We start from the raw sequence: 115,343 nt of genomic DNA on the forward strand, positions 1-115,343 counted from the left end.
GATGACCGGCTCGTTCTTCTCGGACAAGTCGATGCACTTGGCGTAGCAGCCGCCTTCGATGTTGAAGACAACGCCTTCGCCCCAGCCGTGCTCGTCGTCACCGATCAGGTAACGGCTTTCGTCGGCGGACAGGGTGGTCTTGCCGGTACCGGACAAGCCGAAGAACAGGGTCACGTCGCCTTCTTCGCCGATGTTGGCGGCGCAGTGCATTGGCAGCACATCAGCAGCCGGCAGCAGGAAGTTCTGCACCGAGAACATGGCCTTCTTCATTTCACCGGCGTAGCGCATGCCAGCGATCAGCACTTTCTTCTGGGCGAAGTTGAGGATCACGCAGCCATCGGAGTTGGTGCCGTCACGCTCTGGTACGCACTCGAAGTTGGCAACGTTCAGGACCTGCCACTCTTCACGACCCGCCGGGTTGTACTGGGCCGGGTTGATGAACAGGCAACGGCCGAACAGGTTCTGCCAGGCGGTCTGGGTGGTCATCTTCACAGCCAGGTAGTGCTCGGAGGCGGCACCTACGTGGACGTGGGAAACGAAATGCTCTTGCGCGTTGTTGAACGCCTCGACGCGAGCCCACAGGGCATCGAACTTGTCGGCCGGGAACTTGCGGTTGATCGGGCCCCAGGCGATAGCGGCCTGGGTGGACGGCTCTTCAACGATGAAACGATCGACTGGCGAACGGCCGGTACGGTGACCGGTACGAACAACCAGTGCGCCGGTATCGGCAAGCTCGCCTTCACCGCGGTTCAGGGCTTCTTTAACCAGATCATCAACACTCAGATCGGTGTACACGGCGTTATTGGCTTGCGTCATGAGGTTCCCCGTCGGCCAGTGGCCGAGTGCTCCAAACGTTTTGTAGTAGAAAGTCGTGCACTACTACCGCGAAAAAAGTGGCCCGGATTATGCCAGAAAAGCCCAAAAAGAGTAGGGCCCTCCCGTCGTAACGGCGTTATTCCGGCACTAACCAGTGAATTTACCTGCGCTGAACCGTTTTAGTGCCGGGTATCTGACGGTGTATCGACACCCGCGCCGGCGAACAATTGAGTGACATCGGCGGCGTCGAACAGGTATTGCTGGTTGCAGAACTGGCAGTCGATTTCGATCTTGCCACCGTGTTCTACCACCAGATTTTGTGCGTCTTCCATCCCCAGACTGACCAGAGCATTAGCCGAACGTTCGCGTGAGCAGCTGCAGCGGAAGCGCAGTTTCTGCACGTCGAACAGACGCACCTGCTCTTCGTGGTAGAGGCGGTGCAGCACGGTTTCGTTGTCCAGGCTCAACAGCTCATCGGCAGTCAGCGTTCCGGCCAGTGCGGTGAGGTGCTGCCAGTTGGCGGCGCGTTCTTCTTCGTCTTTCAAGCGGTCAGCAGGCAATTGCTGCAGCAGCATGCCCCGGGCGCGACGGCCATCGGCGCAAAGCTTGATACGCGTGCCGATCTGCTGGGACATGACGAAGTAGTTGGTAAAGCACTCCGACAGGTTTTCGCCGTCGAGGTCGACAACACCCTGGTAGCGCTGGCCTTGCCTAGGGTCGACGGTCAGCGTCAGCGAACCATCCGGCATCAGGTCGGAGAGTGTCGCGTCGGGGGCGATCCGGTCTGCCTCATAACGGGCCAGGCCACGGATGTCACGCTCGCTGGAGCATTCGATCATCAGCAATGGGATCGGGCCTTCGGAGCGAGCCTGAAGGATCAGCAACCCATCGAACTTCAATGTGCCGACCAGCAACGCCGCGGCCGCCATCAGTTCGCCGAGCAGTTGCGCGACCGGCTCCGGATAGGCGTGTTTGGCCAGGACTTCGGCGTAGCTGAGCTCCAGCGAGACCATCTCGCCACGGGTGTCGCTGTCATCGAAGATGAAGCGTTGAGTGAAGTCGGAATCCGGTAGGTCGGTCATAAGTCTGGGTATCTGAATGGGTAACAATAGGGTTTCAACGGTGAAAATCACGCATTGGCAACACCCTTGAGTGCGCAAATGCCTGGTCATGTCCGGCATTTTAGGAACAGGCCCCTGACGGCGCCAGCTCTCTGGTTATGGCTCATGGCCCGCAGACTGTGGTGATTTTCGACGAGTGGCTGTTCAACCGCTCGACGCGCCATTGGCGAATCCCCCCGATATGGTTGCTCATTCGGGGAATTACAAGTCTGTCCCGATCAGAGACTGCGATTCGCCTGGCCAGTCGCAGCCGGTCAGTCGTTGCTGCTGCCACGAAACTTGAACAGATCCCGCCGTTGTTTTTTGCTCGGTTTGCCATCGGTGCTCACACCCAGGGCACCCGCCTTGCGCTCGGCCGCTGCATTCTCGCGCTTGGCGATGCTGGCTTCGGTTTCAGCGTACAGGGTCTGCGCTTCCGGGGCGCCACGGCGCACAATCGACAGCGCCTGGACCACCACCGTACGCTCATCGAAGCCGGTGCGAATCACGAACTCATCGCCAAGGCGCGGTTCCTTGCCTGGTTTGCAACGTTCACCCCGGCAATGCACCTTGCCGCTTTCAATGGCCGCTTTGGCCAAGGCGCGGGTTTTGTAAAACCGCGCGGCCCACAACCATTTATCGAGACGGACTTTATCGTCCTCTTCGTTTTTTTGTGCCATGGGATTTCCTCGTTCTGAAATATTGGTGAACTGTACTACCGTTCTCTCGTACCAAGAATTACGTCGTCCCGGATTACAATGCTGACATTCCATAACCTCATTGCGAAGCTGGAAATCCGGGCCGTAGATATCTGTCGCCTTTTAATCATTATTCTGCGTGAATACCGCGAATTCTGCCGCCTGCGGCCACCGCGGTTTCTACCGGTTGAGCAATTTTGAAGACATTTGACCATTTGACCGTTGTCGGTCTGCGCGAGTGGGTGGCGCTTCCTGATCTGGGAGTCGCTGGCCTTCGGGCAAAAATCGACACCGGTGCCAGCACCTCCAGCCTGCATGCCACGGACATCGAGACGTTCGACCGCGACGGCGAGCAGTGGGTGCGCTTCACTGCGCACCTGGGCACGGTAGTGCAATTGCGTCACCGCCGCTGCGAAGCGCCGCTGGTGACGATGAAAACCATTAAAAGCTCTAACGGTCACGCGCAGGTGCGATACGTGATCAGCACCACCCTGGCCCTCGGTGATCGGGTCTGGCGGGTCCAGTTCACGCTGGCCTGCCGCAAGTCCATGCGTTATCGCCTGTTACTCGGTTCCAAAGCCCTGATCGACGGCCAGTTGGTGGTCAATCCGGGCATTAAATATGTACAAGACAAGCCGGTGTTCCCGGTATCTACCCTCTCCACAGGTGTTGCATGAAGATCGCTGTGCTGTCGCGGAACCCGCGTCTGTATTCCACCCGTCGCCTGGTCGAAGCCGGTACCGAACGCGGCCATGAAATGGTGGTGGTCGATACCCTGCGCGCCTACATGAACATCGCCAGCCACAAGCCGCAGATCCACTACCGCGGCAAGCCGCTGGAGGGTTTCGACGCGGTGATTCCGCGAATCGGTGCGTCGGTCACCTTTTATGGCTGTGCGGTGTTGCGCCAATTCGAAATGATGGGGGTTTTTCCACTCAACGAATCGGTGGCCATTGCCCGCTCCCGGGACAAGCTGCGCTCGCTGCAATTACTGTCACGCCGTGGGATCGGCTTGCCGGTTACCGGGTTTGCCCACTCGCCGGACGACATTCCCGACCTGATCGAAATGGTCAACGGCGCACCGCTGGTGATCAAGGTGCTGGAAGGCACCCAGGGCATCGGCGTGGTGCTGTGCGAAACCGCCACGGCAGCGGAATCGGTGATCGAGGCGTTCATGGGCCTCAAGCAGAACATCATGGTTCAGGAGTACATCAAGGAGGCCGGCGGTGCCGATATTCGCTGCTTCGTGGTTGGCGACAAGGTGATTGCAGCGATGAAACGCCAGGCCAAACCCGGCGAGTTTCGCTCCAACCTGCATCGCGGCGGCAGCGCCAGCCTGATCAAGATCACGCCGGAAGAACGCATGACGGCATTGCGTGCAGCGAAGGTCATGGGGCTTGCGGTAGCGGGGGTGGATATCCTGCGCTCCAATCACGGGCCACTGGTGATGGAAGTGAACTCGTCACCGGGACTTGAAGGAATCGAGACCACCACCAGCAAAAATGTGGCGGGGATCATCATCGAGCATCTGGAGAAGAATGGCGGGCCGAACATGACGCGGACCAAGGGCAAGGGTTAACTCAACTTTGGTAGTGGCAGGGATGCCGCCTTCGCGAGCAGGCTCGCTCCCACAATGGATTTTCAGCGTTCACAAGATCCCTGTGGGAGCGAGCCTGCTCGCGAAGAGGTCTTAAGCCTCGACAACAATGCCAAATTCTTAAACCGCATCCCGAGGCAGCATCAACCCCAATGGCAACCTTACCCGCGCTTCCAGCCCGCCGCCCTCACGGTTGCGCAACTCAACATTCCCGCCATGCATCGAAGCAATCCGCTTCACAATCGCCAGCCCCAACCCGGTGCCCTTGCCGCCACGGGCGCGGTCGCCACGGGTGAAGGGGTTGAAAATCGCTTCCAGTTCCGACGCATCGATCCCGGCACCACGATCCATGACGCTCAGCACCACGTAGGGCGCGCTGGTATCACCGGACACGTACGCAGCCACTTCGACTCCGCTGCCGGCGTGGTGCAGGGCGTTGCCGATCAGGTTGTTCAGCAGCCGCTTCATCGACACCCGGCGCAACGGAAACGGCTGGATCGGTTCCAGGCGCAAGCGCACTTTCTCTTCACCCTGGTTGTAGGGCGCAGCGACTTCGCGGACCAGGTCGCTCAGGTCCACCTCTTCAACCGATTCGTCGCGGCCATCGCGGATGAACGCCAGGAACTGGTCGAGAATCGCGTCCATGTCTTCGATGTCGCGGACCATGTCATCCGTCAGGTCGCTGCGATCGCCCATCAGCTCCAGGGATAACCGCAAGCGGGTCAACGGCGTACGCAGGTCATGGGACACCCCGGCCAGCATCAGTTCACGCTCGCGACCGGCCTGTTCGACGTCTTCGGCCATCTGGTTGAAGGCGCGATACACCTCGGTCATTTCACTCGGGGTATCGCTGATCGGCAGACGCACGCTGCGACCCTGGCCGAGTTGCCGCGCGGCGTAGACCAGACGTTTCAAGGGTTGGTTGAGCTGGCTGACGAAGATCCACGCCGAGGCGGTGGACAGCAAGCCAATGGCCAGGAACCAGCCAAGTACATTCCAGATTTTCTGACCGCGCAGCGGATGCGGATACAGCGGCACTTTCAGCCAGCCGTCGCCCAGGCTTGGCGCCCGGACCCACAGCGCCGGTGGCGAGTGCATGCGTAATCGCACCTCGGTGTCGGCACCCAATTCGGCCTGCATCTGCCGCTGATAGATTTCGCTGTACGGCCAGTGTTGTTCGCCTTCCGGCACACCGGCCCCCACCACCCTGATCAGGGTCGCGGCTTCGGCAATCTTGTCGCGGTTGTTCTCGTCGGCTGCCCAATAAGCACGCAACGTCAGGGCGACGCCGTGACTGTATTGACGATCCACCAGCACGTCCTCGTTCATCAACAGATAAACCAGGGTCAGCGCCTTGGAAAACAGAACGACGATCAGCACCAGCCAAAGGGTGCGGGAGAAGAAACTTTGGGGGAACCAAACCGGGGTTTTCATGGGTAACCGCTACACGCTTGCAGGAGCGAGCGATGCTCGCATATTGCAGGTCACGAGTCTGCGGGCAGGGTCATATGACCGTTACCCGCACCACCCGCTCTTGCAAATCACCGATCACTTGGTGGCGGTGCCATCCGGAACGAACACATAACCCACGCCCCAGACGGTCTGGATATAGCGTGGCTTGGACGGATCTGGCTCGATCATCCGGCGCAGGCGGGAAATCTGCACGTCGATGGAACGCTCGAGGGCATCCCATTCGCGACCACGGGCCAGGTTCATCAGTTTGTCGCGAGTCAGCGGCTGACGGGCGTTCATCACCAGTGCCTTGAGTACCGCGAACTCACCGGTGGTGAGCATGTGCACTTCTTCACCGCGCTTGAGTTCGCGGGTGGCCAGGGACAATTCGTAGTCACCGAACGTCACGCTTTCGTCTTCGCTGCCCGGCGCGCCCGGCACCGGAGCCGACTGACGGCGCAGAACGGCTTTGACACGCGCCATCAGCTCGTCCGGGTTGAACGGCTTGGCCAGGTAATCGTCGGCGCCCAGTTCAAGGCCCTTGATTCGGCTCAGCTCGTCGCCCTTGGCGGTCAGCATGATGATTGGAATCTGATTGTTCGCGCTACGCAGACGGCGGCACGCGGTCAGGCCGTCTTCGCCGGGCAGCATCAGGTCGAGGACGACCAGGTTGAACACTTCACGCGCCAGCAGGCGGTCCATCTGCTCGGTATTCGGTACGGCACGGGCGCGATAGCCCTTGCTGACGAAAAAACGCTCCAACAGGCTGCTGAGCCCAGGATCGTCGTCAACAATAAGAATTTTTTCGCCTTCAGCAATGTTTGCAGTGCTGCTCATTGGATGCTCCTTTGATCTCGGCGCGCATTATGGCGTAGCTGCCGATATACGCACCGTGTGCATTGTTAGCAGATTTTTCCTTCACCGCCAGAAAACCGGGCATTTTGCCTACAGTCTGCGATACCCCCCGAAGAGCGGAACGCTGGTTATAATGCGCGGCCTTTTGTGTCAGGCAACGTCTGATCGTTACGCCGGGCGGCCGCATTTTATTTTCATGGCGCCGGCAGTAATTGTTCGATTTCACGGGTCAACGGGATACCTTTTGATCCAGGTAGCGGCGCAGGCCAGGCCGCTCAACCAGACTCGCCGGGCCCTAATCCCTGCGCCTGCGAGCCTGCTTTCACAATTTGTCAGGTGGTTTTATGGACAGCATCAACAGCCGCATCGCCGAGGAACTCGGCGTACGCCCACAACAGGTCGAAGCGGCCGTCGCGCTACTCGATGAAGGCTCTACCGTTCCCTTCATCGCCCGTTACCGAAAAGAAGTGACCGGCAGCCTCGATGACACGCAATTGCGTCATCTGGAAGAGCGTCTGCGCTACCTGCGAGAACTCGACGAACGGCGCATCAGCATCCTTGCCAGCATCCAGGAGCAAGGCAAGCTGACCCCGCAACTCGAACGCGACATCAAGCTCGCCGACACCAAGACCCGCCTCGAAGACCTGTACCTGCCGTACAAACAGAAGCGCCGCACCAAGGGCCAGATTGCCCTGGAAGCCGGCCTTGGCGAACTGGCCGACGGTCTGTTCAACGACCCGAGCCTGACGCCAGACGCCGAAGCCGCACGCTTCGTCAACGCCGAGAAAGGCGTGGCCGATGTGAAGGCCGCCCTCGAGGGCGCCAAGTACATCCTGATGGAGCGCTTTGCCGAAGATGCAGGCTTGCTGGACAAGCTGCGCAACTTCCTGAAGCAGGAAGCCACCCTCAGTGCCCGCGTGATCGCCGGCAAGGAAGAGGAAGGCGCCAAGTTCCGCGACTATTTCGAACACGACGAACCGCTCAAAAGCATGCCCTCGCACCGTGCCCTGGCAATTTTCCGTGGCCGTAACGAAGGCATTCTCAGCTCCGCGCTGAAAGTCGGTGATGAACTGCCGGGCACCATGCACCCGTGCGAAGGCATGATCGGCCAGCAATTCGGCATTCAGAACCAGAACCGTCCAGCCGACAAATGGCTGGGTGAAGTGGTGCGCTGGACCTGGAAGGTCAAGCTCTACACCCACCTGGAAACCGACCTGCTGGGCGAACTGCGCGACGGCGCGGAAACCGAAGCGATCAACGTATTCGCGCACAACCTGCACGACTTGCTGCTGTCGGCCCCGGCCGGCCCGCGTGCCACCCTGGGCCTCGACCCGGGCCTGCGCACCGGCTGCAAGGTCGCCGTGGTCGACTCCACCGGCAAGCTGCTGGATCACGCCACGGTTTACCCGCACGTGCCGCACAACAAGTGGGACCAGACCCTCGCGATACTCGCGGCGCTGTGCGCCAAGCACTCGGTGGACCTGATCGCCATCGGCAATGGCACCGCCAGCCGTGAAACCGACAAACTGGCCGCCGAGCTGATCAAAAAATACCCGGCCATGAAGATGACCAAAGTCATGGTCTCCGAGGCTGGCGCATCGGTTTACTCGGCGTCGGAACTGGCGTCGAAGGAATTCCCCGACCTCGATGTGTCGATCCGCGGCGCCGTGTCGATTGCCCGTCGCCTGCAAGACCCGCTGGCGGAACTGGTGAAGATCGATCCGAAATCCATCGGCGTCGGCCAGTACCAGCACGACGTGTCGCAACTGAAACTGGCCCGTGGCCTGGATGCTGTGGTCGAAGACTGCGTGAACGCCGTCGGCGTGGACGTGAACACCGCTTCCGTGGCGCTGCTGGCGCGAATCTCCGGCCTCAACGCAACCCTGGCGCAGAACATCGTCAGCCACCGCGACGAGCACGGCGCGTTCAAAACCCGTGCCGCGCTGAAGAAAGTCGCACGCCTGGGTGAAAAAACCTTCGAACAGGCCGCCGGATTCCTGCGCGTCATGAACGGCGAGAACCCGCTGGACTCGTCGGCGGTGCACCCGGAAGCCTATCCGCTGGTACAGCGTATTGCCGCCGAGACCGACCGTGATATTCGCTCGTTGATCGGCGACGCCGCGTTCCTCAAGCGCCTCGACCCGAAGAAATACACCGACGAAACCTTCGGCCTGCCGACTGTTACCGACATTCTGCAAGAGCTGGAAAAACCGGGTCGCGACCCACGTCCGGAGTTCAAGACCGCCGAGTTCCAGGAAGGCGTCGAAGATCTCAAGGACCTGGAATTGGGGATGATCCTCGAAGGCGTGGTGACCAACGTGACCAACTTCGGCGCATTCGTTGATATCGGCGTGCATCAGGACGGTTTGGTGCATATCTCTGCACTTTCCGAGAAGTTCATCAAAGATCCACGGGAAGCGGTCAAAGCTGGTGACGTGGTGAAAGTGAAGGTCATGGAAGTCGACATCCCGCGTAAACGCGTGGGCCTGTCGATGCGCATGAGCGACACCCCGGGCGAGAAAATCGACGGCGCTCGCGGTGCACGTCCGGGGTCGGCGCCACGCCAGTCCCAGAACACTGCACCGCGCAAGGAAACCACGGCGGCGGCTCCGTCCAATAACGCCATGGCTTCGCTGTTCGCCAACGCCAAGCAGTTGAAGAAACGCTGATGGAGATCCCTGCGGGGTATACCGAAAGCGCGTTCTTCAAGCTGCTGGGCTGCCGCTTGCACAGCCTGGAAACCGGGGTGGCGCAAGTCGCCCTGGTGCTGGAACCGGAGCTGCGCAATCGCGCCGGCAAACTGCACGGCGGGGCGTTGTTCAGCCTGGTGGACATTGCCATGGGACTGGCCTGCTCCAGCACCCACGGCTTTGACCAGCAGAGCGCGACCATCGAGTGCAAGATCAACTACATCCGCGCCGTCGCCGACGGCGAGGTGATGTGCACGGCGCGGGTGATCCACCCGGGCCGCCGCACGCTGGTGGTCGAAGCCGATGTGGTGCAAGGCGACAAACTGGTCGCAAAAGCACAAGGCACGTTCGCTGTCCTGTAGCTAGTCGCCATCAATTTGAGGTAATTTCGGCGCTGTGACCGCAGCGCCGGAGTTTCCTGTGGGAGCGAGCCTGCTCGCGAAGGCGGTGTGTCAGGAGACTTCAATGTCGCTGACATTCCCTCTTCGCGAGCAGGCTCGCTCCCACAGGGGATTACGACAGTCAGTACCTGCGCGGCTCAAAAAACCAGGCGAAAACGCCAGTTTCAACTTCACCCTTGTAGACCGTCTTGCCCACCCCCATATTGGGGCGACTGACGCGTGAAGGAATCCAACTTGAGCGAACTTCTCAACCGCCGCCTGGCCCTGCTCGGCGAGCGTGCCAACCTCTCTCTGCTCGAACAGTGCCTTCACGGCATCGAACGTGAATGCCTGCGCGTGACCGGCGAAGGTCGCCTGGCGCAAACGCCGCACCCGGAAGCATTGGGTTCCGCGCTGACCAATGAACAGATCACCACCGACTATTCCGAGTCGCTGCTGGAGTTCATCACCCCGGCCTTGCCCGATCCTGCCGATACGCTGGCGAGCCTGGACAGCATTCACCGTTTTGCCTACAGCAAGCTCGGCAACGAGTACCTGTGGAGTCCATCGATGCCGTGCCCGTTGCCGGCCGAGGAAGATATCCCGATTGCCTATTACGGCACGTCCAACATCGGTCAGCTCAAGTACGTGTACCGCAAGGGCCTGGCCCTGCGCTATGGCAAGACCATGCAGTGCATCGCCGGGATTCACTACAATTTTTCCCTGCCGGAAAAACTCTGGCCGTTGCTTAAAGCGGCTGAAGGTTTTGTCGGCACCGACCGCGACTTCCAGTCGTCGTCCTACATTGCCCTGATCCGTAACTTCCGCCGCTACAGCTGGCTGCTGATGTACCTGTTCGGCGCGTCGCCAGCACTGGACGCCGGTTTCCTGCGCGGTCGTTCGCATCAGCTGGAACAGCTGGACCCGGACACCTTGTATCTGCCGTACGCCACCAGCCTGCGCATGAGCGATCTGGGTTACCAGAGCAACGCCCAGGCCGGCCTGACGCCGTGCTACAACGATCTCGTCAGCTACACCGACAGCCTGCGCAAGGCGGTGGCGACACCCTATGCGCCGTACGTCGAGGTCGGTACGCACAAGGACGGTGAGTGGGTTCAGCTCAACACCAACATCCTGCAGATCGAAAACGAGTACTACTCCAATATCCGCCCCAAACGCGTGACCTATTCCGGCGAGCGGCCGATCCAGGCGCTGATGGCTCGCGGCATCCAGTACGTAGAAGTTCGTTGCCTGGACATCAACCCGTTCCTGCCAATGGGCATCGACATCACCGAATCGCGTTTCCTCGACGCCTTCCTGCTGTACTGCGCCCTGAACGACAGCCCGCTGCTGACCAACACCAGCTGCGGCAACGCGACGTCGAACTTCCTCAGCGTCGTCAAGGAAGGCCGCCGCCCGGGCCTGCAACTGCAACGCGACGGTCACCCTGTGGACCTGAAGGAGTGGGCGGGCCAATTGCTGGAAAACATCGCGCCACTGGCCGCGCTGCTGGATCAAAGCCATGGCGGCGATGCCCACAGCAAGGCGCTGGATGCCCAGCTGGCCAAGGTCAAGGACCCGTCCCTGACGCCTTCGGCCCAGGTCCTCGCAGCAATGGCCGAGCACAAGGAGAGCTTTGCCCGGTTCTCGCTGCGTCAGAGCCAGGCCCACGCGGAGCTCTTCCGCAGCGAGCCGTTGTCCCGCGAAGACCAGGCGAAGTTTGAAGAACGCGCACGGTCGTCACTGGCTGAGCAAGTGGAGCTTGAGCAGAACGAGGTTGGCGATTTCGATGTGTTTGTCGGGTCGTATCAGGCGAGCATTCTGGCGATCAGTAACTAGCCACTCTCCTGTGGCGAGGGAGCTTGCTCCCGCTCGGCTGCGCAGCAGTCGCAAAATCAGCGATGGTGTTTATCCAGGCGCATCTGCATCGTTGCATTTTGGAGGCCTTCGGCCTCCAGCGGGAAGAAGCTCCCTCGCCACAAAGGCGGTTCACGACTACCGCCTTTAAAACCTTCCGCTCATAAGCTCATTCGAAAAAGTTATTTATTTTCGAATTCTTAGATCATTTAGTCTCCTTTCACGCCGACTCTCGGTCGCCTGACAAGGAGCTTCCCCATGAAACTGACTTTCCCCCTTCGCTTGCTGGCGGCCGCGTCTTTGGCTGCCGCGAGTTTGTTTGTCCAGGCGGCTGACGTCACTGTCGCCTACCAGACCACCGTTGATCCGGCGAAAGTCGCCCAGGCCGACGGCGCGTATGAAAAAGCCACCAAGGCCGACATCAGCTGGCGCAAATTCGATAACGGCGCCGACATCATCGCAGCCATCGCTTCCGGCGACGTGCAGATCGGCTACCTCGGTTCCAGCCCGCTGACGGCAGCTATCACCCGCAAAGTGCCGGTGGAAACCTTCCTCATCGCCACCCAGATCGGCGCCGCCGAAGCCCTGGTGGCTCGCGACGGTTCCGGGATCAAAACCCCGCAAGACCTGATCGGCAAGAAGATCGCCGTGCCATTCGTTTCCACCGGCCACTACAGCCTGCTGGCCGCGCTGAAGCACTGGAACATCGATCCATCGAAAGTCACCGTGCTCAACCTCGCCCCGCCAGCAATCATCGCAGCATGGAAGCGCGGCGACATCGACGCCACCTACGTATGGGACCCGGCACTGGGTGTCGCCAAGGAAAACGGCAAAGTGCTGATCACTTCCGGCGAACTGGCCAAGTTCGGCGCGCCGACCTTCGATGCCTGGATCGTGCGTAAAGATTTCGCCGAGAAACATCCGGATATCGTCACTGCTTTCGCCAAAGTGACCCTGGATGCCTACGCCGATTACCGCAAAGACCCGAAAGCCTGGCTCGCCAATCAGGCCAATGTCGACAAGCTGGTGAAGCTCTCCGGTGCCAAGGCCAGCGATATTCCGCTGTTGCTGCAAGGTAACGTCTACCCACTGGCGGCCGATCAGGTCGTCACCCTGGGCGCACCGACCACCAAGGCTATTACCGACACCGCCGTGTTCCTCAAGGAACAAGGCAAGGTCGAGGCCGTACTGCCGGACTACGCGCCGTACGTCAGCGCCAAGTTCATCACCAACTGATCGGGAGTTGACCGCGATGGCTTTGCTACAGCTGGAGCGCATCAGCGCACAGTACCCCGGCAGCCCTACACCTGTGCTGGCGGATATTTCCCTGAGCCTGGGGCCCCAGCAGTTGCTGGTCGCCCTCGGCCCGTCCGGCAGTGGCAAGACATCGCTGTTGAACCTGATCGCCGGTTTCGTCGAACCCAGCGCCGGGCGCATCACCCTCGATGGCGTGCCGGTCAAAGGCCCCAGCGCCGAACGCGGCGTGGTGTTCCAGGACGACGCCCTGCTGCCCTGGCAGGATGTGCTGGCCAATGTGGGGTTCGGTCTGGAACTGGCCGGTATTGCCCGGGACAAACGTGAAATCCGCGCTCGGGAAATGCTCTCGCTGGTGGATCTGTCCGGCTTCGAAAACCGCCGCATCTGGCAGCTCTCCGGCGGCCAGAAACAGCGCGTCGGCCTCGCCCGTGCCCTTGCCGCCGACCCGCGTGTATTGCTGATGGACGAACCCTTCGGCGCCCTCGATGCCTTCACCCGCGAACAAATGCAGGAGCTGCTGCTGCAAGTCTGGCGGCGTACCGCCAAACCGGTTTTCCTGATCACCCATGACATCGAGGAAGCGGTATTTCTCGCCACCGACCTGATTTTGCTCGCCCCGAATCCCGGGCAAATCGTCGAGCGCCTGAGCCTGGATTTTGGTCAGCGTTACGCCGCCGGTGAATCGGCCCGCGCGATCAAATCCGACCCGCGTTTTATTGAAACCCGCGAACACGTGCTCGCCAGAGTGTTCTCCCAACGCAGCGCCGCCCAGCGGCAGGAGCGCGCATGAGCAGCTATGAAATTCCCGTTGCGGCGGTAAAACCCGGCGCTACCGCGATACCGGTACGCCGCAGCTTGAGCATTCGCTGGATCAGCCTGCTGACCCTGGCTGCCCTGGTGATCATTTGGTGGGCCGTGACCGCCAGCGGGCTGATCGAGCCGCTGTTCCTGCCGCCACCGTCCGCCGTGCTGCAAAAAGGCTGGCTGCTGGCAACCACCGGTTACATGGATTCGACCCTGTGGCAGCACTTGGGCGCGAGCCTCAGCCGCATCGGCCTGGGCCTGGGTTTTGCGGTGCTGACCGCCGTGCCGGTGGGCATTGCCATCGGCGCCAATCGCATTGCGCGGGGCGTGCTCGATCCACTGATCGAGTTCTACCGCCCGATCCCGCCGTTGGCCTATCTGCCACTGATCGTGATCTGGTGCGGCATCGGCGAGCTGTCGAAGGTCCTGCTGATCTACCTGGCGATTTTCGCTCCGATCGCCATCGCCACCGCCACCGGCGTGCGCACGGTCGATCCGGCCAAGTTGCGCGCCGCCCAGTCGTTGGGCGCAACGCGGTCGCAGTTGATTCGCCATGTGATTTTGCCGAGTGCGTTACCCGACATTTTGACCGGCGTGCGCATTGGCCTGGGCGTGGGCTGGTCAACACTGGTCGCCGCCGAGTTGATCGCCGCCACCAGCGGTTTGGGCTTCATGGTGCAGTCCGCCGCACAGTTCCTGGTCACCGATGTGGTGGTGCTGGGGATTCTGGTGATCGCGCTGATCGCCTTCGCCATGGAAATGGGCCTGCGCGCCCTGCAACGCAAACTGGTGCCGTGGCACGGCCAGGCCCACTGATTATCCTTCCTGTGGGAGCGAGCCTGCTCGCGAATGCAGAGTGTCAGGCGACATTTCAGTGACTGACACCGCGCTTTCGCGAGCAGGCTCGCTCCCACAGTTGGTACTCCCGGATTGAAGAGAAAGACCATGAGTAATTTGTCCATCGTCCCATTGAGTTCTGCCCTCGGCGCGCAAATCAGCGGCGTCGATATCAGCCAGCCGTTGAACCTGGAACAACGCGATGCCATCGAGCAGGCGCTGCTCAAGCATCAGGTGCTGTTCTTTCGCGACCAGCCGATCACTCCGCAGCAACAGGCACGCTTTGCCGCCAACTTCGGCGACCTGCACATTCATCCGATCTATCCGAACGTGCCCGAACAGCCAGAAGTGCTGATCCTCGACACCGCCGTGACCGACGTGCGCGACAACGCGATCTGGCACACCGATGTGACCTTCCTGCCGACCCCGGCCATGGGCGCGGTGCTCAGTGCCAAGCTGCTGCCGGAGTTTGGCGGCGACACGCTGTGGGCCAGTGGTATCGCAGCCTACGAAGCCTTGTCGACGCCGATGAAAAACCTGCTCGAAGGGCTGACCGCCACCCACGATTTCACCCGTTCGTTTCCGCTGGAGCGCTACGGCAACACGCCTGAGGCGCTGGCGCAGTGGGAAGAAGCACGACGCAAGAATCCGCCGTTGTCTCATCCGGTGATCCGCACACATCCGGTGAGCGGGCGTCGCTCGCTGTTCGTCAACGAAGGCTTCACGTCGAAGATCAACGAACTGTCGGAAACCGAGAGCGAGGCGGTTCTGAAGTTCCTGTTCGCCCATGCCACGCGGCCGGAATTCACCATTCGCTGGCGCTGGCAGAAAGACGACATCGCATTCTGGGACAACCGCGTGACCCAGCATTACGCGGTAGATGATTACCGGCCCGCGCGGCGGGTGATGCATCGGGCTACGGTGTTGGGGGGTGTGCCGTTTTTCCGCTGATCAATCCATTTGTGCTGAATTTGATGGCCCCTTCGCGGGCAAGCCCGCTCCCACAGGTACTGCGCCGACTTCGAAATGGCGCATATCCTGTGGGTGCGGGCTTGCCCGCGAAGAGGTCGGAACAGGCACTGGAAATCCAGTGCCGATCACTCATTCCGCCGTTGAAGGCTTCTCCCAAAGATTGATCCCGCCCTCCTGGGCAAACCGGTCAATCTCTGCCAACTCTTCCACACTGAAACTCAAATTCTTCAACGCCCCCACGTTCTCGACAATCTGCTCCGGCCGGCTCGCGCCGATCAGCGCCGACGTCACCCGTGGATCGCGCAAGGTCCACGCCAGCGCCAGTTGCGCCAGGCTCTGACCGCGACGCCGGGCGATCTCGTTCAGCGCGCGCACGTGAGCGATGTTGGCCTCGGATAAGTGCGACGCCTGCAAAGAACCGCCACCCGGTCGATTGACCCGCGCATCCGCCGGGACGCCGTTGAGGTACTTGTCGGTCAGCAACCCTTGAGCGAGCGGCGTGAAGGCAATCACCCCGGTGCCCAGTTCCTCGGTGGTGTCCAGCAGGTCTTTTTCCACCCAACGGTTGAGCAGGTTGTAGGCCGGCTGATGAATCAGCAACGGGACTTTCCATTCCTTGAGCAACGCTGCCATTTCCCGGGTTTTCACCCCGGAATAAGACGAGATGCCGATGTACAGCGCCTTGCCCTGTTGCACCGCCGAGGCCAGGGCGCTGGCGGTCTCTTCCAGCGGCGTGTCCGGGTCGAAACGGTGAGAGTAGAAAATGTCCACGTAGTCCAGGCCCAGGCGTTGCAGGCTCTGGTCGAGGCTGGCCAGCACGTACTTGCGCGAACCGCCACCCTGACCATAGGGGCCCGGCCACATGTCCCAACCGGCCTTGCTGGAGATGATCAACTCGTCACGGTACGGCTTGAAGTCTTCACGCAGCAATCGACCGAAATTGATCTCGGCGCTGCCATAGGGCGGGCCATAGTTGTTGGCCAGGTCGAAATGGTTGATACCCAGATCGAACGCTGTGCGCAACAGCGCACGTTGGATGTCGATCGGCGTGCTGTCGCCGAAGTTGTGCCAAAGGCCCAGGGACAACGCCGGCAGCATCAGCCCGCTGCGGCCCACGCGGCGGTAAGGGATGGAGTCGTAGCGGTTTTCGGCAGCGGTATAAGTCATCGAATCCTCTCTTGTCTGTCTTGAATCTGGTCTCGACTGCTTCGCCAGTCGCCCAGCATACGCCCGGACAAACACCAAAAAACCCCGGATTCGACTAATTGCTGAAACGTTTCACGATTTCTTTGCCCTTGCAGTGTCCGGCGTAAATGGCGGGTTGGTTTAAGCTGGTTTCAGGCAGGTCGGGCCGCCCAGAACCTGTAGGAGCTGGCTTGCCAGCGAAAGCGGCCTGAGTGGCACCACACATCCGCAGGACGAAACCCGATATGCACACCACCATCATCATCACCTTCGGCCTGATCCTCCTGGCGCTGATGCTCTACATCGGCGAGAAAATCGGCTTCACCCGCCAGACACTGGCCTACGGCTTTGTCGGCCTGTGGCTGGCATTGACGTTGATCAACGGCGCGGTCGGGGTGGTGCATGCCGGCCAGCCACTGAGTATGGAACTGATGGTCGGCAGCGCCGTATTCGGTGTCCCGGTGGCGGCGCTGGTGTTGTTCATGGTGCTGACCACCGAGACGTGAAGGCCCGATCAACGCACCAGATGCAGGAACTGCATGTGCCGCTCGTACTGATCCAGGATGTCGTTGATCACCTGCTCCCGGGTGTAACCCACCAGGTCGTAGTCCTGACTGCCCTCACTCAAATGCACTTCGGCCCGGTAGTAACGCCGGTTGTTCAGTTCCTTGGAACCCATGCCGCCACGGGCGAACGACGGCGTGAAATAGCCACGCATTTGCACCTGATAGATGAACGGGTGCTGATCGCCGTGACCGATCTCCAGGCTGACGCTGTCGTTGACCGGCTCCGGGTGGGTGACGACGCCGAGGCCTTTTTCGATGAACACCGCCGACACCTCTTCGATGGCCGGGCGTACCGTCGAATCGAGAACGCGATACACCTCGTCCCGCGACGGGAAATGCACCGCCTGACTCAAGCGCTGGCGCCAGCCGCCCCGCCGCGAGCCGGACACCGGTGCCAGGGAATGCATCTGCGCAATCTGCTTCTGCGATTCCAGATAGAACGCCTTGTGCAGGCCCCACATCATCAACAGCAGGATCAGCGAGAACGGCAGCGAGGTCAGCACCACCGCTGACTTCAGCGCATCGATGCTGCCGGAAAACAGCAGCGCGCTGGTCACCAGCGCAGTCATCGCGCCCCAAAACACCCGCAGCCATTTCGGCCCGTCTTCATCGGGGCCGCCGCCCTTGGCGGACAGCGTCGACAGCACCACGGTGCCTGAATCGGCGGAAGTGACGAAAAACACGAAGCTGATGAACACCGTGACCGCGATGACGGTTTTGCTCCACGGGTAGGTTTCCAGCAGCAGGTAGAGGGTCATCGACGGATTATCGATGGCCGACATACCCAGCGCCGACATGCCGTGGTTGAGCACTTGGTCGATGGCGCTGTTGCCGAAAATCGACATCCACGCCAGGGTGAAACCAAGGGGAATCAACAGCACGCCGAAGACAAACTCGCGGATGGTCCGGCCTCGGGAAATCCGCGCGATGAACAGGCCCACGAACGGCGACCATGCGATCCACCAGGCCCAATAGAACACCGTCCAGCCGCCCAGCCAGTCGCTGGGCTTGTCATACGCGTACAGGTCGAAGCTCTTCATCGGCAAGGCGCCGAGGTAATCGCCCAGGTTCTGGATCAAGGTGTTGAGCAAGTGCTGCGTGGGGCCGGCGAACAATACGAACAGCAACAGCGCGCAGGCCAGCAGCATGTTGATATCGGACATGACCCGCACGCCCTTATCGACACCGGACACGGCCACTATGATCGCCGCGCCCATCATCAGCGTGATCAGGCCGACCTGAATCCACCGGGTATGGGCGATACCGAACAGGTAGTCCAGCCCCGAGTTGAGGTGCAACACGCCAAAGCCCATGTCGGCGCCGAGGCCGAACACCGTGGCAATGATGCCGAAGCCGTCCACTGCGTAACCGATGGGGCCGTTGATGCGTTTGCCGATCAGCGGATACAGCGCCGAGCGCAAGGCCAGCGGCAGGTTGTGCCGGTAAGCGAAGTAGGCCAGCGCCATGCCGACGAAGGCGAACACGCCCCAGCCGTGCAGCCCCCAATGCAGAAACAGAACCTGCATCGCCTGACGTGCCGCATCCGCCGTGCCCGCCTCACCTTGCGGCGGCTGGAGCATATGGGTCAGCGGTTCGGACACGCAGAAGAAAAACAGGGTGATGCTGATCCCGGCGGCGAACAGCATGCCGGCCCAGGACAGGTAACTGAATTCGGGCTCGTCGTGGTCGGCACCGAGTTTTATCTTGCCGTAGCCCGATAACGCGGTGACCACCACGAAGACCAGATACAGGGTCATCGCCAGCATGTAGTACCAGCCGACCGTGTTGGCCGCCCAGTTTTGCGCCGCCAGCAGCCAGGCGCCGGCTTGTTCGGGCATGGCCATGACCACGAGGCCGAACAACAGAATGAAACTCGCGGCGAACCAGAACACTGGCGGATTCATGCGGACCAGGCCGCTTGAAGGGAGGGACGATGCACTCATCAACGGTGCACCTCAAAGGGGGAAAACGTGGCTGTAGAAATCGGACTCAGCAAAGGCAAGCCTCCTGTTGTGAGCGGGCGGCGAACCACCGGTTTAACTTGAATGAACGTTCAAGTTAAACATAGATAGGGGGCTAAGGACTAATCGCAGGGCTGGGCGGTACTGTTGGCAGGCAAGCTCGAAGGAAGATTTGACGCGAGATTTGATCGGGACCGCTGGCTCGATTCGACTTGAAATCCAATCGCGGGCAAGCCCGCTCCCACAAGATCTGTGGCGTACATAGAACCTGTGGGAGCGGGCTTGCCCGCGATGAGGCCAGCTCAGTCAGCGAAAATTCAAAGCTTTACTTCTGCGTCCCATCATCCAGCTGCAGACTCGCCTGGGTCAGGTTGCTGCCCGCCGGTACGCTGCGAGTCAGCCAGACGTTGCCGCCAATGGTCGAGCCCTTGCCGATGGTGATCCGCCCCAGAATCGTCGCGCCGGCATAGATCACCACGTCGTCCTCGACAATCGGATGCCGCGGCTGGCCCTTCTGCAACTGACCATCTTCGTCCGCCGGGAAGCGCTTGGCGCCCAGGGTCACGGCCTGATAAATCCGCACCCGCTCGCCAATGATCGCCGTCTCCCCAATCACCACGCCGGTCCCGTGGTCGATGAAGAAACTGCGGCCGATCTGTGCACCGGGGTGAATGTCGATGCCGGTGGCCGAGTGGGCGATTTCCGCGCTGATCCGTGCCAGCAATGGCAAGCCGGCGCGGTACAAATGGTGGGCCAGGCGATGGTGAATCACCGCCAGGATGCCCGGGTAGCACAACAGCACTTCATCGACGCTACGTGCCGCCGGATCGCCGTGATAGGCCGCCAGCACGTCGGTATCCAACAAGCTGCGCAGCCCCGGCAGGGCGAGGGCGAAGTCCTGAATGATCTGGATGGTTTTGGCCTCGATTTCGGTGTCGGCCCGGCCACTGTGGCGAGCGGCGTACCGCAATTCGAGCCGCGCCTGGGCCAGCAGTGCATTCAGCGCGACATCAAGGGTGTGGCCCACGTAAAAGTCTTCACTTTCCTCGCGCAGGTCCACCGGCCCCAGGCGCATAGGGAACAGTGCGCCACACAGTGCTTCGAGAATCTCCGCCATCGCCGCCCGGGACGGCAACTCACGACCGCCCTGCTCGGTGCTGGCGCGGCCATTTTGTGCACGCCACTGATCGCGTGCCGTGCGCAGCTGACTGACGATGGTCTGCAATTGCCAATGGCTGGAACGCTCACTCACGGTAAAAACTCCTCACGGGCGACCGGACTGTCTGGCCGCACTGACGGCGATTACTTTACGGCAAGGTCTGCGAGCCAAATTAAGAACCAATTGTGCTGTAGTAAGCATCTTTGGCTATAAGGCGATTGACGGTTGCCCAGGCTTTTAGGGGTGCCTATAGTCCTTTCATCCTCCACCGCCAGTACGGACTCATGATCAAACAACTGCTTGCCCGCTTTAACCGTCTCGACCTGCTTGGTCAGCCCACCGCCCTGGAAAAACTCGAACGCCTGTCGACCTGGCTGGGTCGCGATGTGTACGTCAAACGCGATGACCTGACCCCACTGGCCATGGGCGGCAACAAGCTGCGCAAACTCGAATACCTGGCCGCCGATGCCCTGGCCCAGGGTGCCGACACCTTGATCACGGCAGGCGCGCTGCAGTCCAATCACGTGCGCCAGACGGCGGCGATTGCCGCCAAGCTTGGCCTCGGTTGTGTCGCCCTGCTGGAAAACCCCCTCGGCACCGACGACGCCAACTATGTCGGCAATGGCAATCGGCTGCTGCTGGACCTGTTCGAGGCCAAGGTCGAGCTTGTGGAAAACCTCGACAACGCCGACGAACAATTGCAGGCCCTGGCTGCCCGCTTGCGCAGTAATGGCAAGAAACCCTATCTGGTGCCGATTGGTGGTTCCAACGCGCTAGGCGCCCTGGGTTATGTGCGCGCCGGCCTGGAACTGGCCGAGCAGATCAAGGACACCGGGCTGAAGTTTGCCGCCGTGGTCCTGGCGTCGGGCAGCGCCGGAACCCACAGCGGCCTGGCATTGGCGCTGAGCGAAGCGCTGCCGGATCTGCCAGTGATCGGCGTCACGGTTTCGCGCAGCGAGGAAGATCAGCGGCCGAAGGTACAAGGCTTGGCCGAGCGCACCGCCGAGTTGCTGGGCGTGAGCTTGCCGGCGAATTTCAAGGTCGAGTTGTGGGATGAGTATTTTGGGCCACGCTATGGTGAACCGAATGCCGGGACGCTGGCGGCAGTGAAGCTGGTGGCAAGCCAGGAAGGCCTGCTGCTCGACCCGGTCTATACGGGCAAGGCCATGGCGGGGTTACTGGATGGGATCGGACGTCAGCGTTTCGATGACGGCCCGATTATTTTCCTGCACACCGGTGGGGCGCCGGCATTGTTTGCCTACAAGGATTTCCTGTAGACGCCGCAACCCTGTAGGAGCGAGCCTGCTCGCGATGGACGACAAGGCGCCGCGGGGTGTCAGGTTGCCAGCGTTATCGTTGACGACCCTCGCGAGCAGGCTCGCTCCTACAGGTAAAAAGCATTATTCGATAAAAGAATAATAAACATAGAAATTATTATTTTCTAATCTAAAAACGCCATCATATAGTCATACCGCAGGCGAATTTCCCGAGAGACGCATACGCTGCTTTAGGGCAGGATAGCGCTGTCGTCCAATTCCCGATTTCGCCAACCTTTTTTAAAGCGTCTTCCATAAGAAAACACAGGGGCTTGTCATGAATTTTTCCGCACTACGTCGAAATCTGCTGGTGGGTTCGCTGGGCCTGGCACTGAGCGCTGGCCTGATCGGTCAAGCGGTTGCCGGTGAGCAGCTGCAACAAATCAAGGACAAAGGCGTGATCAACGTCGGCCTGGAAGGCACTTATCCACCGTTCAGCTTTGTCGACGAAAACGGCAAGCTGGCGGGCTTCGAAGTCGAGCTCTCCGAGGCTCTGGCCAAAAAGTTGGGCGTCAAGGCCAAGATTCAACCCACCAAGTGGGACGGTATCCTCGCCGCGCTGGAATCCAAGCGCCTGGACGTAGTGGTCAATCAGGTGACCATCTCCGACGAGCGCAAGAAGAAGTATGACTTCTCCGAGCCGTACACCATCTCCGGGATTCAAGCGCTGGTGCTGAAGGACAAGGAAGCCGCGCTGAACATCAAGACCGCCGCTGACCTGACCGGCAAGAAAGTCGGCGTAGGCCTGGGCACCAACTACGAACAATGGGTGCGAGCCAACGTGCCGGGTGCTGATGTGCGCACCTACGACGATGATCCGACCAAGTTTGCAGATCTGAACAACGGCCGTACCGATGCCATTCTGATCGATCGACTGGCCGCACTTGAATACGCCAAGAAAGCACCGAAAACCGTGGCTGCCGGCCAAGCGTTCTCCCGTCAGGAATCCGGCATCGCCCTGCGTAAAGGTGAGCCAGAGTTGCTGGCTGCGGTAAACAAGGCCCTCGATGAGCTGCGTGCCGACGGCACCCTGGCCAAGATCTCGGAAAAGTACTTCCAAGCTGACGTCACCAAATAATGGAAGCGGCTTTCCAACTTGCGCTGGACTCCGCGCCTTTCCTGTTGAAAGGCGCGTACTACACGGTAATCCTGAGCCTCGGCGGGATGCTCTTCGGCCTCGTGCTGGGCTTCGGCCTGGCACTGATGCGCCTGTCGCGTTTCAAATCGGTAAGCTGGCTGGCCCGCATCTACGTGTCGTTCTTTCGCGGCACGCCGTTGCTGGTGCAACTGTTCGTGATCTATTACGGCTTGCCGCAATTGGGTCTGGAACTCGATCCGCTGCCGGCGGCCCTGATAGGCTTCTCCCTGAACATGGCCGCCTATGCCTGTGAAATCCTGCGCGCCGCGATCGGATCGATCGAACGCGGCCAATGGGAAGCGGCTGCCAGCATCGGCATGACCCGCGCGCAGACCCTGCGCCGGGCCATCCTGCCGCAAGCGATGCGCACGGCGTTGCCGCCGCTGGGCAACAGCTTTATTTCACTGGTCAAGGACACCGCACTGGCCGCTACCATCCAGGTGCCGGAGCTGTTCCGACAGGCGCAATTGATTACCGCCCGGACTTTCGAAGTCTTCACCATGTACCTTGCCGCCGCGCTGATCTACTGGGTCCTGGCCACGATGCTTTCGCACCTGCAGAACCAGTTGGAAGCCCGGGTCAATCGGCACGATCTGGAGTCCTGACCCAATGATTGTCGTGGAAAAACTGACAAAGCAGTTCAAGGGTCAAGTCGTACTCAACGGCATCGATCTGCAAGTGAAGGAAGGCGAGGTCGTGGCGATCATCGGGCCAAGCGGCTCGGGCAAGACCACGTTCCTGCGTTGCCTGAACTTCCTGGAAGAACCCACCAGCGGCCGGATCAAGGTCGGCGACATCGAGATCGATGGCAGCCGTCCGCTGAACCAGCAGCAAGGCCTGGTGCGCCGTTTGCGCCAGCACGTGGGCTTCGTGTTCCAGAACTTCAACCTGTTCCCCCATCGCACCGCCCTGGAAAACGTCATCGAAGGCCCGATCGTGGTGAAAAAGACCCCGCGCGCCGATGCCGTTGCCCTGGGCAAGAAGCTGTTGGCCAAGGTCGGCCTGGCGGGTAAGGAAGATGCTTATCCGCGCCGTCTTTCGGGCGGCCAGCAACAGCGTGTGGCGATTGCCCGCGCGCTGGCGATGGAACCGGAGGTGATCCTGTTCGACGAACCGACCTCGGCCCTCGACCCGGAACTGGTGGGCGAAGTGCTGGCGACGATCCGCGGCCTGGCCGAAGAGAATCGCACCATGGTCATCGTGACCCACGAAATGGCTTTCGCCCGCGACGTGGCCAACCGCGTGGTGTTTTTCGACAAGGGGGTGATCGTCGAACAAGGCGAAGCCAAGGCGCTGTTTGCCAACCCGAAAGAAGAACGTACAAAACAGTTTCTCAGCAAGTTTCTGAATAACTCACACGCTTGAAACACCCATCGTAGAACCCCCAACTTCCATGGATGGAAGTTACCCACCCCACAACTAACTCCCTGTCATTATGTGCGTTACATATATATGCACGCCAACGAATGCAGTGGTGACCACCATCAACTGTAGGAGCGAGCTCGCTCGCAATGGTCATTAACGATTACGCCGGATTACCGGCTCCCCGCGGCGCCTTCGAACCCATCGCGAGCAGGCTCGCTCCTACACAAGCCATGTTTATTTGCGGCATTCCCTTAGCGCAAATTAACTACCAAATGTAGGAAGCTTCTGAATTACAGCAGAGCTCGCCTTTAACTAATCCACTCTATTGACTCAACTTAGACCGCGCTCTTATCTACCTTGACCCGCTACTTTCCGCTTGTTTCCGATATGGACTTCGCTGAAATACTTCAAGGAGAGATACCCATGAACTGCCTCCCGCGCATCCCGGCTTTGGCGCCACCCACCCTGCCCCAGGCCCACAAGGCCGGTATCAATATCATTGCGGCGACTGACCTGTGGGTCGACATAGGGCCGTACGCCGACATGGGCACCGGCGACCTTATCGAATTGTTCTGGAACGGCCACTTCGTTGCCTCCCGTGTGCTGACAGCGCAGGACACTGGCCACACCGTCAGCCTGCGGGTCCCGGAAAGCTTTATCGTCAGCGGTGCCCCTTGGGTGCATTACCGAGTCATGCAGGTCGGCAGAAACCCGGTGCTGTCGGTGGCGACGCGGGTAGCGGTCAAGCTCGAATGCCCCGGTGGCCCACTCGGTGATGACGAAAATCAGTTCCTGGCGCCGGTAAATCTGCCCGCCTTCATCCGCCGCCGGGGGCTCAACAGGCGACAGATCCAGCGTGGCGTGCCGCTGACCATCGAGCCTTACCTGAACATGGCAGCCGACGATGAAATCACCTTGCGCTGGGGCGATGTGCGCATGGATCTGCCTCGGCTCATGGCGGCTGACGTGGGCCGGCCGATCCACGTCTGGGTACCACCGGCAATCATTGTCGAAGCCGGCGAAGATCTGCGACTGGAGGTGACCTACTGCATTCTCGACCGGGTAGGCAACAACTCGCGCTGGGCGCCGGCGCGAATGTTGAAGGTTGGCCGACACTCCCTGTAGGAGCGAGCCTGCTCGCGAAGAACGTTCAGACAACGCAGGCATCCAGACAGCCCGCGTCATCGTTAACAACCATCGCGAGCAGGCTCGCTCCTACAGGAGTTGTCGCCGACCGCGATTCTTTCTATGTATATTCCTAAAAGTTAGTTCATAAGTTTTTTATAAACGCTTAGGGTATATGCACCGGACCACCGGACATTCTTGTTTTCGTTCGCCGCACAGCGGCGCTTCCATAAGATGTGAGGTAGGTATGGTCCGGAACACAATCACCCCAGTGCAGATCGCCAGGGCATTGCGTGCAGCCAAGGAGCGGCACTGATGTCCAGTCTGGCAGATGCAATCGTCCAGAGTGATCTGGATGTCGCCCCGCTGTTGTTGCCCGCGCAAGTCCTGCGCAACGACGCACAAGCCATCAAGGCCGCCCATGAGCTGGCGCACGTCGCCCGCCTGCAAGCGGCCAAACGTGACCAGCAGCGCAAGCTGCCATGGTCGGAAATCGAACAGTTCACCCGCAGCGGCCTGGGCAGCATCGCTATCCCCCGCGAATACGGTGGTCCACAGGTTTCGTTCGTCACCCTGGCCGAGGTGTTCGCGATCATTTCCGCCGCGGACCCAGCCCTCGGGCAGATCCCGCAGAACCAGTTCGGCATACTGAATCTGGTACTCGGCAGTGCCACCGAAGCGCAGAAAACACAGCTGTTCAAAAGCGTTCTCGAAGGCTGGCGCATCGGCAATGCCGGGCCCGAGCGCGGCACCAAAAATACCCTCGAACTCAAGGCACGCATCACGGCCGACGGCGACGGTTTTGTCCTCAACGGGCAGAAGTTCTATTCCACCGGCGCGCTGTTCGCGCATTGGGTTGCAGTCAAGGCGCTCAACGACGACGGCAAGCAAGTGCTGGCCTTCGTGCGTCGCGGCACGCCTGGGCTGCGCATCGTCGACGACTGGTCCGGCTTCGGTCAGCGCACCACCGCCAGCGGCACGATTTTGCTTAACAACGTGCGAGTCGACGCCGAACTGGTGGTCGACAACTGGAAGATCAACGAACAGCCAAATATTCAAGGAGCGGTCTCGCAGCTGATTCAAGCCGCCATCGACGCCGGCATCGCCCGGGGCGCCGTCGATGATGCTATCGAGTTCGTGAAAACCCGCGCTCGGCCATGGATCGACGCCAACGTTGAGCGGGCCAGCGATGATCTGTACGTGATCGCCGATATCGGCAAACTGAAAATCGAATTGCATGCCGCCGAAGCCCTGCTGCGCAAAGCCGGTCAAGTGCTCGATCAGGTCAGTGCCGCGCCATTCACCGCCGAGTCCGCCGCCCACGCTTCGATTGCCGTGGCCGAAGCCAAAGTGCTGACCACCGAGATCTCGTTGCTGGCCAGCGAAAAGCTTTTCGAACTGGCCGGCAGCCGCGCCACCCTCGCCGAATTCAACCTCGACCGTCATTGGCGCAACGCCCGGGTGCACACGCTGCATGATCCGGTGCGCTGGAAATATCACGCGGTCGGCGCCTATCACCTCAATGGCACGCTACCCGCTCGCCATTCCTGGATTTAACGACCAGACCTCTGGAGAAACACATGTCAATTTCTCAACACGTCGCGGTCATCACCAGCGATGAGCAAGCCCTGGTCGTCGCCAGCGACCTGGCCGAAGATTTCAAACGCGACAGCGCCCAGCGCGACCGTGAACGCCGTTTGCCATATCCGGAGCTGGAAGTGTTTTCCCGTTCGGGTCTGTGGGGCATCAGCGTGCCCAAAGAATACGGCGGCGCCGGTGTTTCCAACGTCACGCTGGCCAAGGTCATCGCGATGATTGCCCAGGCGGATGGCTCCCTCGGCCAGATCCCGCAGAACCATTTTTATGCCCTGGAAGTGCTGCGCGTAAACGGCAGCAAAGAGCAGAAAAAACGCCTGTACGCCGAAGTACTGGCGGGCCAACGCTTTGGTAATGCCCTCGCCGAGCTGGGCACCAAGACTGCCCATGACCGCGTGACCCGCCTGACCCACGACGGCAGTGGCTATCGCATCAACGGTCGCAAGTTCTACGCCACGGGCGCGATTTATGCCCAGCGCATCCCGACCTCGGTGGTGGATGAACAGGGCGTACAACAACTGGCGTTTGTCCCGCGCGACAGCAAAGGCCTGACGGTGATCGACGACTGGAGCGGCTTCGGCCAGCGCACCACCGGCAGCGGTTCGGTGGTGTTCGAGGATGTTTTTGTTGCGGCCGAAGATGTGATCCCGTTCCAGACCGCCTTCGAGCGCCCGACCCCGGTCGGCCCGCTGGCGCAGATTCTCCATGCCGCCATCGACACCGGCATCGCCCGTGCCGCCTATGAAGATGCGCTGCACTTCGTGCGCACCAAGACCCGGCCATGGATCGACGCCACACACGACACAGCCACTGAAGATCCGCTGACCCTCAAGAGCTTCGGCCATTTGAGCATCCGGCTGCACGCCACCGAAGCGTTGCTGGAACGTGCCGGTGAATTCCTCGACCAGGCCCAGGCCAACACCAATGCCGAGACCGTCGCCGCCGCATCGATTGCGGTCGCCGAAGCCCGCGCCATCAGCACCGAGATTTCCCTCGCCGCCGGCACCACGCTGTTCGAGCTGGCCGGCAGCCAGGCGACTCTGAGGGAGCACGGCCTTGATCGCCACTGGCGCAACGCACGGGTGCATACCCTGCACGACCCGGTGCGCTGGAAGTATCACGCCATCGGTAACTACTACCTCAACGATGAAAACCCGCCACTGCGGGGAACCATCTGATGACGGCCACTAAAAAGAAAATCCTGCTCAACGCGTTCAACATGAACTGCATCGGGCACATCAACCATGGCCTGTGGACCCATCCACGGGACACCTCGACCCAATACAAGACGATCGAATACTGGACCGAACTGGCGCAGCTGCTGGAGCGCGGGCTGTTCGACGGTTTGTTCATCGCCGACATCGTTGGTGTCTACGACGTCTACCAGAACTCGGTGGACGTGCCGCTGAAAGAGTCGATCCAGCTGCCGGTCAACGATCCGCTGCTGCTGGTGTCGGCGATGGCAGCGGTAACGAAGAACCTCGGTTTCGGCCTGACCGCCAACCTCACCTACGAGTCGCCGTACCTGTTCGCCCGGCGCATGTCGACCCTCGATCATCTGAGTCGCGGTCGTGTGGGCTGGAACATCGTCACTGGCTACCTCGACAGCGCCGCCAAGGCCATGGGCCTGAGCGAACAGGTCGAGCACGACCGTCGCTACGACCAGGCCGACGAGTACCTGGAGGTGCTCTACAAACTCTGGGAAGGCAGCTGGGAAAACGGCGCGGTGCTGAACGATCCGCAGAAACGCGTCTACGCACAGCCGGACAAAGTGCACAAGGTCGAGCACAAGGGCGAGTTCTATCAGGTGGAGGGTTATCACCTGTGCGAACCGTCACCGCAGCGCACGCCCGTGCTGTTCCAGGCCGGCAGCTCCGATCGTGGTTTGCTGTTTGCCGGGCGCCATGCCGAATGCGTGTTCATCAGCGGCCAGAACAAGCCGTCGACCAAGGTGCAGGTGGACAAGGTCCGCGCCAGCGCCGTCGAGGCCGGGCGCAACCCTGAGGACATCAAGGTGTTCATGGGCCTGAACGTGATTGTCGGTGCCACCGAAGAGCTGGCCTGGGCGAAGCACGCCGAGTACCTGAGCTACGCCAGTGCCGAGGCCGGCGTGGCGCATTTCTCGGCATCCACCGGGATCGACTTTTCCGAATACGCCATCGACGAACCGATCCAGTACGTGAAGAGCAACGCCATCCAGTCCGCCACCAAAAACCTGCAAAACAACGACTGGACCCGGCGCAAATTGCTCGAACAACACGCCCTCGGCGGACGCTACATCACCGTGGTCGGCTCGCCAGAGCAAGTGGCGGATGAGCTGGAATCGTGGATCGCCGAAACCGGGCTCGATGGCTTCAACCTGACGCGCATCGTCACGCCGGAGAGCTATGTGGATTTCATTGCTCTGGTGATACCGGAGCTGCAGCGGCGTGGGTCGTACAAGACGGCTTATGACGATGGCAGCTTGCGGGAAAAGCTGTTTCGCGAAGGGGCGCATTTGCCTGAGCAACATACGGGTTCGGCTTACCGCCGCTAAAAGCTTCGCTGGCAAGCCAGCTCCTACAGGTTTTTCGGGCGCTCACAAAATCCCTGTGGGAGCTGGCTTGTCAGCGATGAGGCCCGAATAAACACCCAAAATTTATGCACTGACTGGAAAAATCATCATGACCAAAAACCACTTCTCTCGCCCAGTCAAAGCACTGGCCCTGGCCCTCGGCCTCTTCAGCTCCATCACCTTCGCCGCCGACGCGCCGCTGAAAATAGGCACCACCGCCGCCTTCGCCATTCCCCTTGAAGCGGCGGTGGAAGAAGCCGGCAAACAAGGCCTGAAAGTCGAGCTCGTGGAGTTCAGCGACTGGATTGCACCGAACGTCAGCCTCGCCTCGGGTGACATCGACGTGAACTACTTCCAGCACATCCCGTTCCTGGAAAACGCCAAGGCGGCCTCCGGGTTTGACCTGGTGCCATTCGCACCAGGGATCATCAACAACGTCGGCCTCTACTCGAAGAAATTCAAAAGCTTCGACGAGCTGCCCGAGGGCGCGAGCGTGGCCATCGCCAACGATCCGATCAACAGCGGTCGCGGCTTGCAGTTGCTGGCCAAGGCCGGTTTGATCACCCTCAAGCCGGGCGTCGGCTACAAGGCCACCGAAGAAGACATCATCGCCAATCCGAAGAAAATCAAGATCCTCCAGGTTGAAGCCGTGCAGCTGGTGCGCGCCTATGACGACGCCGATCTGGTGCAGGGCTATCCGGCCTACATTCGTCTGTCGAAGACCTTCGACGCTGGCTCGGCCCTGCTGTTCGACGGCCTGGATCACAAGGAGTACGTGATTCAGTTCGTGATCCAGCCCAAGAGCAAAACCGATCCGCGCCTGATCAAATTCGTCGACATCTACCAGCATTCGCCAGCTGTCCGCGCAGCGCTGGATAAAGCCCATGGCAAGCTCTATCAAGCCGGTTGGGAGAGCTGAGCATGACGGCTGCCACCCAACTGCGACTGGAAATTCCAGCGCCTCATCGAGCGATCCAGACTGAGCTGCACCCGGATCTGAATCACGCACATGTGCGCTTCATCAACCTGGGCAAAACCTACGAAGGCCAGCAAGGCCCGGTAGCCGCCCTGCACGGCATCGACCTGGCGATCCAGCGCGGTGAAGTGTTCGGCATCATCGGCCGCAGCGGCGCCGGAAAATCGTCGCTGATCCGCACCATCAACCGCCTCGAACAACCGAGCAGCGGTCGGGTGTTGATCGATCAGGTAGACATCGGCGAGTTCGATGAAGACCGTCTGGTGAAACTGCGCCGGCGCATCGGCATGATCTTTCAGCACTTCAATTTGATGTCGGCCAAGACCGTTTGGCAGAACGTCGAATTGCCGCTCAAGGTTGCCGGCGTATCGAAGGAACAGCGCGACCGTAAGGTCCGTGAATTGCTGGAACTGGTCGGCCTGGAAGCCAAGCACAAGGCCTATCCTTCGCAGCTGTCCGGTGGCCAGAAACAGCGCGTCGGCATCGCCCGCGCGCTGGTTCACGATCCGGCGATTTTGTTGTGCGACGAAGCCACGTCGGCGCTGGACCCGGAGACCACGCAATCGATTCTCGGTTTGCTGCGCGAGATCAACCGGCGCCTGGGCCTGACCATCATTTTGATCACCCACGAAATGGCGGTGATCCGCGAGATCTGTGATCGTGTGGTGGTCCTCGAACGCGGACGCGTGGTCGAACAGGGACCGGTCTGGGAGGTCTTCGGCAACCCGCAGCATGAGGTCAGCAAGACCTTGCTCGCACCTTTGCAGCATGCCCTGCCTTCCGAGTTGCAAAGTCGTCTGCAGGCGCAACCGCAATCCTCGGAGGACGCTGTGGTCCTGCGTCTGCAATTCACTGGAACGGCGCAGGACGAACCCGACATTGCCGCCCTGTTCAGTGCCCTCGGTGGCCGCGTACGCCTGCTGCAGGGTGGCGTGGAAAGGATTCAGGGCCATGCGCTGGGGCAACTGCTGCTGGCAGTGACCGGGTCATCCCTTGACGCCGAACAATTGCGTCAGCGCGCAAGCCAATGGGCGCAACAGGTGGAGGTGCTGGGCTATGTGGTTTGATCGCTTGCTGCAAGGCTTTATCGATACGTTTTTGATGGTCGGCGTGTCGTCGTTGATCGCACTGTTGGCGGGCATTCCGCTGGCGGTGATCCTGGTCACCAGCTCCAAGGGCGGCATCTACGAGGCCCCGACGGTGAACCGTGCACTGGGTGCGTTCGTGAACCTGTTTCGCTCGATTCCGTTCCTGATTCTGATGGTGGCGCTGATTCCCTTCACCCGACTGATTGTCGGCACCACCTACGGAGTTTGGGCGGCCGTGGTGCCGCTGACCATCGCGGCCACGCCGTTCTTTGCGCGGATTGCCGAAGTCAGTTTGCGCGAGGTGGATCACGGATTGATCGAAGCGGCACAGGCCATGGGCTGCCGGCGTCAGCACATTGTTTGGCATGTGCTGTTGCCTGAAGCGCTGCCGGGGATTGTCGGCGGGTTCACCATCACTTTGGTGACGATGATCAACTCCTCGGCCATGGCCGGGGCGATTGGTGCCGGTGGGCTGGGGGACATTGCGTATCGGTATGGGTATCAGCGCTTTGACAGCCAGATCATGCTGACGGTGATTGTGTTGCTGGTGGTGTTGGTGGCGGTGATTCAGCTGGGTGGAGATCGCCTGGCGCGGGGCCTGAACAAGCGCTGAGCCTGGTGGCCAACGGTGCCCTTTGTGGCGAGGGAGCTTGCTCCCGTTCGATTGCGCAGCCATCGCAAAACCTGCCTCCCACATTTTCCTGACACACCCTATTGAAGGGTTTTGGGGCTGCTTCGCAGCCCAGCGGGAGCAAGCTCCCTCGCCACAAGAGCCTCTTCGCAACAGGTAAGTTTTCTCACAAGAAAATCAGCTTTTCCGAAGGCCCTATCCCTTTCCTTTGCAGGACATTTCCTAGATCATTTCGCCCGCTTGCGCCTGCCAAATCCGGTGGCTAGTCTCGGCCGGTCACTGCTCATCAGTGATCGGGTTTAGTAGCCCTGAACAATAGGCGCATAGCGTTTCCAGGCTCATGTCCGGCGATTTGCCGCATGCAGAAATATGGTGGCTGTGCGTGGGGTACCTTCGGGTACACCGGTTTTTCCTATTGACCGGCCTACTAACCTGCGCACAGCCGCCACCCAACGTTTAGTAGGCGAAAAGTGACGGCTCCCATGCAGCAATAGGAGCAACACTCATGGAAAAATCCGTTCCCGATCCACCAGAAACCTCCTCCGACGAAGCCCTCACTGACGACCTGCTCAGAGACCGCTCCGCCCTCTACCGCGCCATCGATTTCTACCTCACCGGCGATCAGCCTTCACCACCCGACGAACTGCGGTTCTACAACGTCAGCAAGGACGTGAGTTTCGAAGACACCCAACTCTACATCGCCGATCTGCTGCGCTGTGCATCGGTGACCGCCTATCAGTGCGGCGACCACCTCAAGGGTGCCGACCGGGCCATGGTGTTTTCGGTGTGGCATTTGCTGGAGATTGCCAAGGCGATGGTGGACCGGTCGATTGAGTGTTTGGGGATGAAGCACGACTGAGTCTGCACCACCGCCATCGCGAGCAAGCTTTGCTCCCACAGGGGTACGCGATCAACTGTGGGAGCAAAGCTTGCTCGCGATGGGCTGCGCAGCAGGCCCCGGCGCCATGGCGTATATTCGGCACATCCCAATCGCCTGCGCAGCCCACCATGAAACAGACCCCCACCGACCTCGACCAGATCACTTCCACCACCCTGGCCCATTACAACGCGGTGGCCGATAGTTTTCGTGAAGGCACCCGTGATCACGACGTCAGCCAGAACATCGATGCGCTGATGCGGCATATCCAGGGCGAGGCGCCATTCGACATTCTCGATTTTGGCTGCGGACCGGGTCGTGACTTGCAGACGTTCACTCGCATGGGCCACAAGGCTGTTGGCCTCGATGGTTCGGAGAAGTTCGCGCAGATGGCCCGTGAGGACAGCGGTTGCGAGGTTTGGCAACAGGACTTTTTGAAGCTCGATCTGCCGGACGAACGCTTCGACGGGATTTTCGCCAATGCGGTGTTGTTCCATATCCCTCGTCAGGAGTTGCCACGGGTCTTGCAGGAATTGCGCGCGACATTGAAGCAAGGTGGCGTGTTGTTCAGTTCCAACCCCCGTGGCGAGAATCAGGAAGGCTGGAACGGGCCGCGTTATGGGGCGTATCACGACCTGGCGGCGTGGCAGCAGTTGCTGACCGAGGCGGGGTTTGTGGAGCTTGAGCATTACTACCGGCCGGCGGGGTTGCCGCGGGAGCAGCAGCCTTGGTTGGCGAGTGTCTGGCGTAAATCTGCGTAGGCAGTTCGGCCGCCTTCGCTGGCAAGCCAGCTCCTACAGGAGCTGGCTTGCCAGCGATGCTCTTCAGGGCGAAGAAGCAACCTGATAGCTCACCACCGTCCCATCCCCTCCAAACGCAGTGATGCTTTGCCCCACTAGCCTCTGGCCTTCAGCCTCACGTTCACGCCCGGCAAAATTAGCCACCAATCGTGTGCCATCGGCAAAGGTGGTCTGCTGCACCAACCGATCCTCACTTAGCCATCGGAAGTCGGTCATCGCTTGGGTCGCCAGACGCTCGTGCAGAGGCCGGAAGAAGGCATCCTGACGCGCCACCACCGGCAGCCGCTGCTTCAAGGTTTCGGCACTCAGGTGATACAGCGGCGGTACGTTGTAGAGCAACTGGGCCAGTTCGTTTTCCACCCGCACATTGCTCAGCTTCAGACTGTCGAACAACCAGTGATGAGTAGTGATGACCGAACCGTGGAACACCGTTTGATAGAGTGGCAAGCGCGTTTGCGGGGCAAAATGCACTGTTCGATAGGGTTCCTTGAGTGGAACGGTTTTGAAGAACATCTGTGGCTGCTCATTGGGGAACCAGCGGCCCAGGTAATACTCGGACTCCGAATTTTTGCTCATATCCGGATCGCCCCAGCCGATGACCGGCGTTTGCATGCCATGGGCAAACAGAATGCCCTGCGAGGTGGTGGCGTTGCCATCTTCCGAACCCGTGGGCAACTGCAGGGTTTCATTCACCCAGCGCGCCGCGTCGATATTGCCCTCGGCGTTTTGAGCCTGGGTCAAGGAAGCGCCCGTTCGATAGCTGTCGAACAGCATGCCGGTGGCGTAGGCATCGAGAAACCAGCTATTGAATCCCGCGCGCGCCTGTACCGCCTTGATGCGGGCCTCAAGCAATGGCCGTACACAACGCGGATCGGTGTAGTGTCCTGATTGCTGAAAGCCACTTTTGAACTGCCCGCCGCTCAAGACAATCGCACAGTCACGGTTGGCCCCAGAGCCCAGGTGCGCCGTGGTCCAGTCCGGATTTTCACTGGCGCTGAGCGCGGTTTCGTAGGAGTCGTACGGCGCCAGCAAATACCCTTGCGCGACAGCCTCGCGCACCGTCTCGGGGTGCCAGAGACCACCCTCCCAACCTTCACCGAGCCCTATCCATAGCCGCGAAAGTCCTGCGGCTTTCAGCTGTTCAAAGGTACCCGTCGACAAGCTGCTGCCCCAATGTTCAGGGGATGCGGTGAGTGCTTCGGCAAATACACCGGCCAACTCCTTGCGCAACTGGCCGTAACCCTCGGCAAGTTTCTGCATGTCTGGCTCGACGACCGCCTGCCAGCCCCTTCGCGCCAGGGTGTTGAGCGCGCCGTTCAAGCCCCTCAACAGGGTGGTCTGTTGGTATCGGTTCAATGGCGATCTTGCGGTACTCAGAATCTCGCGGGCTTGAGCGTCGAGACCACGGCGCAAGTCGCTAGCCAGCACGCTGTTGCCTCGCATCAGCGTCAACAACGCCGACCAACTGCGCACGTCGTTCGGTCCGAGCAGGTCGTTGCTCCACAAATAAACATGGCTGGCCCCCAGGAGCTTTTTGGCTTCAGGAGTCTTCAGCAGTTTGTCGCTCAAGGCTTCGTATCGCCCGTTATCGACCAACCATTGCCGATAGCGCTTGGGCCCGGCCAACAGATCGGCCTCCCCCAACGACAGTTTGAACGTTAGCGGTGCAGTGGGCTCAAGGGAGGTGAATTGGTGATGGGCAGTCAGGGCAAGGGTGTTGTTTTCGGCGCTGAAGGTCAGGCGATTGTTGTAAGGAGTGGTCATCAGCCAGTTCAACGTGAAACCACCGTGATCAATGCCCCACAGCGGCAGACTCAGATCCTGAGTGGTGTTGAATGCCCCCTGATCGAGCAGAAACTTCTGCCACAGCGAGTCACCCGTCGGTACGTAATGTCCCTCCGCGAGCGGCCAGATCAGGCCTTTGCCCATGGCACTGCCAACTTGGTGGAGGAAGTTCAGCTCGCCAGGGTCGCGGGCCGTGATGGACAGGGACAGATCTCGCCCATCGAGGACGGCACTGAGCGTCCAGGCGGCGTCATCCCATTGCCAGTCCATGCGATCAGTACCTTGTTTGAGGTCGCTGACCTTGTGCCCGACAACGCCTGCCGAGGCTTGCACGGGCGAGTGTTGCGCGGGAGTGACGCGAATCGCCAGCGTGGCGGGATCGAGTTCGATGCGCCACAGTGGGTTTTCCAGCGCGTTGGCTGCCAACGCCTGGGACCACAGCAATACACCGAGCAACAATGCGCAGCGTAAGTAACGAGCCATGCACGACATCGGAAAATCCCTCTTCGCAGTGGAAGAGGGAAGCTACAACAGCCCGACGACGCTGTAAGTAGGACCGTTCCCAAAATTCCTTTCAGCAACCATTGGCACACCGTTGCCTGTACTGGCCTCATCGCGAGCAGGCTCGCTCCTACAATGGATCTCGCCGAACACAAATTTTATGTCCACCAAAGATCAACTGTGGGAGCGAGCCTGCTCGCGATGAGCGCGAAGCGCTCGCCTCTATGCCACCTCTTTCTTCGGCTCGCGAATTTTGTACCAGGCCACATACAGCGCCGGCAGAAACAGCAACGTCAGCAGCGTGGCGATGATGATGCCGCCGATCATCGCGTAGGCCATCGGTCCCCAGAACACTTCCCGGGCAATCGGGATCATGCCCAGGCTCGCGGCCGCCGCGGTCAGCAGAATCGGTCGACGACGGTGCTCGGTGGCTTGCACCACGGCATCCCACTGTGATGAGCCTGCGTCCACAAACTCGTCGATCTGGGTCACCAGGATCACCGAGTTGCGAATGATGATGCCGATCAGCGCCAGGATCCCCAAAATCGCCACAAAGCCCATTGGCGTACCGGTCGGCACCAGCGCGATCACCACGCCGATCAAGCCCAGCGGCGCCACGCTGGCCACCAGGAACATTTTCTGCACGCTGTGCAGTTGGATCATCAGGAAGGTGGCCATCAAAAACAGCATCAACGGCACGACCTTGGCAATCGGCCCCTGGGCCTTGCTGCTTTCCTCTACCGTACCGCCGGTGGCGACCTTGTAGCCCACCGGCAACGCGGCGGCGAATTTGTCGATGTCCGGCTTGAGCAAGGCCACCAGGTCGGTGGGTTGAATCTCGCCCAGTGTCGCGGCCTTGATGGTCACCGTCGGTTTGCGGTCGCGACGCCACACCAGTGGCTGCTCCAGTTCGTAGCGCACGGTGGCAAATGCCAGCAGCGGAATCGAGGTGCCGCCCGGCGTGACGATCTGCAGGTTTTGCAGGGTTTCCGACGAGCCACGTTCAGCATCCACCGCGCGGCCGACCACGTTGATCAGGTAGATGTCATCGTCGACCTGGGTCACCGTCGAGCCGCTGACGATGCTGTTCATCAGGTTCGCCACATCTTCGGACGACAGGCCAAGCTGGCGTGCCTTGTCCTGGGCGATGTCGATGCGCAAGACCTTGCCCGGTTCGTTCCAGTCGAAAATGATCTCGCCGATGTGAGGGCTCTTGTCCAGTTCGCTGGCCAGATCGATGGCGTGCTTTCGCACCTGATCGATGTCACTGCCACTGACCCGATACTGAATCGGCCGCCCGACCGGCGGGCCCATTTCCAGCGCCTGCACGTAGCTGCCGATGCCGACGAAGTCCTTGCGCAGACGTTCGCGCAGGCGATCGCTGAGCACTTTGCGCGACTCGAACCCTTTGCTGACGATCACCAGTTGCGCGTAATACGGGTTCTGCAATTGCTGGTCGAGAGGGAGATAGAAACGAATCGCACCCTGGCCGATGTAGGTACTCCAGCGCACGATGTCCGGGTCACCCTTGAGCGTCGCTTCGAGCTTGTCCACGGCCTTGCGGGTTTCGTCGATGGAGGCGTTTTGCGGCAGGTTCAGGTCCACCAGGATTTCCGGGCGATCCGAGGACGGGAAGAACTGGTTTTGCACAAAGCCCATGCCCAACACCGACAGCACAAACAGCAGCACGGTGATGCCGATGGCCCACCAGCGATTGCGCAGGCTCCACAGCAAACCACCATTGAACGCCCGCCCCAGGCGCCCAGGCTCCGCCGAATGCGGTTTCACTTGGGTGCTGAGGATGTGCACGCCGATCACCGGGGCGAACAGCACTGCGACAATCCACGAGACGATCATCGCCACAGCGATCACTGCAAACAAGGTGAAGGTGTATTCGCCGGCAGAGCTGGCATTGAGGCCAATCGGCACGAAACCGGCGACGGTCACCAGCGTACCGGTGAGCATCGGAAAGGCTGTCGAGGTGTAGGCAAAGGTTGCCGCCTGCTCCTTGGTGTCGCCCAGCTCCAGACGCGAGACCATCATCTCGACGGTGATCATTGCGTCATCCACCAACAGACCCAGGGCAATGATCAGCGCGCCGAGGGAAATCCGCTGCATGGTAATGCCGCTGTATTCCATGAACACAAAGACCATCGCCAGCACCAGCGGGATCGAACACGCCACCACCAACCCTGCGCGCACGCCGAGGCTGATAAAGCTGACGACCAATACGATCACCACCGCTTCGAACAGCGCACTGGTGAAACCGCCGACCGCCTCTTCCACCACCTCAGCCTGGTCGGACACGTTGTGCACGCCTACACCCACCGGCAAGTCTGCGGTCAGCTCATTGATGCGCTGGTGCAACGCCTTGCCGAACACCTGTATGTTGCCGCCCTTCTGCATGGCGATGGCCAGGCCGATGGCTTGCTGACCATTGAAGCGAAACTCAGGTGTCATTGGGTCGACATAGCCACGCTGAATATCGGCGACATCGGCCAGACGATAGAAACGGTTGTTAAGCCGCAGGTTGACGTTGGCCAGGTCCTTTTCAGAAGCGAACTGACCGGAGGTGCGCACGGAAATCCGCTCCGGGCCAGCCTCAATCACCCCGGCCGGGGTCACGGCGTTCTCTTTTTGCAGGCTCTGCACGACCTGCGCTTCATCGATGCCCAGCGCCGCCAGTTTGCGCGTCGAGAAGTTCAGGTAAAGGACTTCATCCTGCTGGCCGACCATCTCGATCTTGCCCAGCCCCGGCACATTGTGGATCTCCGCGCGGGCCTGCTCGACGTAGTCACGCAACTGACGCATCGTCAACCCGTCGGCGGTAAAGGCATAGACCGAGCCGAACACATCACCGAATTCGTCGTTGAACGCCGGCCCCTGGATGCCCTGGGGAAACTGGCCCTTGATGTCGCCGATCTTCTTGCGCACCTGGTACCAGATCTCCGGAATGTCCTTGGCCTTGGTGGTGTCACGCAGGTTCACGTAGACCGTGGACTCGCCGGGGCGTGTGTAGCTTTTCACGTAGTCGAGGGAGTCGAGCTCCTCGAGTTTTTTCTCGATGCGGTCGGTGACCTGCTTGAGGGTTTCTTCCTGGGTCGCACCGGGCCAGCGACTCTGGATAACCATGGTTTTGATGGTGAAGGAAGGGTCTTCCTCGCGGCCCAGGTTCATGTACGAGAACACGCCCATCAGCAAGGCGACGAACATCAGGTACCAGACAAACGACTGATGCTTGAGCGCCCATTCGGATAAGTTGAAACTCCCTTTCATTGCGCGCTGTCCTCGTCGACTTTCACTTTCTGCCCCGGTTTGAGGCTGTTGACACCGGCAGTGACGATACGGTCACCGTTCTTCACGCCGTAGGCCAGCACCACGCTGTTGTCGGTGCGGCTGATAACGCTGACATCCCGAGGCGACACGGTTTGCGTCTGTGGATCGACGACCCAGATCCGGGGTTTGCCTTCGACCTCCTGCAAGGCGGTCAAGGGCAGTTCGATGCGTGGTTTGACAGTCGAGCTCAAGGTCACGCTGATCGCCGTGCCCAGACGAAATGCGGTGGGTGTCTCGGTCAAGGTCAGGCGTGCGCGCCGGGTACGGGTGGTGCTTTCGGCCTGGGGTTCGATTTCCCGCACAGTGGCCGTGGTGGTGATTTGCGGGTTCAACTGCGAGGCGACCTGGAACACTACATCCTTGGGCAACTGGTCGATCAGGGTGTCCGGCAGATCGATCACCGCTTCCTTGATGTCCGGTTGTGCCAGGGTCACCACCTGCTGACCGGCGGTGACGGTTTGCCCGGCTTCGGCATTCCACGCCGTGACCACGGCCTTGTGATCGGTGCGCAACTCTACGTAGTTGAGCTGATCCCTGGCCTGGTTGACCGCGGCCCTGGCCTGATCGAGGGACGCCTGGGTGGTTTTCAGGTCGGTTTGCGCAGCGTCCAGTTGCGCCTGTGAGCCCACGCCGCGATCGAACAGATCCTGCTGGCGCCGGGCGGTGGCTTGGGCGTTGATGAACTGCGCCTGGACGCTCGCCAGATCACCCTCAGCCGAGCGCAATTGGTTCTGCTGGTCGGTGGGATCGAGCGAGGCCAGCAAGGCGCCTTTTTCGACTTCCGCACCAACGTCGACAGCGCGGCTGGCAATGCGTCCGGGCACCCGGAAGCCGACATTGCTTTCGTAGCGAGCCTGGATGTTGCCCGCAAAACGCCCCAGGTTTTCCTCGCCCAATGCCTGCACCTTGATCGACAACACCGGACGTACCGGCTCCGGCGGCGGTTCTTTTTTCGAGCAGGCCACCAGCATCAAACTGGCGAACACCAGCAACAGACGCTTCATGGCTGAGCCTCCTTGGCCAGGTCCTTGTAGGTGTTTTCGGCGACTTCCACCTTCACACCGGGGTGCAACAACTGGCCACCGGCGATGACGACTTTTTCGCCACCCTTCAGACCGGCGCTGATGATGACTTTGCCGGTCAGGTAGCGGCCGACGGTGACGGGATGCAGTTGCGCCTTGCCCTCCCCATCCACCAGCCACACGGCGGGATCGCTGACTTTCTTGGTCAGCGCCGACCACGGCAATTCCACCGCAGCTTTGCCGCGGGTCGTGCCGGTTGCACTCACCACCGAACCCAGCTGCATGCCCTGGGGCAAGTTGCCCAAGGTGATCTTGACCTGCACCGTGCCCGTCTGCTCGGAGACCGACGGGGTGATTTCCCGAACAGTGCCGGTGGTTTTGATCGCCGGGTTATCGAGCAGGCTGACCACCACCGTTCGGTCCGCCGGCGGTTCGATCAGCAACGACTCGTAGACGTTGAACACCGCGTCGCGCTCGCCGTCCTGAGCCAGGCTGAAAATCGGCACCGTGGCCTGTACCACCTGGCCGACTTCGGCCTGACGCGCCGTGATAATGCCCGGTGCATCAGAGATCAACGCTGTGTAACTCAATTGTTCACGGGCATTGGCCAACTGCGCCTGGGCGGCCGCCAACGAGCTTTGGCTACTGCGCAAGGCGGCCTGGGCGGAATCGAATTCACTTTGACTGGTGTAACCCTTGGGCAGGAGTTTTTGCTGACGCACGAAAGCCGCCGCGTTCTGCTTGACCTTGGCCTGTTCGGCAACGACCTGGGCCTGGGCCGAGTCGAGGCTGGTTTGCAGATCCTTGGGATCAAGCCGGGCAAGCACTTGCTTGGCGGAAATCCGGTCGCCGACATCGACCGTACGCTGGATGATCTTGCCGCCGACGCGGAACGACAGTTCGGTCTGCACCCGTGCCTGTACATCGCCGGTCAAGGTGACGCTGGCGGCGTAATCGGACGGTTTCACCTCTTGGACGAAAACCCGTGGCCGGTCCTTCTCCACTGGTTTTTTTTCATCGCAGGCCGTCAGCAGGGCCAACAGGCTCAGGCCAACGACTATTTTCAATCCGGGACCAGCCATGCAGACTCCTTTGCGTTTAACGGGCGCGATTCGTCTGTCAGCTTAGAACAGGGATTCAGGGGCGCACCCGATGCATGTCAAAAAAGCCCGGCTTTGTAGTTTTGTGTGTGGCCAGGCCCAGCGCTACACGGAGTTGCGGCGAATACGCTTCCCCATAGTGCCTACGCCAGAAGGGGAATGTGAGGGAAAGGGAAACTGTGAAGTACTAGTCGGGCTGGCGGTCAGGGGGGGAGCTGTTGCACCTGCAAACGGATCTGGAGACAAAGGTGGGGCAGAAGCTAAAGGCGAGGATGGTGATGTCGATTGGCTGATCGATACACGCCCTCTGCTCTCGACAAAATGCTTCAACGTAGGAATGGTCTTCGGATCACGCGCAGCCCAAAATGACCCCATTCGCGCCGAAAATGTAACGGCGCCCAGTCCTAACGCGATCATGCCAAAAATCGCCGCGGCCTCAGTGTCCTTGTTGATAGCCGCCACGGCGGCGCCAACGCCCGTAACAGCCGCAAGCATTGTCGTGACGCCAGCAATGGTCGAGCCCGCGGCACCCAGCGTGACTCTACCCGGTAACTGCCCCGCCGCCCCCCACTGCAATGCGTCCTTTGCCAGCTTAAAGGGAATAGCAGGCTCAAAAACAATACGGGCGTTAAACACACTGAAAAGGCTGGTGACAAGCCTGGAAAACTGCCCCGTCGGATCACTGAAGTTCACCGGATCCCCCTGACAGTACGCATACGCATTCAGCCCACCCCGCCCAAACGGACTCAACCGATCCGGACTGTTGAACCGCATCAATACCGGGTTGAACGCGCGATGCCCATTGCCCAGCAAATAATGCCCGGTGAGCCGATCGACCGCCTCGCCGTTGAAACCCAGAAGACTGCCCAGACCATTCTCGGCCTTTCGATGACCGTAGGCGGTATAAACCTGACGCACCGAGCCACTCGTCCCGGTGACCTGCAACACGGAACGCTGCTGATCGGTTGCCAGCAGTTCACTATTGAGCACATCGTCCTGACATGATTGCAGCGCCAGCAGTTGCATGTCGTGCTGGAACACACTCTGGCTGGCCTGACCTTGCAGCTCAGTCGTCAGATGTTTATGGCGGTAAAAACGTTGCAGCTTTTCCTGCCCAGCAGGCTCGCGCCCGATCAGTTGATCCAGAGCGTCATAGCGATACCGGCACACCTCTGTTTTCAGCATCATGATGCCCCCCCTTCCGATGTATTGAGCTTGCACCTTCAAAAGAGTCAGGACACCTAGCAGAACTGCTAGTACTGTCGCGGCAACGCAACTATTTTTAGTGCACGACAAAAACCGTTGGATGCGCTGGAACAAGCCTAAGGAAGCACTCCATGCTCAATACCCTCGCGGTGGCCAATTATCGCTCGATCAACAAACTGGTGATTCCACTGGGTCGATTGAACCTGATTACCGGTCCAAACGGCAGCGGCAAATCCAACCTCTATCGTGCGCTGCGCCTGCTGGCTGAAACCGCTCAGGGCGGGGTGGTCAATGCGCTGGCCCGCGAGGGTGGGCTGGATTCGACCTTTTGGGCCGGCCCGGAAACCATCACGCGGCGCATGCAAAAGGCTGAGGTGCCGATCGAGTCGACCGTGCGCAAAGGCGTGAAGCGTTTGCGGCTGGGGTTTGCCGGGGAAGGCTTCGGTTACGCCATCAGCCTGGGGCTACCCGATTCCAACGGTCATTTCATGTTGCCCGAACACACTTTACCCATCCCTTCACGGTTCAGTCTCGACCCACAAATCAAGCGTGAATGCATCTGGTCCGGACCGTTCTACCGTCCGGCCAGCCTACTGGTGGATCGTGACGGCCCGATGATCCGCTCCCGGGCCGACCGTAGCTGGGACGTGTTGGCTCAGCACACGCCGAATTTCGACAGCCTCTTCGACCAGGTCGGCAGCCTGCGAACCTCACCGGAAGTGCTGGAGATGCGCGAGTTCATCCGCCGCTGGCGCTTCTACGATCATTTTCGCAGTGACGCCGATGCGCCGGTGCGCCAGCCACAGCTGGGCACCCGCACCCCGGTGCTGCACCACGATGGCAGGGACCTGGCGGCGGCGTTGCAGACCATCATCGAAATCGGCGAACCCGAGGCATTGCGAGCCGCGATCAGCGATGCGTTTCCCGGTGCACGCCTGCACATCGAGCCGCTGCCCGGCGGACGCTTTGCGATCGAGTTTTATCAGGAAGGTTTGTTGCGCCCGCTGTCGGCGGCTGAGTTGTCGGATGGCACGTTGCGGTATTTGCTGCTGGTGGCGGCGCTGTTGACGCCCCGGCCACCGACATTGATGGTGCTGAACGAACCCGAAACCAGCCTGCATCCGGATCTGTTGCCGGCGTTGGCGCGGCTGATTATTCGCGCGTCGGAGCAGTGTCAGGTGTGGGTGGTTTCCCATGCACGGCGGTTGATTTCGGCCTTGCAGGAGGACCCGGAATGCAATTGCATCGTGCTGGAGAAAAACCTCGGCCAGACCGGGATCGTCGGGCAGCGGATGCTGGATGAGCCGGCTTGGCATTGGCCGGATTAGGCGGTGCCTGAAAAATCCATTCGCGAGCAGGCTCGCTCCCACAAGGGTCTTGTGAACGCCACAGATCCAATGTGGGAGCGAGCCTGCTCACGAAGGCGTCAGTAAGATCGCTGCAGAAACCAGAGGATTATCCCTGCCACTTCCCACCCTCGACAATCACACTCTCAGGCTTGGTGTCATCGCTCAATTCCTTGCGCACATACTGGTCGTACAGCTTGAGCAGATACTTGTCCTCACCCAGTTTCGCCAACTCGGCATTGACCCAGTCGCGCAGTTCAACGTTGCCCTTCTTCACCGCTGGCGCAATTGGCGCTTCTGCGCCCAGGGTCTGGCTCAATACCCGGTAGCCAGGGTTTTGCTTGGCTCAGCTGAACAGCACCAGGTTGTCTTGTGCATAGGCATCGCCACGACCATTGGCCAGGGCTTGCAAGGACTCGGAGTTTTTCTCGAACTTGAGCAATTTCCAGTCCGGGTGGTTTTTGGTCAGCCAAATGTCGGCCGTGGTGCCCGTGGTGACGATGGTGGTGCGGGTCGCCAGGTCATCGAGGTTTTTCACCGCGCTGCCCTGAGGCACCAGCGCCTGGACCGCAACCTTGAGGTTCGGGTTGGTGAATTCCACCGCTTCCTTGCGTTCCGGGGTGACGGTCATGTTAGCCAGGATCAGATCAACCTTGTCGCTTTGCAGGAATGGAATCCGGCTGGCCGGCTCCACGGCGACGAACTCGACCTTGTTTTCATCGCCCAGCAGATCCTTGGCGAATTGGCGGCCGATGTCGGTATCGAAACCGACGTAACGCCCGGCTTCATTGACGAAACCGAACGGCGGTTTGTCGGTGAAGACGCCCACGATCAGCTTGTCCCGTGCCTTGATTTTTTCCAGATAACTGGCGCTTTCGCTGGCGACTTTCGGCTTCGCCGGTTCTTCGGTTTTGTTGCAGCCGGCCAGCAGCGCAAAGCCCAGCAGCGGGAGAAGCAAGAGTGAAGACTTGGCAGTTTTCATGACAGTTCCAGTTCCTTTGTTTGAGTCGTTTTGGGTAGTGCGGCGACGTAGGAGAATTTCTCCAGGAACTGCTGCGCTCGTGCGGTTTGCGGGTTCGTAAAGAAGATCTCGGGAGGGTTTTGCTCGAGGATGCACCCGGCATCCATGAACACTATTCGATCGGCCACGGCGCGGGCGAAGGCCATTTCGTGGGTGACAATCAACAGGGTCATGCCCTCGCGGGCCAAGCCTTGAATGACTTCCAGCACTTCCTTGACCATTTCCGGGTCAAGGGCGGCGGTGACTTCATCGAACAACATGACCTTGGGGTTCATGCACAGCGAACGGACGATGGCGATGCGTTGTTGCTGACCGCCGGACAGCTGTCGTGGATAGGCATCGCGCTTGTCCGAAAGCCCCACGCGTTCAAGCAAGGCTTCAGCCTGGACCCGGGCTTCACGGCGGTCACGTTTCTGCACCTTGAGCGGCCCGAGCAGCAGATTGTCGAGCACGCTCATGTGCGGGAACAGGTGATAACTCTGGAACACCATGCCGATCTGCTGGCGCACTTCGCGCCAGTCGGTGGCCTTGTCCAGCAGTTCACGGCCGGCAAATTTCAGGCTGCCACTGTGGGCGTTTTCCAGACCGTTGAGGCAACGCAACAAGGTACTTTTGCCACAACCGCTGGGTCCGAGAATGACGATGACTTCGCCCGGCTTCACACTCAGGTCGATGCCCTTGAGCACCTGCTGATCACCGAAGAATTTGTTGAAACCCTTGAACTCGATCAATGCGCTCATGCTTGCGTCCAGCGCCGCTCCAGCACACGCGAGGCGGCCGACAACGGGTAGCAGATGAAAAAGAAAAACAGGAAAAGAGCGCCGTAGATCAGCACCGATTCGTAGGTGCGCTCGATAATTTGCTGGCCGACCTTGATCACATCCACCACCCCAATCAGCACGGCCAGGGAGCTGGTCTTGATGATCCGCGTGTAAACGTTGATGGTCGGCGGCGTCAGGCGTTTCAGCGCTTGTGGCAGTAGCACGTAGCCGTAGAGCTGCGCTGCGTCCAGGCCGATCGACAGGCCGGCTTCGCGCTGCCCGCGCGGCAACGACTGCAACGCACCGCGCACCACCTCACCCACCTCGCTGGCGCCCCATAACGAGAGCACCAGCACCGCACACCAGAAGCTCGGAATGCTCACGCCAAAAAAGATCGGCAGGCCGAAGAACAGCAAGTACAACCAGACCAGCACCGGAATCGCCCGGAACAGTTCCAGGTAGACCCGCAGGACCACGTTCAGCCACTTCACATCCAGTGTGCGCAACACACCGTAAAGCACGCCGCCGACGGTGCTGATGGCAATGCTCAGGAAAGAAATCGACAGGGTTTGCAGCGCGCCCTTGCCCAGTTGCGGCAACGACACCCACAGCAACTCAAGACCCGAACTGGCCATGCTGGAGCCTCCTTTCCAGACGGCTGAGCAACAGCGACAACGGCAAGAACAGCAGCACGCAAATCAGCGTCAGCACGGCGAGCATTTCGTAGGTTTTGTAATACAGCGCGATGTAACTCTTGGTGGTGTAGAGAATCTCCGGCACCGCCACCGCCGAGACCACAGTGGTTTCCTTGAGCAGGAAAATGAAATTGGCGAACAGCGACGGCAGGCTGAGGATGCCGGCCTGCGGCAGGATCACGTAGCGCAGCAATTGCCCGTGGGAAAGGCCGATGGAGCGACCGGATTCCAATTGTGCCTGGGGCACGGCATCCACGCCGGCACGCAGCACTTCCGTGAGGTAGGCGCCGCCGAGGAAGGTCATGGTGATGATCGCCGCGGCAAAACCCGAGACCTTGATGCCCAGTGCCGGCAAGGCGAAGTAGACGAAGAACAGTTGAATCAGCAGCGGTGTGTTGCGCGCCAGCTCGACATACAGGCCGACCAGTCGCTGCAGGTAAGGCGTACGAAATACCAGGATCGCCGCGTTGATCAGCGCCACCAGCAGAGATGTGCCAATGGCGATGAATCCAACCTGCAGCGTCACGCCCACGGCCTTGAGGAACGCCGGCAAAGTGCTGAGGATAAAAGCGTAATCGAAGTTCATTGAACATCCTGGACGCCGCTCGGTAAGCGACGGTGGCGCAGTCCATGGGCAGTGGATAACTGCCCGGCAAGCACCAACTTTAAAGGTATAAGAAATAGAATTTAAATACCGTTAAAGCATATTGATATCACGCAAAAAACTATCCAAATGGATTTGCCAGGACAGTGGAGACGACTGTTTTCTCTCCTGAGGCGAACTGATCCCCTGTGGGAGCGAGCCTGCTCGCGAAAGCGGTCTGTCAGCCAACATTGATACCAACTGACACGGCCTCTTCGCGAGCAGGCTCGCTCCCACATGGGTTTCGTGGACGCAAAAAAACGCCGACGCTGTATCAGCCGTCGGCGTTGGAAACCTTGAAGGGGTTGCCTCGCGAATCAGAACGCCGGCAGTACCGCGCCGCTGTACTTCTTCTCGATGAATGCTTTCACTTCCGGGCTGGTCAGGGCCTTGGCCAGTTTCTGGATGGCAACGCTGTCCTTGTTGTCCGGACGGGCTACCAGGAAGTTCACGTAAGGCGAATCCGCGCCTTCGATCACCAGTGCGTCTTTAGCCGGGTTCAGACCCGCTTCCAGCGCGTAGTTGGTGTTGATCATGTCCAGGTCGACCTGATCCAGCACACGCGGCAACATCGCGGATTCAAGCTCCTTGAACTTGAAGTTGTGCGGGTTCTTGGCGATGTCTTTCGGGGTTGCCAGGGCGTTTTTCGGGTCTTTCAACTCGATCAGGCCAGCCTTCTGCAGCAGGATCAGGGCACGGCCGCTGTTGCTGCCTTCGTTAGGGATGGCAATGGTCGCGCCGTCTTTGAGCTCGGCCAGGGTTTTGACTTTCTTCGAGTAGCCACCGAAGGGTTCAACGTGAACACCGATGACGGTTTCCAGGTGAGTGCCTTTGCCTTCGTTGAAGCTTTTCAGGTACGGCAGGGTCTGGAAGTAGTTCGCGTCCAGACGCTTCTGGTCGACCTGCACGTTCGGCTGAACGTAGTCGGTGAAGACTTTGATTTCCAGGTCCACGCCTTCTTTGGCGAGGGTTGGCTTGATCAGTTCAAGAATCTCGGCGTGTGGAATCGGGGTCGCCGCAACCACCAGTTTCTCGCCAGCCTGGGCCAGGCCCGCAGTCAGGGCAGCCGCCAGTGCGGTGAACAACAGAACCTTTTTCATGCAGTGTCCTTATCGAAAATCACGGTCGCTTGTGGCGACGGCTAAAAATGAAAGTGCCAGTGAAATGCTATCGCTGGCGTGAAGCGGACAATACCGGGATTTTTTATTCCCGAACAATATCTTTTATTCACTTTCATATTCCATTTTGTTCATACAGCTCTAACCCGTTGGTTGGACGCTATCTGTGGGAGCACAGCTTGCTCGCGATGGCGTCCTCCCGACAGACCGAGTCGCCTGAATCGCGAGCAAGCTTTGCGCCTACGGAAGAAGGCCGGCGTCTTTAAGTATTTGTTTCAGGGCGTCTTTTTCGGCGTCGGAGGCGTTGTCCAGAATCTGTTTGAGCTGCTGTTCGATCCGCGCCACACCTTCATCCGGCAACTTCAAATGCTCCGGGAGTATCTCGTCGCCGGTGCTGACCAGCAGCGCAAAGTGGATGACGTTTTCCAGCTCCCGGGTATTGCCCGGCCAGCGGTGTCGCTCCAGTACACGTTGCGCGGCCTCGCTGATCAGCGGGACCGGCAAATCCAGGCGCTGGCTGTAGATGCCGAGGAAATACTCTGCCAACGACAGAATATCGCCCACCCGCTCACGCAGCGCCGGCAGTTCGAGCTGACCTTCGCTGAGGTAGTGATAGAGCCGCTCATGGAATTTACCCGCCGCAACCGCCTGGGCCAGGTCGATGCTGGTGGCGGCGACCAGGCGCACATCCACCGGGCTTGGCTGATGCGCACCGACGCGAGTGACTTCGTGATTTTCCAGTGCGGCGAGCAATTTGATCTGAATCGGCAGCGGCAAGTCGCCGATTTCGTCCAGATACAAAGTGCCACCGTTGGCCGAACCGAACCAGCCGGCACGACTGCTGGCCGAGCCGCTGTAACCGCCCGCGGCATAACCGAACAATTCGGCATCGGCGTAAGTCGGGCTGATCGCGCCGCAATTGACCGAGACGAACAGCCCGCCGCGATCACTGGCGCGATGGATGTGCCGCGCCAACAACTCCTTGCCGGTGCCGGTTTCACCACGGATCAGCACCGAGATCGAACGCGGTGCCAGTTGCTCCAGCTCCTGGCGCAATTGCCGTGAGCGTGGATCGACGAACACCAGCGCCTTGGCGCGGATGCTCAGGGGACTTTTTTCGGCGTCGGGAAAGGTCAGCAACGGCTGACCGAAGGTTTCAAAGCTCATGGCAGTCTCCCGCCCAAAACCGCCGGGAGACGGGGGGCGTTAAAAAAGGGTTCAAGCACGGCGCAGGGCGTGGTGTTCCATGCGGTTTTGCAGGCGATAGAGATAGGCAAATCCCTGCTCCCAGCGCTGGTGACCGGACTTCACGTTGATGTGCCCGGCACCCGCCAGGATTCCCGCCTCCGCGCCCCAGTTACGCGCCAGTTCCAGCGCTCGCGGCGCACTGACGGCGGCGTCGTTGTCGGAGCTGACCACCTGGCTCGGAAACGGCAATAGATCGGTCGGAATCGGCGCGAAGTTGCGCAGTGCCGGCGCGCAAGCCGGACGCTCGACGTCCGCCGGAGCGACCAGCAAGGCACCGCGAACCTGACGCAAAAACTGCAACGGCGCGGTCGCTGCCCAATGGGCGACGGTGATGCAGCCCAGACTATGGGCAATCAGGATCACCGGGGTGCTGTCGGCGGCAATCGCCTCGGCCAGTGCCGCGACCCAGTCTTCACGACGTGGTGTCAGCCAGTCGGCCTGCTCCACCCGTGCGCTGTTCGGCAGGCTGCTCTGCCAATGGCTTTGCCAATGATCTTCTGGCGATCCTTGCCAGCCCGGCACAATCAGATAGCGAATTGATTCATTGCGCATGGGGAACTCTCCTGCTGCGTGTCTGTTCCCGGTCGAGTATAGGGAGGAGAGTTATATTCGTTAAGAAATAAGAAGCTATTTATTAAGACCTATATCGAATATAAACCCTGTAGGAGCTGGCTTGCCAGCGAAGGCGGTGTATCAGCCAACATCTTTATCGACTGACAGGGCGCATTCGCTGGCAAGCCAGCTCCTGCAAGGGCTGTGTGGAATAAAAAAGGGGCCGCACCCTGCCAAGGAGACGGCCCCGTAAACTCAAAACCTGCCAGCGTTGATCAACAACCCTGAAGCGGATGATTGGTGAAATTGGTTATCCAATAAAGGAATATTTAATTACTTTAATAGACCCTGATTGCATAAGCCATTGCCCCCACGGCAACCGCCAATCATCGTTGCTTGCATCACAACCTAGCGTCCCTTTAGGTCAAAATGATGACCAACGTCTTCGTTTTTGAGTTTCCCGGTGCGTTGCTCAGACCTGAGCGGCACGCACCTGCTGCGGTTCTGCCGCTTCCCTGCGCACAAACCGGTTCGCCCGACCGAACGTACCGATATCGTTGAAGCGCACGCCCATCTCGCGCATCACTTTGTGCGCCACCGGTGCCGTCATCTGGCGGATGTAGAACGGCTCCTTCACCACGAAGTGATGAATCCCGTGGGTGCTGCCGAAATTGAAGCAGAACGCCTGCAACGGCCACAGCCACCAAGCGTTCAACACCTGACACTGCTGCATCACGTTGCCCGGCTCCACGTCGCCGTAGTAGTGCATGTTCGAGCTGATGAAGTGCAGGCAGAAGGTGCGCAACACGTTCGGACCGATGATCACCACGACGGCGATGTCGATGACCTGCATCGCCGACAACGTGGTCGCCGACCATTCAATCGGTGCCCCCAGCAAATGGGCAATACCGTTGGCCGCGTGGAACCCGAGGAACACATACCACGCGCCCCAATGCATCAGCGCCAGCGGTGCGTAGACCTTCAGGGCGCGCATGGCGATGCTGAGTTTTTGCGCCGCGGTTGGCGCCCTTAGCATGCGGATAAACGCCGACATCACGTTGTCGCCGACCATCAACAACCGGGCGATGCCCCAAGGCTCGCCGTTGGTGATCGCCCGCTCTTCCATATCGGTTTCCGTGCCGGAGACCTTGTGATGATTGAGGTGCAGATGACGGCGAATCCACGGATTGATGGTGCTCGGCCGCGCCAGCCAGACCAGGCCCATCATCAGGTTGTGTGGCACCCGTTGTTTGCGAAAGTACATGCTGTGAATCAGATCGTGTTCGAGCTCGTGGGTCAGCGAAGCGAAAAAACCGTTGAGCAACAGGCACGCCCACCAGGCCATATGCCCCGTCATGTAGAGCGCCGCCGAACCGATCATCCCGGCCAGCGCGAAGGCCAGAATGCCCGCGCCCAGGGCATCCTGGTGGTTGAGAATCGGGTAGCGCTCGCGCAATTCGACGCCTTTGGCCAGCACCACTTGGCGAATATGCGCTGAGCGCTGGGTTGCATTCAGTCGCTGGGGACTTGCAGAAGTACCTTGCATGCTTCCATCCTCTGGTTATTGATGTTCGCATCCTGCCTTCTACGCTTTCCCGTAGTGGTAGCCGTGAACGCCAACCTGTTGACCGGAAGCGCCAATCAGCATGACTGAACCGACCTCCCTCGCCAGCTGGACCCGCGCTCTGCGCAAGCAACTCGACGCCCTGGGCCTCGACAGCACCGCGCTGTGCCAGCAAGCCGGGCTTGACCCGCAATTGATGGACGACCCGAACGCCCGTTACCCGTTGTCCGGTACCACGCGCCTGTGGGAACTGGCGGTGCAGGTCAGCGGCGACCCGGCGATCGGCTTGCGCGTCTCGCGCTTCGTCAGCCCCACCACCTTCCATGCGCTCGGTTATGCGCTGGTGGCCAGCGGCAGTCTGCGGGAAGTCTTCGAACGCATCGTGCGTTATCACCAGGTGGTCAGCGATGCCCAGGAACTGGAGTTGACCCGCGCCGAGGATCGCTATCACTTCCGTCTGAAAATCCCGCCAGGCAATCCGGCCCCGGCCTTCGAGGCCATCGACGCCTTCATGGCGATCTACGTGCGCACCTGTCGCAATCGCCTTGGCCGTGACTACGCCCCGCTGGCGGTGTACCTGCGTCGCCCGGAGCCGGCGGACGTGCACCAATGGCACAAGGTGTTCCGCTCACCGGTGTACTTTTCCACCGACGAAGACCGGCTGGAGTTCGCGCTCGCCGATTTCGACAGTCATCTGGACGATGCCAACCCGGAACTGGCCGAACACAATGAAACCGTGCTCAAGCGCACGCTGGCGCAACTCAAGCCGTTGACCTGGGAGCGCAAGGTGCGCGACGCCATCGAAGAACAATTGCCGGAAGGCGAACCCAGCGCCGAACACATCGCCAAGGCCCTGCATCTGAGCCTGCGCAGCTTGCAACGGCACCTGGCTGACGAGGGTTGTCGGTTCGACACGCTGCTCAACGAAAGCCGCGAGAACCTGGCGCTGCTGCACCTGCGCGATCCGCAATGTTCGTTGAGTGAGATCAGTTATTTGCTGGGGTTTGCCGATACCAGCAGCTTCAGCCGCGCATTCAAGCGCTGGACGGGGATGACGCCGGGGCAGTTTCGGGATGGGTTGCGCTGACATGCTCCCAGAGGTGTGCTGTCAGAACCGACCTCATCGCGGGCAAGCCCGCTCCCACAGGGTTTTAGGTTGACCACAGAACTGTGACTCACCCAGATCACTGTGGGAGCGGGCTTGCCCGCGATGAGGCCAGATCAACCAGCGTCCAAGCCTGCTGACACCCCACATCGTCAGATCGTCGCCAGCGCCCGCAACCGCTCGGCATCGAGAATCTCGATTTCCCCATACCCCAGATTCAGAATCCCCTGCCCCTGCAATTCCTTGAGCAACTGATTTGTGGTCTGGCGCGACAGCGACAACATGGAAGCAAGCTGCTCCTGCGGCAACTGCAGGACGCGGCGCGGCTCGTCGAGCTGGCCGTAGCCTTCGGCGATCATCAGCAAGCGATGCGCCAGCCGTGCTGGAGCCGGCAACAGGCTCAGTTGTTCGAGATTGATGAACGTCATGCGCAGTTTCTGGCTCATCAGCAATGCCAGTTGCCGCCAGTACACGGGCTGTTCGTCCAGCAGCGCGAGCAGCGCGGTTTGCGGGATGTGCAACAGCGTGCACGGACCTGCGGCGAACGCATCATGGGTGCGTGGCTGGCCATCGAACAGGCAGATTTCCCCGAACCAGTGCGGCGGCTCCACCAGGCTCAGCAACGCCTCCTTGCCCTGCTCGTTGACGGCACCAACGCGCACCGCGCCTTCCAGCACCGCGTACAACCCACACGGTGGATCGCCGCGCTGGAACAGGCGCTGGCCCGCTGACAGGTGCCGTACTCGCCCGGCATTGAGCAGACTATCCTGTAGGGAAACAGGCAGATGGCTGAACCATTGACCGCGCATCAGGCACGCACGCCAGACCTGCATATCCATGAAAACTCCTAGAGATTGTCGCCTGGCTGACAGAGCGAAAAATAACTCCGAGGCAAGATCAGTCACCCTACAGGAGGAATAACAATGAAAAAAAGCCTCGTTGACCATCTCAGTCAATACGCCGCCTACCACCGCGACCCACGCAACATCGCCAGCCACTTCATTGGCATTCCGCTGATCGTCGTGGCCGTGGCGGTGTTGCTGTCCCGTCCACAATGGGCCGGGGGCTGGCTTTCGCCGGCGGTGCTTGTCTCGCTGGCGTCTGCCTGGTTTTACCTGCGCCTGGAGCTGCGCCTCGGGGTGCTGATGACAGTGTTGCTCGGACTGTGCGTGTGGGCCGGTCAGGTACTGGCGCAGCAAAGTACGCTGGTCTGGCTGGCGAGCGGCGTCGGGATGTTCGTGGTGGGCTGGGCGATCCAGTTTGTCGGGCATCATTACGAGGGGCGCAAACCGGCGTTTGTCGATGATGTGACGGGGTTGATTGTCGGGCCGTTGTTTGTGATGGCGGAGCTGGCGTTCATGCTGGGGTTGCGGCATGAGCTCAAAGAGCAGATCGAGGCGCGGGCGGGGGGTGTGCGGATCAATCCGAATCGTGCCGCTGTTTAGAATGCAATCGCGGACAAGCCCGCTCCCACAGGATTTTAGGTTGATCACAAAATTGTGATTTACCACAGATCACTGTAGGAGCGGGCTTGCCCGCGATGCTTTTAGATGTTGGCGAGCTTCTGCCAGACTTTCGGCTTGAAGAACAACGTCTCGCCCTTGGCCAGGCCGATCAGGCTGTCGTGATCCTTCACCACCTCGGCCTCGATCAGATCGCTCTGGCCTTCGACCTTCAGCGTCACCCGAGTCGTCGCGCCCAACGGACGGATATCCCGCACCTCAGCCGCATGGTGATCCTCCAGCTCATGCCGTGACAACGACACTTCGTGCGGACGGAACAGCACGTGGTTGTCTTCGCCCAGGTGCAGGCGGTTCGAGTCACCGAGAAAGTGGTACACGAAATCACTGGCCGGATTTTCGTAGACGTCGCCCGGTGAGCCGATCTGCTCGATCACACCCTTGTTCATCACCACGATGCGGTCGGCGACTTCCATCGCTTCTTCCTGGTCGTGGGTCACGAATACCGAGGTCAAGTTGATGTCTTCGTGCAGGCGCGCCAGCCAGCGGCGCAGTTCCTTGCGGACCTTGGCATCGAGGGCGCCGAAGGGTTCATCGAGCAGCAGCACTTTCGGTTCCACTGCCAGGGCACGGGCCAGGGCGATACGCTGACGCTGGCCACCGGAGAGTTGTTCCGGGTAACGATCCGACAGCCAGTCCAGCTGCACCATGTTCAGCAGTTCGTGCACCTTGGTTGCGATCTGGCTTTCGCTCGGACGCTGGTTCTTCGGTTTCATGCGCAGGCCGAACGCGACGTTGTCGAACACCGTCATGTGGCGAAACAAGGCGTAGTGCTGAAACACGAAACCGACGTTGCGATCACGCACGTCGTGGCCGGAGACGTCTTCGCCGTGGAACACGATGTTGCCCTGATCGGGGGTTTCCAGACCGGCAATGATCCGCAGCAGCGTGGTCTTGCCGCAGCCGGACGGGCCGAGCAAAGCCACCAGTTCACCGCTCTGAATATCCAGGCTGATGTTGTTCAGCGCCTTGAAGGCATTGAAATTCTTGCTGACGTTACGCACTTCGATCGACATGAAATCATTCCTCCGCGGCGCTGGCGCGCAGGCGGTTAATACGGTTTTCGCTCCACTGCTTGGCCAGCAGGATGAAGAGCGCCAGGATCAGCAACAGGCTCGCCACGGCGAACGCGGCCACGTGGTTGTATTCGTTGTAGAGGATCTCGACGTGCAGCGGCAAGGTGTTGGTCACCCCGCGAATGTGCCCGGAAACCACCGACACCGCACCGAACTCACCCATGGCCCGCGCGGTACACAGCACCACGCCATAGATCAGGCCCCATTTGATGTTAGGGACGGTGACGTGCCAGAACATCTGCCAGCCATTGGCCCCGAGCAGGCGCGCGGCTTCTTCTTCCTGAGTGCCCTGCTCCTGCATCAGCGGGATCAGCTCACGCGCCACGAACGGCACGGTGACGAAGATCGTCGCCAGCACAATGCCCGGCAAAGCGAAGACGATCTGAATGTCATGGTCCTGCAGCCATGGGCCGAAGATCCCTTGAGCGCCGAACATCAGCACATAGACCAGACCGGCGATCACCGGCGACACCGAGAACGGCAAGTCGATCAGGGTTACCAGCATGCTCTTGCCGCGGAATGAGTATTTGCTCACACACCAGGCGGCACTGACACCGAACACCAGGTTCAACGGCACCGAAATCAGCACGGCGATCACCGTGAGCTTCAGGGCCGACAGCGCATCGGGTTCGAAGATCGCGGTGAAGAACGCGCCGAGGCCCATTTTCAAGCCCTGGGACACCACGATGAACAGTGGCAGCAGCAGGAACAGCGCAAAAATCAGCCAACCAAGACCGATCAGGATGCGCCGCGACGTGGCACTGCCACGGCGGGCGGCGTTGGCCGAGGAAGCGGCAGCAATAGACGATTGGGACATGTTCTGCGCCTCCTTATGGGGTTTCGATGCGCCGCTGCAACAAGTTGATCAGCAGCAACAGGACGAAGGAAACCACCAGCATCAGTACACCAATGGAGGTAGCGCCGGTGTAATCGTACTGGTCGAGCTTGACCATGATCAGCAGCGGCAGGATCTCGGTTTTCATCGGCATGTTGCCGGCGATGAAAATCACCGAACCGTACTCGCCGACCCCACGGGCAAAGGCCAGGGCGAAACCGGTCAACCAGGCGGGCAACAGTGCCGGCACCAGGATATGGCGAAAAACCTGCACCGGTTTCGCCCCCAGGCACGCCGCTGCTTCTTCCACTTCCCGTGGAATATCTGCCAATACTGGCTGTACGGTACGCACTACGAATGGAAGTGTCACAAAAGTGAGGGCAAGGGTGATGCCCAGGGGGGTGTAGGCGATCTTGAAACCCAGATCCGCAGCAAACTGACCAACCAGACCGGTAGGGGTATACAGCGCGGTCAGCGCAATACCGGCCACCGCGGTGGGCAATGCGAAGGGCAAGTCGATCATGGCGTCGATGACTTTGCGTCCAGGGAAGGTATAGCGCACCAGCACCCAGGCCAGCAGCGTGCCGATGATGCCGTTGATGATCGCGGCATAGAGCGCGGTGCCGAAGCTCAGCTTCAACGCAGACAGCACCCGTGGCGCCGAGATGATTGCCCAGAACTGATCCCAGGTGAGTTGAGCGGCATGCACGAACATCGCCGCCAGTGGTATGAGCACAATCAGGCTGAGGTACACCAAGGTGTAGCCCAGCGTCAGCCCGAAGCCGGGTATGACGGGGGAGATACGACGCGACATAAAAGTCCTTGGTTAAATATTGTTCTGCCAAGTGCAATCATGTGGGAGCGAGCCTGCTCGCGAAGGGGGAGTACCAGTCAACATCCTTGTTGCCTGAAATACCGCCTTCGCGAGCAGGCTCGCTCCCACAGGTTATCCACCTTAGCTAATTGCCATCAGGATTACTGCGCCTGGTAAATCTGGTCGAACACGCCGCCATCGTTGAAGAATTTCGGCTGTGCGGTTTTCCAGCCACCGAAGTCCTTGTCGATGCTCACCAGCTCCAGTTTCGGGAACTGCTGGGCGTATTTGGCGGCGACATCCTTGTCCCGTGGACGATAGAAGTTCTTCGCCGCGATTTCCTGGCCCGCCGGGCTGTACAGGTGCTTGAGGTACGCCTCGGCGATCTCGGTGTTGCCCTTTTTCTCGGCATTTTTGTCGACCACGGCCACCGGCGGCTCGGCGAGGATCGACAGCGAAGGCACGACGATGTCGAACTTGTCGGCGCCGCCCTCTTCTTTCAGGGCCAGGAAGGCTTCGTTTTCCCAGGCCAGCAATACATCGCCCTGGCCGTTGTTGACGAAGGTGATGGTCGAACCGCGAGCGCCGGTGTCCAGCACAGGCACGTGCTTGAACAGGGTTTGCACGTATTCCTTGGCCTTGGCCTCGTCACCGCCGTTGGCTTTCAGGCCATAGGCCCACGCAGCGAGGAAGTTCCAGCGCGCACCGCCAGAGGTTTTCGGGTTCGGGGTGATCACCGATACATCGTTCTTGACCAGATCGCCCCAGTCCTTGATGCCTTTAGGGTTGCCCTTGCGCACCAGGAACACGATGGTCGAGGTGTAAGGCGTGCTCGCTTCCGGCAGGCGCTTCTGCCAGTCAGCCGGCAGGGTCTTGCCGAGCTTGGCGATTTCGTCGATGTCACCGGCCAGGGCCAGGGTCACCACGTCGGCACGCAGGCCATCGATCACTGCCCGACCCTGCTTGCCCGAACCACCGTGGGACTGCTGGATTTTCACGCTGTCGCCGGCATGGTCCTTCTGCCAGAACTTGACGAATTCGGCGTTGTAATCCTGATACAGCTCACGGGTCGGGTCGTACGACACGTTGAGCAATTCGTAATCCTTGGCAACCGCGGAACCGGCAAAAAGGGCGCTGGCCAGGGCGGCCAAGGCGAAATGGCGAATCGACGACATGGTGAAAGCTCCTGGAATTCTGAGTGTTGGCTTTTCTTATGGAAGTGCTGGTGCTGGGTTGCCGGTCACGCGGTTTCGCTTCAGCTGGGCTTGTTACCCGGCTGCTGCAAGCGGAATTTTTCCTTGCGCTCGATCTGAACCACCTGCGCGTTGTGCACAGTGATTTCCACAGCGCCGAAACGCAGATCGCGCAGGGCACTCTGGATTTCACGCAGGATGGTTGCTTCGTCCTGGCCGTCAACGCTACGTAGAGATGCGCTCATGGTGCTGCTCCTTCAACTGAGTGGTTGCCTGGCAGTGGCGGCACTGCTTGCGGCGTGAAACCAATAGTAGAGAGGCACGGATATTCTTAAAAAGACTATTTAAGAATGTTTATATAACCAGAAGACATTATTTGGCGGGACAAGGGTTTGCGAGTATTTATCCCCTTACGATCACTCACCCCCTGTGGGAGCGAGCCTGCTCGCGAAAGCGGTAGGCCCGTCAACATTGCGCTGATTGGACTGACGCATTCGCGAGCAGGCTCGCTCCCACAGTGTTATGCATCACGCCAGCGATTGGGTCATCACCGGCGCACGCAACCAATCCAGCTGCCCGGCCGGCACCGGTCGTCCAAACCAATACCCCTGCCCCAGATGGCTGCCCTGTTCGAGCAGGAACGCCGCCTGCTCGACCTGCTCGATCCCTTCGGCATGCACCTGCATCCCCATGCTCTGCGCCAGGGCGATGATCACCCGCACGATAGCGGCGTCGTCTTCATCCCATGGCAACCCGGCAACAAAACCCTGATCGATCTTGAGCTTCTGCACCGGCAAGCGCTTGAGACGCAACAGTGATGAATAACCGGTTCCGAAGTCGTCGATGGCCAGCCGCACACCCAGCTCACGCAGACGATGCATCTGCTCCAGCGCGACTTCAGGGTCTTCCATCACCGCGCTTTCCGTGACCTCCAGTTCCAGGCAAGCCGGGGCCAGCCCGGTTTCGCGCAGCACTTGTGCCACTTGCTGGTACAGCTCGCGGCGGGCAAACAGGCGCGAGGACACATTCACCGCGACAAACGACAACACCTTGCCGGCCTGTTGCCACTGGCACATTTGCCGGCACGCCTGCTGCATCACCCAGGCGTCGATCTCAGCGATCAGACCGGTTCGCTCGGCAATCGGGATGAATTCTGCCGGCGACACCAGGCCACGCTGCGGATGCTCCCAGCGCACCAGTGCTTCGACGCCGATCAATCGACTGGTTTTAAGGTCATGAACCGGTTGGTAATAAACCCGCAATTGTTGCTGGTCCAACGCGTTGCGCAATTCGAAGGAGATCTCGACCCGTTGCTGGGCATGGGCGGTCAGCTCCTCGGTATAGAGCGCGTAGCCATTGCGACCACTGCTCTTGGCCTTGAACAGCGCCGAATCGGCATTGCGCAACAATTGTTCAGCGCTCAAGGCATCGCTGGGGAACAGGCTGATACCGATGCTGGTGTTGATAAACAGCTGATGCCCGTCGATCGGGAACGGTTCCTTGAGGCCATCGATAATCCGCCGGGCCAGCGCCGCCGCCTGGACCAAATGCGGACAGCTTTCGGCCAACACAGCGAACTCGTCCCCACCCAGTCGCGCCAGGGTTATGCCCGCTCCGAACATAGCTTTCAAGCGCTCCGCCACCGCCTTGAGCAGTTGGTCACCGATGGTATGCCCGAGGCCGTCATTGATCATTTTGAAATGATCCAGATCGATCAACAGCAATGCACAACCGCGCTTGTGGACCTGCGCCGACGCCAGGGCCTGCTCGGCGCGGTCAGTAAACAACAGGCGGTTGGGCAAATCCGTCAGCGCATCGTGGTGCGCCAGGTGCATCAGTTTGTGTTCGGAGTTCTTGATCGCGCTGATGTCGGAAAACACTGCGACGTAATGACTGTGCCGTCCCAAGTCGTCATGAATGACACGGATGGTTTGCCATTGCGGGTAGATTTCGCCGCTTTTGCGACGGTTCCAGATTTCCCCACTCCACTCCCCCCTGCTGTCGAGCGTCTCGAACATCGCCTGGTAGAAACCTTTCAGATGACGGCCAGACTTGAACAGGCTGGGTCGCTGCCCCAGCACCTCCTCGCTTTGATAGCCGGTAATCTCCATGAAGGCGCGGTTGACGTGCACGATCAAGCCTTCGCCGTTAGTGACCAGCACACCTTCGCGCGTGCAATCGAACACGGCAGCCGCCTGGCGCAAGCGCTCCCGATCTTCGCTGCGTTCGCGCAACCTGGCGCCGATCCCCAGGCAACGCAGCAGACGCGCCCGGGCAATGAAGATCAATCCGGCGCTGACCGTCATCCAGGCATAACCGTTGATCAGTTGCCATCGCAACAGCTCGGCCGAGCTATCGAAGAAACTGTTCAATAAATAACCACTGAGCTGCATCCAGACCACAGAAAGCAACAGGTAAAGCAGCGCTGCGCGCAAGGCTTCGCGATAGCTGGCAGACATAAGACTGTCCATGTCCCTACAAAAATGCCGGGATTATAGGTTAAAGACACCTCCAGCCACTCTTATCTGAAAGGGCGACTGGTTTTATCTGTGGGCTCGGTGATAATGCAACGGCTGTTTTTTTCTTTATCGAGGGCCCTACAGGCTATGTGGTACGAAGGTTTTCTCGGCTTGTCGCCCTGGTCACTGGTGGCCGTCACCCTGCTGATGACCCATGTGACGATCGTCGCCGTCACGGTCTATCTGCACCGCTATTCCGCCCATCGCTCGCTTGAGCTGAATGCCGGCCTGAAACATTTCTTCCGCTTCTGGCTGTGGCTGACCACGGCGCAGAACACCCGCGAGTGGACCGCCATCCACCGCAAGCATCACGCCAAATGCGAAACCGAAGATGACCCGCACAGTCCGGTCATCAAGGGCTTGTCCACGGTCCTGCGCAAAGGTGCCGAGCTGTACCGCGCCGAAGCGGAGAACCCCGAGACCCTGCGCATCTACGGCAAGAACTGCCCCGAAGACTGGATCGAACGCAACCTCTACAGCCGTTACCCGCTGCTGGGCGTGGCGATCATGGGCGTCATCGACCTGCTGCTGTTCGGTACCATCGGCATCACCATCTGGGCCATCCAGATGATGTGGATCCCGGTCTGGGCCGCCGGCGTGGTCAATGGCTTGGGTCACGCTGTCGGCTACCGCAATTTCGAATGCCGCGACGCGGCGACCAATCTGGTGCCCTGGGGCATCCTGATCGGCGGTGAAGAACTGCATAACAACCATCACACTTACCCTAACTCGGCAAAACTGTCGGTGAAGAAGTGGGAGTTCGATCTGGGCTGGGCCTGGATTCAAGTGTTCAGCTTCCTGCGCCTGGCCAAGGTTCAGCGCGTCGCGCCGATTGCCCACCGTGTCGAAGGCAAGGGCAACCTGGACATGGACACCGCCATGGCGATTCTCAACAACCGCTTCCAGATCATGGCCCAGTACCGCAAATTGGTAATCGGGCCACTGGTCAAGCAGGAACTGGACAAGGTCGATCACTCGGTCCGCCACCAGTTCCGCCGCGCCAAGCGCCTGCTCTCGCGGGAAACCAGCCTGCTGGACGACAGGCACCACGTGCGCATCCAGAACATGCTCGAGCACAGCCAGGCACTGAAGGTAATTTACGAGAAACGCCTGGCCTTGCAGCAGATCTGGGTCAAGACCAGCTCAAATGGTCATGACATGCTGGCCGCCATCAAGGATTGGGTACACGAAGCCGAAGCCAGCGGGATTCAATCCCTGCGCGACTTTGCCGATCAGTTGAAAACCTATTCCCTGCGCCCTGCTGCCTGATTGATCGCCAGGCCTTTGTAGGAGCTGTGCACCAGACAGCTCCTACGACCGCCCGGCGGGATACCTCTGCCTCACCACAGCAAGCGGGAACTTCATCCCGTATCCCCTATCTCAAAGACACTTCGCCACCCCGGCGGGCTTCGTTGTGGCCGCTTTCGAACCTCGAGCGGCGCACGCCCTTTGAGATTTGTGCCGATGGTCAATAAAAACCTGAAAGACCCATCTCCACCGCAGTGGCCCGAGGCCGCGCAAACCCTGTTGGCGTTGATGCACGCCCAAGGTGAAGTGGCGCGCCTGAGCGAACGCGAACAGCTGTTCAGCACCCTGCTGGTGAGCGTCAACGCGGTGCTCTGGGCATTCAACTGGGAAACCCGCCAGGTGCTGTATGTCAGCCCCGCTTATGAACGGCTTTTCGGCCGTTCCGCCGACCTGCTGCTGGCCGATTACAACCAATGGCGCGACGCCATTTACCCCGACGATCTGGAATATGCCGAGCGCAGCCTGGCGGACGTGCTGGCCAAAGGCGCCGTCGAAGACCGCGAATACCGGATCATCGACGCCGAGGGCCAGGTGCGCTGGCTCAGCGACAAGTGCTTCATCAACCGTCAGGCCGAACCGGGACAGCCGGTGATCATTGTCGGTATCGCCGAAGACATCACCGACAAAAAGCACATGGAAACCGAACTGCAACGCCTGGCCACCACCGACGCCCTGACCCAGAGCAGCAATCGACGACATTTCTTCGAGGGCGCGAGCCAGGAATTCGAACGGGCGCGGCAACAAGACACGCCGCTGTCGTTCCTGATGCTGGACATCGATGACTTCAAAGCAATCAACGACACCTACGGCCATCAGGAAGGCGATAACGTGCTGCAACGTATCGCCGACTGCGGCCGAGCGGCGTTGCGACGCGGTGACCTGTTCGGGCGCATTGGTGGCGAGGAATTCGCTGCGGTGTTCCCCGGCTGCACGCCGGGCATGGCCCTGCAAGTCGCCGAGCGCTTGCAAAGCCAGATCCAGCGCTTGAGCTTCGACCATGACGGCCAGACATTCGGCATCACCGTCAGCCAAGGGTTGACCAGCCTTACGGCCGAGGACGAAAACATCGAAAGCCTGTTTGCCCGGGCGGACGCCGCGATGTATCAGGCCAAGCGTGATGGCAAGAACCGGATCGTCACGGGTTGAAGGATGTGTACAAAACCTGTGGGAGCGGGCTTGCCCGCTCCCACAGGGATTTTTGTGAGATTTACTGCTTGCGCATCCGCATCAATTCCGGCAACCCGATCTTGAGCAATCGCGCCGTCCGGCTTTTCGCCAGTTCCTCGACGCCCTCATGTTCGGTCAGGCGCGCCAGTTGCGCCGCCATGTTCATCACCAGCGCTTCACGGGAGTAAACCCCGCCACCGAGCTGGTAGGCCGCCGCAATCAGCTGTCGCAGCTCCAGCGGCAGGCGCCAACGGGTACGTAGCGCCGAACCGTAGGCCGCGCCGAACTCGACCAACGCTTCGCCCACCGCCTCCTGCTCGTCCAACTCGCCACCGGCCTGCTTCCATTCCTGCAGGCAACGCAGCAACGCCAGGTCACCAAGGCGATGCAGCATACCGGCGCAATAGCAACGCGCCTGATCCAGATCCAGCAAACGCGCCAGCGTCCGTGCATATTCGGCGGTGTGCAGCGACAGATCCCAATAACGCTCGGCATAGTCCGCCAGGTACGGATCACTGAGCCTTGCACTGCGCTTGAGGGTCAGGCCCAGAATCAGGTTCATGCTTTGCCCGGTGCCCAGCCGGTGCAGCGCCTGGGACAGGGTTTGCACGGCGGCGCCATGGTGCTGGGCCGCGCTGTTGGCGGCGGCGATCAGCACGGCGGTGACCTGCGGATCGGTACGAATCTCGTCTTCCAGTTTCGTCAGGTCGAGGCCGTTGGGATTGAGGCTGCGCTTGACCGCCAACTGCACGTCGGTCATCAGCGGCGCACCCTCGGCCAATTCACGTCGACGCTCCAGGTATACCGACAAGGTCATGCCGGGCGCCAGCGAAGGCACTTCGCAGATGACTTCCTTACCGGCATCGAGCAGCAAATCCTGCAAGCGATGGGTCAGGCTTTCCATGTTCAGGGGCTTGGTCAGATAAGCGGCAGGCGCCAGCGGCAGGGCTTCGCGCACACTGGCGCTGTCGTTGCGGCTGCTCATCAGAATGAACGGCAGCGGCGGATTGCGTTTGCGCTGGCGGACACTGCGCAACACGTTCAGGCCGTCGACGCCGGGCAGCTCCCAGTCGGCAATCACCAGGTCGTAAGGATTGGCCGCCAACAGCTCCAGCGCCTGCTGGCCGTCGGCACACAGGTCCAGTCGCGCATCGCAGCGCACGTTCAGCAGCACTTCCTTGAGCAAATCGCGGGACCACGGGTCCGCCTCGGCAATCAACACTCTGGGAATGGCAGGTAAATCTAAGACAGTCATACAGCTCTCCCTGGCAATGCCTGAACCTTAGCGAATGCCGGCCCTCCGATACAGCGCATTTACGCGGGTAGTATTACGACCGGCATGAAAAAACCCGCCGAAGCGGGTTTTTTGTCGATCAGGTCACACTTGGCGATCAGAGCTCGGAGAAGCACTCTTCGATGATTGCCAGACCTTTGTCCAGTTGCTCGTCCGGCGAAGTCAGCGGTACCAGGACGCGCAGAACGTTGCCGTAGGTGCCGCAGGACAGCAGGATCAGACCCTTGTCACGCGCCTTGGCGACAACAGCAGCCACTGCAGTCGGGTTTGGCTTGTGGCTGTCGCCGCCTTCGAACAGCTCGACCGCGATCATTGCGCCCAGGGCACGAACTTCGCCGATCACCGGGTACTTGGCCTGAATAGCCTTCAGGCCAGTCACCAGACGCTCGCCGACAGCCTTGCAGCGGTCCAGCAGGTGCTCTTCTTCGAACACTTCCATCACGGCCAGGGCTGCGGCGCAAGCGATCGGGCTACCGGCGTAGGTGCCGCCCAGGCCGCCTGGAGCGATGGCGTCCATGTATTCGGCCTTGCCGCACACACCGGCCAGCGGGAAGCCGCCAGCGATGGATTTGGCGAAGGTGGTCAGGTCGGCGGCAACGCCCATCTGTTCCATGGCGAAGAAGGTGCCGGTACGGCCAGCGCCGGTCTGTACTTCGTCAGCGATCAGCAGGATGCCGTGCTGGTCGCACAGGGCACGCAGACGCTTCATGAATTCTTTCGGCGCGACGTAGAAACCACCTTCGCCCTGAACAGGCTCGATGATGATCGCAGCGATGTCTTTCGGCTCGGCGTCGTTCTTGAAGATGCGCTCGATGCTGGCGATCGAATCGTCGATGCTCACACCGTGCAGTTCGTTCGGGTACAACGCGCGGAAGATGCCGCCTGGCATCAGGCCCATGCCGGCCGAGTAAGGCACGACTTTACCGGTCAGGCCCAGGGTCATCATGGTGCGGCCGTGGTAAGCGCCGGTGAAGGCGATCACGCCGGCACGGCCAGTGGCGGCACGAGCGATCTTGATGGAGTTTTCAACGGCTTCGGAACCGGTGGTCACCAGCAGGGTTTTCTTGTCGAAATCACCTGGCACCTTGGCGTTGATTTTTTCGCACACTTCTACGTACGGCTCGTAGGCCAGAACCTGGAAGCAAGTGTGGGTCAGCTTGTTCAGCTGCTCGGTCACGGCGGCGATGACTTTCGGGTGCACGTGGCCGGTGTTCAGCACGGCGATACCGCCGGCGAAATCGATGAACTCACGACCTTCAACGTCGGTCACGGTAGCGTTCTTCGCGGAATCGGCGAAGATCGGGTGAATCTGGCCAACACCACGTGGAACAGCAGCGGTACGGCGGGCCATCAAAGAAGCGTTAGTCTTGCTCATTACAATTCCTCATTCGCCGCTCATCGGTCGGCGTAGCTCAAGGATTAAGCGGCGGGGAGGCAACTACGGCAGCATGCGATGATCGACTGCCACAGCTTTCCCGGCCACAGTAAAAAATCAGGTGAAGCTCGGAAAGGGACAGCGCTCTCGTGCCCTTTCCGATTCAAGCAATGCCTTGCCGGGCTTAGATGCCCAGGCAGAGGTATTTGATTTCCAGGTAATCTTCGATGCCGTACTTGGAGCCTTCACGGCCCAGGCCCGAGGCCTTGATGCCGCCGAACGGCGCGACTTCGTTGGAGATCAGCCCGGTGTTGACGCCGACCATGCCGTATTCCAGGGCTTCAGCCACACGGAACACACGGCCCAGGTCGCGAGCATAGAAGTACGAGGCCAGACCGAACTCGGTGTCGTTGGACATCGCGATCACGTCGGCTTCGTCTTTGAAGCGGAACAGTGGCGCCAATGGACCGAAGGTTTCTTCCTTGGCCACGGCAGCGTTGTTCGGCACGTTGGTCAGGATGGTCGGCTCGAAGAAGTTGCCTTCCATCGGCTTGCCACCGGCCAGTACGGTCGCGCCTTTGCTCAGGGCGTCGGCGATGTGCTCTTGCACCTTGGCCACGGCTTTTTCGTCGATCAGCGGGCCAGTGGTGGTACCGGCTTCCAGACCGTTACCGATCTTCAGCTTGGCGACGGCCACTTTCAGCTTCTCGGCGAATGCGTCGTAGACACCGTCCTGAATGTACAGGCGGTTGGCGCAGACGCAGGTCTGGCCGTTGTTGCGGTATTTGGAAATGATCGCGCCTTCGACGGCCTTATCCAGGTCGGCGTCGTCGAACACAATGAACGGCGCGTTGCCGCCCAGTTCCAGGGACACTTTCTTGATGTCCTTGGCGCATTCGGCCATCAGTTGACGACCGATTTCGGTCGAACCGGTGAAGGACAGCTTGCGTACGATCGGGTTGCTGGTCAGCTCGGTACCGATGTCGCCGGCGCTGCCGGAAACAACGCTGAACACGCCAGCCGGGATGCCTGCACGCTGGGCCAGCTCGGCCAGGGCGAAAGCCGAGAATGGGGTTTGCGAAGCAGGCTTGAGTACCATGGTGCAACCGGCAGCCAGGGCCGGGCCGGCTTTACGGGTGATCATGGCGGCCGGGAAGTTCCACGGGGTGATTGCAGCGGTCACGCCGATTGGCTGCTTGATCACGATCAGGCGCTTGTCTGGCTGGTGGCCCGGAATCACGTCACCGTAGATGCGCTTGGCTTCTTCGGCGAACCACTCGATGAAGGAAGCGGCGTAAACGATTTCACCCTTGGCTTCGGCCAATGGCTTGCCTTGTTCCAGGGTCATCAGGCGAGCCAGGTCGTCCTGGTTCTCGATCATCAGTTCGAACCAGCGACGCAGCTTGGTCGCACGTTCTTTGGCGGTCAGTGCACGCCAGGCCGGCAGCGCCTTGTCAGCGGCTTCGATGGCACGGCGGGTTTCGGCAGCGCCCATCTTCGGCACGGCGCCCAGAATTTCGCCCGTTGCCGGGTTGTTGACCTTGATCGTCTGACCATTGTCGGCATCGACCCACTCGCCATTAATAAAGGCTTGCTGGCGGAACAACTGGGTGTCTTTAAGCTGCATGTCGGCTTTCCTTAACAGCACCGCAATGGATGCGGAGCAAATTATGATTGTAGAAAGGCGCCTCAGTAGGCTGCCGTCAGGGAAATCATTCACCGGGCTGAAGCACATAAATAGCGCACGGATTGGACTCGTGCGGTTCAGCACCCAGACAAGAGCGTTTGAAATCTCAAACGAATCCTAGGATCAAAGGGGGTAAAGGACAATAGGCCGTTCGAAAAAAAGAACGAAAACGCCGCATTTGCCTGTTTTTTCTGATCAACGTAGCAAACGCAGGTTACGCTTGTGAAAACAGCAAGCGATTCAGCAGCATGGACGCCCGCATTGCATATGAGTATCATGGCGCCCGCATTGCACCAGTAGCTCAGCTGGATAGAGTACTGCCCTCCGAAGGCAGGGGTCGTGGGTTCGAATCCCGCCTGGTGCACCATATAGTAGAAACGAGAAAGCCTTAGGCCCGTTGGGTCTGGGGCTTTTTTGTGGGCGGTGCTTCGTCCTGACCGGCGTGTTCGTAGAAGCCATCGCCCAGGCACAGGGCGCTGTTGTCCGGGTCGTAGACGAAGCTCGCCAACAGATAGTCCGAACTCATGTGCTGCTTGAGGTCGGTGAGCACCGGGTTGGTTTCGATCAGGTCTTTGTGCGAGTTGGGGGCAATCGGGTGTCCGGCAGCCCTTGGACACGAGCAATTGTCTGGCCGGATACCGACTTGGCCTGTTCCGTGGCCGTACCGGGTCGAGCGACCACCGACGCCATTAACATGGATGGCGCTCGCGGAGGTGTCGAGACTGACACCCTGTCGAACATCCTGTCCCAAATTCCCAGTGCTGACGGCATTCTGAACGACATCAGCAATCTGGATAGTTCGGCCCTGGGTGACCGGCACCGATTGCTCCCGCTGCGTCAGGCTGATGCTGGTACCACCCATGGTCCAGCTTTGTGGCTGTCGAGCAGGACGTAACCCCCAAGCTATGGCGTGGGAAGCGGACAGCGCGCCAAGGGCTGCGAGGGGGGACATGGGGAAAGCCTTTCTTGGAGTTGTGCATTTTTTATAGTGCCGACGAAACGATTCATCACGCTTAAAAAGCTTACGCCCTAGCCTTCCCAAGCCTATTAAAATTGACCTTATGCAACCTCCGCACGCTTACGTTAGTCTCATAAGGTTTGAACCTCCGGAAAATTGACGGCGATATCATGATGGCATCAAGGTCGCCCGTTAAATGCAGGAGCAAGCACAGACAGATTTGTCTGTCATTTTTGCGCAACGGATCGTATGGAGTTTGAATGCGCGGGCCACTATTACGCAGCGGTAAGAGCGGGTCATTCACTGCCCTCGGCGAAACAGGTCAACCGGTCTACCGGGCAGCCCTGCAACTGCGCGAAGCCATTCGCCGCAAGAACCCCGAGTTGGTCGATCACCTGGCCATCCCTCAAAGCGATGAACTCGGCAACCAGATCGATTGGTACAGTGCCCTCGACGGCGATGTGATTCCGTGGAGCAGCGCGACCGAAGAAGAACGCGCTCCTGCCCGCCGTCAGCTTGAAGCGCTGAAGACTGCGCTCGAAGAATTGAGCCAGCGCTTCCTGAGTACAGACTCCGGCGAACAGCAGCAAGGCGACAAAGCCGTGTTCGGCAAGCTGCTCAAACGCGTGATTCATTTCCCGGACGAAAACTTCGTCTACCTGGTGCAAGGCAAACCGGTGCTGACCTTCTGGGGTTTCGAGCATGCCGGTACCGGCAATAGCGATCCCCTGCACTGCCTCTATCAGGTCCCGCCCGCGTTCACGCTGCCCCCCGTGGCCGAAGCGCCTGTTGTTGCGCCCGTCGTGCCGGTGGTTGCTCGTCCTTGGTGGCGGCGCTGGTGGTGGCTGTTGTTGCTGCCGTTCCTGCTGCTGCTCTTGTGGCTGTTGCTCGGCCTGCGCGGTTGCGTCCCGCTTCCGTTGGTGGCCGTAGACCTGCTGCCCGAGGGCGTCGTACCGGTGGAGAAACACCTGGAAGAGCCACCACTGACCGGCAATGTCACGACGCTCAATGGCGTCCCCGTGACCGGCACCGTCGTAGGCGCCACCAACGGCACCGGCACCGCCGTGACCGGAACACAGGGTGTGGAAACGCCGGCCGTCGAGGATAACGAGGCTGACGGTGCACCCGCCGACTTAACCAAAGACCCAACCAAAGACCCGGCAGCCGAAAACAAAACCGCACCACCTGAAAACAAAACCACGCCGCCGGATGTCACATCGCCCGAAGCAGAAAAATCCGCCGCCGCAAAACCCGGCCCTCCCCTGAGCATCCCGCCAGACGCCGCCGACGGTGCCGCCAAGTTTCTCGACGGTCAGTACAGCGCAGGCGCCGGGATACAGGACCGCCGGACTGGCAAACCGCTGCGCCTGGAATACCAGCTCAAGGACGGTAAGGGCCAAGTCACCGTACACCAGGCCGACGGCTCGAAATGTAGCGGGCCGGTAAGCGCTACTATGAAGGGTGGCAGCCTGGCCATCGACAGCCAAGGCCAGGCCGTTTGCGGCGATGGCAGCACTTACGACATGCCCAAGGTCAACTGCCGCAAAGGGGCGACCACGATCGCGGACTGCACCGGCGGTTACGGAAAAGAACAATTCCCCATGTCCATGCGGCAAGTGGCCGAATAAAAACGGAATAACCCGACATGTTGCCTGAAGTCACTCAATTCGAAGACACCGTCACGCTGGTCAGCGACACCGGCATCCAGTTCATGGATTTCGCCCTGCGCCTGGATCCCCGCAAGGAGCCGGCGGGCGAGTTCGCGCCGATGATCAGCGGGCTGATCTGCCGCCTGGCGTACAACGAAGAGAAAGACTTCTTTTTCTACGAGCCCGAACCGGAAAAGGTCGAAAAAGCCAAACCTGCGTTCAGCGTCGACATGAAAAGCAGCCTCGATTTGCTCGACGGTATCTGGCTGCCGACCCCGTTTTTCCGCTTCATGCCACCGCATCGCTTCGACGAAGGTCCGACCAACTGGTCGCGCATGCGCCTGGTGAAACTGGCGACTCCCGACATCGACGGCAACACCCACCGCCTGACGATGGCGTTCGACAGCCGTGTGATGCCCAAGCGTGACGGCACTGCCTATCTGGCGCCAAACGAAGAAGACATCAGCTCCGGCGTGTCTTTCAAACTGGCGACCAAGGCTAGCGAAACCCGTTGGTTCCTGGCACAGCCGTGGGTCAACGAGTGGTTGCTGGAAGTGTTCAATGAGGGCAATGCCCACCGTTCGCGCGCAGAGTTGGATATCGATATCCGTGCCAACCATCACCTGGCGCACTACCTCAACTTGCTCAGCCTGTTGAGCAAACCGTCAGCCGCTCAGCAATCGAAAGCCCGTGCGAAAGTTGAAATCCCCGAGCTGAAAGTAGTCGCCAACGACAGCAATGGCCTGATCAAACCGATTCCGGTGGACCTGGTGCTGGACGTCGGCAATTCGCGCACCTGCGGCATTCTGATCGAAAACCACGGTCAGGCCGGCTCCGGGCTGAAGCAGAACTACGTGCTGGAACTGCGCGACCTGATCACCCCCGAACACACCTACAACCTGCCGTTCGAAAGCCGCGTGGAATTCGCCCAGGCGTATTTCGGCAAGGACCACTGCTCGGTCAAGAGCGGTCGTCACGATGCGTTCCAGTGGGCGACGATTGCCCGCGTCGGCAATGAGGCCAGTCGTCTGGCCAGTCGTCGTCGCGGTACTGAAGGCTCCACTGGCCTGTCCAGCCCGAAACGTTATCTTTGGGACGAAAACGCCTATGGTCACGGCTGGCGTTTCAACTGCTCGTACATCAAGACAGATAACGAGCCGTATGCCACCGCCGCGCCGTTCTCGCACCTGATCAACGAAACCGGCGAGGCGCTTTACAGCCTCGAAGAAGACGATCGTCTGCCAGTGTTCATGCCGCGTTATTCACGCAGCTCGCTGATGACCTTCATGCTCGCCGAAGTACTGGCCCAGGCGCTCTCGCAAATCAACAGCCCGGCCCAGCGCTCGCGCCAGGGTCACACCCGCGTGCCGCGCCAGCTCAACAGTATTACCCTGACCGTGCCGCCGGGCATGCCGCAGGCCGAGCGCAGCATCCTCAACGAGCGCATGCTCCAAGCCATCGGCCTGGTGTGGAAAAGCCTCGGCTGGCATGCCGGCGAGGAAGATCCACATCAGGATCAGACCGTCAGCCCGCGCACGCCGATCCCGAGCATCCGCGTGGAATGGGACGAAGCGTCCTGCGGCCAGTTGGTGTACCTGTACACCGAGGTCAATGAGAACTTCGCCGGTCACCCGGAAGAGTTTTTTGACACCATCGCCCGGCCGGACAAAGCCGACCGCCAACGCATCACCCTCGCGACCATCGACATCGGCGGTGGCACCACCGACCTGGTGATCACCGACTATCGCCTCGACCGCGCGGGCAATACCGGCAGCGGCAGCAACGTGCACATCGTGCCCGAGCAGCGTTTTCGCGATGGTTTCAAAGTGGCCGGCGACGACATCCTGCTGGACGTGATTCAGGACTTCATCCTGCCGAGTTTCGAAAAAGCCTTGCAGAACGCCGGCGTGAAGGCCCCGAACTCATTGATGTCACGGCTGTGTGGCGATGAATCGGTCAGTGCCCAGGACATGATCCTGCGTCAGCAACTGAACCTCCAGGTGTTTGCCCCACTGGGCCTGGCGCTGCTCAAGGCGTACGAGCATTACGATCCGCAGGTCCCGCAACAAGTCATCCCGCAAAGCTACCGCCAATTGCTCGGTGACAACGCAATCAGCCAGACCGTACTCGACTACGTCAATGTCGCCGTGCGTCGCGATGTCGGCGCACAGAGCGGTTTCGACCTGTATGCCGCGCCGATCAGCTTCGACCTGCAAAAGCTCCACGCCGCGTTCCTCAACGACCAGATCAACATCACCAAGATCCTGGGCGCGTTGTGTGAAGTGGTCGCGCATTACCCGTGTGATGTCTTGCTGCTGACCGGCCGCCCTTCGCGTCTGCCCGGCATCCAGGCGTTCATTCGCAAGGTGTTGCCACTGCCACCGGGACGCATTCTGGCGCTGCAAAACTACCGCACCGGCGGCTGGTATCCGTTTCACAGGAACGGCCGGATCGACGACCCGAAAAGCACCGCCTCTGTGGGCGCCATGCTTTGCCTGTTGTGCGCCAACCACAGCGTTCCAAACTTTTACTTCCGGGCATCGGCGCTCAAGCCGTATTCGACGGTCAAGCACATCGGCGTCATCGACCTGAACAACGTGATCAAGGATGCCGACGTGCTGTACCGCGACATCCAGTCCGAAGACTACAAAATCAAGCTGCCGGAAATCGGCGTTGGCGACGCCGCCGACACGCCACAGCTGGAAATGCGCGGCGATCTGCGCCTCGGTTTCCGCCAGTTGGCCACTGAACGCTGGGCCGCTTCGCCGTTGTATACCTTGCGGTTCACCAAGGCGGGTCGGGAGAAGTTTTCCCGGGCAATCGGTGAAAACGGCAGCGCGCCGCTGCTCAAGGTGCGGTTCGAGGTCAAACCGGCGGACAAATACACGCGCAAGCAGGATCTGGTCAGCGACCGCCTCTCGGTTCGCGACATCGAATCCAACAGTAACAACGTCAACTTCAACCCGCGCAGCGACCTCGAGCTGGAACTCAACACCATGCTCGACGCCGGCCTGAGCGAGACCAAGTACTGGCTCGACAGTGGAAGTGTGAAACGCAAATGAATGACCTGACCCCCGATCAAACTCAGCTCTCTGCCAGTTGGGCCGCTGTTTATGAAGGCGCCGGTCAGGCGCTGGACTGGATTGGCCAGACACGCGTCAATGCACCGCGCCTGGACAGCGAAGCCGACAACCTGAACATCCGCCTGCACCGTGCCCGCAACCTGGCCAAAAGCCTCGGTCGCGTGGCCTGCACGCCGATGACCATTGGCTTTTTCGGCTTGTCCCAGGCGGGTAAGTCCTACCTGATTTCGGCCCTCGCCGCCGGTCAGAACGGCAAGCTGGAAACCGAGTTCGGCGACCAGCGCCTGGACTTCATCAAGCACATCAACCCGGTGGGTGGTGGCAAGGAAGCCACTGGCCTGGTAACGCGCTTCAGCCGTCGGGCGAAGGAAAGTCAGGACAAGGACTTCCCGGTAGAACTCACGCTGTTCAAGGAAATCGAGCTGGCGAAGATTCTCGCCAACGCCTGGTTCAAGGATTTCGACCTTGAACGGATTTCCTACGAGATCGACGAAGAGCGCATCCAGCGCGTGCTCAAACCGTTCGAAGGCCGCGAAACCGGACCGTTGCAAACGGGGGTCAACGCCGACGATCTGGTTTCGCTGTGGGATTACCTGCGCGACAACTTCCGCAACTCGGTGAAGAAACTTGAGCACCTGTACTGGCCCAAAGCGTTGCAATTGGCGCCACGCCTGAATTACCAGGAACGGGCCGAGCTGTTTTCAATTCTCTGGGGTGAGCAAAGCGAGTTGACGCGCGTGTACCAGCAACTGGCCGGCGCGCTGCACAAGCTGGGTCTGCCCGAGACCGTGTTCGCACCGTTGAAGGCCTTGGTGAGTTTCGACAACGACACCTACAGCCAGCGCGACAGCATCATGAACGTCGACATCCTCGAACGCTTCGGTAGCCCGCTGGACTTGCCGATCGATGTTCGACCGCTGGTGGGCGATCGCCTGCAAAACAGCCAGGCCATTGCGGTCGCGCAACTGGCGGCACTGACCGCCGAAATGACCTTCCGCCTGATCGAAGCGCCGGTAGATGACATCGTCAATCAGGTCGACCTGCTGGACTTCCCCGGTTATCGCGGGCGCCAGAAACTGCACGAGATCGCCGATTCCAACGACCCGCAGTCCACCGCCAAGGACAACTCCGTTTCCCAGCTGATCCTGCGCGGCAAGGTCGCCTACCTGTTCGAACGCTACACCGACAACCAGGAAATGAACGCACTGGTGGTCTGCACAAGCTCGACCAAGCAAAGCGACGTCAACGATGTGGGCCCGGTGCTGACCCGCTGGATCGAAAAAACCCAGGGCGCCGACTCGGCCGCTCGCAGCAAGCGCGATACCGGCCTGATCTGGGCGCTGACCATGCTTGACCTGCGCATTACCAACTCCCTGAGCCTGACACCTGATCAGTACGACGAGAGCTGGAACGGCATGGTCAAGTTGACCATGCTGGAGCGTTTCGGCAGCCTGAGCTGGATGAACGACTGGGCCGGCACGCCGTTCCAGAACACCTATCTGGTGCGCAAACCGCGTATGGACGCGGCGTTCATCGGGCAAGACGCAACCGGTGCGGAAACCGGTCTCAATGCCCTCTATCAGGAGCGTGTCAGCGCGCTGGGCACCAGCTTCGCCAGCAACGCCCTGGTGTGCAAACACATCAAGGACCCGGCCAACGCCTGGACAGAAATGCTGCGCAACGATGACGGTGGCATCAGCCACTTCAGCGGCAGTTTCAAAGGCGTGGCCAATATCGAATTCAAATTGCAGCGTATCCGCGAGCAATTGAGCGAATGCCTCGAAGGCCTGACCACTCACGGCCTGAGCACCTGGTACCACGCTGACGACGACAGCGCCGCAGCCGCCAAGAAAGCCAAGGCGCAAATGATTTTGACAGGCCTGGGCCGTCGCCCGGCGGTACTTGGCGAATTGATCGATCAACTCGACATGCCGAGCGAAGAGGTGCGCGACCTGTACCTCAGCGGGGTGTACGAAACTGATGACGAGCCCGCCGTAACCGACGAACCGGTCGCCCCGACGCCAAGCCAGAGCCTATACGGCAACGACGCCGGTTTTGACTTCGATTTCGGTGACGACCTGAGCCCCGACAGCACGCCGGCGAGTAACAAAATCGGCACCCCGGCGCCCGAACTGCAAAGCAATGAGCATCGTTTCGCCAAAGCAGCCTTCAAGGCCTGGATCGCCCACCTGCGTGAACTGACCACCCGGCAAAGCCTGCTCAACCTGCTGGGGCTGGAAAAGGCCTTGCTGGAAGCGGTAGTCGATGAACTGATCACCGCCGGCTATCGCCAGGACTTGCCGGGGCAACTGAGCCGCGCCGTCCTCAAGCGAGCACAAAGTGGCGCGCGGCGCGATCAACTGGTCGAACGCCAGGTACTGGAAGTGCAGCGCGTGCTGCGCGATTTCGTGTCCTGGTTCGGCTACCTCCAGAAACCGGTGAACGAGCGCCCGAACAGCCGCACCGGAGCCAAGGCGCCTTTGTTTTCGTTCTACACCGACATTGGCCCGGGACAAGTGCCCGAACTGCCGGCGCAACCGTCGAATCAGGCGCAACGGTACCTGGGCGACTGGCTCTCGGGCCTGGCCTACATCACGCAGGACAATGCCGGCCATGGTGCCGGACGTGAAATAACCCCTGAACAGAACGAACGGCTGGGCCAAGTGCTCACAGCCTTTGCAGCGAGATAAGCAATGCCAATTCGTGTCGACCTGCTCGCGTTAGAGCCCAATGTGCCTGGCCAGGCCCGCCTCACTGTGAAGAAGTGGCAGGGTAGCGAGGAACAGCTGGAGTTTTCCATTCAGCGCAACCAGGACGGTTTTTACCTCCAGGACCACAAGGCGTGGAGCAACAATCCATTCTGGTTCAAGGTCTCGCGTTTCAACCTCACCACCAACGGCGAAGCGTTGGAAACGCAGGTCGGCCCGAGCGTGATCGACCCCCTGCTGGAAGGCAGTGCCAACTCGCAATTCCAAATCGAACTGCGCGAACAGAGCCAGGGCCACACTGACAAAGGCGTGGTTCGACCAGGCGTCGGCTTGCTGCCGTCCACGGCCGGCGGCCAGACACGCTCGACTTACGGCGGTGCCGAACTGACGACGCCGAGCGAACCTGCACCGGAGGTTCCGGAGATCCCGGATCTACCTGAATTGACCCTGTCCACCATCGAGCCAGAAGTGGAATTGGAGTCGGTACTCACCGAGCCTGCCTACACACCGCCTCCGGCACCGGTGAAGAAAAGCAACAAAGGCCTGATCGGACTATTGATTGTGGTGTTGCTGCTGGCGGCAGGCGCAGGATTCTGGTTCTACAAACGTCCCCCGGCCCCTGCAGTTGCAGCCACTGCCGCCGCACCAGCCGGCGCCGACGCTCAAGCCTGCACCCTCGACAGCATGAACAGCCTACCCGAGTTGACCTTCGTCCAGACCTGCATCAAGGCAGCACCCGACAGTGCCAAGTTGCTGGAAATCATTAACCAGGCCAAGGCTGGCAAACACTGCGGCGTTGCCCAGCGCCTGTACGCCAACCGTGCCCAGGCCGGTGACGCGCTGATCGCCAACGCCTATGCCCGTGAATACGACCCTAAATACCTGAAGGCCAGCGAGTGCTTCCCGGCCGCGGACAACGCCACCGCCGCCTACTGGTATGAAACCATCCTCACCCAGGACCCGAACAACGCCGAAGCCAAGCAGCGCTTCGAGGAGTTGCAGAAGTGATGCGTTCGCCCCTGAGTCGATTCCTGCTGAGCGGTGCCGCCTTGCTCGCGCTGTGCATCAGCCCGCTGTCCCAGGCCGATGACAAACCGCTGATTCAGGCTGGTAAAAAAACCCTGTTCCAGCGCGTGCTGACCACGCCCGGCTGCAAAATCAGCCCGACGGCGGGCGGTGCCGAAGGTGACGCACAACCGGTCTTCAGCCGCTTCTATGTGTACGAGCGCGCCCAGGCAAACAACGCCGAGTGGCTGAAAGTCGGCCCCGACAGCTACGGCAAAACCATTGGCTGGCTGCCTGCCAGCTGCACCACCGACTGGAAGATGCAACTGACGCTGGCCTTCACCAACCCGGCCAACCGCGACCGGCTGCTGTTCTTCAAGGACCGCGCCACCGTCGAAGGCATCCTTGATGCGCCGGACCCGGTCAGCAAAGTCGCGCCGCTGCGGGCCACGCTGAAAAAGGGCCAGCAGGCACCGGGCGTACTGGCTGAAGAACCGGAATACTTCGTCGACCTGCAAAAGCAGTTCTACCTGCTGCCGGTGCTCAGTGGCGAAGAAGTCATGACCGAAAGCGGTTTCCGCACGCGTCTGCTCAACGTCGCCTCCGTCAGCAAGCCGGATGACAAGAACGCCAAGGGCGCAGCTGCCAACAGCGCTACCGGCAGCAAGGAGGCCGAGGAGAAAAAGGCCAACCAGCTGAAGGAATTCAGTGCGGCCGTGGTATTTGTCATCGACTCGACGATTTCGATGGACCCCTACATCGACCGCACCCGCGAGGCGATCCGCAAGGTATATCAGAAGATCGAAGCGCAGAATCTTGGCAAGCAGGTCAAGTTCGGCCTGGTGGCTTTCCGCTCCAACACCCAGGCGGTACCAGGGCTGGAATACACCACCAAGATGTACGCCGACCCGACTCAGGTGAAAGACAGCGCCGACTTTTTCGCCAAGATCGCTGACCTCAAACAGGCCACCGTGTCGAGCAGCAGCTTCGATGAAGACTCGTTTGCCGGCGTCATGGAGAGCATCGACAAGGTCGACTGGAGCCAGTTCGGCGCACGCTACGTGGTGCTGATCACCGATGCGGGCGCCATCGAAGGCGACGACAAGCTGTCGAAGACCGGTTTGAGCGCCGCGCAGGTGCGTATCGAAGCCGCCAACCCGGGCGTGGCGATTTACACCTTGCACCTGAAAACCCCGGCCGGGGCCAAGGACCACGCCAAGGCCGAGGCGCAGTACCAGAACCTGTCGACCTACCCGGGTACCAACACCTCGCTGTACTACCCGGTGAACGCTGGCGACGTGCAGGAATTCGGTCGAAAGGTCGACGCACTGGCCGGGGCGATCACTACACAGGTCAAAGCCGCCTATATGGGAGAAGACGCCATCGGCAGTGCGGCGAACGCCAAACAGGACCCGGCCGAGAAAAAGATGCTCGAAGACGCGGCGCTGATCGGCCACGCCATGCAACTCGCCTATCTCGGCGAGAAGACCAACAGCAAAGCCCCGCCAGTATTCAAGGCATGGATCACCGACCGCGACCTGATCAAGCAGAACATCCCGACCACCGACGTGCGGGTGCTGCTGACCAAGTCACAGCTCAGCGACTTGAGCGACGTGATGAAGCAGATTCTCGATGCCGCCAACGAAGGCCTGATTTCGCCGACGGAAATGTTCGATCGCCTGCGTTCGGTGGCGGCGACCATGGGCGCCGATCCCAATCAGCTCAAACAGAACAGCAAGGCCAAACTGGCGGACATGGGCGTCCTCGGCGAATACCTCGAAGACCTGCCCTATCAGAGTGAAGTGCTGAACCTGGATGAAGAGACCTGGAAGAGCTGGGATGGTCTGGCACAAGAGAAATTCATCCGCACGCTGAACACCAAACTGCGGCATTACCAGCGTTACAACGCCGATGTAGACCGTTGGGTCGCTTTAGCCAAAGACAGCGATGCGCGGGACAACGTCTACCCCGTGCCACTGGAAATGATGCCTTAAAGAGACGCAGATGCTCGATATCAAGAACCTGCTGGTGCGCCGTGGTGAAGGCGCACACGCCCATAACGTGCGGCTGCCGCACTTGCAGGTCGGCGCCGGGGAAATCCTCGCCATCACCGGCGAGAGCGGCAGCGGCAAAAGCACGTTGCTCGAAGCCATCGGCCTGTTGCTCGCGCCGGTGGAACTCGAGCGCTTTCGGCTGGGCCCGACGCACGCTCAGGATATCGCCCAACTGCTGGCCACTGACGACCAGCCGGCGCTCGCAGCGGTGCGTTCACGGCACTTGGGATTCATTTTGCAGAGCGGCGGCTTGCTGCCGTTCCTGAGTGTGCGTGACAACATCAGCCTGCCGCGCCGTTTGCTCGGGATGCCTGCAAAAAGCGATCACATCGACCACGCCGTTGACGTATTGCGCCTGCAAGGGTTGCTGGATAAACAACCTCAGGCCCTGTCGATCGGCGAACGCCAGCGCGTTGCTTGCGTGCGGGCAATTGCCCATGAACCGCTGCTGCTGTTGGCCGACGAGCCGACCGCCGCGCTCGACCCTCACGGTGCCCGGCGCTTGTTCGAGTTGCTCCTGAGCCTGGTGTCGAGCATGGGCCTGAGTGCGCTCGTTGTGTCCCATGACTGGGTTTTGTTGAAGGATTTCGGCTTGCCGCGACTCGGCGCTATCAGCCATCAGGGGGAGACTCTGTTTGAACCGATGGACTGATCGCTTGCGCCTGCTGGGCTCACTGGCGCTGCGAGACCTCTGGCACGACCGCAAGGTCTCGCTGTGCATCGCCGCCTCCCTGGTGGCGGTGATCGCGCCGTTGTTGTTGCTGTTCGGGCTCAAACACGGGGTGGTCAGCCAACTGCAGGACGAACTGCTGCGCGACCCGCGCAACCTTGAAGTGAAAATGCTCAGCAACGGCAACTACGACACGGCCTGGATCGAGCGTTTGCGCCAGCGCCCCGAGACCGGTTTTGCCCTCGGCCAGACCCGCTCGCTCAATACCCAGGCTGACCTGCTGATGGGCATGCAACGGTTTGTCGAAGGTGCGGAAATCATCGCCACCGAATCGGGCGACCCACAACTGAACCTGGCGTCACTCAACCCCGTCGGCAATCAAGTGATCCTCAGCGCCAGCGCAGCGCAACGCTTGCAGGCCAAGGCCGGCGACAGCGTGCAGCTGCGGGCCTTGCGACGTCTGGAAGGTGTCAATGAACGCGGCGAGATGACGCTGACGGTACTGGCCGTGCTCGACGGTGCCCGCTTCGGTCGCGCTGCCGGGTTTGTCGCCCCGCCGCTGCTGCTGGATCTGGAGCGCTTTCGCGACGGTTATCAGGTCAGTGAGTTCGGTGTGATCACCGGCAAGCCTCCGGGTAATCTACAACCGCTGTACGCCCGCGCCCGCGTGTATGCGCGTGACATCGATCAGGTCGCGCCGCTGGAACACTGGCTCAACGAACAACACATCGAAACGTCGAGCCGACTGGCCGACATCGACAACGTCAAAGCCATCAACCACGTGCTGGGGCTGATCTTCGGTGTGATCGCCATGGCGGCGCTGATCGGCTGTGTGGCGTCGATGGTCGGCGCGTTCCTGGCCAACATTGATCGCAAACGCAAAAGCCTGGCGGTCTTGCGTCTGCTGGGTTTCAAACGCAGGGCCGTAGGCGGTTTCGTGGTCCTGCAAGCGCTATTGCTGAGCCTGGTTGGCTACGTTGGCGGCCTGGGGTTTTATGCCGTGGGCAGTCATTTGTTCAACTACCTGCTCGGCAGCAGCCAGGCCACCGGCACCTTCGTTTGCCACATCACTGTTTGGCATGGCCTGGCCGCCCTGCTCCTGACCTTTTTGGTCGCTGCACTGGTGGCCGCGATCGGCGCCTTGCGAGCCATCAACATCCAACCTGCGGAGAGTCTGCGTGAGCTATAAACGTTTTGGCTTGCTGTTACCCCTGAGCCTCGGCTACTTGCTCGACGCCTCGGCGGCGGGCTGGGAAGAGAAGTATTACAACCCGATGCCCGTGGCTGGCGACGTCGTGCTGCCGATGCCCTGCGAAGGCTCGATGGTGTTCCGCAAGGTGTTTATTCCGGTCGCCGGTCCGCTGGATGACTACCCAATCAACATCGGTCAGGACGGCGCGGAATACGGCTATGTCGAACAGACCCGTCCAACCTTTATCGCCGGCAGTTTCACCGGGGCCAAGAACGACAAATCCCGCTACTACCTGATGGCCAAGTACGAGATGAGTCAACTGCAATACGCCGCACTGACCGAAGCAACCTGCCCCACCGCCACCACCAATATGCGCTTGCCGCAAACGGCGGTGAGCTGGGTGCAAGCCATCGAAGCCGCCGACAAGTACAACCTGTGGCTGCGCAAAAACGCCACCGGCAAGCTGCCCAAGGAAGACGGGGCGCAAGGCTTCCTGCGCCTGCCGACCGAAGTCGAGTGGGAGTTCGCCGCGCGCGGCGGGCTGGAAGTCGGTGCCGCTGAATTCCGCGACACGCACTACCCGATGCCAGAAGGCATCAACGCCTACGAGTGGTTCGCCGGGGCGCAATCGTCCAACGGCAAAGTGCAATTGACGGGTCTGCAAAAGCCCAATCCGCTGGGCCTGCATGACATGCTCGGTAACGTCGACGAAATGATGTTTGAGCCGTTTCGCCTGAACAAACTCGACCGCCAGCACGGTCAGGCCGGCGGTTACGTCGTCCGTGGCGGCAACTACCTGACCGCGCAGGCCGACCTGCGTACGGCATTGCGTAAGGAGGAGCCGTATTACAACGCCGAAGGCCAGGTAAAAAACAAAACCACCGGCCTGCGACTGGTGCTGGTCTCCCCGACCCTCACCTCTCGCGAACGGGTCGCCAGCATCGAAAGCAGCTGGAAGAAACTCGGCACCGGCAGCAAGGAAACCGAATCCGCCGACAAAGGCACCGTACAATCCCTGAACAGCCTCGCTTCAGGCGTCGAAGACAAAGCGCTCAAGGAAAAACTCCAGGCCCTGGAGAACCAACTGCGCGCCAGTAACCAGCAGCAGGAAGAAACCCGCGACCAGGCGATCCGCGCCAGCCTCAACCTGGGTGCGTTCCTGTGCACCAAGATGCTCGACGACGGCCAGTACGTGGACTTCCTGCAAAAGAACTACAAGCTCAACTGCGAAAGCGCAGACAAAGATGCCAGTTGCGACATGCGTAAAGGCAAGCTCGACGAGCAAAAGGATCGCCTGCACAAACTCAGCCGTTACTACGCCAGCAGCCTGGTGGAATCGGCTACCTTGTACGGCCAGCCACTGCTTGAAACGCAAGTCCCGGTGATGGAAGAAATCATCACCCGCAACAAACAACTGCAAGACCTCAAACCTTACTTGCGCACCCACTGGGCCAATCAGAAGGCGTTCCTGCAAAAGCAGAAAATCGACACTGAAGCCTGGCTGACCAGCTGCAAAACCGTCACTCAATAACAATGCGTCAACACCGTTACGTAGGAGTTTCACCATGTCGCGCAGCCTTTGGACTCGCTTCAAGCTACAGATCGCTTTCGTAGTCGCCAGCAGCCTGCTAATGAGCGGTTGCGCCAACACTGGCAGCTCCATGCTGGGCGAAGGCGAAAGCGAAGGCGGCGGTGCCGACCCGCGCCTGACCCAGGGCAATGACGCAGAGTTCTTCAGCAAGTCCGGTTACCAGGCCTGCGCCGTCGGCGCCGGTGTCGGCATCCTCGCTTGCGCACTGTCTAACAGCAACAACAAAACCGTGTGCGTCATCGCCGCCGGTATTACCGCGTGTGGCGTGGCCATGGGCGCGAACTATTACCTGGATCAACGTCGCGCCGAATACGCCGACACCACCACCCGCCTGGCGAAGATGAACAGCGACGTCGAACAAGACACGCAGAACGTGATCGCCCGGACTGCGACCGCTCAGCAAGTGATCAATGATGACCATGCGCAAATTGCCCAGATCAAAAAGGACATTGCCAACAAGAAAGTCGACAGGAGCAGGGCTCAGGCGCAAATCGCCGGGATCGATTCGGACATCGCGCGACTGCGTAAAGACCTGGCCAACATGCGTACCAAAGTCACCGAGTACAGCAAAGTGGCGGACGCCGAGCGTTCACAAGGCTCCAGCGCCGAGATCAGGCAAGTGGAGATGAACATTCAAAGAATGAACCAGAAAGTCGCCAGCCTGCAGAAGGAAGTCGACGCTCTGTACAGCCAACGCTCCGCAATCACCCTGGGTTAAGCCTATGACGCCAAGACAACTGATGCTCATCACTGCCGTCCTGGCCCTGAGCGGTTGCGCGAGCCAGCCCGGCGAATGCGATGCGACCAATCGCGACAGCAGCATGCTGACCAAGATGAACTGCGACTACTCCGGTGGTTACAGCGATCAGGTCAAGCAGAAGGAACTGGCACTGAGCGAGTCCCGGCAGCAAAACGCAATGTTCCGCCAGGTGTACGAGAACATTCAGGCCCAGCAGCTCAGCACCAAGACCGATCTGGCCAGCCAGCAGAAAGCCCAGGCGGCGTTGAATCAGTCGCTGGCGCAACTGCTGACCTCGCTCAAGGCCCGGCGTGGCAATGAAGCCCAGGTGCAGAAGCAGATTGCCGACCTCGAGAAACAGCTCAAGGCTTCGCAAGCGGCGCCAACGACCAAATCAACGCCCGCGACGCTGGCGGCCAAGCAGCAAGAGCTGAAAACATTGCAGAAGAAGGTCAACCAGCTGCAATTCAGCCTCGGCTACGAAGAGTAACTTTTCACCCTGCAAGCATCCCGATGGATGCCTGCACTTTTTCAGGAATCGTCGTCATGCAGCGGGTCATCAGGGATGCGCAAGCCACATCGGAGGGGATGAGTGCGCTGCAAGCCAAAGTCGCCCTCATCCAGAAACACTTTCCGCCGACCGTCGCCAGCCTGTTTGCCATCCCGCGGATGGGCAGCGGCGACGTGATGGAGTGGTGGACCGAACTGGGTGGCCAACCCACGCCTTATGCCGATCTCAATGAGGACGCGCGACGACGTTTGCTGGAAACCTATGAAGTGCGTCAGACGTCCCTCGGACAGCTGGCGGATGAACTGCAAAAACGCGGTCAATCGACAGAAGCGGATGACCTGCGCAGCCTGCTTGGCACGCCTGAGCTGGACAAACTCTACAGCCTCAACGGTGAGCCTTTGGTGGTGCGCTGGAACCAGCGTCCGCCCAAACCGATCGTGCCGCCGGTGGTGCCGGTCGCGCCCGTGCTGCCGCCGTCGCGTCGAGGCTGGTGGATCGCGGCGGCCTTGCTCGCGCTGCTGTTGCTGCTCCTGGCGCTCTGGCTCTGGTGGTTCCTGCACCGTGAGCCGGTTGTCGTGGCGCCACCTGTGGCACCTGTGGCGCCGGTGGTTGCGCCGGTTGAGAAACCGGTTGAGCCTGCCCCCGCGCCTGTCGTGGAGCCGGAACCGAAACCTGTTCCGGCACCCGAACCCAAGCCAGAACCGGTACCGGAGCCCAAGCCGGTCCCGCCACCAAAACCGGCACCGGCACCGGCACCTGAACCCAAGCCGACTCCGCCACCCAAACCGGCTCCACCACCAAAACCGGTAGTGGCTGCCCCGCCACCAACCCCGACATTGGACAACTTCGCATGCCGCAAAACAGCGCCGAAGTCAGAGGTTCCGCAGTTCGTGGTGGTGCTCGACACTTCGGGCTCCATGGATTTGAACATCAAGTCAGTGAAAGCCGACGAGGACTGGTTCTACGGTCCTGACATCAACAAACTCCTGGACCCGAACCGCACCATGCGGCTTACCGCCAGACCCAGCCGCATGGACATCGCCAAGGACTCGCTGGCCGGCATGATCAACGGGCTGGACCCGAAGATCGACACACGCCTGATCACCTTCGCCGGCTGCGAAAGAACACCGGACCAGGGTCTGTTCAAGTTCGGCGACCGCCCGCGGTTGATCAACGGAATTCGAGGTCTGGTTCCCGACGACGGAACACCGCTGGCCGACAGCCTGGCCCACGCGGCGAGTACCGTCGACGGGCGCAATAACGATGCGGTTATCGTGATGTTCGTCGACGGTGAAGACGGTTGCGGGCAGGACGTTTGCGCGGTATCCCGTCGAATCGCCAGGGAACAACCGCGCCTGCGGGTCAACGTGGTGAAAATCGGTGCTGGCGGCCCGTCACGCTGTATCGCTGAAAACACCGGAGGTCGGGTTTACAACAGCACCAATGCGGCTGAGTTGGGCAACCTGTTGAAACAGGCGAGCAAGGAAGTATCCAGCAGTACCAAGTGCGACTAACTTGGGATTGATCCTGAATTGAGCTGGCCCTATTCGCGAGCAGGCTCGCTCCCACAGGGTTTGTGTCGATCATAAATGCAAGTGTGGGAGCTCACTTAACCGAGAGGCACTTAGAGTCATTTGCGACCGACCGAGATTCCTGTACCGCATTGCCCTCCAAAGTAGGGGGCGTGGGTTCGAATCCCGCCTGGTGCACCATACGCAAGAACGAGAAAGCCCCAGACCGCAAGCTCTGGGGCTTTTTTGTTTTCCCTGGAACCCGTCAGATCCGGAAGCTGCCCACCAAATGCTTCAAGCGGCTGGCCTGCTGTTCCAGGTCCGAGCAGGCGCGCAAGGTGGACTGCAGGTTCTCCATGCCTTCCTGGTTCAGTGTGTTGATCTCATTAATGTCCATGTTGATCGAGTCAACCACGGCCGTCTGCTCTTCAGTGGCGGTGGCCACCGACTGGTTCATCCCGTCGATTTCACCGATGCGCTGGGTCACGCTGCCCAGGCGCTCGCCTGCCTGGTTGGCAATCGACACGCTGTCCTGGCTGTGGCGCTGGCTTTCGCCCATGGTATTGACCGATTCACGGGCGCCTATTTGCAGCTCCTCGATCATGTTCTGCACTTGCTGCGCCGATTCCTGGGTGCGGTGAGCCAGATTGCGAACTTCGTCAGCGACCACGGCAAAGCCACGACCCGCCTCGCCGGCGCGCGCCGCTTCGATGGCCGCGTTGAGCGCCAGCAGGTTGGTTTGCTGGGAGATACTGGTGATCACTTCGAGGATCTGACCGATGTTCACGGTCTTGCTGTTCAGCGTTTCGATATGCGAACTGGAGGTGACAATCAGGTCCGACAGACGGTTCATGGCCTGAATGCTGCGATCGACCACTTGCTGGCCTTCTTCGGCCAAGTGGCGGGCGGAGCTGGCGTGTTGCGAAGCTTGCGCGGCGTTATGCGCGATTTCCTGGGCGGCAGCCCCCAGTTGATTGATCGCAGCGGCAACGCTGCTGGTGCGGTTGACCTGCTCGTCGGAATTGACCATCGAAGCGTTCGATGCGCTCACCACACGCAGAGCCACTTCGTTGACCTGCTCGGTGGCCGACGACACTTCGCGGATCGAGGTGTGAATACGTTCCACGAAGCGGTTGAAGGCGTTCCCGAGAATGCCAAACTCGTCCTGGGTATGAATGACCAGGCGCTTGGTCAGGTCGCCTTCACCTTCGGCGATATCTTCCATGGCCTTGCTCATGGCCTGCAGAGGTTGCAGCAGCAGACGAATCAGCATGCCCAGCAGGGCAATGATGAAGACCACCGCGAACACGGTGGCCACAACAGCCGACGCACGGAACTCGCTGAGCCTGGAAAAAGCCTTGTCCTTGTCGATGGACAGGCCGATGTACCAGTTCACCGAAGGCAAGCCCTTGATCGGGGCGAATGTGACGATGCGGGTCTGGCCATTGGCCTGGACTTCAGTCAACTCGCCGTTGATCCGTGGCGTACCCTGCGGGAAAAGGTCGCTCAGGCTCTTCATCTGCATGTTTTTGTCGGGGTGGACCAGCACCTTGCCATCGGAGCTGACCATAAAGGCGTAACCCACTCCGCTCAGATCCAGTTTGTTGATGATGTCGACCAGCGCACCGAAGCTCACATCACCGCCGACCACACCGACGGTCTGCCCTGACTTGCGGATTGCCGCCACCATGGAGACCACCAGCGTGTTAGTGGCCATTTCCACGTACGGCTCGGTCATGGCGACGCTATTGCTGGCCTCGGCAAGCTTGTACCAAGGGCGCGTGCGAGCATCGTAGCCGTCGGGCATCTTCGCATCAGGCAGGATGGCGAACTCGCCTGCGGTGGTACCGACGTAGGTGCTGGGGAAGCTCGACACCAGCGTTTTCTGTGCCATCAACGTGGTGATGCTGGCCATCTCCGGGTTCAAGGCCGCGTTTTGCGCCAGGTTTTCAACCAGCAAAGTGCGACCGTCAAACCAGTTCTTGATGTTGGCCGCCGTCACATCGCCCATTTCATGGAGGTTGTTTTCCAGATCCTTGCGAATGGCGTTGCGCTGGAGGTAGTCGTTGTACAACGTGAATAGCGCGAAGGCGACTACCACGATCAGCGACGCCGCAAGAAGGATCTTGTGGCTGAATCGGAGGTTTTTATTCATAACGGGTCGTGTCCACGAAGGCGTTATTGTTGATTGGCACGAGCTGTATCGACCGATGAATAGAATACTGAACATCTTTGTTCGTTTTTCTAGACGCGGAAGAATCCCCGGATAAAACCGCCCTCCGATTCGGACAAATGCCGCAAAACTCTTTTTTGCCCGGCGCGCTTCACGCTCTCCAGAATGCCTCCCCGAGGAGTTAACCAAAGGGAACGCCATGCGTTTGATAAGGAATGTCGGCTGAAGTCGATGTATGTGGTGTTTGCTCGGCCTATTGGCGGCGATCACAACTATCACCCAGCTCCCAAAGGGCTGACAGCTTTCCCAGATGCAGTGAAAGACAAGTCAAAGAGTTCTGTAAAGGGCGGGGGCGGTCTGCGTAGACGCTGGAAAGATCGTAAAGGCCGTATTTATGAGTGGGACTCTGAAAATGGCAGGGTTGAGCTATACGACAAACAAGGAAAGCATCTGGGAGAATTCAACCCTGATACAGGAGAGCGGACCAAGGACGCCGAGCCTGGCAGAACAACTCCAAAGTAATTTAGGGGAAAATCATGCACCTATGCATCACAGGTTTTTTATCGGGCGACAGCGATGATTCTTCGCTGAAATATGAACTAGACGTACCGTCGCAGTTTGAGCCAGCGGTGCTAGAAGTGCTGGGGTGGCCAAGCCTTACAGAAAGCCCTGACGGCGAATGGCTGCTTACAGGCGACCAATGTCAGCGGATTGCGACCGCGATTAACGAGCAGTTACCCAGCGACCTGGATCTATTCATCGGGCTAGAAGCCTAGCTAGCCAGTTGGGCCCGTAACAGCACGCCAGAACAGGTCGCCGCTGAATTGGTAAGCAGAAAAATTCAGGCAATAAAAAAACCCTGAGCAGTCTCAGCACCGAAGCGCATCAACCGGCAGGGGCCGTGTTGTAGGCGATTATAGGGATTGAGGATATCTCTTTAACACGATCTATATTTCAGGGTAGTCAGAATGACGGGCTAATAAAAAAACCGCCAAAGCGGCTTTTTTGTCATTCCGTCGTCCAATCAAACTCGTCGTACTCATCATCCTCGTCGTCCTCGAACTCTTCCTCGTCAAGAACGTCCTCTTCCTCAACCTCACCTTCTTCCGGCCGATTCAGCAGAAAATCCTTACGACTCTCAGTAATCGCGCGCCGAAGTTCCTCGCCCTTTTCCGGGCAGTTGAGCATTTGGGCGATGCGGTCGATTTTTTTTGCCACGGTTTCCTCCAACCCCATCGGCGATGGCTTGATAGTGCGCGCTTTCGGACGCGGATGCCAAATCGCCGGGGGTTGGGCAGGTCAGTTTTTTTGCAGGGCCTTGAGTCGGGTGGTGAGGTTTTCGTTGGGGAAGCGTTTGTGCAGGTCTGCCAGCAGCTTGTCAGCGGCTTGCGTCTGTCCGGATTTTTGCAGGCGCAGGACTTCGCGTAGCTGCTCGTCCAGCGATTTCACCGGTGCCGCTGCGCGCTTGCTGACTTTGGCTTCGTCCGCCATGTCGGCGCTGAAGGATTCGCTTTGAGCAGGGGCTGCCAATTCCGCCATCGGTGCTGCGGGTGCAGGCATTGCGCCGGCCGGGGCGGAGAGTGAGCGGGCAGCTGTCGGCTCGGCTTCTTTTTTGACGACCGGAGCGGTGGCTTTGGGCGCAGGCGCGAAGTCGTAACTCGGCACTTGTTCGGGTGAACGTTGTACCAACGCCAGCATCAACGCGACGCCGACGAGGCTGGCGAATGCCACTTGCCAGCGGGGTTTCTGGCAGGCGCGAACCCAGCGTTGCCACAGGGTTGGCTTCGGTGCGGGTACTTCGCGCTGCGCGGAGGCCAGGATGAAAGCGTCCAGATGCGCCGGTGGTTCGCCACTTGTGTGTTCACGGTAGTGTTCGAGCACTTGCTCTTCGGGTGTCGGGCGGGCGTCAGTCATGTCAGTACCTCCTCGGCCAGCAGCCGACGCAGTTTTTGCTGGGCGTAACGCAAGCGGCTCTTGACGGTTTCCAGCGGTGTTTCGGTGAGGGTGGCGATCTGCGGCAGGTCGAGATCGCTGTAGGCGCGCAGCAGGAACACTTCGCGCTGGTCGGCGGGCAACGCTTGCAAGGCGGCTTCGAGGCGCTGGCTGTCGCGGCTCAGGCTCAGCAGTTGCTCGGGATCGGATGTGTCGTCGGCCAGAGCATGGGCCTGTTCGTCGTAACTGTCGTGCAGCGGTTGATGAACACCGTGCTTGCGCCAGTGATCGATCAAGCGGTTGCGAGCAATCTGGTAGAGCCAGGTACGAAAAGTCGCCCGGCCTTGTGGCTGACTGCCGCTGCGGATCAGACTCAACCAGGTTTCCTGATACACCTCCTCGGCCCGTTCCGCGCTGCCACTGAGCCCCAGCAGAAACCGGTACAACCCCTGACGGTGGCGTGCGTACAGAATCTCGAACGCCGCGCCGTCGCCCTCGCGATAGCGGGCCAGCAACGATTCGTCGCTGCTGGCCTCAACGCTGTTCGCAGGTGCAAACAGCTGGCTGATGAACCCTTTGAGTCGGCTCACTATTCAATCCGTCGGTCAGTGGCGGTTGGATTCGATGCCATGGTGCTGCGCAGGCTCTGCGCCAGCTCCACCAACTGCACGAACTCGCTACGCAGGCCGAAGCGGTCATCGCCTCGTGCCTCACGGGCCAGCGCTTCTGTGTCTTTGAGGCTGAATTCGCCGGTGTAGCGACCATCCTTGAGCTGTTGGGAAAACGCGGCGACGGCAGCGGCAAAGCGCAGATCGTCACTGGCGGGTTTCACGCTATCGGTGATGGGTCGTTCGATCAGGCGACTCTTCCCACCTTCCGGTAGCTGGTAACGCACACGCAGCATCGCCAACTCCCCATTCTTGTCGGAAACCGCGGCGCCCCGTTTGCCATAGCGCAGTGGCTCCAGCCAGCCCTTCTCGCCCGTGGGGACAATTTCGTACAGCGCCGTTACCGTATGTCCTGCCCCGAGTTCACCGGCATCGACCTTGTCATTGCTGAAATCCTCACGCTTCAACGCGCGGTTTTCATAGCCCAGCAGTCGATATTCACTGACCTGCGCCGGGTTGAACTCCACCTGCAGTTTCACGTTTTTCGCCACCACGGCAAGGGTCGATCCGAGTTGATCCACCAGCACCTTGCGCGCCTCGCGCAGGTTGTCGATGTAGGCATAGTTACCATCGCCGGCGTCGGCCAGTTGTTCCATCAGGTGTTCATTGTAGTTATCCACACCAAAACCCAGGGTGGTCAGGGATACGCCGGTCTTGCGTTTATCCACAGCCATTTGCTTGAGGCTGTCGAAGTCGCTGACACCGACGTTGAAGTCACCGTCGGTGGCCAGTAGCACGCGGTTGATGCCTTTGGGGATGAACGCCTGCTGCGCCATTTGATAAGCCAGCTCAATGCCCGAGGCTCCGGCGGTGGAGCCGCCCGCGGTCAATTGGTCGATGGCGGTACGAATCTTCGCTTTTTCCCGTCCGGAAGTCGGCTCCAGCACCACACGGGATTCGCCGGCATAGACCACCAGTGACACCCGATCCTGTTCGCGCAGTTGATCGACCAGCAATTTCAGCGTGCTTTTGACCAGCGGCAGACCCTCGCGGCGGTCCATGGAGCCTGACACGTCCACCAGAAACACCAGGTTCGCCGGGGCCAGCTCCGCCACTGCACGGTCCGACGCCTTGATGCCGATGCGCAGCAAGCGGGTATGCGGGTTCCATGGCGACGCCGCCAGTTCGGTGGTCACGCCGAAGGGCGAGCCATCCGCGGGCAAGGCGTAGTCGTAAGGGAAGTAATTAACCATTTCCTCCAGTCGCACCGCGCCTTCCGGAGGCAGGCGCCCCTGGTTGAGCAAACGGCGGACATTGGCGTAGGCGCCGGTATCGACGTCGGCGCTGAAGGTCGAGACCGGTGCTTCGGCGACGCTGTGGATCGGGTTGTCGGCCAGGGCCTGGTATTGCTCATGTTGTTCGTCGCGATAGCCTTGTGGATAAGTCTCACCGGCCGGCATCGGCGCGAAACCGGGTGCCGTGCGGACGCTGCGCTTGGCCATCGCAGCATCGGCCATGGGCGCTTCGTATTCCACCAACGCTTCGGTTTTCACCTCAGACTGGGCCGGTGGCGGTACCGCCGCGGACTCGGGTTTGGACGAAACACCGCAACCGGCTATTGCCAGCAGCAGCCAAGTGGCGAACCCCTGGGCGGCCGGGCGGAGAAAATGCAGGGGAAGGAGCATGGGGGCTGACCTCAGGAGGAAGTTGATCCATTCATCCTCTGAGACGGACAGCCCAAATACTTCGGGTTAACCCGTGCGAAAAAATCTTTCAGCGGTGATAACGACGCACCACACTGCTGTTTCTCAACACATGGCCTTTGATTTTTTCCAGCAATTGCGCACGGGTCAGGCCGGCAGGCAAGGCATCCGGGGCCAGGTCCAGGGCGTAGATCTGGATGATGTAATGGTGTGCACTGTCGCCAACCGGTGGGCAAGGACCGACATAACCCGTGGTGCCTTTGCTGTTGGTGCCGCCCACGCCTTCGAGCGCGGATTTGGCGCCGACACCGGCCGGAATCTGGCGGGTGGCGGCCTTGATGCCGTAATGAATCCAGTGATCGCTGCCCTGCCCTTTCTGACCATCCGGGTCGTGCATGACGATGGCGTAGCTCAGCGTGCCGGTCGGGCCGCTGTTCCAGCTCAACGCCGGCGAAAGATTTTTCCCGCCGCAACCCTGGGCATCGCTGGCGGCGGCCGAAGTGAACAAACGGTCATCCGATACGCCTGGGATGTTCAGGGTGAAACGTTCCTGGGCCGCCTGCGCCGGAAATTGCACGCAAAGGGCGACTGCTACTGCCGCCAGCCAAGGGTTCAGAGAGGTCAATCGGGTCATACCGGAGCACCTTAAGCGGGTGGGGCCGTCGTCGGCGTGCAAACTATAGCTGGACCGTTCGCGCCGTGGCAGTGGGATTTGGCTGAACCTCAAGAATAGGGCCAAACTCTTAAGTGAAACGCCTGCCTGGAGAGCGATCATGACCCTGCATCGCGTCGCCCGTTTCGCCGATGTCCCCGAAAACCGCGGCCTTGAAGTCAAGATCGAGGACAGCAAAATCCTTCTGCTGAAAGTCGGCGATCAATTGCGTGCCTATCAAGGCGAATGCCCTCACGCCGGGGCGCCGCTGGCCGAGGGCGCGCTTTGCCATGGACGCCTGACCTGCCCGTGGCACAAGGCTCAGTTTCGCATCGAAGACGGCGGATTGTGTGAACCGCCAGCCCTCGACAGCCTCAAGCGCTACCCGCTCGAAGTGCGTGACGGCGAGGTCTGGGTAGACGATCAACCACTGGCGGATGCCCACACGCCGCCGGCCGATGACGAGCGTACCTTCGTGATTATCGGTGCCGGCGCCGCCGGCACGGCAGCGGCGGCGGCACTGCGGGAAAAAGGCTTCGGCGGGCGGGTGCTGTTGATCGACCGGGAAACCGGTGCCGGTTACGACCGTACGGTATTGAGTAAATTTGTGATTTCCGGGGAGACGCCGCCGGACGACGTCCCACCCCTGCGCGATGAAGACTTTTATAAAGAGCAACGCATTGAGCGGATCACCGCTGAAGTGACGAGCCTGGATGCCGAAAACCAGACACTGCAATTGAGCGACGGACAATCGCTCGATTATGACGCCGCGCTGCTGGCAACCGGCGGCACGCCCAAACCCCTGGCACTGCCCGGTGCCGACCTGCCGCACGTGTTTGTTTTACGCTCAAGGGATCATGCCCGGCAGATCCTCGAAGGCGCCAAGCCCGGCCAGCGGGCGGTGATCATCGGCGACAGCTTCATCGCCATGGAATCCGCTTCGTCCCTGCGCCAATACGGCCTCGACGTTACCGTGCTGGCCCGTCAGCCGGTGCCGTTCGCCAGGCAGTTCGGCGAAACCGTCGGCAAGGCGATCCTTGCACTTCATCAGGCCAATGGCGTGGTGTATATCCAGGGTGAAGCCTCGCAGATCGAAGGAACGGACAAGGTCGAAGCCGTGCACCTGGACAATGGCCAACGGTTACCGGCGGATCTGGTGCTGGTCGGCATTGGCGTGAGCCCGGCGACCAAAGCGTTCACCGACCTGCCGAAGGAAAAAGATCACTCGCTGCGGGTTGATGGCGGCATGCGCGTGACCGACGGCCTCTGGGCGGCCGGTGATATCGCCACCTTCCCGCTCAACGGCCAGCCCCTGCGCATCGAACACTGGCGCCTGGCCCAGCAACAGGCGCGGATCGCCGCGGCGAACATGCTCGGTGGCGACGAGCACTATCTGGACGTACCGTATTTCTGGACCTGGCACTTCGGCAAAAACTACGACTACCTCGGCTACGCCCAGGCGTGGGACGAAGTCGAATTCAAGGGTGATCCTTTCAACCCGCCCTTTATCGGGTTGTTCGGCAAAAACGGCGTGGTGACGGCCGCCGTGGCCTGCGATGAAGAGCAGACCATGGCGATGCTCGCCGAACGGATGAAACAGCCGCTGCCGGTGGATGAGGCGTGGCGCTTGATTCGCGGATGAAACGCGACATGACGCCGCCCCTGTAGGAGCAGGCTCGCCAGCGAAAGCATTCTTTCAGACGATAAATGTGTCGACTGATCCACCGCTTTCGCTGCGCTGCGGCGATCCGACAAGCCAGCTCCTACAGGGCTTTGAGCGGCTCGGCTTTTACTGGACTTCGCCAGTGCCGCCAAACTTGCTCATCAGGAACCCGACAAATTCTTCGACGGTCATTTTCTGGCCGTTGAACTCCACCTGGTTGTTGGCGTAGTGCAATTTGCTGACGATGTTGTTGCCCTCCAGTTTGGCCAACTGCGAACCGACGGCCATGCTGCTGAACATGTCGGCCGTAGCGCTGGCCTGATCGGCGATCAGTTTGGCGTCGGTCTGTCCGTCGATTTGCGACTGCACGGTGAGCACGTCAATGATCATCGGTTTGGACACTTGCAGATTGAAATCCAGTAACGCAATCAACTGCCGGACCAGTTGATCGGCCGGCAGGTCGATCGCTTGCGGCTTGGTCAGGTCGAGTACCAGGTTGGCGCGGCTTTCGCCATTGGTGGTGTTGAACGACAGGTTCTCCAGCGCTACCTGCGGACCGGCCGCGAGCAATTGCTCCAGTTGGGTCTTGAGCTGCGCCTCTTCGGCTTCGGTCAATTGAAGCTCCGGTGCCGGTTGGCCCGCCGCGGTCGCCTCGGCAACGGCCTGTTCATAGGGTTGCAGTCGGGTCTGGTAAATCTGCATCAACGCCATGGCGGAAGGAATGTCGAGGTTCTTCAGGCTCAAGGCCATCTGCGCAGAACCGACAGCCTTGCCGTTCAGGGACACTTCGCCAATCTTGTAATCGGCGCGCCCCGAAGCGTTGGTGCCTGATTCCGAAGTCTGGTTCTTCATTTCGAAATTCTTGAAGCCCAGCACCGACTGTTTCGGGCCGAAGGTGGTCTTGCTGTTGCTCAGCACGACGGTGTTCTCGCCGGTGTAGTAACCGTAGGTACTTTTGCTCAGGTTGCTGGCCAGGGTCAGGCCACTCAACTCGACCTGCACCGGAGTCTGGTCTTCGGCAACGGTGGTCAGTTTCAGACTGTCCATATAACCGTCGGCCTTGACCTTCTGCGCCTGGGCAGAGGCCGCAACGTCAATCTTCAGACCGGAAAATTTCATGCTGGACTTGTCATCCAGCGCCGTTTCCAGCGGCAGCAATTCCAGCGAGCCTTTGGTGGAGTTGTCGTAGCCGATGTTCACCACGCCTTTAAGCGGCGAAGCAGCCTGGGCGGCGGCGAACCATTTTTCCGTGGCCGGGGTTTTTTCCAGCTCGTAATGACTGGTGACCAAGACCGGCAACCACTTCAGCGACACCAGGCGCGAGAACGGCAGCGGCCCATGTTCGAGGCGATCGACGAACAGCAGCTCGACCGGCGCCTCGCCGAACATTTCCCCTTCAGCCTTGAGGCGATAGTGCGCGGTGCTGCTGAATACGTGGCGCTCCAGCGACACCAGTTCTACCGTCGCCGTGCCTTTATGCCCGACCAGCGCGGCCTGCAATTGCTGATTGACGTCGACCAGGGAGGTGTTCAGCACGCTTTCGATTTTGGTGCCGGTGTACCACGCCCCGCCGACGCTGATTGCGCCAATGGCGACAACAATGCCCAGAAGCACGCCTGCTGATTTATTCATGAATGACCCGATCAATGTCCGTTGTTGAATGTGTGGTCGTCTTCCCTGAACCCATGACGGGTGGCGGTCACGACTGCGCTCGAAGTGGGGTGCAGATTAGCACCCGGCGCGCGGGGCGGCCCAATGATTAAAGGTGAAAGAGTGTCATAGGCGGGTGAGGGTTTTGGCGTTCATGAGATCGCCATCGCTGGCAAGCCAGCTCCCACAGGGATCACCCAAACCTGTGGGAGCTGGCTTGCCAGCGATGGCGTCAGTCCTGCCAACACAGAATCAGGAATACTGCACTTCGATCTCATCCAGCTGATGATCAAAGGTTTTCAGCCGCGCGGTCCAGGTGTACACCAGCACTTCAAAATCCCGGTTGATCACCGCACCGCCCGTCACTTCCCCACGGGGGTCGCAGAAGTCCAGCTGATAGCGTTCGCGGGCCATGGCGGTGGCAACATCAGCCAGTTCCCGGGCATTGTTGAGCCAGTGCCGGCCGTCGTCCGCCACTTGCCTGTCCAGCTCCAGGCATTGCTTCTTCAGGGTTTCGAGGCTTTTTTCCAGCGGCGTGCCGGTGAGTTCGCCCATGACCTCCTGGAACGTACGCCCCGGTTGCCAGTAACTGCCCCAGAAATAGCGGTCGAACACCGTTTCGACACGGCGCAGCGCGACCTTGGTGTCCCAGATCAGCACCAGGGTCTTGCCTTGTTCGAGTTGTCTTTTCTTGATCCGCTGAGTCTGGACCGACGCCCAGGCCACCACCGCGATGGACATGGCGGCAATCAGCGCGACGGCACTGTCGAGAAACACCAGCGCCTTGTCGATCTGATGGGCCAGCATGATGCCGTAGAAATACGTCGCCGTGAGCAGCACCAACGCCACGACGGCACACCAGAAGCCGAGAGCATAAGGGTTTTTCATTATTGGTTTCCCCATGACCTGCGCAAGCCTTGTACGAAGCAGGGGCGTTTTTCAAGAACGCCCTTTCAACACTTCAAAGCATAGCAACGGCCTCAGGGTTTGCCGGAGTTCGACGCTTGCGTTCGTCCGCTTTCCCAACCGCCACCCAATGCCAGGAACAGATTGATCTGACCAGCGGCCACCTGGGTATTGGCAGCGGCCAGTTGCGCTCGGACATCGGTGTAGGTTCGGGTGGCTTGCAAGTCGGCGAGGAACGAGGCGCGACCGGCCTGAAAGAAACGGTGAGTCTGGTCGGCGGCCAGTTTCGCCGATTGCTCGGCGTCCGCCAGGGCGTCACGGCGTTGCAACAAAGCGGAATACTGGGCAAGGCTCGTCTGGGTTTCGCGGATCGCATTGAGCACCACACCGTCGAACTGCGCCAGCGCACCTTGAGTGGCCGCTTCGGCTTCGCGGATTCGCGCGCGGGCGCCGTTGGTCGGCACGGTCCAGGTCAGCGAAGGCCCGAAGCCCCAACGGTTGGTGGAGGGCTCACCGAGGTTCTCCAGAATACCCACGGTGCCGACCGTCGCACCGATGCTGACGTCCGGGTACAACTGAGCCGTGGCAATGCCGATCGTCGCGGTCGAAGCCGCCAGTCGGCGCTCCGCTTGCCGTACATCGGGACGGCGTTTGAGCAGCGCAGCGCCATCGCCCACCGGCACCAATTGGGCGATTTTCGGCAGTTCGGCGCAGCTATCGGTCCCGGCCGGCAATTGATCCACCGGTTTAGCCAACAACATCGACAGGCGGAACAGCCCGGCCTGGCGCTCCGCTTCATAACGCGGCATGTCGGCGCGCAAGGATTTGAATTGAGTTTGCGAGCGGGTGACCTGGGTTTCATCGCCACGCCCGGCGTCGCGCAAACGCTGGATCAATGTGGTGCTCTGGGCTTGCAGATCCAGGGAATGCTGGGCGATTTCCCGCTCTTCGTTGGCCGCGCACACTTGGGTGTAGGCGCGCACCACATCGGCCACCACGGTAATGCGTGCTGTGTCGGCGGCGGCTTGGGTCGCATCGGCACTGGCCTTGGCCGCTTCGATGCCGCGCTGCAGCTTGCCGAACAGATCGAATTGGTACGACGCGCTGATGGCGATTTCACCGATGTTGGCCACCGGCACCTTCTCCGGCAGCAAGAACGCTTCACCGGACTCCTGCAAACGCTGGGCGCCCATCTTCACGCCACCGCTCCACCCACCTGCCGCCTCGGCCTCGTCGACCTGGGCGCGGGACCGTTGCAGGTTGGCCGCTGCCACGCGCAAATCGGTATTGGACGCCATGGCCTGCTGGATCATCTGGTCAAGTCGCGGATCCCGATACAGACGCCACCAATCGGCAGGCACCGGGTCCGAAACCACAGGCTTGCCATCGACCGCCAGTTTGCCCTGCAAGTCTTCACGGTGGATCGCGGCCTCGTCCGGCAGGTGATAATCCGGCCCGACCACCTGACACGCCGACAGCAGCAAGCCCAAACCGGCAACCATCAAACCCGAGGCCTTGTTCATTGCGCGGGCTCCCGTTTCTGGTCGTCAATGATCGACACGGTGGCCGTACGCCCGGCGATCATGCGGAAGTCCGCCGGTACGTCATCGAAAGCGATCCGCACCGGAATCCGCTGGGCCAGCCGCACCCAACTGAACGCCGGGTTGACGTTGGGCAACAAGTTGTTGCCGCTGGTGCGATCCCGGTCTTCGATACCGGCGACGATACTTTCCACGTGGCCACGCAGCCGCGCGCGGTCGCCAATCACACGAATATCGACGCTTTGGCCAACCTGAATACCGTCCAGTTTGGTTTCTTCGAAATAGCCATCGATGTGAAAGGAATTGCTGTCGACCACCGACAGCACCGGCCGGCCGGCGCTGACGAACTCCTGGGTACGCGGCGCGCGGTCGTTGACGTAGCCGTCCACCGGGCTGCGGATCACCGAGCGGTCGAGGTTCAGCTGAGCACTGTCGACGGCCACCTGGGCTTCCATCAACGCCACTTGGGCGCGGGCTACCTTGGACTGGCTTTCTTCCAGCTGTTCGCCCGGCACCAGATTGCCGAGGCCCTTGTTGCGCTTGGCTTCGCGCTGGGCCTGGGCGAGGGTTTCCTCGCGGTCGGCCACCGCCGCTTTCGCCTGACGCAAGGCCAGTTTGAATCGGTCCGGGTCAATGCTGAACAGCACTTGCCCGCGCTTGACCAACTGGTTATCGCGCACTTCCACCTGCTGGATCAGCCCGGACACGTCCGGGGCGATTTGCACGATGTCGGCACGGATGTGCCCGTCGCGGGTCCAGGGGGCGAACATGTAATACATCACCATGCGCCAGACCACGACGACCGCGAAGGTCACGATCAACAGGGTCAGGACCACACGGCCAATGGTCAAAAAGGGTTTTTTCATGTCATCAGGTATCGACTGAGTGAATTCACGACGCCAAGCAGCAAGGCGTAGAGAGCCACGTTAAACAATGCCCGGTGCCAGACCAGACGGTAAAAGTGCAAGCGCGTCAGCACCCCGTGCACCAGCAGGTACAACACATACGTAATGCCCATCAGCACCAGCAGCGTAGGCAGGAACACCCCGCCGATATCCAGATCACCGATCATAAAGGCGCTCCATCGATGCCGTGGGGAAGCGGTTCTTCGAGCTCGACGGAACCGACAAATTCAACACCGGGCAACAACGCCAGGCGCAGGCCGCTCAAGGCGTGCAGCAGATGCAGACGGGTTTCATCGTCACCCGCACCAGCAAGGGCGCGGCGGGTGCGATCCATGGTCATCAGCAGCGGGCTCGGCGCCGGCAGGCGTTCGCCGGCCTTCAGGCACGCCTTGAAGTATTCGCCGACCTCCGCCACCACCTGCCGCAACAGTGCCTGCGGTACGCCGTGAACCCGTGGCGTATAGGCGAGCACGTCCAGCAGATTCAGCGCCACACGCACTTCTCGCAGGGCGATGCCGGTGTCCTGGCCGGTCATGGCCAGGCGAGGCAAATGCTGCATCAAGCGATCCAGCACCTGCACACCCAGCTGCCGGTGCTCGGCCAGCGTCGCAGGCTCAGTGAGGCTGACAATGTCGCGCCAGCTGAAACGGGTCAGGCGCTTGGCTGCCAGTTCGGCGCCGAATGGCCGGGCAACCAGGGTCCAGATGAACGCAAACAGCAAGCCGATGGGACCGGCCAGGTTGGAGTTGGCGAAACTGAGGAAATCCGCGTCGTAGGCACCCTGAATACTGATGAAGGACGAGGTGTTGACCAAGGTCAGCAGCATGCCCAGGTAAAACTGCGGCTTGACCGTCAGGGTGCCGGCGCAAATGAACGGCACGGCAAACGCCAGCACCAGCATCGGGAAATCATGCAGGTTAGGCAGCACCAGAAACAGGTAAAGGCTGGCGAACAGCACCGACATCGCCGTCCAGAAAAAGAACCGGTAAATCTGCGGTGCCGGGTCGTCCATCGAGGCGAAGAAGCTGCACGCAACGGCGGCCAGAATTACCGCGCTGCCGCCGTTGGTCCAGCCAAGCAGAATCCACAGCACCGACGCGACAATGATCGCGGTCACGGTGGACGCCGCCGAATAAAGCATCAGGCCACGATCCAGAAACGGCGTCAGCCGGCCCAGCCGCCAATGGCGATACACCGCGCGCCAGCTGGCCTGGTTTTCGCACTGGATGGCGATTTGCAGACTGCGACAGTCTTGCCACAGATCGATCCATTCGCCCAGACGATAGAGGGCGTTGGAGAAAAGCAGCTGCTTGCGATCCTCCAGCGCCTCGGCACTGGGCTGCAGGGCTTCGAGCTGATCCTTCAACGCCTGCCATCGGTCAATGTCGGCGTCTTTATGCTGCAGCCATTCGGTGGTTGCGCCGAGCAGTGGCGCGAATTTGTCCACAAGCTCGGGAGTGCGCCGTTCGAGGGCGTAAAGCGCATCGTCGAGGGCATCGATGACGGGCAGCAAGTGAATCATGCGCCCGCGCAGTTCCTTGGTATTACGCACGGTTTGCGGTCGCGAGCCCTCGTGGGGCAACTGGCCGATCATCAATTCCAGGCTATTGAAGGTCGCGACCATCGACGCGCGCAAGCCACTCACTTCATCCGGTTGCACGTTGCGGCTGAGAAACCGCTGGCTGTACGTCGACGCATCGGCAAACCATTTGCTCACCGAATCGTTGAACACGGGGGCCAGCCGCCGGGGCCAGAACATCGCGCCGACCACCGCCGCGACGGCGATGCCGAGGAAGATTTCCTCGGTGCGCGACTCGGCGATGTCCCACACCGCCAGCGGGTTATCCACCACCGGCAAGGCGATCAGCGGCAAGGTGTAACCGGCGAGCATCAAGGCGTAGTTGTTGGCGGTGCGCAAATGCAGGGACAGGAACAGCAAGATCCCCGTCCAGAGTGCAATGACCAGCACCAGCAAATAAGGGCTCTGGACAAACATCGGCACGAACAACACCGCCGCCGCGGCGCCCAGAAAGGTACCGATCGCACGGTACAACGCCTTGGAACTGGTGGGGCCGACGAAGGGGTTGGAAACGATATACACCGTGGCCATCGCCCAGTACGGACGCGGCATTTGCATGAGCAGGGCGATATACAGCGCGATCATCGACGCCGCGAAGGTTCGCACACCGAAGAACCAGTCGCGCGCCGGGGGCATGCCGGAAAAGAAACCGTTCAAGAGTAGGTCACCGGCAATTGGCCCGCCGACTCGAAGGCTTTCAACACACGCAACGCAGCCTCCAGGTCACGCTGGTCGATGCCTTCGAGCACTTCATTGCGCAATCGCACCAGTTCCATCTCGACCGTTTGCACCAGCATACGACCCGTATCGGTCAGGCTCAGGCATTTGGCGCGGCGGTCCTGGGTGTCTTCAGTGCGGCAGACATGACCGGCATGGCACAGCTGGTCCAGAAGTCGCACCAGCGACGGACTCTCCATCCCGGACGCCTGCGCCACGGCCACCTGCCGGACACCATCGCCCAGACGCCCGATCATCAGCAAGGGGACGGCACAGGCTTCGGATATTCCATAGTTGACCAGCGTCGTCTGGCAGATCTTTCGCCAATGCCGGGCGGCCACCACCATGGAGCTGCTGATGTTCATCTGCAGAGCGTCGAGATTATTCGGCACGAGGGAAAACACACACTGTTAGTTTGCTAACTATCAATATGGCATTGGAAGGGATTTTCCGTCAAGTTTTGAAACAAATCTTCTGCCTGTAGCAAGCTCGCTCCTGCAGAAGATCAAATGCGTTTAATCGACTACCCTCCCCGACCCTTCCTCAACAGTACATCCAGCTGATCCACCACCTCCGCCCAATCGGCGTCATCGAGAATTTCATTGCGCAACAGTTCCGCCTGGCACGGGCTCCAGAAAAAGGCGTCCGCCAGATGCAATTCGGGTTTTAGCGGTGAGTGGGTGGCGATGAATTTGTCGATGTTTTCGGCGTCGTCAGGCAGGCCGAGTTGTTTGAACAGGGATGGGAGGCTGTGGGTTGGGTTTTCCATGGCTGGCTCCTGGTAACCATTAAGGGCGACCGCTGCGCGGTCAATCGCGAGCAGGCTCGCTCCCACAGGAGAAACGCGATCCCCTGTGGGAGCGAGCCTGCTCGCCAATCGATGTCATCGGCACTGCAAAACTCAATCACTCAACTCCCGCACTTCCGCATGGGGCACCATTTTCAGGAAGTCCGGCATGTTCATGTGCAGCAGGTTGATGTGGTTGCCGGCTTCCAGATAGATGTCTTTCTGCCGGGTCAGCAGGGGGTCGATAACCACATCCAGTCCATAAGCTTCGCCCAGGGCAGGCACGGCGCCGCGTTCGCAATCATCGAACAGGTGCGGCAAGTTGCTTTCCCGGGAGACCTGCCATTGGCCACTGCTACGGACTTTGCTCAGGTCCAGGTGACGGCTGGCGGGCAGCACGGCCATCAGGTAGTGCCCGTGGTGGTCGTCGAGGATGACCGATTTTGCCACCCGTTCGGCGGGAATGCCCGCGACCCGTGCCGTTTCGAGGCTGCTGGCCGAATGGGGATGGGTGAGGATGTCATAGTCGCATTGAGCCTTTTCCAGGCTTCTCTGCACGGTTCTTGCCATACGCATGATGCACCTCGGTGTCCGCATTAACGCCTGGCGGACGATGATTAACATTTTTGTACGTAGTGAAAGTCTAGGCCCGCCGGGGCAATCAGGAGGGAAATCCGCCCATCGGAGAGTCGACATTCGAGCAAAATCCAGACAACCGGCGCGTCAACTAAACTGTATACAGAACCACCCGCGACTCTCCTGGAGGGTCATGTGAAAACGCGTTGTTGTGCCATTGCATGGCTGTTGGCGTTGAGCACCTGCGCCTTCGCCGCGGACACTGTCGGAATGCCGCCTCCCGACCCCATCGGAATGTGGCTGATCACCTTCGGCATCGCGTTTCTGATCGCCGAGGCGGCCCTGCCCAATTACGGTGTGATTGGCCTGGGCGGGATCGTGATGTTCGTGATCGGCGCGGTGATCCTGACCAATGCCCAAATGCCCGTGCCGTTGATGATCGGCCTTGGGCTGATCAGCGCACTGCTGCTGATTTTCCTGCTGATCCGCGCCCTGAAAACCCGACCGCGCCATACCGTCAGCGGCGATGCCGGCCTGCTGGGCAGCGTGACGCCGGTATTGTCGCTACAGGCCGGCGATACCTGTCACGGCTGGGTGCATTTGCAGGGCGAGCGCTGGCAAGTGTCGAGCGCCAAGCCATTGCAGATCGGACAGCGGGTCCGGGTGGTGGCACGCAAGGGATTAATGCTGGAAGTGGCCGCGACTGACGCGGTATCGGTTGGAGAATAGCCATGGGTTTGCAGCTGGGTTTTGTCGCGCTCCTGTTGTTGCTGATCGCCTTGGCAGGAGCGACTTTTCGCATCCTGCGCGAGTACGAGCGCGGGGTGGTGTTCCAGCTCGGACGCTTCTGGCAGGTCAAGGGCCCGGGCCTGATCCTGTTGATTCCGGTGATCCAGCAAATGGTCCGCGTCGATCTGCGCACCGTGGTCCTCGACGTGCCGGCGCAGGATGTGATCACCCGCGACAACGTATCGGTCAAGGTCAACGCCGTGCTGTACTTCCGCGTCCTCGACCCACAGAAGGCAATCATCCAGGTCGAAGACTTTCTCATGGCCACCAGCCAATTGGCGCAAACCACTTTGCGTGCGGTGCTCGGCAAGCACGAACTCGATGAACTGCTGGCCGAGCGCGAACGGCTGAACATCGACATCCAGCAAGTGCTCGACGCCCAGACTGACGCCTGGGGCATCAAGGTGGCCAACGTCGAGATCAAGCACGTGGACCTCAACGAATCGATGATCCGCGCCATCGCCAAACAGGCCGAAGCGGAGCGCGAACGCCGGGCCAAGGTGATCCACGCCGAAGGCGAATTGCAGGCGTCGGAAAAACTCATGCAAGCCGCCGAAATGCTTGGCCGCCAACCCGGCGCCATGCAACTGCGCTATATGCAGACGCTGAGTTCGATTGCCGGCGACAAGAGTTCAACCATCGTCTTTCCGTTGCCGATCGAATTGCTAAAGGGCATGGCGGATCTGTCGCCGAAAACATAAGCGCCACCCTGTGGGAACGAGCAGGCTCACTCCCACAATCAATGCGGCTCTGATCCCATAATGAACAACCGCGCCCGGTTATTGCCCGCCTCGGTCTCGCTGATTTTTTGCCAGCCATCGGGCAGCGGGGCGAATTCGTCCGGCTGGTCGGCCGTGCTGATCAACCAGACGCGACCTGTTCCCCGGGGCAATTGGCTGAGGTGATCGAGATAGATCCTATGCGCGTCGCCATTGACCAGGGTGCCGAAACCGTAATCATTCGGGCGACTGGAACTACCGTTGGCCAGGGGCGGGGTATAGAGCAGCGGAAGCGCATCGGTGCGGTTGTAATAGACATAAGGCATCCACCAGAGCATGTCGCTGATGACGATCCGGTCACCGGCCACGTAATGCTGGTTGACGAACTCGACCATCACGCTGGTCTGGTCATTCACATCGACCGTGGCATTGGTTTTCAGCCCGACCAGCTCGGCGCCGACAAACAGTGCCAACAACCCAAACGCCCATATGCGAAAACCATGGAGCAAGCGGTCAATGGCCAGCGCCATGATCAGTGGCAGGCCCAGCGCATAGGCGTTCAGATAACGCTCGATGAACACCGGCGAAATAAACGAGACCCCATAGACCAGCAACAGCGGCAACAGCGTGTAGAGCGCCAGCACGACACTCCAGCGATAGCGACTGCGATCACGAAAGACCGTCATCAGGATCACGGCCAGCAATAGCATCGGCACTGTACTGAACAGCAGTCGGGGCAGGTTATCCCCATCGTCCTGAATCAGAAAATCCCACACCATCGAGGGCAGTGAACTGAGCGTGACCGGCAGCTCCCAACCCACATCACCGTTGGCCTTGAGCTGGTCCATGTGCTGGATCAGATCGACCAGGCCGGGAATCCACGGGGCAAACAGCAGCACGATAGCGGCATTCGTCAGCCACCACGCCGGGCGGTCGATGAGTTTCAGGGGATGAGCCGGCTGCAAGCGCAGCACCAGCAAATACGTCCAATGCACAATCACGCACAGCGCGGTGAAATAGTGGGTGTAAAACCCGGCGGTCATCAGCAGCGCATACATCACCAGCGCCTGCGTGTGGCGGGGCTGTTTGACCCAGTACACCAGTGCAATCGTGGCGCCGAGCAACCACATGCCCAGCCACGAGTACATCCGCACTTCCTGGCTATAGCGCACCGCTGTGGGCAAAAGCGCCAGCAACAGCCCGGCCAGCAGCGCCGCGCGAGGGCCGGCCATTAATCGGACCAGCCACATGCCCAGCATGACCGCGGCAATTCCCGGCAACGCACTCAAGCTGCGTATCGAAAAAATACCGTCGCCAAACCATTCGATCCAGCCATGGAGCAGCATGAAATACAACGGCGGGTGCACGTCATGAGCGGCATGCACCCAAATGCCGGCCAGGTCGTAGCGACTCATCAACAGGCTCGAGCCCTCATCGCCCCAGATGGCCGCAGCGGTCAGGTCGTAAAACCGGGTCAGGGCAGCCACCGCCAGGACAATCAGCCCGCCGACCCAGGCCTGTGACCACTCCTTTTTGCCAGGCAATCCCTGGTCCGCACGAGATTGCTGGCGTCTGGCCAACGGCTCTTTGATGTCCACCCCCATGACCACTTATTCACCTGCAATGACAAAACATGTTGCTCACTCTAGGCTACCGCCCATTGCGACGTCGATGCCCAGGCCAGCGATCCGATGAAGTGAGCAGTGCGGCTCAGCGTTGCGCCGTCAGCGGATAAACCGACTGCCATCCGCCGCCCAGCGCCTTGTACAACCCGACCGCTGCCAGCGACACACCGGTCGAACTCTCGACCCATTGCTCCTGGGTTGCCAACAATGCGCCTTGTACGGTGAGCACGTTGACGAAATCCACCACGCCCTCGACATATTGCCGTTGGGCGGTTTGCAGGGCGATCCGGTTCTGGCGCACCGCTTCGGCGAGGCTGTCACGGCGCAGTTGACTGGCGTTGTAGGCGCTCAGTTGGTCATCGATTTCATGCCAGGCGCGCAACACGGTTTGCTGGTAGGCGATAGCCGCTTCCTGTTGCTGGGCTTCGCGCAGGTTCAACACACCGCGCAAGCGCCCGCCGTCGAACAACGGCAGGGTGAATTGCGGGCCGATGCCGAACGCACGCGAACCCCACGAACCGAAATCACCCAACTGCATGGCTTGCGAACCGACATTGCCGGACAACGTAATGCGTGGATAGAAATCCCCCTTGGCCAAGCCGATGCTGGCTGTCGCGGCATGCAGGCGAGCCTCGGCCTGGCGAATGTCCGGGCGGCGCTCGGCCAGTTGCGACGGCAAGCCAATGGCGACCTGACGCGGCGTTTGTGGCACCGGCGCGTCGGTGGATAACTCGGCCGTCAGCGCTTGGGGCGGTTCGCCCATCAGCAGGCTCAAGGCGTTGATCAGTTGTGCCTGGCGCTGCTCCAGCGCCGGCAGGCGCGATTCGATGGCGGCGACTTGCGCGGCGGCTTCGGCGACATCCAGGTCGGTCGCGACACCGTCGGCCAGGCGCAGTTGCGACAACTTCAAACTGTGGCGAGCGACCTCAAGGTTCTGTTCGGTGACGGCCCGGGTGTTTTGCACACCGCGCAGTTGAATGTAGTCCTGGGCGGTTTCGGCCAGTACCGACAGCAACACGCCACGACGGTCGTTTTCCGCGACTTCCAGCGTGGCGTCGGCCGCTTCGGTTTCACGGCGCACCCGGCCCCAGAAATCCAGCTCCCAGGACGCGGAGAAGCCGGCGTCCCACAGGTTGAACGCGGAATCGCCGTTGTGCCCCGAGGGGTCCATCAAGCCATCGCTGCTGTTGCGCTTGCGTGCATAGCTCCCGGTGGCGGCGGTCGTCGGGTAGCGGTCGGCGGTGATCACCTGACGCACGGCGCGACTTTGCTGCAAACGGCTACTGGCGAGTTTCAGGTCGAGGTTGTCGGTCAGGGCACGCTGGCTCAGGGCCGAGAGTTTCGGGTCGTTGAACACTTCCCACCAGCGTTCGTTCAGGGTCTCGTCGGTGGCCTGGCTGGCAACAGCTTTTGAGGGTTTTGACCATTCGGTGACTGGTTGAGCCTCGGGTTTCTGGACGTCGGGGCCAACAGTGCAAGCGGAAAGGCTCATGACCAGTAAGGCACAAAAGGTCCGTTGAATTGAGCGGCCTCTTCGCGAGCAGGCTCGCTCCCACAGGGGATCGCCTTTTGAACAGAGATTGTGTGTATCACACCGACCCATTGTGGGAGCGAGCCTGCTCGCGAAAGCGTCAGACCAATCACCAAAAATCCTCATCGCTGCGCAACCTCATGCTCGACGCCGGTATTCGAGGTATCAATCCTCGCCTCCACCGACATCCCCACCCGCAACCGCTCGGCCAGTGGCTGCCCCGGCTCCAGCACAATCTTCACCGGAATCCGCTGCACGACTTTGGTGAAGTTACCGGTCGCGTTGTCCGGCTTGACCGAGGCGAAGGTCACGCCAGTGGCCGGTGCGATACTCTCGACGCGCCCGGTCAGTGCTGCACCGCCAAAGGTGTCGACGCGCACTTGCACGTCCTGCCCCGGCTGTACATGGGTCAACTGGGTTTCCTGAAAGTTGGCCACTACATAAGCCTGCGCCAATGGCACCACCGCCAGCAGCTTGCTGCCCGGCGTGACATAGGCACCAACCCGCACCGCACGCTCGCCGACCATGCCGTCCTGTGGCGCGACGATGCGTGTATAGGACAGTTCATAGCTGGCAATTTCCAGCTTCGCCTGCGCCCGTTTCAAGCCACCTTCCGCCCCATCGCGCTGGGCCGTGAGGATGTCCACCTGCTTGCGTTCCGCCGCCAGCACCGCCGTGACATTGGTCAGCCGGGCGCTGGCCTGATCAATGCGCGTGCGCGCCTGTTGCGCGTTCTGCACGGTGCCGGCGCCCACCCCGGCGAGATGATCGTAGCGATTGAGTTCATGTTCGGCGAAGGCCATTTCAGCCTTGGCCGACACCACGGTCGCCTGCGCCTGGGCGATCACTGATGCCTGGCGTTCGAGGGTCGCCCGGGCATTTTGCAGTTGCGCCTGGGCCATCAGGGCTTCGGCCGCCGCCGCTTCAGCGGCGGCGCGCAGATCGCGGTCGTCGATCAGCGCCAGCAACTGCCCGGCCTTGACCTGTTGGTTGTCTTCCACCAGCACTTGCTTGATGAACCCGGCCACGCGCGGCACCACCAGCGTGTAGTCCGCCGAAACATAGGCATCATTGGTGCTCTGTTGCGTGCGCTGGCCAAACAGTCCGGGCGCCAGCACATAAATCAGCACGCCCACCGCGATTACGACGGCAACGCCCACGGCCACTTTTTGCTTCGATTGAGTCGTCATAAAAACCTTCTGTTTCAGTGGAGCATTCAGGTCGGTGCGCGCGGCGGAAAGATCCGCGTCGGCAGCCAGAAAATCAGCAGGATCAGCGCTACAGCGATGCCGGCCATGCACAGGTAAAGATCGGCAGAGGTCAGCACCACCGCCTGCTCGTGCAGCCGATGGGCAAGGCCGGGGCTGCCTGCATCGACCAGGGGTGAGTTGCCGAGGCGATCCACCAACATCGTCGAGTGAAAGTGCAGCCGCGCGGTGGTCAAGGTTTCCAGCACACCGGTGGCAATCACCGACGCCAGGCCTTTCACGGTGTTGAACCAGGACGACGCGAACGGCCCGTCCATCGGGTTGATGCTGCCGGTCGCCAGCATCAACAGTGGCAGTACGGCCATGGGCTGGCCGACAATCTGCAGCAGTTGCTGCCCATAGAAATCATCGCGAATCCACGCCGAGGTCAGCTGCGATCCGGCGAGGCAGGACACGGCGAGCATGCTCAGGCCGATCCCCAGCACCCAGCGGCAATCCACCCACCTCAGGTTGCACAACGCCGCCACCAACGGCAGCGCGATCAACTGTGGCAGCGCCGACAGCAAGGTGATCGGCGCGGTTTGCACCGGGCGATAACCCTGGATCTGCGCCAGGTAACCGGATGGAATGATGATCACCGCCGACAGCACCACCAGCACCCCGGCCAGGGTCAGCAATGCGAACGACAGGTTGCGGATGCCGAGCATCTGCATCTTGAAAAACGGGGTTGGCTGCGACCATTCGTTGATCAGAAACAGCACCAGCAACAACGCGCCTCCCGCCAGCAAGCCGCTGATCAGGCTCGACTCGAACCAGTCCAGCCGATTGCCCTGCAGGATGCCGACCACCAGCATGCAGATCGCGGGAAACCCCAGCAGCAAGCCACGCCAGTTGAACTGCTTGAAACGCTCCAGCCGCAGCGGGTCCTGGGGAATGCCATAAGCCACCGCCACCATGGCGATCAGGCAGGGCGCGACGACTTGCCAGAACGTCCATTGCCACCCGACGTACTCGGTCCACAACCCCGCCAGCGGCGTGCCCAGCCCCGGACCGAAAGTGGCGGTCAGGGTGTAACCGGCCAGGCCGTACAGCTTCACATTGGCCGGCAGAAAACGCAGGGCGACGGTCATCAGCATCGGTGGCAGTGCGCCGCCGGCCAGGCCTTGCAACGTACGCAGGATCAGTAGGCTTTCATAGTTCGGCGCCAGCGGACACAACACCCCCAACAGGGTGAACGCGCTGATGGCGCACAGGGTGAAGCGGCGCAAAGAGAAGGTCACCGCACACCAAGGCGCGAAGGCCATGGCGGCCACCGAGGTCGCGGTGTAGCTGGCGACCAGCCAGGTGCCTTCGTCGTAGCCAATGGCCAAAGCACCGCGAATGTCGGCCAGGGCAACCTTGGTCACCGTCTCGTTCAGGCCCGAAACCAGCACCGCCAGCAGCACACCCACCAGGCCAATGATGATCCGCGGACCAAAAGCCATTGGCGCGGCGGCCGGCGCGGGCGCGGCCAGAGGCACCGAGGCCGTCAGGGAGGTCATCGGTTCACAACTCCGAAATAATTGAGGTGGCAGTCTACGAAGGCGCATCACTGACGAAAACTGACTTATCGGCAATTTATAAGTGCGTCGGACGCAGCAATCGAACGATGAAAACGGACGAGAACAGAGGTCTGTCTTGCGCAGAAACGATGGGGAAAACTAACACCGCCGTATCAGGCGAACCACCATCCATAGGTATGAACCTGCAGGACCCGGCTTGCTGGCGATAGCGGTGTGTCAGGCGCCATTTTTGCCAACTGATGGGCCGCCATCGCCAGCAAGCCGGCGCCTAAAGGCCTCAGGATTGGGCCGCCAGCCACGTCTCGTCGCAACAGCTTTTCACGGTTTCGCGCAGCCAGCGGTGGGCGGGGTCATTGTCAAAGCGCGGGTGCCAGGCCTGACTCAGCACGATGGTTGGCAAGGGGATCGGCAGAGTGAACGAGCGCAACTTCAGCCCCAGGCGACGTACGCTCAGCAGCGTTTCCCTGGGCACCGGCAGAATCAGATCGGAATCGGGCAAGGCGAACATCGCCGCATGAAAACTCGGTGCAATCACTGCCACTCGCCGCTCCAGCCCCAGGGCGTTGAGCGCTGTATCGATCGGCCCACGAGCGATCCCTCTGCGGGACATGCTGATATGAGAGAACCCGGCAAAGCGTTCCGCGGTGATTTCTTCATCGAGCAACGGATGATCTTCACGCACCAGGCCGACAAACTGGGTGGAAAACAGGTTCTGCACTTTCACTTCCGGCATCGGCGGGCGAGTGTTGCTGACATTCAGATCGATGCGGCCTTCACGCAAAGCCTCGTCATCGCCATCGCCCTCCGGGACGAAGCGCAATTCACAATGCGGCGCCTGACGCTCCATGGCGTCGGACAACTTGCCGCCGTAGACGCCGATGAAGAAATCGTTGGCCCGGATACTGAACCGCCGCCGCAAACTGCCCAGGTCTACGACACGGGCCGAGTGGAACAGCTGCGCGGCTTGCTCCACCAGATCCCGCACCTGCTCGCGCAACTCCAACGCCTTGGGGGTCGGCACCAGACCACGGCCGGCGCGCACCAGGATCGGATCGCCGATGGCTTCGCGGATGCGCGTCAAGGTACGGCTCATGGCCGCCGGGCTGAGGTTCATCCGCCGCGCGGCGCCCACGACGCTGCCTTCGTCGAGCAGTGCGTCCAGGGCGATCAGCAGGTTCATGTCCGGGAGTTGCATGGCGAGCACTCGTTAGCGATCAGGATTGATTCAGGCGCAATGCTAGCAAACATCCGCCGAATGATGCGCTAGCAGTTCCGGCCTCTTCGCGAGCAGGCTCGCTCCCACAATGGATCTCCCGTAGATGCAGATTTTGTGTAAAACACCTCCCCCTGTAGGAGCGAGCCTGCTCGCGAAGGCGTCCGCACTGTCACCGCCGCCACTATCAGTTCTGCTAGTTCTCAACCTTGTCCGTCGCGCGTAAAACTAAACCAGACACTCGCCTTTATCCTCTCGCAAAGGCATTCGGTATGACTCAACCCAATCAACAGAATCCGACTCGGCAACGCACGGTACTGCTGGCAACGGATCTCAAAAACTCGATACTCGCTGAAATCGACGCGGGTAATCCTAATCGCATTGCGTATTCACCCTACGGCCAGCAATCGTCGCAGGTTGAAGTCATGACGCGGTTAGGCTTCAACGGTGAACTGAACGAGGCGAATCCCGAATGGTATTTGCTGGGCAACGGCTACCGTGCATACAACCCGAGCTTGATGCGCTTTCACAGCCCGGACAGTTTGAGTCCGTTTGGTCGGGGCGGGAGGAATGCGTATACGTATTGCGGTGGGGAGCCGATGATGAATTCGGATCCGACGGGGCATTTGCCATGGGCGTTTTCACGCTTCGTGCAGGCATTGACGGACGCAGTGCAAACCGTTGCTACTCCTGTGCTCAGAAAGACCGCAAGCCTCGCCAATAGTGGCGTTTCGCAGGTTTTAGGTGCTGCAAAAAGTGCAAAAAAAGCCTTTGCCGACAATTTTTTGTTTGATCCTAAAGCCCTAAAAAAACTAGGCCCTCCGCCTCCAAAATTTAAACAACAACCACCATCGAATCACATCGTCACCCAACCAAACCCATATACAGGGCCTAATTCAGTCAGAGTTCAGCAGACTCCGCTTGCTCCTGGAGCTGGAAATGGTCTACGGATTACAGGCACGACGGGACCAACCAAGCGTGTCACCGCCCTTCGAAAGGGAAGTTAATCACCGTCCAAAAAATAGCGCGGTGAGGCCACCCTCACCGCTGCATCCCCCACCGCTTCACCGTCACCCGCTCCAACGAATCAAACACCAGATTCTCCACCAACAACCCAATCAGGATCACCACCGCCAACCCGGCAAACACCTTGTCGGTGTACAGCTCATTACGATTCTGAAAGATGTACCAGCCCAACCCACCCTTGCCGCTTGTCGCGCCAAACACCAACTCAGCCGCAATCAACGTGCGCCAGGCAAACGCCCAGCCGATTTTCAGCCCGGCGAGGATCGAGGGCAGTGCAGCCGGGATCAGGATGAACAGCACGAAGCGCATGCCCTTGAGGCCGTAGTTGCGACCGGCCATGCGCAGGGTTTCGGAGACGCCGAGGAAGCCGGCGTAGGTATTCAGCGCCAGCGCCCAGAGCACCGAGTGCACCAGCACGAAAATCAGGCTGTTCTGACCCAGGCCGAACCACAGCAACGCCAGCGGCAGCAGGGCAATCGCCGGCAGCGGGTTGAACATCGAGGTCAGGGTACTCAGCAGGTCGCGACCGAACTGGGTGGATACCGCCAGGGTGGTCAGGCCGAATGCCAGGACGATGCCGATCAGGTAACCCTTGAGCAATACGACCAGGGAAATCCATACCTTACCCAGCAGTTCGCCGCTGAGCAGGCCGTCGTATAGCGCGTGAGCGGTTTGCACGAAGCTCGGCAGCAGCAGGTCGTTGTTCTGATAACGGGCGACGGCTTCCCACAGCACAGCGAGCAGAATCAGGATCAGGCTTTTGCGCAGCCACCCTTGCTGCCACAGTCGCTGGCCGAGGGGGAGTTCGCGTTCCAGCGGCACGCTGGTCAGTGGCTGCAGTACGGTTTCGAATTCTTCACGCGGGGATGATAGATGGCTCATCGGGCCCTCCTCTGAACTGGCTCAATAAGCGATTCGGATGTCGGTGAAATCCAGTACACGCTCGGTTTCCGGCGACTGGCCTTCATCAAACAACAACCGGTGAATACGCCGCGCCGATTCCTGAAACGCCACGCCGCCGAGGCTGTGCAAATCGTATTGATGGCTGTGGACTTCCGCCCGCACCCGCCCCGGATGCGGCGACAGCAACAGGATGCGATTGCCCACCACCAGCGCCTCTTCGATGGAGTGCGTGACGAACAGCAGCGTGAAGCGCACTTCTTCCCACAGCAGCAGCAACTCCTCCTGCATCTTGCGTCGGGTCAGTGCGTCGAGGGCGGCGAAGGGTTCATCCATGAGCAGGATTTTCGGCTGCATCGCCAGCGCGCGAGCGATGGCAACCCGCGCCTTCATGCCACCGGACAAGGTATGCGGATAGGCATCGGCAAACGCAGCCAGACCGACCTTCTCCAGGTAGTGCAGGGCTCGTTCTTCGGCTTCTTTTTTCTTCAGGGTTCTGGAGGCCAACAGTGGAAACATCACGTTCTGCTTCACGGTTTTCCACGGCGGCAGTTGATCGAACTCCTGGAACACCACGATCCGGTCCGGCCCCGGCGCATCGACGCGCTGGCCCTGCAAACGGATCTCACCCTCGACCGGCTGGATGAACCCGGCAGCGGCTTTGAGCAAGGTGGATTTACCGCAACCGGATGGGCCGAGCAGGACAAAGCGATCCGCCGGATCGATCTCGAAACTGACTTGATGGGTCGCCCGCACCACCCGCTGCGGCGTGCGGTATTCCAGGCTGACGTTATCGACCGACAGCAGCGCTTGGGCTGCCGCGATCGATTTGCTGACCGTGTGGCCTTGCAAAGGGGCGTTCATAAAAATCAGCTCCCTTGCAGCGGTTTGGCGTCCTGGAAGAAGTAATCCTTCCACGAATCCGGTTTGTTTTTGATCGCGCCGACGCGGTAGAGGAACTCGGCCAGCGGGTAGGTGTTTTTCGGCGTGACGCTGAATTCGAACTGCGGGTTGTCGATGATTTTCAGCAACGCGGCGCGGTCGATTTTTGCCTTGGTCACGCGGATGTACGTGTCCGCCGCCGCGCCTTTGTCGTTCTGCGCAAATTGCGCCGCTTCGGTCAGGGCGTCGATGAAAGCCTTGTAGGTTTTCGGGTTCTCATCGCGGAATTTCTCGGTGGCGAACAACACGGTCGGCGAGTTCGGCCCGAGCAGGTCATAGGTGTTCAGCACCACGTGCACGTTCTTGTTTTCCAGTGCCTGATCCTGGAACGGCGGGTTGGAGAAATGACCGGTCAGCTCGGTGCCGCCCGCAATCAGCGCCGCCGTGGCATCGGGGTGCGGAACGGCGATGGTGTACTTGTCGAGACGGTTGAATTCCTTGTCGCCCCACTGCCTGGCGGCGGCGTATTGCAGGAAGCGCGACTGCACCGACACGCCCACCGCCGGCACCGCGATGCGGTCATTCTCGGTGAAATCGGCAATGGTTTTGACCTTGGGATTGTTGCTCACCAGGTAGTACGGAAAGTTACCCAGGGATGCCACGGCCTTGACGTTCTGCTTGCCGTGAGTGCGGTCCCAGATGGTCAGCAGCGGGCCGACACCGGCGCCAGCAATATCGATGGAGCCAGAGAGCAATGCATCATTGACCGCCGCCCCGCCGGAGAGCTGGGTCCAGTCGACCTTGATGTCGATGCCTTCCTGCTTGCCGTACTTCTCGATCAGGTTCTGATCGCGCACCACATTGAGCAGCAGATAAACGATGCCGAACTGTTCGGCGATGCGGATTTCACCTTCGGCGTGGGCCACGGTCGGCGCCACCAGGCTGCCGGCGATCAGGCTCAAACCCAGGCCGATGGCGGCGGCCAGTGGTGCAAAGGGAAGACGTTTGGACATGTTCAAATCTCCGACAGATCAGAAAGGCGCGTCGCCCTGGATGGTGGTGCGATACAGCTTGCGGCGCAGATGGCTGGGGCAACCGGCGGCGAGATGAATCAGCGAACGGTTGTCCCAGAACACCAGGTCATGGGGCTGCCACTGATGGCGGTAGATGTTTTGCGGCAACACGCTGTGGGCGTAGAGCTCGGCCAGCAACTGCTGGCTCTCGTCCTCCGGCAGGCCAACGATGCGGGTGGTGAAACCCTCGCTGACGAACAAGGCCTTGCGCCCGTTTTCCGGGTGAGTCCGCACCACCGGATGCACCACTTCAGCCACTTGGGCGAGTTGCTCCGGGGTCAGGGTCGGACGCCAGTTGCCTTCGAATTT

General features: G+C 60.3%; 100 protein-coding genes, 1 tRNA gene and 2 pseudogenes (2 of these 103 only partly in view). 46 read left to right on the forward strand and 57 right to left on the reverse strand.

Annotation, left to right across the window (positions count from 1 at the left end; genetic code table 11):
- The 3 genes from BJ917_RS17755 to BJ917_RS17765 all read right to left on the reverse strand — a co-directional run.
- Positions 1-816, reverse strand: partial view of a phosphoenolpyruvate carboxykinase gene (locus BJ917_RS17755; protein WP_096513911.1) — the 5' portion only. The gene continues 726 nt to the left of window position 1, outside the view; only the first 816 of its 1,542 coding nucleotides appear in the window; it begins with the start codon at positions 814-816; its stop codon lies beyond the left edge, outside the window.
- A 179-nt stretch (positions 817-995) separates the two neighbouring features.
- Complete coding sequence (gene hslO, locus BJ917_RS17760; RefSeq protein WP_096513912.1) at positions 996-1,898, reverse strand: Hsp33 family molecular chaperone HslO; 903 nt, start codon at positions 1,896-1,898, stop codon at positions 996-998.
- A gap of 293 nt (positions 1,899-2,191) precedes the next feature.
- The gene (locus tag BJ917_RS17765) at positions 2,192-2,596 is read right to left on the reverse strand and encodes an RNA-binding S4 domain-containing protein (protein WP_096513913.1); all 405 of its coding nucleotides are present in this window, start codon (positions 2,594-2,596) and stop codon (positions 2,192-2,194) included.
- Positions 2,597-2,829: 233 nt separating this feature from the next.
- Between BJ917_RS17765 and BJ917_RS17770 the strand changes: the two genes are divergently transcribed.
- Positions 2,830-3,291: an ATP-dependent zinc protease gene (locus BJ917_RS17770; protein ID WP_170948612.1), complete on the forward strand. Its 462-nt coding sequence runs from the start codon at positions 2,830-2,832 to the stop codon at positions 3,289-3,291.
- The gene (gene rimK / locus BJ917_RS17775; protein ID WP_020795792.1) at positions 3,288-4,193 is read left to right on the forward strand and encodes a 30S ribosomal protein S6--L-glutamate ligase; all 906 of its coding nucleotides are present in this window, start codon (positions 3,288-3,290) and stop codon (positions 4,191-4,193) included. Before BJ917_RS17770 ends, rimK begins: the two co-directional genes overlap by 4 nt.
- A 138-nt stretch (positions 4,194-4,331) precedes the next feature.
- On the opposite strand, the gene BJ917_RS17780 is transcribed toward rimK, so the two are convergent.
- Together BJ917_RS17780 and ompR are read right to left on the reverse strand one after the other, a co-directional pair.
- Positions 4,332-5,645, reverse strand: a complete 1,314-nt coding sequence (locus BJ917_RS17780; protein WP_096513914.1) for an ATP-binding protein — start codon at positions 5,643-5,645, stop codon at positions 4,332-4,334.
- Between the two features lie 114 nt (positions 5,646-5,759).
- A complete protein-coding gene (ompR, locus tag BJ917_RS17785; protein ID WP_096513915.1) occupies positions 5,760-6,500 on the reverse strand; it encodes a two-component system response regulator OmpR in 741 nt (246 codons plus the stop codon).
- 362 nt (positions 6,501-6,862) lie between these two features.
- Here ompR and BJ917_RS17790 point away from each other — a divergent pair, with 362 nt between their 5' ends.
- From BJ917_RS17790 to tauD, 7 genes are all read left to right on the forward strand, one after another.
- On the forward strand, positions 6,863-9,187 hold the full coding sequence (locus BJ917_RS17790) for a Tex family protein (protein ID WP_096513916.1): 2,325 nt from the start codon (positions 6,863-6,865) through the stop codon (positions 9,185-9,187).
- Positions 9,187-9,570, forward strand: a complete 384-nt coding sequence (locus BJ917_RS17795; RefSeq protein ID WP_096513917.1) for a PaaI family thioesterase — start codon at positions 9,187-9,189, stop codon at positions 9,568-9,570. The genes BJ917_RS17790 and BJ917_RS17795 overlap by 1 nt, the downstream gene beginning before the upstream one ends.
- A 273-nt stretch (positions 9,571-9,843) precedes the next feature.
- Positions 9,844-11,427: a glutamate--cysteine ligase gene (gshA, locus tag BJ917_RS17800; protein ID WP_121103963.1), complete on the forward strand. Its 1,584-nt coding sequence runs from the start codon at positions 9,844-9,846 to the stop codon at positions 11,425-11,427.
- 276 nt (positions 11,428-11,703) lie between these two features.
- Positions 11,704-12,681 carry a taurine ABC transporter substrate-binding protein gene (gene tauA / locus BJ917_RS17805; protein ID WP_121103964.1) on the forward strand — a complete coding sequence of 326 codons (978 nt, stop codon included), beginning with the start codon at positions 11,704-11,706 and terminating at the stop codon, positions 12,679-12,681.
- A 16-nt stretch (positions 12,682-12,697) separates the two neighbouring features.
- Positions 12,698-13,492, forward strand: coding sequence for a taurine ABC transporter ATP-binding subunit (tauB, locus tag BJ917_RS17810; protein ID WP_121103965.1), 795 nt, complete (start codon positions 12,698-12,700; stop codon positions 13,490-13,492).
- Positions 13,489-14,322, forward strand: a complete 834-nt coding sequence (gene tauC / locus BJ917_RS17815) for a taurine ABC transporter permease TauC (RefSeq protein WP_096513921.1) — start codon at positions 13,489-13,491, stop codon at positions 14,320-14,322. Before tauB ends, tauC begins: the two co-directional genes overlap by 4 nt.
- Before the next feature lie 129 nt (positions 14,323-14,451).
- Positions 14,452-15,294 (forward strand): taurine dioxygenase, encoded by an 843-nt coding sequence (gene tauD, locus BJ917_RS17820; protein WP_121103966.1) that lies wholly within the window; start codon positions 14,452-14,454, stop codon positions 15,292-15,294.
- A gap of 150 nt (positions 15,295-15,444) precedes the next feature.
- Here tauD and mgrA read toward each other — a convergent pair whose 3' ends face one another.
- Entirely contained in the window at positions 15,445-16,482 is a 1,038-nt protein-coding gene (mgrA, locus tag BJ917_RS17825; RefSeq protein WP_121103967.1) for an L-glyceraldehyde 3-phosphate reductase, read from the reverse strand.
- A 263-nt stretch (positions 16,483-16,745) separates the two neighbouring features.
- Between mgrA and BJ917_RS17830 the strand changes: the two genes are divergently transcribed.
- The gene (locus BJ917_RS17830) at positions 16,746-17,006 is read left to right on the forward strand and encodes a hypothetical protein (protein WP_096513924.1); all 261 of its coding nucleotides are present in this window, start codon (positions 16,746-16,748) and stop codon (positions 17,004-17,006) included.
- A gap of 8 nt (positions 17,007-17,014) precedes the next feature.
- Here BJ917_RS17830 and betT read toward each other — a convergent pair whose 3' ends face one another.
- Complete coding sequence (betT, locus tag BJ917_RS17835; RefSeq protein ID WP_177435599.1) at positions 17,015-18,970, reverse strand: choline transporter BetT; 1,956 nt, start codon at positions 18,968-18,970, stop codon at positions 17,015-17,017.
- A 382-nt stretch (positions 18,971-19,352) separates the two neighbouring features.
- On the reverse strand, positions 19,353-20,279 hold the full coding sequence (epsC, locus tag BJ917_RS17845; RefSeq protein WP_096513926.1) for a serine O-acetyltransferase EpsC: 927 nt from the start codon (positions 20,277-20,279) through the stop codon (positions 19,353-19,355).
- A gap of 191 nt (positions 20,280-20,470) precedes the next feature.
- Between epsC and BJ917_RS17850 the strand changes: the two genes are divergently transcribed.
- The 13 genes from BJ917_RS17850 to BJ917_RS17925 all read left to right on the forward strand — a co-directional run bounded on the left by BJ917_RS17850 (position 20,471) and on the right by BJ917_RS17925 (position 33,613).
- A complete protein-coding gene (locus tag BJ917_RS17850) occupies positions 20,471-21,463 on the forward strand; it encodes a D-cysteine desulfhydrase (protein WP_121103969.1) in 993 nt (330 codons plus the stop codon).
- Positions 21,464-21,779: 316 nt separating this feature from the next.
- Positions 21,780-22,580 carry a cystine ABC transporter substrate-binding protein gene (gene tcyJ, locus BJ917_RS17855; RefSeq protein WP_096513928.1) on the forward strand — a complete coding sequence of 267 codons (801 nt, stop codon included), beginning with the start codon at positions 21,780-21,782 and terminating at the stop codon, positions 22,578-22,580.
- Positions 22,580-23,245 carry a cystine ABC transporter permease gene (tcyL, locus tag BJ917_RS17860; protein WP_121103970.1) on the forward strand — a complete coding sequence of 222 codons (666 nt, stop codon included), beginning with the start codon at positions 22,580-22,582 and terminating at the stop codon, positions 23,243-23,245. The genes tcyJ and tcyL overlap by 1 nt, the downstream gene beginning before the upstream one ends.
- A gap of 4 nt (positions 23,246-23,249) precedes the next feature.
- Positions 23,250-24,005 carry an L-cystine ABC transporter ATP-binding protein TcyN gene (tcyN, locus tag BJ917_RS17865; RefSeq protein WP_096513930.1) on the forward strand — a complete coding sequence of 252 codons (756 nt, stop codon included), beginning with the start codon at positions 23,250-23,252 and terminating at the stop codon, positions 24,003-24,005.
- 423 nt (positions 24,006-24,428) lie between these two features.
- A complete protein-coding gene (locus BJ917_RS17870) occupies positions 24,429-25,130 on the forward strand; it encodes a hypothetical protein (protein WP_121103971.1) in 702 nt (233 codons plus the stop codon).
- Positions 25,131-25,445: 315 nt separating this feature from the next.
- Entirely contained in the window at positions 25,446-26,687 is a 1,242-nt protein-coding gene (locus BJ917_RS17880) for an SfnB family sulfur acquisition oxidoreductase (protein ID WP_121103972.1), read from the forward strand.
- Between the two features lie 23 nt (positions 26,688-26,710).
- On the forward strand, positions 26,711-27,904 hold the full coding sequence (locus BJ917_RS17885; protein ID WP_121103973.1) for an SfnB family sulfur acquisition oxidoreductase: 1,194 nt from the start codon (positions 26,711-26,713) through the stop codon (positions 27,902-27,904).
- Positions 27,904-29,262 (forward strand): LLM class flavin-dependent oxidoreductase, encoded by a 1,359-nt coding sequence (locus BJ917_RS17890; protein WP_121103974.1) that lies wholly within the window; start codon positions 27,904-27,906, stop codon positions 29,260-29,262. Before BJ917_RS17885 ends, BJ917_RS17890 begins: the two co-directional genes overlap by 1 nt.
- Positions 29,263-29,389: 127 nt before the next feature.
- Positions 29,390-30,199 carry a MetQ/NlpA family ABC transporter substrate-binding protein gene (locus tag BJ917_RS17895; protein ID WP_096513935.1) on the forward strand — a complete coding sequence of 270 codons (810 nt, stop codon included), beginning with the start codon at positions 29,390-29,392 and terminating at the stop codon, positions 30,197-30,199.
- Positions 30,200-30,201: 2 nt separating this feature from the next.
- Positions 30,202-31,323: a methionine ABC transporter ATP-binding protein gene (locus BJ917_RS17900; protein WP_121103975.1), complete on the forward strand. Its 1,122-nt coding sequence runs from the start codon at positions 30,202-30,204 to the stop codon at positions 31,321-31,323.
- Positions 31,313-31,957 carry a methionine ABC transporter permease gene (locus tag BJ917_RS17905; RefSeq protein WP_096513937.1) on the forward strand — a complete coding sequence of 215 codons (645 nt, stop codon included), beginning with the start codon at positions 31,313-31,315 and terminating at the stop codon, positions 31,955-31,957. The genes BJ917_RS17900 and BJ917_RS17905 overlap by 11 nt, the downstream gene beginning before the upstream one ends.
- Positions 31,958-32,480: 523 nt before the next feature.
- Positions 32,481-32,834: a DUF6124 family protein gene (locus BJ917_RS17920; protein WP_096513939.1), complete on the forward strand. Its 354-nt coding sequence runs from the start codon at positions 32,481-32,483 to the stop codon at positions 32,832-32,834.
- Positions 32,835-32,983: 149 nt separating this feature from the next.
- Complete coding sequence (locus BJ917_RS17925) at positions 32,984-33,613, forward strand: class I SAM-dependent methyltransferase (protein ID WP_121103977.1); 630 nt, start codon at positions 32,984-32,986, stop codon at positions 33,611-33,613.
- A gap of 63 nt (positions 33,614-33,676) precedes the next feature.
- On the opposite strand, the gene BJ917_RS17930 is transcribed toward BJ917_RS17925, so the two are convergent.
- From BJ917_RS17930 to BJ917_RS17950, 5 genes are all read right to left on the reverse strand, one after another.
- Positions 33,677-35,929 carry a glycoside hydrolase gene (locus tag BJ917_RS17930; RefSeq protein WP_121103978.1) on the reverse strand — a complete coding sequence of 751 codons (2,253 nt, stop codon included), beginning with the start codon at positions 35,927-35,929 and terminating at the stop codon, positions 33,677-33,679.
- A 231-nt stretch (positions 35,930-36,160) separates the two neighbouring features.
- Positions 36,161-39,214 carry an efflux RND transporter permease subunit gene (locus BJ917_RS17935; protein WP_096513942.1) on the reverse strand — a complete coding sequence of 1,018 codons (3,054 nt, stop codon included), beginning with the start codon at positions 39,212-39,214 and terminating at the stop codon, positions 36,161-36,163.
- Positions 39,211-40,278 (reverse strand): efflux RND transporter periplasmic adaptor subunit, encoded by a 1,068-nt coding sequence (locus BJ917_RS17940; RefSeq protein WP_121103979.1) that lies wholly within the window; start codon positions 40,276-40,278, stop codon positions 39,211-39,213. Before BJ917_RS17940 ends, BJ917_RS17935 begins: the two co-directional genes overlap by 4 nt.
- A complete protein-coding gene (locus BJ917_RS17945; RefSeq protein WP_096513944.1) occupies positions 40,275-41,378 on the reverse strand; it encodes an efflux RND transporter periplasmic adaptor subunit in 1,104 nt (367 codons plus the stop codon). The genes BJ917_RS17940 and BJ917_RS17945 overlap by 4 nt, the downstream gene beginning before the upstream one ends.
- 123 nt (positions 41,379-41,501) lie before the next feature.
- Complete coding sequence (locus BJ917_RS17950; RefSeq protein WP_121104026.1) at positions 41,502-42,584, reverse strand: RHS repeat-associated core domain-containing protein; 1,083 nt, start codon at positions 42,582-42,584, stop codon at positions 41,502-41,504.
- 149 nt (positions 42,585-42,733) lie between these two features.
- On the opposite strand from BJ917_RS17950, the gene BJ917_RS17955 reads away from it, so the two are divergent.
- Positions 42,734-43,930 carry an AAA family ATPase gene (locus BJ917_RS17955; protein WP_096513946.1) on the forward strand — a complete coding sequence of 399 codons (1,197 nt, stop codon included), beginning with the start codon at positions 42,734-42,736 and terminating at the stop codon, positions 43,928-43,930.
- Positions 43,931-44,057: 127 nt separating this feature from the next.
- On the opposite strand, the pseudogene BJ917_RS17960 reads toward BJ917_RS17955, so the two are convergent.
- The 8 genes and pseudogenes from BJ917_RS17960 to BJ917_RS18000 form a co-directional block, all read right to left on the reverse strand.
- A pseudogene (locus BJ917_RS17960) lies at positions 44,058-44,930 on the reverse strand (transporter substrate-binding domain-containing protein).
- Positions 44,927-45,709: an amino acid ABC transporter ATP-binding protein gene (locus tag BJ917_RS17965; RefSeq protein WP_096513948.1), complete on the reverse strand. Its 783-nt coding sequence runs from the start codon at positions 45,707-45,709 to the stop codon at positions 44,927-44,929. Before BJ917_RS17965 ends, BJ917_RS17960 begins: the two are co-directional and overlap by 4 nt.
- Entirely contained in the window at positions 45,706-46,365 is a 660-nt protein-coding gene (locus BJ917_RS17970) for an amino acid ABC transporter permease (protein WP_096513949.1), read from the reverse strand. Before BJ917_RS17970 ends, BJ917_RS17965 begins: the two co-directional genes overlap by 4 nt.
- Entirely contained in the window at positions 46,346-47,011 is a 666-nt protein-coding gene (locus BJ917_RS17975; RefSeq protein WP_121103980.1) for an amino acid ABC transporter permease, read from the reverse strand. Before BJ917_RS17975 ends, BJ917_RS17970 begins: the two co-directional genes overlap by 20 nt.
- Before the next feature lie 374 nt (positions 47,012-47,385).
- Positions 47,386-48,168 (reverse strand): MetQ/NlpA family ABC transporter substrate-binding protein, encoded by a 783-nt coding sequence (locus tag BJ917_RS17985; RefSeq protein ID WP_007983099.1) that lies wholly within the window; start codon positions 48,166-48,168, stop codon positions 47,386-47,388.
- Between the two features lie 258 nt (positions 48,169-48,426).
- Positions 48,427-49,353 carry a sigma 54-interacting transcriptional regulator gene (locus BJ917_RS17990; protein ID WP_096513951.1) on the reverse strand — a complete coding sequence of 309 codons (927 nt, stop codon included), beginning with the start codon at positions 49,351-49,353 and terminating at the stop codon, positions 48,427-48,429.
- A 51-nt stretch (positions 49,354-49,404) separates the two neighbouring features.
- Positions 49,405-49,986: an alpha/beta hydrolase gene (locus BJ917_RS17995; RefSeq protein WP_121103982.1), complete on the reverse strand. Its 582-nt coding sequence runs from the start codon at positions 49,984-49,986 to the stop codon at positions 49,405-49,407.
- Positions 49,987-50,458: 472 nt separating this feature from the next.
- On the reverse strand, positions 50,459-51,532 hold the full coding sequence (locus BJ917_RS18000; RefSeq protein WP_121103983.1) for a fatty acid desaturase: 1,074 nt from the start codon (positions 51,530-51,532) through the stop codon (positions 50,459-50,461).
- 100 nt (positions 51,533-51,632) lie between these two features.
- Between BJ917_RS18000 and BJ917_RS18005 the strand changes: the two genes are divergently transcribed.
- Positions 51,633-52,637 carry an AraC family transcriptional regulator gene (locus BJ917_RS18005; protein WP_096513954.1) on the forward strand — a complete coding sequence of 335 codons (1,005 nt, stop codon included), beginning with the start codon at positions 51,633-51,635 and terminating at the stop codon, positions 52,635-52,637.
- A 170-nt stretch (positions 52,638-52,807) separates the two neighbouring features.
- On the opposite strand, the gene BJ917_RS18010 is transcribed toward BJ917_RS18005, so the two are convergent.
- Complete coding sequence (locus BJ917_RS18010) at positions 52,808-53,494, reverse strand: Crp/Fnr family transcriptional regulator (protein ID WP_121103984.1); 687 nt, start codon at positions 53,492-53,494, stop codon at positions 52,808-52,810.
- A gap of 84 nt (positions 53,495-53,578) precedes the next feature.
- On the opposite strand from BJ917_RS18010, the gene BJ917_RS18015 reads away from it, so the two are divergent.
- A complete protein-coding gene (locus tag BJ917_RS18015) occupies positions 53,579-54,100 on the forward strand; it encodes a DUF962 domain-containing protein (protein ID WP_121103985.1) in 522 nt (173 codons plus the stop codon).
- A gap of 101 nt (positions 54,101-54,201) precedes the next feature.
- Here BJ917_RS18015 and BJ917_RS18020 read toward each other — a convergent pair whose 3' ends face one another.
- The 6 genes from BJ917_RS18020 to dibA form a co-directional block, all read right to left on the reverse strand.
- Positions 54,202-55,191: a sulfate/molybdate ABC transporter ATP-binding protein gene (locus tag BJ917_RS18020; protein ID WP_096513957.1), complete on the reverse strand. Its 990-nt coding sequence runs from the start codon at positions 55,189-55,191 to the stop codon at positions 54,202-54,204.
- Between the two features lie 4 nt (positions 55,192-55,195).
- Positions 55,196-56,068, reverse strand: coding sequence for a sulfate ABC transporter permease subunit CysW (gene cysW / locus BJ917_RS18025; protein WP_096513958.1), 873 nt, complete (start codon positions 56,066-56,068; stop codon positions 55,196-55,198).
- Between the two features lie 13 nt (positions 56,069-56,081).
- Complete coding sequence (gene cysT, locus BJ917_RS18030) at positions 56,082-56,900, reverse strand: sulfate ABC transporter permease subunit CysT (RefSeq protein ID WP_096513959.1); 819 nt, start codon at positions 56,898-56,900, stop codon at positions 56,082-56,084.
- A 161-nt stretch (positions 56,901-57,061) separates the two neighbouring features.
- A complete protein-coding gene (locus BJ917_RS18035; RefSeq protein ID WP_121103986.1) occupies positions 57,062-58,075 on the reverse strand; it encodes a sulfate ABC transporter substrate-binding protein in 1,014 nt (337 codons plus the stop codon).
- A gap of 80 nt (positions 58,076-58,155) precedes the next feature.
- Positions 58,156-58,338 (reverse strand): sulfur starvation response protein OscA, encoded by a 183-nt coding sequence (oscA, locus tag BJ917_RS18040; protein ID WP_022643503.1) that lies wholly within the window; start codon positions 58,336-58,338, stop codon positions 58,156-58,158.
- A 282-nt stretch (positions 58,339-58,620) separates the two neighbouring features.
- Positions 58,621-60,552: a phosphodiesterase DibA gene (gene dibA / locus BJ917_RS18045; RefSeq protein ID WP_121103987.1), complete on the reverse strand. Its 1,932-nt coding sequence runs from the start codon at positions 60,550-60,552 to the stop codon at positions 58,621-58,623.
- A gap of 147 nt (positions 60,553-60,699) precedes the next feature.
- Between dibA and desA the strand changes: the two genes are divergently transcribed.
- Positions 60,700-61,881: a delta-9 fatty acid desaturase DesA gene (desA, locus tag BJ917_RS18050; RefSeq protein WP_096513962.1), complete on the forward strand. Its 1,182-nt coding sequence runs from the start codon at positions 60,700-60,702 to the stop codon at positions 61,879-61,881.
- Positions 61,882-62,076: 195 nt separating this feature from the next.
- On the forward strand, positions 62,077-63,066 hold the full coding sequence (locus BJ917_RS18055) for a sensor domain-containing diguanylate cyclase (RefSeq protein WP_096513963.1): 990 nt from the start codon (positions 62,077-62,079) through the stop codon (positions 63,064-63,066).
- Positions 63,067-63,127: 61 nt separating this feature from the next.
- Here BJ917_RS18055 and BJ917_RS18060 read toward each other — a convergent pair whose 3' ends face one another.
- The 3 genes from BJ917_RS18060 to gabD all read right to left on the reverse strand — a co-directional run bounded on the left by BJ917_RS18060 (position 63,128) and on the right by gabD (position 67,383).
- A complete protein-coding gene (locus BJ917_RS18060; protein ID WP_121103988.1) occupies positions 63,128-64,342 on the reverse strand; it encodes a response regulator in 1,215 nt (404 codons plus the stop codon).
- A 136-nt stretch (positions 64,343-64,478) separates the two neighbouring features.
- Positions 64,479-65,756 carry a 4-aminobutyrate--2-oxoglutarate transaminase gene (gene gabT / locus BJ917_RS18065; RefSeq protein WP_096513965.1) on the reverse strand — a complete coding sequence of 426 codons (1,278 nt, stop codon included), beginning with the start codon at positions 65,754-65,756 and terminating at the stop codon, positions 64,479-64,481.
- Positions 65,757-65,940: 184 nt separating this feature from the next.
- Positions 65,941-67,383, reverse strand: a complete 1,443-nt coding sequence (gene gabD / locus BJ917_RS18070) for an NADP-dependent succinate-semialdehyde dehydrogenase (protein WP_121103989.1) — start codon at positions 67,381-67,383, stop codon at positions 65,941-65,943.
- Positions 67,384-67,733: 350 nt separating this feature from the next.
- Here gabD and BJ917_RS18080 point away from each other — a divergent pair.
- A tRNA-Arg gene (locus tag BJ917_RS18080) sits at positions 67,734-67,810 on the forward strand.
- 21 nt (positions 67,811-67,831) lie between these two features.
- On the opposite strand, the gene BJ917_RS18085 is transcribed toward BJ917_RS18080, so the two are convergent.
- Positions 67,832-68,395, reverse strand: coding sequence for a hypothetical protein (locus BJ917_RS18085; RefSeq protein WP_147432579.1), 564 nt, complete (start codon positions 68,393-68,395; stop codon positions 67,832-67,834).
- Between the two features lie 266 nt (positions 68,396-68,661).
- On the opposite strand from BJ917_RS18085, the gene BJ917_RS18090 reads away from it, so the two are divergent.
- The 11 genes from BJ917_RS18090 to BJ917_RS18140 are packed head-to-tail and all read left to right on the forward strand — an operon-like array spanning position 68,662 to position 85,117.
- Positions 68,662-70,029 carry an SrfA family protein gene (locus BJ917_RS18090; RefSeq protein WP_121103991.1) on the forward strand — a complete coding sequence of 456 codons (1,368 nt, stop codon included), beginning with the start codon at positions 68,662-68,664 and terminating at the stop codon, positions 70,027-70,029.
- Positions 70,030-70,046: 17 nt separating this feature from the next.
- A complete protein-coding gene (locus BJ917_RS18095) occupies positions 70,047-73,112 on the forward strand; it encodes a virulence factor SrfB (RefSeq protein ID WP_121103992.1) in 3,066 nt (1,021 codons plus the stop codon).
- On the forward strand, positions 73,109-75,823 hold the full coding sequence (locus tag BJ917_RS18100; RefSeq protein ID WP_121103993.1) for a putative virulence factor: 2,715 nt from the start codon (positions 73,109-73,111) through the stop codon (positions 75,821-75,823). The genes BJ917_RS18095 and BJ917_RS18100 overlap by 4 nt, the downstream gene beginning before the upstream one ends.
- A 3-nt stretch (positions 75,824-75,826) precedes the next feature.
- Positions 75,827-76,849: a hypothetical protein gene (locus tag BJ917_RS18105; protein ID WP_121103994.1), complete on the forward strand. Its 1,023-nt coding sequence runs from the start codon at positions 75,827-75,829 to the stop codon at positions 76,847-76,849.
- Entirely contained in the window at positions 76,849-78,840 is a 1,992-nt protein-coding gene (locus BJ917_RS18110; RefSeq protein WP_177435597.1) for a vWA domain-containing protein, read from the forward strand. Before BJ917_RS18105 ends, BJ917_RS18110 begins: the two co-directional genes overlap by 1 nt.
- 10 nt (positions 78,841-78,850) lie before the next feature.
- Positions 78,851-79,552: an ABC transporter ATP-binding protein gene (locus tag BJ917_RS18115; protein WP_096513974.1), complete on the forward strand. Its 702-nt coding sequence runs from the start codon at positions 78,851-78,853 to the stop codon at positions 79,550-79,552.
- Entirely contained in the window at positions 79,536-80,759 is a 1,224-nt protein-coding gene (locus tag BJ917_RS18120) for an ABC transporter permease (protein ID WP_096513975.1), read from the forward strand. The genes BJ917_RS18115 and BJ917_RS18120 overlap by 17 nt, the downstream gene beginning before the upstream one ends.
- Complete coding sequence (locus BJ917_RS18125) at positions 80,749-82,293, forward strand: SUMF1/EgtB/PvdO family nonheme iron enzyme (protein ID WP_096513976.1); 1,545 nt, start codon at positions 80,749-80,751, stop codon at positions 82,291-82,293. The genes BJ917_RS18120 and BJ917_RS18125 overlap by 11 nt, the downstream gene beginning before the upstream one ends.
- Positions 82,294-82,327: 34 nt before the next feature.
- Entirely contained in the window at positions 82,328-83,071 is a 744-nt protein-coding gene (locus BJ917_RS18130; protein ID WP_121103995.1) for a hypothetical protein, read from the forward strand.
- A 4-nt stretch (positions 83,072-83,075) separates the two neighbouring features.
- Positions 83,076-83,582 (forward strand): hypothetical protein, encoded by a 507-nt coding sequence (locus BJ917_RS18135; RefSeq protein WP_096513978.1) that lies wholly within the window; start codon positions 83,076-83,078, stop codon positions 83,580-83,582.
- A gap of 56 nt (positions 83,583-83,638) precedes the next feature.
- Complete coding sequence (locus tag BJ917_RS18140) at positions 83,639-85,117, forward strand: VWA domain-containing protein (RefSeq protein WP_121103996.1); 1,479 nt, start codon at positions 83,639-83,641, stop codon at positions 85,115-85,117.
- Between the two features lie 262 nt (positions 85,118-85,379).
- Here BJ917_RS18140 and BJ917_RS32780 read toward each other — a convergent pair whose 3' ends face one another.
- Entirely contained in the window at positions 85,380-86,144 is a 765-nt protein-coding gene (locus tag BJ917_RS32780) for a methyl-accepting chemotaxis protein (RefSeq protein ID WP_372237736.1), read from the reverse strand.
- A 93-nt stretch (positions 86,145-86,237) separates the two neighbouring features.
- A pseudogene (locus BJ917_RS32785) lies at positions 86,238-87,488 on the reverse strand (cache domain-containing protein); the annotation flags it as partial.
- Between the two features lie 30 nt (positions 87,489-87,518).
- On the opposite strand from BJ917_RS32785, the gene BJ917_RS18150 reads away from it, so the two are divergent.
- Together BJ917_RS18150 and BJ917_RS32345 are read left to right on the forward strand one after the other, a co-directional pair.
- A complete protein-coding gene (locus tag BJ917_RS18150; protein ID WP_305955486.1) occupies positions 87,519-87,809 on the forward strand; it encodes a colicin E3/pyocin S6 family cytotoxin in 291 nt (96 codons plus the stop codon).
- 14 nt (positions 87,810-87,823) lie between these two features.
- Positions 87,824-88,063: a pyocin S6 family toxin immunity protein gene (locus BJ917_RS32345; protein WP_096513982.1), complete on the forward strand. Its 240-nt coding sequence runs from the start codon at positions 87,824-87,826 to the stop codon at positions 88,061-88,063.
- Between the two features lie 232 nt (positions 88,064-88,295).
- On the opposite strand, the gene BJ917_RS18160 is transcribed toward BJ917_RS32345, so the two are convergent.
- The 5 genes from BJ917_RS18160 to BJ917_RS18180 form a co-directional block, all read right to left on the reverse strand.
- Positions 88,296-88,505, reverse strand: coding sequence for a hypothetical protein (locus tag BJ917_RS18160; protein WP_096515604.1), 210 nt, complete (start codon positions 88,503-88,505; stop codon positions 88,296-88,298).
- An 81-nt stretch (positions 88,506-88,586) separates the two neighbouring features.
- Positions 88,587-89,201, reverse strand: coding sequence for a hypothetical protein (locus tag BJ917_RS18165; RefSeq protein ID WP_121104000.1), 615 nt, complete (start codon positions 89,199-89,201; stop codon positions 88,587-88,589).
- Positions 89,198-89,779, reverse strand: a complete 582-nt coding sequence (locus tag BJ917_RS18170) for an RNA polymerase sigma factor (RefSeq protein ID WP_256658556.1) — start codon at positions 89,777-89,779, stop codon at positions 89,198-89,200. The genes BJ917_RS18165 and BJ917_RS18170 overlap by 4 nt, the downstream gene beginning before the upstream one ends.
- A gap of 29 nt (positions 89,780-89,808) precedes the next feature.
- Positions 89,809-91,512: a VWA domain-containing protein gene (locus BJ917_RS18175; protein ID WP_121104002.1), complete on the reverse strand. Its 1,704-nt coding sequence runs from the start codon at positions 91,510-91,512 to the stop codon at positions 89,809-89,811.
- An 88-nt stretch (positions 91,513-91,600) separates the two neighbouring features.
- Positions 91,601-92,164: a YbhB/YbcL family Raf kinase inhibitor-like protein gene (locus tag BJ917_RS18180; protein ID WP_096513986.1), complete on the reverse strand. Its 564-nt coding sequence runs from the start codon at positions 92,162-92,164 to the stop codon at positions 91,601-91,603.
- 139 nt (positions 92,165-92,303) lie between these two features.
- Between BJ917_RS18180 and BJ917_RS18185 the strand changes: the two genes are divergently transcribed.
- Positions 92,304-93,824, forward strand: coding sequence for an apoptosis inducing factor family protein (locus tag BJ917_RS18185; protein ID WP_121104003.1), 1,521 nt, complete (start codon positions 92,304-92,306; stop codon positions 93,822-93,824).
- A gap of 147 nt (positions 93,825-93,971) precedes the next feature.
- On the opposite strand, the gene BJ917_RS18190 is transcribed toward BJ917_RS18185, so the two are convergent.
- From BJ917_RS18190 to BJ917_RS18230, 9 genes are all read right to left on the reverse strand, one after another.
- The gene (locus BJ917_RS18190) at positions 93,972-95,477 is read right to left on the reverse strand and encodes a YdgA family protein (RefSeq protein ID WP_096513988.1); all 1,506 of its coding nucleotides are present in this window, start codon (positions 95,475-95,477) and stop codon (positions 93,972-93,974) included.
- Positions 95,478-95,747: 270 nt separating this feature from the next.
- Complete coding sequence (locus BJ917_RS18195; RefSeq protein WP_096513989.1) at positions 95,748-96,383, reverse strand: NADH:ubiquinone oxidoreductase subunit N; 636 nt, start codon at positions 96,381-96,383, stop codon at positions 95,748-95,750.
- 92 nt (positions 96,384-96,475) lie between these two features.
- Positions 96,476-97,924, reverse strand: coding sequence for an efflux transporter outer membrane subunit (locus BJ917_RS18200; protein ID WP_121104004.1), 1,449 nt, complete (start codon positions 97,922-97,924; stop codon positions 96,476-96,478).
- Positions 97,921-98,808, reverse strand: coding sequence for an HlyD family secretion protein (locus BJ917_RS18205; protein WP_096513991.1), 888 nt, complete (start codon positions 98,806-98,808; stop codon positions 97,921-97,923). The genes BJ917_RS18200 and BJ917_RS18205 overlap by 4 nt, the downstream gene beginning before the upstream one ends.
- Positions 98,805-99,014: a DUF1656 domain-containing protein gene (locus BJ917_RS18210; protein WP_096513992.1), complete on the reverse strand. Its 210-nt coding sequence runs from the start codon at positions 99,012-99,014 to the stop codon at positions 98,805-98,807. Before BJ917_RS18210 ends, BJ917_RS18205 begins: the two co-directional genes overlap by 4 nt.
- A complete protein-coding gene (locus tag BJ917_RS18215; RefSeq protein WP_121104005.1) occupies positions 99,011-101,083 on the reverse strand; it encodes an FUSC family protein in 2,073 nt (690 codons plus the stop codon). The genes BJ917_RS18210 and BJ917_RS18215 overlap by 4 nt, the downstream gene beginning before the upstream one ends.
- Positions 101,080-101,508: a MarR family winged helix-turn-helix transcriptional regulator gene (locus tag BJ917_RS18220; RefSeq protein WP_096513994.1), complete on the reverse strand. Its 429-nt coding sequence runs from the start codon at positions 101,506-101,508 to the stop codon at positions 101,080-101,082. The genes BJ917_RS18215 and BJ917_RS18220 overlap by 4 nt, the downstream gene beginning before the upstream one ends.
- A gap of 158 nt (positions 101,509-101,666) precedes the next feature.
- A complete protein-coding gene (locus BJ917_RS18225) occupies positions 101,667-101,912 on the reverse strand; it encodes a DUF2789 domain-containing protein (protein WP_096513995.1) in 246 nt (81 codons plus the stop codon).
- A 132-nt stretch (positions 101,913-102,044) separates the two neighbouring features.
- Positions 102,045-102,506: an aminoacyl-tRNA deacylase gene (locus BJ917_RS18230; protein ID WP_096513996.1), complete on the reverse strand. Its 462-nt coding sequence runs from the start codon at positions 102,504-102,506 to the stop codon at positions 102,045-102,047.
- A 195-nt stretch (positions 102,507-102,701) separates the two neighbouring features.
- Between BJ917_RS18230 and BJ917_RS18235 the strand changes: the two genes are divergently transcribed.
- Positions 102,702-103,235 carry an NfeD family protein gene (locus BJ917_RS18235; RefSeq protein ID WP_121104006.1) on the forward strand — a complete coding sequence of 178 codons (534 nt, stop codon included), beginning with the start codon at positions 102,702-102,704 and terminating at the stop codon, positions 103,233-103,235.
- A gap of 2 nt (positions 103,236-103,237) precedes the next feature.
- Entirely contained in the window at positions 103,238-103,996 is a 759-nt protein-coding gene (locus tag BJ917_RS18240) for a slipin family protein (protein WP_096513998.1), read from the forward strand.
- Positions 103,997-104,034: 38 nt separating this feature from the next.
- Here BJ917_RS18240 and BJ917_RS18245 read toward each other — a convergent pair whose 3' ends face one another.
- The 5 genes from BJ917_RS18245 to BJ917_RS18265 all read right to left on the reverse strand — a co-directional run bounded on the left by BJ917_RS18245 (position 104,035) and on the right by BJ917_RS18265 (position 111,135).
- On the reverse strand, positions 104,035-105,618 hold the full coding sequence (locus tag BJ917_RS18245) for a glycosyltransferase family 39 protein (protein WP_096513999.1): 1,584 nt from the start codon (positions 105,616-105,618) through the stop codon (positions 104,035-104,037).
- A gap of 106 nt (positions 105,619-105,724) precedes the next feature.
- On the reverse strand, positions 105,725-107,296 hold the full coding sequence (locus tag BJ917_RS18250) for an efflux transporter outer membrane subunit (RefSeq protein ID WP_121104007.1): 1,572 nt from the start codon (positions 107,294-107,296) through the stop codon (positions 105,725-105,727).
- A complete protein-coding gene (locus tag BJ917_RS18255) occupies positions 107,293-108,360 on the reverse strand; it encodes an HlyD family secretion protein (RefSeq protein WP_096514001.1) in 1,068 nt (355 codons plus the stop codon). The genes BJ917_RS18250 and BJ917_RS18255 overlap by 4 nt, the downstream gene beginning before the upstream one ends.
- Before the next feature lie 26 nt (positions 108,361-108,386).
- The gene (locus BJ917_RS18260) at positions 108,387-109,919 is read right to left on the reverse strand and encodes an MFS transporter (RefSeq protein ID WP_121104008.1); all 1,533 of its coding nucleotides are present in this window, start codon (positions 109,917-109,919) and stop codon (positions 108,387-108,389) included.
- 298 nt (positions 109,920-110,217) lie between these two features.
- Positions 110,218-111,135 carry a LysR family transcriptional regulator gene (locus BJ917_RS18265; RefSeq protein ID WP_096514003.1) on the reverse strand — a complete coding sequence of 306 codons (918 nt, stop codon included), beginning with the start codon at positions 111,133-111,135 and terminating at the stop codon, positions 110,218-110,220.
- Positions 111,136-111,425: 290 nt separating this feature from the next.
- Here BJ917_RS18265 and BJ917_RS18270 point away from each other — a divergent pair, with 290 nt between their 5' ends.
- Positions 111,426-112,160, forward strand: coding sequence for an RHS repeat-associated core domain-containing protein (locus tag BJ917_RS18270; RefSeq protein WP_096514004.1), 735 nt, complete (start codon positions 111,426-111,428; stop codon positions 112,158-112,160).
- Positions 112,161-112,194: 34 nt separating this feature from the next.
- On the opposite strand, the gene BJ917_RS18275 is transcribed toward BJ917_RS18270, so the two are convergent.
- The 4 genes in view from BJ917_RS18275 to BJ917_RS18290 are tightly spaced (at most 21 nt apart) and all read right to left on the reverse strand, a layout consistent with a single transcriptional unit that may run on beyond the window.
- Entirely contained in the window at positions 112,195-113,061 is an 867-nt protein-coding gene (locus tag BJ917_RS18275; protein ID WP_096514005.1) for an ABC transporter permease, read from the reverse strand.
- 21 nt (positions 113,062-113,082) lie between these two features.
- The gene (locus BJ917_RS18280; RefSeq protein WP_096514006.1) at positions 113,083-113,943 is read right to left on the reverse strand and encodes an ABC transporter ATP-binding protein; all 861 of its coding nucleotides are present in this window, start codon (positions 113,941-113,943) and stop codon (positions 113,083-113,085) included.
- 5 nt (positions 113,944-113,948) lie between these two features.
- Positions 113,949-114,974 carry an ABC transporter substrate-binding protein gene (locus tag BJ917_RS18285; RefSeq protein WP_121104009.1) on the reverse strand — a complete coding sequence of 342 codons (1,026 nt, stop codon included), beginning with the start codon at positions 114,972-114,974 and terminating at the stop codon, positions 113,949-113,951.
- 18 nt (positions 114,975-114,992) lie between these two features.
- Positions 114,993-115,343, reverse strand: partial view of a TauD/TfdA family dioxygenase gene (locus tag BJ917_RS18290; protein WP_096514008.1) — the 3' portion only. 537 nt of this gene lie beyond the right edge of the window; only the last 351 of its 888 coding nucleotides appear in the window; the start codon falls outside the window, past its right edge; the stop codon is at positions 114,993-114,995.

Origin of the sequence: Pseudomonas sp. WPR_5_2 (genome assembly GCF_003634475.1) — a bacterium.
Lineage (GTDB): Bacteria > Pseudomonadota > Gammaproteobacteria > Pseudomonadales > Pseudomonadaceae > Aquipseudomonas > Aquipseudomonas izuensis.

Excerpts from the sequence above, each read along its gene's own strand:
- tcyL (WP_121103970.1), top strand. The coding sequence starts at position 22,580 with ATGGAAGCGGCTTTCCAACTTGCGCTGGACTCCGCGCCTTTCCTGTTG.
- BJ917_RS17780 (WP_096513914.1), bottom strand. The coding sequence starts at position 5,645 with ATGAAAACCCCGGTTTGGTTCCCCCAAAGTTTCTTCTCCCGCACCCTT.
- BJ917_RS17945 (WP_096513944.1), bottom strand. The coding sequence starts at position 41,378 with ATGGCTGGTCCCGGATTGAAAATAGTCGTTGGCCTGAGCCTGTTGGCC.
- BJ917_RS18060 (WP_121103988.1), bottom strand. The coding sequence starts at position 64,342 with ATGACTGTCTTAGATTTACCTGCCATTCCCAGAGTGTTGATTGCCGAG.
- BJ917_RS17905 (WP_096513937.1), top strand. The coding sequence starts at position 31,313 with ATGTGGTTTGATCGCTTGCTGCAAGGCTTTATCGATACGTTTTTGATG.
- BJ917_RS18130 (WP_121103995.1), top strand. The coding sequence starts at position 82,328 with ATGTCGCGCAGCCTTTGGACTCGCTTCAAGCTACAGATCGCTTTCGTA.
- BJ917_RS17920 (WP_096513939.1), top strand. The coding sequence starts at position 32,481 with ATGGAAAAATCCGTTCCCGATCCACCAGAAACCTCCTCCGACGAAGCC.
- BJ917_RS18190 (WP_096513988.1), bottom strand. The coding sequence starts at position 95,477 with ATGAATAAATCAGCAGGCGTGCTTCTGGGCATTGTTGTCGCCATTGGC.
- tcyJ (WP_096513928.1), top strand. The coding sequence starts at position 21,780 with ATGAATTTTTCCGCACTACGTCGAAATCTGCTGGTGGGTTCGCTGGGC.
- BJ917_RS17975 (WP_121103980.1), bottom strand. The coding sequence starts at position 47,011 with ATGAACTTCGATTACGCTTTTATCCTCAGCACTTTGCCGGCGTTCCTC.
- BJ917_RS17955 (WP_096513946.1), top strand. The coding sequence starts at position 42,734 with ATGCTCAATACCCTCGCGGTGGCCAATTATCGCTCGATCAACAAACTG.
- BJ917_RS18225 (WP_096513995.1), bottom strand. The coding sequence starts at position 101,912 with ATGGAAAACCCAACCCACAGCCTCCCATCCCTGTTCAAACAACTCGGC.
- BJ917_RS18265 (WP_096514003.1), bottom strand. The coding sequence starts at position 111,135 with ATGCAACTCCCGGACATGAACCTGCTGATCGCCCTGGACGCACTGCTC.
- BJ917_RS18165 (WP_121104000.1), bottom strand. The coding sequence starts at position 89,201 with ATGACTGACGCCCGCCCGACACCCGAAGAGCAAGTGCTCGAACACTAC.
- BJ917_RS17925 (WP_121103977.1), top strand. The coding sequence starts at position 32,984 with ATGAAACAGACCCCCACCGACCTCGACCAGATCACTTCCACCACCCTG.
- rimK (WP_020795792.1), top strand. The coding sequence starts at position 3,288 with ATGAAGATCGCTGTGCTGTCGCGGAACCCGCGTCTGTATTCCACCCGT.
- BJ917_RS18095 (WP_121103992.1), top strand. The coding sequence starts at position 70,047 with ATGTTGCCTGAAGTCACTCAATTCGAAGACACCGTCACGCTGGTCAGC.
- BJ917_RS18240 (WP_096513998.1), top strand. The coding sequence starts at position 103,238 with ATGGGTTTGCAGCTGGGTTTTGTCGCGCTCCTGTTGTTGCTGATCGCC.
- BJ917_RS17900 (WP_121103975.1), top strand. The coding sequence starts at position 30,202 with ATGACGGCTGCCACCCAACTGCGACTGGAAATTCCAGCGCCTCATCGA.
- hslO (WP_096513912.1), bottom strand. The coding sequence starts at position 1,898 with ATGACCGACCTACCGGATTCCGACTTCACTCAACGCTTCATCTTCGAT.
- BJ917_RS18010 (WP_121103984.1), bottom strand. The coding sequence starts at position 53,494 with ATGGATATGCAGGTCTGGCGTGCGTGCCTGATGCGCGGTCAATGGTTC.
- gabD (WP_121103989.1), bottom strand. The coding sequence starts at position 67,383 with ATGCAGCTTAAAGACACCCAGTTGTTCCGCCAGCAAGCCTTTATTAAT.
- BJ917_RS18000 (WP_121103983.1), bottom strand. The coding sequence starts at position 51,532 with ATGCAAGGTACTTCTGCAAGTCCCCAGCGACTGAATGCAACCCAGCGC.
- BJ917_RS17965 (WP_096513948.1), bottom strand. The coding sequence starts at position 45,709 with ATGAGCGCATTGATCGAGTTCAAGGGTTTCAACAAATTCTTCGGTGAT.
- BJ917_RS18275 (WP_096514005.1), bottom strand. The coding sequence starts at position 113,061 with ATGAGCCATCTATCATCCCCGCGTGAAGAATTCGAAACCGTACTGCAG.
- tauC (WP_096513921.1), top strand. The coding sequence starts at position 13,489 with ATGAGCAGCTATGAAATTCCCGTTGCGGCGGTAAAACCCGGCGCTACC.
- BJ917_RS18230 (WP_096513996.1), bottom strand. The coding sequence starts at position 102,506 with ATGCGTATGGCAAGAACCGTGCAGAGAAGCCTGGAAAAGGCTCAATGC.
- oscA (WP_022643503.1), bottom strand. The coding sequence starts at position 58,338 with ATGAGCGCATCTCTACGTAGCGTTGACGGCCAGGACGAAGCAACCATC.
- BJ917_RS17930 (WP_121103978.1), bottom strand. The coding sequence starts at position 35,929 with ATGTCGTGCATGGCTCGTTACTTACGCTGCGCATTGTTGCTCGGTGTA.
- BJ917_RS17940 (WP_121103979.1), bottom strand. The coding sequence starts at position 40,278 with ATGAAGCGTCTGTTGCTGGTGTTCGCCAGTTTGATGCTGGTGGCCTGC.
- BJ917_RS18195 (WP_096513989.1), bottom strand. The coding sequence starts at position 96,383 with ATGAAAAACCCTTATGCTCTCGGCTTCTGGTGTGCCGTCGTGGCGTTG.
- tauD (WP_121103966.1), top strand. The coding sequence starts at position 14,452 with ATGAGTAATTTGTCCATCGTCCCATTGAGTTCTGCCCTCGGCGCGCAA.
- dibA (WP_121103987.1), bottom strand. The coding sequence starts at position 60,552 with ATGTCTGCCAGCTATCGCGAAGCCTTGCGCGCAGCGCTGCTTTACCTG.
- BJ917_RS18090 (WP_121103991.1), top strand. The coding sequence starts at position 68,662 with ATGCGCGGGCCACTATTACGCAGCGGTAAGAGCGGGTCATTCACTGCC.
- tcyN (WP_096513930.1), top strand. The coding sequence starts at position 23,250 with ATGATTGTCGTGGAAAAACTGACAAAGCAGTTCAAGGGTCAAGTCGTA.
- tauA (WP_121103964.1), top strand. The coding sequence starts at position 11,704 with ATGAAACTGACTTTCCCCCTTCGCTTGCTGGCGGCCGCGTCTTTGGCT.
- BJ917_RS18110 (WP_177435597.1), top strand. The coding sequence starts at position 76,849 with ATGCGTTCGCCCCTGAGTCGATTCCTGCTGAGCGGTGCCGCCTTGCTC.
- cysW (WP_096513958.1), bottom strand. The coding sequence starts at position 56,068 with ATGTCCCAATCGTCTATTGCTGCCGCTTCCTCGGCCAACGCCGCCCGC.
- BJ917_RS32345 (WP_096513982.1), top strand. The coding sequence starts at position 87,824 with ATGCACCTATGCATCACAGGTTTTTTATCGGGCGACAGCGATGATTCT.
- BJ917_RS32780 (WP_372237736.1), bottom strand. The coding sequence starts at position 86,144 with ATGGTCAATTCCGACGAGCAGGTCAACCGCACCAGCAGCGTTGCCGCT.
- BJ917_RS18285 (WP_121104009.1), bottom strand. The coding sequence starts at position 114,974 with ATGTCCAAACGTCTTCCCTTTGCACCACTGGCCGCCGCCATCGGCCTG.
- betT (WP_177435599.1), bottom strand. The coding sequence starts at position 18,970 with ATGAATCCGCCAGTGTTCTGGTTCGCCGCGAGTTTCATTCTGTTGTTC.
- BJ917_RS18250 (WP_121104007.1), bottom strand. The coding sequence starts at position 107,296 with ATGAGGATTTTTGGTGATTGGTCTGACGCTTTCGCGAGCAGGCTCGCT.
- mgrA (WP_121103967.1), bottom strand. The coding sequence starts at position 16,482 with ATGACTTATACCGCTGCCGAAAACCGCTACGACTCCATCCCTTACCGC.
- BJ917_RS18175 (WP_121104002.1), bottom strand. The coding sequence starts at position 91,512 with ATGCTCCTTCCCCTGCATTTTCTCCGCCCGGCCGCCCAGGGGTTCGCC.
- BJ917_RS18005 (WP_096513954.1), top strand. The coding sequence starts at position 51,633 with ATGACTGAACCGACCTCCCTCGCCAGCTGGACCCGCGCTCTGCGCAAG.
- BJ917_RS18085 (WP_147432579.1), bottom strand. The coding sequence starts at position 68,395 with ATGTCCCCCCTCGCAGCCCTTGGCGCGCTGTCCGCTTCCCACGCCATA.
- BJ917_RS18150 (WP_305955486.1), top strand. The coding sequence starts at position 87,519 with ATGTATGTGGTGTTTGCTCGGCCTATTGGCGGCGATCACAACTATCAC.
- BJ917_RS17950 (WP_121104026.1), bottom strand. The coding sequence starts at position 42,584 with ATGATGCTGAAAACAGAGGTGTGCCGGTATCGCTATGACGCTCTGGAT.
- BJ917_RS18055 (WP_096513963.1), top strand. The coding sequence starts at position 62,077 with ATGGTCAATAAAAACCTGAAAGACCCATCTCCACCGCAGTGGCCCGAG.
- BJ917_RS17830 (WP_096513924.1), top strand. The coding sequence starts at position 16,746 with ATGCACACCACCATCATCATCACCTTCGGCCTGATCCTCCTGGCGCTG.
- BJ917_RS17880 (WP_121103972.1), top strand. The coding sequence starts at position 25,446 with ATGTCCAGTCTGGCAGATGCAATCGTCCAGAGTGATCTGGATGTCGCC.
- BJ917_RS18200 (WP_121104004.1), bottom strand. The coding sequence starts at position 97,924 with ATGAACAAGGCCTCGGGTTTGATGGTTGCCGGTTTGGGCTTGCTGCTG.
- BJ917_RS17765 (WP_096513913.1), bottom strand. The coding sequence starts at position 2,596 with ATGGCACAAAAAAACGAAGAGGACGATAAAGTCCGTCTCGATAAATGG.
- BJ917_RS17990 (WP_096513951.1), bottom strand. The coding sequence starts at position 49,353 with ATGAGCTTTGAAACCTTCGGTCAGCCGTTGCTGACCTTTCCCGACGCC.
- BJ917_RS18140 (WP_121103996.1), top strand. The coding sequence starts at position 83,639 with ATGCAGCGGGTCATCAGGGATGCGCAAGCCACATCGGAGGGGATGAGT.
- BJ917_RS17995 (WP_121103982.1), bottom strand. The coding sequence starts at position 49,986 with ATGCGCAATGAATCAATTCGCTATCTGATTGTGCCGGGCTGGCAAGGA.
- BJ917_RS18105 (WP_121103994.1), top strand. The coding sequence starts at position 75,827 with ATGCCAATTCGTGTCGACCTGCTCGCGTTAGAGCCCAATGTGCCTGGC.
- BJ917_RS18205 (WP_096513991.1), bottom strand. The coding sequence starts at position 98,808 with ATGAAAAAACCCTTTTTGACCATTGGCCGTGTGGTCCTGACCCTGTTG.
- BJ917_RS17890 (WP_121103974.1), top strand. The coding sequence starts at position 27,904 with ATGACGGCCACTAAAAAGAAAATCCTGCTCAACGCGTTCAACATGAAC.
- BJ917_RS18020 (WP_096513957.1), bottom strand. The coding sequence starts at position 55,191 with ATGTCGATCGAAGTGCGTAACGTCAGCAAGAATTTCAATGCCTTCAAG.
- desA (WP_096513962.1), top strand. The coding sequence starts at position 60,700 with ATGTGGTACGAAGGTTTTCTCGGCTTGTCGCCCTGGTCACTGGTGGCC.
- BJ917_RS18210 (WP_096513992.1), bottom strand. The coding sequence starts at position 99,014 with ATGATCGGTGATCTGGATATCGGCGGGGTGTTCCTGCCTACGCTGCTG.
- BJ917_RS18280 (WP_096514006.1), bottom strand. The coding sequence starts at position 113,943 with ATGAACGCCCCTTTGCAAGGCCACACGGTCAGCAAATCGATCGCGGCA.
- ompR (WP_096513915.1), bottom strand. The coding sequence starts at position 6,500 with ATGAGCAGCACTGCAAACATTGCTGAAGGCGAAAAAATTCTTATTGTT.
- cysT (WP_096513959.1), bottom strand. The coding sequence starts at position 56,900 with ATGTCGCGTCGTATCTCCCCCGTCATACCCGGCTTCGGGCTGACGCTG.
- BJ917_RS17895 (WP_096513935.1), top strand. The coding sequence starts at position 29,390 with ATGACCAAAAACCACTTCTCTCGCCCAGTCAAAGCACTGGCCCTGGCC.
- BJ917_RS18100 (WP_121103993.1), top strand. The coding sequence starts at position 73,109 with ATGAATGACCTGACCCCCGATCAAACTCAGCTCTCTGCCAGTTGGGCC.
- BJ917_RS17850 (WP_121103969.1), top strand. The coding sequence starts at position 20,471 with ATGATCAAACAACTGCTTGCCCGCTTTAACCGTCTCGACCTGCTTGGT.
- tauB (WP_121103965.1), top strand. The coding sequence starts at position 12,698 with ATGGCTTTGCTACAGCTGGAGCGCATCAGCGCACAGTACCCCGGCAGC.
- BJ917_RS18015 (WP_121103985.1), top strand. The coding sequence starts at position 53,579 with ATGAAAAAAAGCCTCGTTGACCATCTCAGTCAATACGCCGCCTACCAC.
- BJ917_RS17985 (WP_007983099.1), bottom strand. The coding sequence starts at position 48,168 with ATGAAAAAGGTTCTGTTGTTCACCGCACTGGCGGCTGCCCTGACTGCG.
- BJ917_RS18115 (WP_096513974.1), top strand. The coding sequence starts at position 78,851 with ATGCTCGATATCAAGAACCTGCTGGTGCGCCGTGGTGAAGGCGCACAC.
- BJ917_RS18260 (WP_121104008.1), bottom strand. The coding sequence starts at position 109,919 with ATGACCTCCCTGACGGCCTCGGTGCCTCTGGCCGCGCCCGCGCCGGCC.
- gabT (WP_096513965.1), bottom strand. The coding sequence starts at position 65,756 with ATGAGCAAGACTAACGCTTCTTTGATGGCCCGCCGTACCGCTGCTGTT.
- BJ917_RS18185 (WP_121104003.1), top strand. The coding sequence starts at position 92,304 with ATGACCCTGCATCGCGTCGCCCGTTTCGCCGATGTCCCCGAAAACCGC.
- BJ917_RS18220 (WP_096513994.1), bottom strand. The coding sequence starts at position 101,508 with ATGAACATCAGCAGCTCCATGGTGGTGGCCGCCCGGCATTGGCGAAAG.
- BJ917_RS18180 (WP_096513986.1), bottom strand. The coding sequence starts at position 92,164 with ATGACCCGATTGACCTCTCTGAACCCTTGGCTGGCGGCAGTAGCAGTC.
- BJ917_RS17885 (WP_121103973.1), top strand. The coding sequence starts at position 26,711 with ATGTCAATTTCTCAACACGTCGCGGTCATCACCAGCGATGAGCAAGCC.
- BJ917_RS18255 (WP_096514001.1), bottom strand. The coding sequence starts at position 108,360 with ATGACGACTCAATCGAAGCAAAAAGTGGCCGTGGGCGTTGCCGTCGTA.
- BJ917_RS17795 (WP_096513917.1), top strand. The coding sequence starts at position 9,187 with ATGGAGATCCCTGCGGGGTATACCGAAAGCGCGTTCTTCAAGCTGCTG.
- BJ917_RS18035 (WP_121103986.1), bottom strand. The coding sequence starts at position 58,075 with ATGTCGTCGATTCGCCATTTCGCCTTGGCCGCCCTGGCCAGCGCCCTT.
- BJ917_RS17935 (WP_096513942.1), bottom strand. The coding sequence starts at position 39,214 with ATGAAAGGGAGTTTCAACTTATCCGAATGGGCGCTCAAGCATCAGTCG.
- BJ917_RS17970 (WP_096513949.1), bottom strand. The coding sequence starts at position 46,365 with ATGGCCAGTTCGGGTCTTGAGTTGCTGTGGGTGTCGTTGCCGCAACTG.
- BJ917_RS17790 (WP_096513916.1), top strand. The coding sequence starts at position 6,863 with ATGGACAGCATCAACAGCCGCATCGCCGAGGAACTCGGCGTACGCCCA.
- BJ917_RS18270 (WP_096514004.1), top strand. The coding sequence starts at position 111,426 with ATGACTCAACCCAATCAACAGAATCCGACTCGGCAACGCACGGTACTG.
- BJ917_RS18135 (WP_096513978.1), top strand. The coding sequence starts at position 83,076 with ATGACGCCAAGACAACTGATGCTCATCACTGCCGTCCTGGCCCTGAGC.
- BJ917_RS18245 (WP_096513999.1), bottom strand. The coding sequence starts at position 105,618 with ATGGGGGTGGACATCAAAGAGCCGTTGGCCAGACGCCAGCAATCTCGT.
- BJ917_RS17870 (WP_121103971.1), top strand. The coding sequence starts at position 24,429 with ATGAACTGCCTCCCGCGCATCCCGGCTTTGGCGCCACCCACCCTGCCC.